Origin of the sequence: Natronospirillum operosum, from assembly GCF_004768465.1 — a bacterium.
Taxonomy (GTDB): Bacteria; Pseudomonadota; Gammaproteobacteria; order Pseudomonadales; family Natronospirillaceae; genus Natronospirillum; species Natronospirillum operosum.
Window position 1 is genome coordinate 901,884 of record NZ_SRMF01000001.1, and the last position, 115,343, is coordinate 1,017,226.

General features: G+C 60.0%; 102 protein-coding genes and 2 pseudogenes (2 of these 104 cut by a window edge). 57 read left to right on the forward strand and 47 right to left on the reverse strand.

What is annotated here, in order from left to right:
• From E4656_RS04255 to glpX, 14 genes are all read left to right on the forward strand, one after another.
• A protein-coding gene (locus tag E4656_RS04255; RefSeq protein ID WP_135481458.1) for an electron transfer flavoprotein subunit beta/FixA family protein crosses the window boundary here: on the forward strand, positions 1 to 5 show its 3' portion. It extends 751 nt beyond the left edge of the window; the window shows 5 of its 756 coding nt (coding positions 752-756); its start codon lies off the left edge, out of view; the stop codon is at positions 3 to 5.
• A 2-nt stretch (positions 6 to 7) separates the two neighbouring features.
• Complete coding sequence (locus E4656_RS04260) at positions 8 to 934, forward strand: electron transfer flavoprotein subunit alpha/FixB family protein (protein ID WP_135481459.1); 927 nt, start codon at positions 8 to 10, stop codon at positions 932 to 934.
• Between the two features lie 127 nt (positions 935 to 1,061).
• Entirely contained in the window at positions 1,062 to 3,245 is a 2,184-nt protein-coding gene (locus E4656_RS04265) for a hybrid sensor histidine kinase/response regulator (protein WP_167855925.1), read from the forward strand.
• 42 nt (positions 3,246 to 3,287) lie between these two features.
• Entirely contained in the window at positions 3,288 to 4,793 is a 1,506-nt protein-coding gene (gene gspE, locus E4656_RS04270) for a type II secretion system ATPase GspE (protein WP_135482261.1), read from the forward strand.
• A complete protein-coding gene (gene gspF, locus E4656_RS04275; RefSeq protein ID WP_135481463.1) occupies positions 4,793 to 5,998 on the forward strand; it encodes a type II secretion system inner membrane protein GspF in 1,206 nt (401 codons plus the stop codon). Before gspE ends, gspF begins: the two co-directional genes overlap by 1 nt.
• 43 nt (positions 5,999 to 6,041) lie before the next feature.
• Positions 6,042 to 6,479, forward strand: coding sequence for a type II secretion system major pseudopilin GspG (gene gspG / locus E4656_RS04280; protein WP_135481464.1), 438 nt, complete (start codon positions 6,042 to 6,044; stop codon positions 6,477 to 6,479).
• Between the two features lie 7 nt (positions 6,480 to 6,486).
• The gene (locus E4656_RS04285) at positions 6,487 to 7,032 is read left to right on the forward strand and encodes a prepilin-type N-terminal cleavage/methylation domain-containing protein (RefSeq protein WP_205849089.1); all 546 of its coding nucleotides are present in this window, start codon (positions 6,487 to 6,489) and stop codon (positions 7,030 to 7,032) included.
• Positions 7,025 to 7,426 carry a type II secretion system minor pseudopilin GspI gene (gene gspI / locus E4656_RS04290; protein WP_167855926.1) on the forward strand — a complete coding sequence of 134 codons (402 nt, stop codon included), beginning with the start codon at positions 7,025 to 7,027 and terminating at the stop codon, positions 7,424 to 7,426. The genes E4656_RS04285 and gspI overlap by 8 nt, the downstream gene beginning before the upstream one ends.
• A gap of 20 nt (positions 7,427 to 7,446) precedes the next feature.
• Positions 7,447 to 8,157 (forward strand): GspJ family type II secretion system protein, encoded by a 711-nt coding sequence (locus E4656_RS04295; RefSeq protein ID WP_135482264.1) that lies wholly within the window; start codon positions 7,447 to 7,449, stop codon positions 8,155 to 8,157.
• On the forward strand, positions 8,157 to 9,116 hold the full coding sequence (gspK, locus tag E4656_RS04300; protein ID WP_135481468.1) for a type II secretion system minor pseudopilin GspK: 960 nt from the start codon (positions 8,157 to 8,159) through the stop codon (positions 9,114 to 9,116). Before E4656_RS04295 ends, gspK begins: the two co-directional genes overlap by 1 nt.
• Positions 9,117 to 9,125: 9 nt before the next feature.
• Positions 9,126 to 10,397, forward strand: a complete 1,272-nt coding sequence (gene gspL / locus E4656_RS04305; RefSeq protein WP_135481469.1) for a type II secretion system protein GspL — start codon at positions 9,126 to 9,128, stop codon at positions 10,395 to 10,397.
• Positions 10,394 to 10,885, forward strand: coding sequence for a type II secretion system protein GspM (gspM, locus tag E4656_RS04310; protein WP_135481471.1), 492 nt, complete (start codon positions 10,394 to 10,396; stop codon positions 10,883 to 10,885). Before gspL ends, gspM begins: the two co-directional genes overlap by 4 nt.
• Before the next feature lie 38 nt (positions 10,886 to 10,923).
• Positions 10,924 to 12,270 (forward strand): glutathione-disulfide reductase, encoded by a 1,347-nt coding sequence (gene gorA / locus E4656_RS04315; protein WP_205849090.1) that lies wholly within the window; start codon positions 10,924 to 10,926, stop codon positions 12,268 to 12,270.
• Entirely contained in the window at positions 12,270 to 13,277 is a 1,008-nt protein-coding gene (glpX, locus tag E4656_RS04320; protein WP_135481474.1) for a class II fructose-bisphosphatase, read from the forward strand. The genes gorA and glpX overlap by 1 nt, the downstream gene beginning before the upstream one ends.
• Here glpX and speA read toward each other — a convergent pair whose 3' ends face one another.
• Positions 13,278 to 15,179: a biosynthetic arginine decarboxylase gene (gene speA, locus E4656_RS04325; RefSeq protein WP_135481476.1), complete on the reverse strand. Its 1,902-nt coding sequence runs from the start codon at positions 15,177 to 15,179 to the stop codon at positions 13,278 to 13,280. It lies immediately after the preceding gene.
• Between the two features lie 243 nt (positions 15,180 to 15,422).
• Here speA and htpG point away from each other — a divergent pair, with 243 nt between their 5' ends.
• The 4 genes from htpG (at position 15,423) to E4656_RS04345 (ending at position 18,752) form a co-directional block, all read left to right on the forward strand.
• Entirely contained in the window at positions 15,423 to 17,354 is a 1,932-nt protein-coding gene (gene htpG / locus E4656_RS04330; RefSeq protein ID WP_135481478.1) for a molecular chaperone HtpG, read from the forward strand.
• A 93-nt stretch (positions 17,355 to 17,447) separates the two neighbouring features.
• Positions 17,448 to 18,011, forward strand: coding sequence for a YfaZ family outer membrane protein (locus E4656_RS04335; RefSeq protein ID WP_167855927.1), 564 nt, complete (start codon positions 17,448 to 17,450; stop codon positions 18,009 to 18,011).
• A 2-nt stretch (positions 18,012 to 18,013) separates the two neighbouring features.
• On the forward strand, positions 18,014 to 18,469 hold the full coding sequence (locus tag E4656_RS04340) for a hypothetical protein (RefSeq protein ID WP_135481482.1): 456 nt from the start codon (positions 18,014 to 18,016) through the stop codon (positions 18,467 to 18,469).
• A gap of 31 nt (positions 18,470 to 18,500) precedes the next feature.
• Complete coding sequence (locus E4656_RS04345; protein ID WP_135481484.1) at positions 18,501 to 18,752, forward strand: hypothetical protein; 252 nt, start codon at positions 18,501 to 18,503, stop codon at positions 18,750 to 18,752.
• Here the strand turns inward: E4656_RS04345 and E4656_RS04350 are convergent.
• From E4656_RS04350 to E4656_RS04380, 7 genes are all read right to left on the reverse strand, one after another.
• A complete protein-coding gene (locus tag E4656_RS04350; protein WP_135481486.1) occupies positions 18,742 to 19,896 on the reverse strand; it encodes a cupin domain-containing protein in 1,155 nt (384 codons plus the stop codon). The two genes, E4656_RS04345 and E4656_RS04350, sit on opposite strands and share 11 nt — an antisense overlap.
• A 1-nt stretch (position 19,897) precedes the next feature.
• Positions 19,898 to 21,265 (reverse strand): adenylosuccinate lyase, encoded by a 1,368-nt coding sequence (purB, locus tag E4656_RS04355; RefSeq protein ID WP_135482266.1) that lies wholly within the window; start codon positions 21,263 to 21,265, stop codon positions 19,898 to 19,900.
• Between the two features lie 41 nt (positions 21,266 to 21,306).
• Positions 21,307 to 22,077 (reverse strand): high frequency lysogenization protein HflD, encoded by a 771-nt coding sequence (gene hflD / locus E4656_RS04360; protein ID WP_135481488.1) that lies wholly within the window; start codon positions 22,075 to 22,077, stop codon positions 21,307 to 21,309.
• Entirely contained in the window at positions 22,074 to 23,186 is a 1,113-nt protein-coding gene (gene mnmA, locus E4656_RS04365; RefSeq protein ID WP_135481490.1) for a tRNA 2-thiouridine(34) synthase MnmA, read from the reverse strand. The genes hflD and mnmA overlap by 4 nt, the downstream gene beginning before the upstream one ends.
• 1 nt (position 23,187) lies before the next feature.
• Positions 23,188 to 23,640 (reverse strand): NUDIX hydrolase, encoded by a 453-nt coding sequence (locus E4656_RS04370; RefSeq protein ID WP_135481492.1) that lies wholly within the window; start codon positions 23,638 to 23,640, stop codon positions 23,188 to 23,190.
• A gap of 74 nt (positions 23,641 to 23,714) precedes the next feature.
• Complete coding sequence (locus E4656_RS04375; RefSeq protein WP_240753892.1) at positions 23,715 to 24,746, reverse strand: serine hydrolase domain-containing protein; 1,032 nt, start codon at positions 24,744 to 24,746, stop codon at positions 23,715 to 23,717.
• A gap of 17 nt (positions 24,747 to 24,763) precedes the next feature.
• Positions 24,764 to 25,009, reverse strand: coding sequence for a DUF1244 domain-containing protein (locus E4656_RS04380; RefSeq protein ID WP_135481494.1), 246 nt, complete (start codon positions 25,007 to 25,009; stop codon positions 24,764 to 24,766).
• Between the two features lie 245 nt (positions 25,010 to 25,254).
• Between E4656_RS04380 and E4656_RS04385 the strand changes: the two genes are divergently transcribed.
• The 6 genes from E4656_RS04385 to icd all read left to right on the forward strand — a co-directional run bounded on the left by E4656_RS04385 (position 25,255) and on the right by icd (position 33,668).
• On the forward strand, positions 25,255 to 26,727 hold the full coding sequence (locus tag E4656_RS04385; protein ID WP_135481496.1) for a NarK family nitrate/nitrite MFS transporter: 1,473 nt from the start codon (positions 25,255 to 25,257) through the stop codon (positions 26,725 to 26,727).
• 2 nt (positions 26,728 to 26,729) lie between these two features.
• Entirely contained in the window at positions 26,730 to 28,460 is a 1,731-nt protein-coding gene (locus E4656_RS04390) for a bifunctional protein-serine/threonine kinase/phosphatase (RefSeq protein ID WP_135481497.1), read from the forward strand.
• Positions 28,461 to 28,491: 31 nt separating this feature from the next.
• Positions 28,492 to 29,043 (forward strand): class I SAM-dependent methyltransferase, encoded by a 552-nt coding sequence (locus tag E4656_RS04395; protein ID WP_205849091.1) that lies wholly within the window; start codon positions 28,492 to 28,494, stop codon positions 29,041 to 29,043.
• 112 nt (positions 29,044 to 29,155) lie between these two features.
• The gene (gene fabV, locus E4656_RS04400) at positions 29,156 to 30,337 is read left to right on the forward strand and encodes an enoyl-ACP reductase FabV (RefSeq protein ID WP_135481499.1); all 1,182 of its coding nucleotides are present in this window, start codon (positions 29,156 to 29,158) and stop codon (positions 30,335 to 30,337) included.
• 76 nt (positions 30,338 to 30,413) lie between these two features.
• On the forward strand, positions 30,414 to 32,228 hold the full coding sequence (locus E4656_RS04405) for an ABC transporter ATP-binding protein (protein WP_135481501.1): 1,815 nt from the start codon (positions 30,414 to 30,416) through the stop codon (positions 32,226 to 32,228).
• A 183-nt stretch (positions 32,229 to 32,411) separates the two neighbouring features.
• Entirely contained in the window at positions 32,412 to 33,668 is a 1,257-nt protein-coding gene (icd, locus tag E4656_RS04410; protein WP_135481503.1) for an NADP-dependent isocitrate dehydrogenase, read from the forward strand.
• A gap of 62 nt (positions 33,669 to 33,730) precedes the next feature.
• Here the strand turns inward: icd and E4656_RS20590 are convergent, their stop codons facing one another.
• Complete coding sequence (locus tag E4656_RS20590; protein ID WP_135481505.1) at positions 33,731 to 34,048, reverse strand: cold shock domain-containing protein; 318 nt, start codon at positions 34,046 to 34,048, stop codon at positions 33,731 to 33,733.
• A 241-nt stretch (positions 34,049 to 34,289) separates the two neighbouring features.
• Between E4656_RS20590 and clpS the strand changes: the two genes are divergently transcribed.
• Both clpS and clpA read left to right on the forward strand, forming a co-directional pair.
• Positions 34,290 to 34,634 carry an ATP-dependent Clp protease adapter ClpS gene (gene clpS / locus E4656_RS04420; RefSeq protein ID WP_135481506.1) on the forward strand — a complete coding sequence of 115 codons (345 nt, stop codon included), beginning with the start codon at positions 34,290 to 34,292 and terminating at the stop codon, positions 34,632 to 34,634.
• A gap of 15 nt (positions 34,635 to 34,649) precedes the next feature.
• Complete coding sequence (gene clpA, locus E4656_RS04425; RefSeq protein ID WP_135481508.1) at positions 34,650 to 36,935, forward strand: ATP-dependent Clp protease ATP-binding subunit ClpA; 2,286 nt, start codon at positions 34,650 to 34,652, stop codon at positions 36,933 to 36,935.
• Positions 36,936 to 37,042: 107 nt separating this feature from the next.
• Here the strand turns inward: clpA and infA are convergent, their stop codons facing one another.
• The 3 genes from infA to aat form a co-directional block, all read right to left on the reverse strand.
• The gene (infA, locus tag E4656_RS04430; RefSeq protein WP_135481510.1) at positions 37,043 to 37,261 is read right to left on the reverse strand and encodes a translation initiation factor IF-1; all 219 of its coding nucleotides are present in this window, start codon (positions 37,259 to 37,261) and stop codon (positions 37,043 to 37,045) included.
• A gap of 98 nt (positions 37,262 to 37,359) precedes the next feature.
• Positions 37,360 to 38,058, reverse strand: a complete 699-nt coding sequence (locus tag E4656_RS04435) for an arginyltransferase (RefSeq protein ID WP_135481512.1) — start codon at positions 38,056 to 38,058, stop codon at positions 37,360 to 37,362.
• Complete coding sequence (gene aat / locus E4656_RS04440; protein WP_135481514.1) at positions 38,030 to 38,767, reverse strand: leucyl/phenylalanyl-tRNA--protein transferase; 738 nt, start codon at positions 38,765 to 38,767, stop codon at positions 38,030 to 38,032. The genes E4656_RS04435 and aat overlap by 29 nt, the downstream gene beginning before the upstream one ends.
• A gap of 84 nt (positions 38,768 to 38,851) precedes the next feature.
• Here aat and E4656_RS20720 point away from each other — a divergent pair.
• The 7 genes and pseudogenes from E4656_RS20720 to E4656_RS04470 form a co-directional block, all read left to right on the forward strand.
• Positions 38,852 to 39,394 (forward strand): annotated as a pseudogene (locus E4656_RS20720) (DNA translocase FtsK 4TM domain-containing protein); the annotation flags it as partial.
• Between the two features lie 360 nt (positions 39,395 to 39,754).
• A pseudogene (locus tag E4656_RS20725) lies at positions 39,755 to 41,254 on the forward strand (DNA translocase FtsK); the annotation flags it as partial.
• A gap of 19 nt (positions 41,255 to 41,273) precedes the next feature.
• Positions 41,274 to 41,948 (forward strand): outer membrane lipoprotein periplasmic chaperone LolA, encoded by a 675-nt coding sequence (gene lolA / locus E4656_RS04450; RefSeq protein ID WP_167855928.1) that lies wholly within the window; start codon positions 41,274 to 41,276, stop codon positions 41,946 to 41,948.
• Positions 41,945 to 43,276 carry a replication-associated recombination protein A gene (locus E4656_RS04455; protein WP_135481519.1) on the forward strand — a complete coding sequence of 444 codons (1,332 nt, stop codon included), beginning with the start codon at positions 41,945 to 41,947 and terminating at the stop codon, positions 43,274 to 43,276. The genes lolA and E4656_RS04455 overlap by 4 nt, the downstream gene beginning before the upstream one ends.
• A gap of 75 nt (positions 43,277 to 43,351) precedes the next feature.
• Entirely contained in the window at positions 43,352 to 44,653 is a 1,302-nt protein-coding gene (gene serS, locus E4656_RS04460; RefSeq protein ID WP_135481521.1) for a serine--tRNA ligase, read from the forward strand.
• Position 44,654: 1 nt separating this feature from the next.
• A complete protein-coding gene (cysG, locus tag E4656_RS04465) occupies positions 44,655 to 46,052 on the forward strand; it encodes a siroheme synthase CysG (protein WP_135481523.1) in 1,398 nt (465 codons plus the stop codon).
• 107 nt (positions 46,053 to 46,159) lie between these two features.
• The gene (locus E4656_RS04470) at positions 46,160 to 46,804 is read left to right on the forward strand and encodes an MBL fold metallo-hydrolase (RefSeq protein WP_135481525.1); all 645 of its coding nucleotides are present in this window, start codon (positions 46,160 to 46,162) and stop codon (positions 46,802 to 46,804) included.
• 65 nt (positions 46,805 to 46,869) lie between these two features.
• Here E4656_RS04470 and E4656_RS04475 read toward each other — a convergent pair whose 3' ends face one another.
• On the reverse strand, positions 46,870 to 48,651 hold the full coding sequence (locus E4656_RS04475) for a sigma-54-dependent Fis family transcriptional regulator (RefSeq protein WP_135481526.1): 1,782 nt from the start codon (positions 48,649 to 48,651) through the stop codon (positions 46,870 to 46,872).
• A 288-nt stretch (positions 48,652 to 48,939) separates the two neighbouring features.
• Between E4656_RS04475 and E4656_RS04480 the strand changes: the two genes are divergently transcribed.
• Entirely contained in the window at positions 48,940 to 50,409 is a 1,470-nt protein-coding gene (locus E4656_RS04480; RefSeq protein WP_135481528.1) for a benzaldehyde dehydrogenase, read from the forward strand.
• A gap of 37 nt (positions 50,410 to 50,446) precedes the next feature.
• Complete coding sequence (locus tag E4656_RS04485) at positions 50,447 to 51,214, forward strand: coniferyl-alcohol dehydrogenase (RefSeq protein WP_135481530.1); 768 nt, start codon at positions 50,447 to 50,449, stop codon at positions 51,212 to 51,214.
• 258 nt (positions 51,215 to 51,472) lie between these two features.
• On the opposite strand, the gene E4656_RS04490 is transcribed toward E4656_RS04485, so the two are convergent.
• The gene (locus tag E4656_RS04490; protein ID WP_135481532.1) at positions 51,473 to 52,435 is read right to left on the reverse strand and encodes a CPBP family intramembrane glutamic endopeptidase; all 963 of its coding nucleotides are present in this window, start codon (positions 52,433 to 52,435) and stop codon (positions 51,473 to 51,475) included.
• The gene (locus tag E4656_RS04495) at positions 52,435 to 53,043 is read right to left on the reverse strand and encodes a TetR/AcrR family transcriptional regulator (RefSeq protein ID WP_167855929.1); all 609 of its coding nucleotides are present in this window, start codon (positions 53,041 to 53,043) and stop codon (positions 52,435 to 52,437) included. The genes E4656_RS04490 and E4656_RS04495 overlap by 1 nt, the downstream gene beginning before the upstream one ends.
• A 127-nt stretch (positions 53,044 to 53,170) precedes the next feature.
• Here E4656_RS04495 and E4656_RS04500 point away from each other — a divergent pair, with 127 nt between their 5' ends.
• Positions 53,171 to 53,563: a nuclear transport factor 2-like protein gene (locus E4656_RS04500; RefSeq protein WP_135481535.1), complete on the forward strand. Its 393-nt coding sequence runs from the start codon at positions 53,171 to 53,173 to the stop codon at positions 53,561 to 53,563.
• 12 nt (positions 53,564 to 53,575) lie between these two features.
• On the opposite strand, the gene E4656_RS04505 is transcribed toward E4656_RS04500, so the two are convergent.
• The gene (locus E4656_RS04505; RefSeq protein ID WP_135481537.1) at positions 53,576 to 54,001 is read right to left on the reverse strand and encodes a VOC family protein; all 426 of its coding nucleotides are present in this window, start codon (positions 53,999 to 54,001) and stop codon (positions 53,576 to 53,578) included.
• Positions 54,002 to 54,271: 270 nt separating this feature from the next.
• On the opposite strand from E4656_RS04505, the gene E4656_RS04510 reads away from it, so the two are divergent.
• From E4656_RS04510 to E4656_RS04525, 4 genes are all read left to right on the forward strand, one after another.
• Complete coding sequence (locus tag E4656_RS04510; protein WP_135481539.1) at positions 54,272 to 56,305, forward strand: methyl-accepting chemotaxis protein; 2,034 nt, start codon at positions 54,272 to 54,274, stop codon at positions 56,303 to 56,305.
• 181 nt (positions 56,306 to 56,486) lie between these two features.
• Positions 56,487 to 57,749: a tyrosine-type recombinase/integrase gene (locus tag E4656_RS04515; RefSeq protein WP_135481540.1), complete on the forward strand. Its 1,263-nt coding sequence runs from the start codon at positions 56,487 to 56,489 to the stop codon at positions 57,747 to 57,749.
• Between the two features lie 205 nt (positions 57,750 to 57,954).
• Positions 57,955 to 58,944 (forward strand): helix-turn-helix domain-containing protein, encoded by a 990-nt coding sequence (locus tag E4656_RS20595; protein ID WP_135481542.1) that lies wholly within the window; start codon positions 57,955 to 57,957, stop codon positions 58,942 to 58,944.
• Positions 58,945 to 59,044: 100 nt separating this feature from the next.
• On the forward strand, positions 59,045 to 60,058 hold the full coding sequence (locus E4656_RS04525) for a helix-turn-helix domain-containing protein (protein ID WP_135481544.1): 1,014 nt from the start codon (positions 59,045 to 59,047) through the stop codon (positions 60,056 to 60,058).
• Positions 60,059 to 60,077: 19 nt separating this feature from the next.
• On the opposite strand, the gene E4656_RS04530 is transcribed toward E4656_RS04525, so the two are convergent.
• Positions 60,078 to 60,839 carry a TSUP family transporter gene (locus E4656_RS04530; protein WP_135481546.1) on the reverse strand — a complete coding sequence of 254 codons (762 nt, stop codon included), beginning with the start codon at positions 60,837 to 60,839 and terminating at the stop codon, positions 60,078 to 60,080.
• Between the two features lie 86 nt (positions 60,840 to 60,925).
• Here E4656_RS04530 and xthA point away from each other — a divergent pair, with 86 nt between their 5' ends.
• Positions 60,926 to 61,741: an exodeoxyribonuclease III gene (xthA, locus tag E4656_RS04535; protein WP_135481548.1), complete on the forward strand. Its 816-nt coding sequence runs from the start codon at positions 60,926 to 60,928 to the stop codon at positions 61,739 to 61,741.
• 37 nt (positions 61,742 to 61,778) lie between these two features.
• Here the strand turns inward: xthA and E4656_RS04540 are convergent, their stop codons facing one another.
• Positions 61,779 to 64,679: an insulinase family protein gene (locus E4656_RS04540; RefSeq protein WP_135481550.1), complete on the reverse strand. Its 2,901-nt coding sequence runs from the start codon at positions 64,677 to 64,679 to the stop codon at positions 61,779 to 61,781.
• A gap of 141 nt (positions 64,680 to 64,820) precedes the next feature.
• Between E4656_RS04540 and E4656_RS04545 the strand changes: the two genes are divergently transcribed.
• Positions 64,821 to 65,558 carry an enoyl-CoA hydratase/isomerase family protein gene (locus E4656_RS04545; protein WP_167855930.1) on the forward strand — a complete coding sequence of 246 codons (738 nt, stop codon included), beginning with the start codon at positions 64,821 to 64,823 and terminating at the stop codon, positions 65,556 to 65,558.
• Positions 65,559 to 65,570: 12 nt separating this feature from the next.
• Here E4656_RS04545 and E4656_RS04550 read toward each other — a convergent pair whose 3' ends face one another.
• A complete protein-coding gene (locus E4656_RS04550) occupies positions 65,571 to 66,224 on the reverse strand; it encodes a TetR/AcrR family transcriptional regulator (RefSeq protein WP_135481554.1) in 654 nt (217 codons plus the stop codon).
• A 226-nt stretch (positions 66,225 to 66,450) separates the two neighbouring features.
• Between E4656_RS04550 and E4656_RS04555 the strand changes: the two genes are divergently transcribed.
• The 6 genes from E4656_RS04555 to E4656_RS04580 all read left to right on the forward strand — a co-directional run bounded on the left by E4656_RS04555 (position 66,451) and on the right by E4656_RS04580 (position 69,539).
• Positions 66,451 to 67,110, forward strand: a complete 660-nt coding sequence (locus E4656_RS04555; RefSeq protein ID WP_135481555.1) for a Bax inhibitor-1/YccA family protein — start codon at positions 66,451 to 66,453, stop codon at positions 67,108 to 67,110.
• Positions 67,111 to 67,186: 76 nt separating this feature from the next.
• Positions 67,187 to 67,534 (forward strand): DsrE/DsrF/TusD sulfur relay family protein, encoded by a 348-nt coding sequence (locus tag E4656_RS04560; protein WP_167855931.1) that lies wholly within the window; start codon positions 67,187 to 67,189, stop codon positions 67,532 to 67,534.
• 2 nt (positions 67,535 to 67,536) lie between these two features.
• Entirely contained in the window at positions 67,537 to 67,890 is a 354-nt protein-coding gene (locus E4656_RS04565) for a DsrE family protein (protein ID WP_135481559.1), read from the forward strand.
• Positions 67,887 to 68,195 (forward strand): hypothetical protein, encoded by a 309-nt coding sequence (locus E4656_RS04570; protein ID WP_135481561.1) that lies wholly within the window; start codon positions 67,887 to 67,889, stop codon positions 68,193 to 68,195. Before E4656_RS04565 ends, E4656_RS04570 begins: the two co-directional genes overlap by 4 nt.
• Positions 68,195 to 68,530, forward strand: a complete 336-nt coding sequence (locus E4656_RS04575; RefSeq protein ID WP_135482271.1) for a TusE/DsrC/DsvC family sulfur relay protein — start codon at positions 68,195 to 68,197, stop codon at positions 68,528 to 68,530. Before E4656_RS04570 ends, E4656_RS04575 begins: the two co-directional genes overlap by 1 nt.
• Before the next feature lie 28 nt (positions 68,531 to 68,558).
• Positions 68,559 to 69,539 (forward strand): glycosyl transferase family protein, encoded by a 981-nt coding sequence (locus E4656_RS04580; RefSeq protein ID WP_167855932.1) that lies wholly within the window; start codon positions 68,559 to 68,561, stop codon positions 69,537 to 69,539.
• Between the two features lie 36 nt (positions 69,540 to 69,575).
• Here E4656_RS04580 and E4656_RS04585 read toward each other — a convergent pair whose 3' ends face one another.
• The 12 genes from E4656_RS04585 to sdhC all read right to left on the reverse strand — a co-directional run bounded on the left by E4656_RS04585 (position 69,576) and on the right by sdhC (position 83,645).
• Complete coding sequence (locus E4656_RS04585) at positions 69,576 to 70,217, reverse strand: alpha/beta family hydrolase (protein ID WP_135481564.1); 642 nt, start codon at positions 70,215 to 70,217, stop codon at positions 69,576 to 69,578.
• Positions 70,214 to 70,807 (reverse strand): Lcl C-terminal domain-containing protein, encoded by a 594-nt coding sequence (locus tag E4656_RS04590; RefSeq protein ID WP_167855933.1) that lies wholly within the window; start codon positions 70,805 to 70,807, stop codon positions 70,214 to 70,216. Before E4656_RS04590 ends, E4656_RS04585 begins: the two co-directional genes overlap by 4 nt.
• A gap of 59 nt (positions 70,808 to 70,866) precedes the next feature.
• Positions 70,867 to 71,940 (reverse strand): tRNA-queuosine alpha-mannosyltransferase domain-containing protein, encoded by a 1,074-nt coding sequence (locus tag E4656_RS04595; protein WP_135481568.1) that lies wholly within the window; start codon positions 71,938 to 71,940, stop codon positions 70,867 to 70,869.
• A 562-nt stretch (positions 71,941 to 72,502) separates the two neighbouring features.
• Positions 72,503 to 73,375 carry a succinate--CoA ligase subunit alpha gene (sucD, locus tag E4656_RS04600; RefSeq protein ID WP_135481570.1) on the reverse strand — a complete coding sequence of 291 codons (873 nt, stop codon included), beginning with the start codon at positions 73,373 to 73,375 and terminating at the stop codon, positions 72,503 to 72,505.
• Positions 73,375 to 74,541, reverse strand: coding sequence for an ADP-forming succinate--CoA ligase subunit beta (gene sucC / locus E4656_RS04605; RefSeq protein WP_135481572.1), 1,167 nt, complete (start codon positions 74,539 to 74,541; stop codon positions 73,375 to 73,377). The genes sucD and sucC overlap by 1 nt, the downstream gene beginning before the upstream one ends.
• 102 nt (positions 74,542 to 74,643) lie before the next feature.
• On the reverse strand, positions 74,644 to 76,083 hold the full coding sequence (gene lpdA, locus E4656_RS04610; protein ID WP_135481573.1) for a dihydrolipoyl dehydrogenase: 1,440 nt from the start codon (positions 76,081 to 76,083) through the stop codon (positions 74,644 to 74,646).
• A 44-nt stretch (positions 76,084 to 76,127) separates the two neighbouring features.
• Positions 76,128 to 77,471 (reverse strand): 2-oxoglutarate dehydrogenase complex dihydrolipoyllysine-residue succinyltransferase, encoded by a 1,344-nt coding sequence (gene odhB / locus E4656_RS04615; protein ID WP_135481575.1) that lies wholly within the window; start codon positions 77,469 to 77,471, stop codon positions 76,128 to 76,130.
• Between the two features lie 38 nt (positions 77,472 to 77,509).
• Entirely contained in the window at positions 77,510 to 80,359 is a 2,850-nt protein-coding gene (locus E4656_RS04620) for a 2-oxoglutarate dehydrogenase E1 component (protein WP_135481577.1), read from the reverse strand.
• 70 nt (positions 80,360 to 80,429) lie between these two features.
• Positions 80,430 to 81,137: a succinate dehydrogenase iron-sulfur subunit gene (locus E4656_RS04625; RefSeq protein WP_135481579.1), complete on the reverse strand. Its 708-nt coding sequence runs from the start codon at positions 81,135 to 81,137 to the stop codon at positions 80,430 to 80,432.
• Positions 81,138 to 81,148: 11 nt separating this feature from the next.
• The gene (gene sdhA, locus E4656_RS04630) at positions 81,149 to 82,921 is read right to left on the reverse strand and encodes a succinate dehydrogenase flavoprotein subunit (protein WP_135481581.1); all 1,773 of its coding nucleotides are present in this window, start codon (positions 82,919 to 82,921) and stop codon (positions 81,149 to 81,151) included.
• A gap of 5 nt (positions 82,922 to 82,926) precedes the next feature.
• Complete coding sequence (sdhD, locus tag E4656_RS04635) at positions 82,927 to 83,277, reverse strand: succinate dehydrogenase, hydrophobic membrane anchor protein (RefSeq protein ID WP_135481583.1); 351 nt, start codon at positions 83,275 to 83,277, stop codon at positions 82,927 to 82,929.
• Positions 83,271 to 83,645, reverse strand: coding sequence for a succinate dehydrogenase, cytochrome b556 subunit (sdhC, locus tag E4656_RS04640; protein ID WP_135481585.1), 375 nt, complete (start codon positions 83,643 to 83,645; stop codon positions 83,271 to 83,273). Before sdhC ends, sdhD begins: the two co-directional genes overlap by 7 nt.
• Before the next feature lie 429 nt (positions 83,646 to 84,074).
• Between sdhC and gltA the strand changes: the two genes are divergently transcribed.
• Positions 84,075 to 85,352 carry a citrate synthase gene (gene gltA, locus E4656_RS04645; RefSeq protein WP_135481586.1) on the forward strand — a complete coding sequence of 426 codons (1,278 nt, stop codon included), beginning with the start codon at positions 84,075 to 84,077 and terminating at the stop codon, positions 85,350 to 85,352.
• A 93-nt stretch (positions 85,353 to 85,445) separates the two neighbouring features.
• Here gltA and topA read toward each other — a convergent pair whose 3' ends face one another.
• The gene (gene topA / locus E4656_RS04650) at positions 85,446 to 88,157 is read right to left on the reverse strand and encodes a type I DNA topoisomerase (protein ID WP_135481588.1); all 2,712 of its coding nucleotides are present in this window, start codon (positions 88,155 to 88,157) and stop codon (positions 85,446 to 85,448) included.
• Positions 88,158 to 88,334: 177 nt separating this feature from the next.
• On the opposite strand from topA, the gene E4656_RS04655 reads away from it, so the two are divergent.
• A complete protein-coding gene (locus E4656_RS04655; RefSeq protein ID WP_135481590.1) occupies positions 88,335 to 89,261 on the forward strand; it encodes a hypothetical protein in 927 nt (308 codons plus the stop codon).
• Positions 89,262 to 89,322: 61 nt separating this feature from the next.
• Here the strand turns inward: E4656_RS04655 and fadA are convergent, their stop codons facing one another.
• The 5 genes from fadA to E4656_RS04680 form a co-directional block, all read right to left on the reverse strand.
• Positions 89,323 to 90,501 carry an acetyl-CoA C-acyltransferase FadA gene (gene fadA, locus E4656_RS04660; protein ID WP_135481592.1) on the reverse strand — a complete coding sequence of 393 codons (1,179 nt, stop codon included), beginning with the start codon at positions 90,499 to 90,501 and terminating at the stop codon, positions 89,323 to 89,325.
• A gap of 13 nt (positions 90,502 to 90,514) precedes the next feature.
• On the reverse strand, positions 90,515 to 92,668 hold the full coding sequence (gene fadB, locus E4656_RS04665) for a fatty acid oxidation complex subunit alpha FadB (protein WP_135481594.1): 2,154 nt from the start codon (positions 92,666 to 92,668) through the stop codon (positions 90,515 to 90,517).
• Between the two features lie 162 nt (positions 92,669 to 92,830).
• Positions 92,831 to 93,355 carry a hypothetical protein gene (locus E4656_RS04670; protein WP_135481596.1) on the reverse strand — a complete coding sequence of 175 codons (525 nt, stop codon included), beginning with the start codon at positions 93,353 to 93,355 and terminating at the stop codon, positions 92,831 to 92,833.
• Positions 93,352 to 94,086 (reverse strand): DUF6901 family protein, encoded by a 735-nt coding sequence (locus E4656_RS04675; RefSeq protein ID WP_205849092.1) that lies wholly within the window; start codon positions 94,084 to 94,086, stop codon positions 93,352 to 93,354. The genes E4656_RS04670 and E4656_RS04675 overlap by 4 nt, the downstream gene beginning before the upstream one ends.
• A 32-nt stretch (positions 94,087 to 94,118) precedes the next feature.
• Positions 94,119 to 96,023: an ATP-binding cassette domain-containing protein gene (locus E4656_RS04680; RefSeq protein WP_135481597.1), complete on the reverse strand. Its 1,905-nt coding sequence runs from the start codon at positions 96,021 to 96,023 to the stop codon at positions 94,119 to 94,121.
• A 109-nt stretch (positions 96,024 to 96,132) separates the two neighbouring features.
• On the opposite strand from E4656_RS04680, the gene E4656_RS04685 reads away from it, so the two are divergent.
• Both E4656_RS04685 and E4656_RS04690 read left to right on the forward strand, forming a co-directional pair.
• Positions 96,133 to 97,191 carry an efflux RND transporter periplasmic adaptor subunit gene (locus E4656_RS04685; protein WP_135481599.1) on the forward strand — a complete coding sequence of 353 codons (1,059 nt, stop codon included), beginning with the start codon at positions 96,133 to 96,135 and terminating at the stop codon, positions 97,189 to 97,191.
• Between the two features lie 2 nt (positions 97,192 to 97,193).
• Positions 97,194 to 100,358 carry an efflux RND transporter permease subunit gene (locus E4656_RS04690; RefSeq protein WP_167855934.1) on the forward strand — a complete coding sequence of 1,055 codons (3,165 nt, stop codon included), beginning with the start codon at positions 97,194 to 97,196 and terminating at the stop codon, positions 100,356 to 100,358.
• Here E4656_RS04690 and E4656_RS04695 read toward each other — a convergent pair.
• The 4 genes from E4656_RS04695 to E4656_RS04710 all read right to left on the reverse strand — a co-directional run bounded on the left by E4656_RS04695 (position 100,312) and on the right by E4656_RS04710 (position 103,644).
• Positions 100,312 to 101,133 carry an MOSC domain-containing protein gene (locus tag E4656_RS04695; protein ID WP_167855935.1) on the reverse strand — a complete coding sequence of 274 codons (822 nt, stop codon included), beginning with the start codon at positions 101,131 to 101,133 and terminating at the stop codon, positions 100,312 to 100,314. The two genes, E4656_RS04690 and E4656_RS04695, sit on opposite strands and share 47 nt — an antisense overlap.
• Positions 101,134 to 101,169: 36 nt before the next feature.
• A complete protein-coding gene (locus tag E4656_RS04700) occupies positions 101,170 to 102,102 on the reverse strand; it encodes a chemotaxis protein (RefSeq protein WP_135481603.1) in 933 nt (310 codons plus the stop codon).
• Positions 102,103 to 102,232: 130 nt separating this feature from the next.
• Complete coding sequence (locus E4656_RS04705) at positions 102,233 to 102,475, reverse strand: glutaredoxin family protein (RefSeq protein WP_135481604.1); 243 nt, start codon at positions 102,473 to 102,475, stop codon at positions 102,233 to 102,235.
• A gap of 59 nt (positions 102,476 to 102,534) precedes the next feature.
• Entirely contained in the window at positions 102,535 to 103,644 is a 1,110-nt protein-coding gene (locus E4656_RS04710) for a DUF5610 domain-containing protein (protein WP_135481606.1), read from the reverse strand.
• 224 nt (positions 103,645 to 103,868) lie between these two features.
• On the opposite strand from E4656_RS04710, the gene E4656_RS04715 reads away from it, so the two are divergent.
• Complete coding sequence (locus E4656_RS04715; protein ID WP_135481608.1) at positions 103,869 to 104,768, forward strand: LysR family transcriptional regulator; 900 nt, start codon at positions 103,869 to 103,871, stop codon at positions 104,766 to 104,768.
• A gap of 87 nt (positions 104,769 to 104,855) precedes the next feature.
• Here the strand turns inward: E4656_RS04715 and E4656_RS04720 are convergent, their stop codons facing one another.
• Positions 104,856 to 105,431 carry a YajG family lipoprotein gene (locus E4656_RS04720; protein WP_167855936.1) on the reverse strand — a complete coding sequence of 192 codons (576 nt, stop codon included), beginning with the start codon at positions 105,429 to 105,431 and terminating at the stop codon, positions 104,856 to 104,858.
• Positions 105,432 to 105,460: 29 nt separating this feature from the next.
• On the reverse strand, positions 105,461 to 106,231 hold the full coding sequence (gene yaaA, locus E4656_RS04725; RefSeq protein ID WP_135481612.1) for a peroxide stress protein YaaA: 771 nt from the start codon (positions 106,229 to 106,231) through the stop codon (positions 105,461 to 105,463).
• A gap of 78 nt (positions 106,232 to 106,309) precedes the next feature.
• Here yaaA and E4656_RS04730 point away from each other — a divergent pair, with 78 nt between their 5' ends.
• Together E4656_RS04730 and E4656_RS04735 are read left to right on the forward strand one after the other, a co-directional pair.
• Entirely contained in the window at positions 106,310 to 107,062 is a 753-nt protein-coding gene (locus E4656_RS04730; RefSeq protein WP_167855937.1) for a hydroxyacylglutathione hydrolase family protein, read from the forward strand.
• Between the two features lie 232 nt (positions 107,063 to 107,294).
• Positions 107,295 to 109,400 (forward strand): methyl-accepting chemotaxis protein, encoded by a 2,106-nt coding sequence (locus E4656_RS04735; protein WP_135481616.1) that lies wholly within the window; start codon positions 107,295 to 107,297, stop codon positions 109,398 to 109,400.
• A 47-nt stretch (positions 109,401 to 109,447) separates the two neighbouring features.
• On the opposite strand, the gene E4656_RS04740 is transcribed toward E4656_RS04735, so the two are convergent.
• A complete protein-coding gene (locus tag E4656_RS04740) occupies positions 109,448 to 110,485 on the reverse strand; it encodes an NADP(H)-dependent aldo-keto reductase (protein WP_135481618.1) in 1,038 nt (345 codons plus the stop codon).
• Positions 110,486 to 110,557: 72 nt separating this feature from the next.
• Here E4656_RS04740 and E4656_RS04745 point away from each other — a divergent pair, with 72 nt between their 5' ends.
• Positions 110,558 to 110,806, forward strand: coding sequence for a hypothetical protein (locus E4656_RS04745; protein ID WP_205849093.1), 249 nt, complete (start codon positions 110,558 to 110,560; stop codon positions 110,804 to 110,806).
• A complete protein-coding gene (locus E4656_RS04750; RefSeq protein WP_135481620.1) occupies positions 110,803 to 111,561 on the forward strand; it encodes a heparan-alpha-glucosaminide N-acetyltransferase in 759 nt (252 codons plus the stop codon). Before E4656_RS04745 ends, E4656_RS04750 begins: the two co-directional genes overlap by 4 nt.
• 7 nt (positions 111,562 to 111,568) lie before the next feature.
• On the opposite strand, the gene pepN is transcribed toward E4656_RS04750, so the two are convergent.
• The 3 genes in view from pepN to E4656_RS04765 are tightly spaced (at most 54 nt apart) and all read right to left on the reverse strand, a layout consistent with a single transcriptional unit that may run on beyond the window.
• Entirely contained in the window at positions 111,569 to 114,208 is a 2,640-nt protein-coding gene (pepN, locus tag E4656_RS04755; RefSeq protein ID WP_135481621.1) for an aminopeptidase N, read from the reverse strand.
• A gap of 54 nt (positions 114,209 to 114,262) precedes the next feature.
• Entirely contained in the window at positions 114,263 to 115,126 is an 864-nt protein-coding gene (locus E4656_RS04760; protein WP_135481623.1) for a DUF2797 domain-containing protein, read from the reverse strand.
• A protein-coding gene (locus E4656_RS04765) for a DUF1315 family protein (RefSeq protein WP_135481625.1) crosses the window boundary here: on the reverse strand, positions 115,116 to 115,343 show its 3' portion. 24 nt of this gene lie beyond the right edge of the window; 228 of the gene's 252 nt are visible here — the last part of the coding sequence; its start codon lies off the right edge, out of view; the stop codon is at positions 115,116 to 115,118. The genes E4656_RS04760 and E4656_RS04765 overlap by 11 nt, the downstream gene beginning before the upstream one ends.

The window sequence follows — 115,343 nt, forward strand, 5'->3', positions numbered from 1 at the left end:
TCTGATCATGAGTATTCTGTTAATTGCCGAGCATCATCAGGGCGAGCTGTCCGAAGGCACAGCACATGCAGTCACCGCCGCCAGGGCCATGGGGGGCGATATCCATGTGCTGGTGGCCGGCGAAAACATGGACGCTGTGGCACAGGCTGCCGCCTGCCTGAAGGGCGTCCAGCAGGTGCGGGTGGCCGACCATGCTGTCTATGGGCATGCCCTGGCAGAGCCGATGGCAGATCTGGTGGTCAAGCTGGCGGCGGACTATGAGCACATCGTTGCCCTGGCCACTACCGGGGGCAAGAATTTCATGCCGCGTGTGGCCGCCCTGCTGGATGTGGATCAGATTTCCGACATCATGGAAGTGCATGCTGCCGACGAGTTCTCGCGTCCCATCTATGCCGGCAATGCCATTGCCCGGGTCAAAGTCTCCACCCCGAAGAAGGTAATCACGGTGCGTGGCACCGGCTTTGATGCCACCGGTGAGCAGAGTGCCTGCGACATTGCCACCGTGGACTATGTGTCCGATCTGGCCCTGTCCGAATTCGTGGGCGAAGAACTGGCCCAGTCTGACCGTCCCGAACTGACCGCCGCCAGGGTGGTTATTTCCGGTGGTCGGGGCATGGGCAACGGCGAGAACTTCAAGCTGCTGGAAGGTATTGCCGACAAGCTCAATGCCGCCATCGGGGCTTCCCGCGCCGCAGTTGATGCCGGCTTTGTACCCAACGACATGCAGGTGGGTCAGACCGGCAAGGTAGTAGCGCCCGACCTGTACATTGCCGTCGGCATCTCGGGGCAGATCCAGCATCTGGCCGGCATGAAGGACTCCAAAGTCATTGTGGCCATCAACAAGGATGACGAAGCACCCATCTTCCAGGTGGCCGATTACGGCCTGGTCGGTGACCTGTTCGAGCTGGTACCGGAACTTGATAAAGCACTTTAACAGAGTGTGATGAATGGGCGGGCCGCGCAGCGCGTGCCCGCTCCATTCCGAAGAATGGTTCATCCCGTCCCGCGCCTGCGGTATGCTACGCCTTTCGGCCCGATGGCACACAAGGACACAGCACCGTATGCAATGGGAGCGCCTGCCCGACAACAGCATCCAGAAGAAGCGCAGCCTGCTGCGGACCATAGACCGCGAGATCTCCCGCCAGGGGCGCATCAGTGTGTTCGGGCATCTGCTGGTCTTTCTCTATGTCGAATGGCTGATGGGCTTCGATGCGCTGTCGCCGGTGCAGAGCTATGGCATTGGCCTGCTGTTGCTGCTGGTCGCCATCTGGCGGCTGGTCTATCTGCTCCAGTTCGATCATTTCTACGGCCGGGGTCCGAAGCGCTGGCGTAACCAGTACGGCATGGTCACCCTCGCCGGGGCCGCCCTGTGGTCGTGCTATCTGACCCTGACCATTGTGCTGCCCAGCTATGATGCCTCCCTGACCTTTATCTGGGTCTATACGGCGGCGGTCTGCGCCACCCATATCTATATTTTTGCACCCTATCCACGCATGGCCGAATGGTACAACCGGATTCTGCTGATCCCGCCGGCCATTGCCGGCATCCTGATGTTCGAGCTGGAGTACAGCACCCTGGGGCTGGGGGTGTTGCTGTTCTATGTCTTCATGAACCGGGTCGGGCGTCGCATCAGTCGCCAGCACTGGGAATCGCTGGAAAACCGTGAACGGCTGGAATATGAGCTCGGCAAGGCCAGCGCGTCCGAACAGCAGGCGGCCCTGCGGGCGGATGATTCGGAGCGTTTCATGGCCAATCTGACCGCCATGATCAAGACCCCGCTGAATGGGGTGCTCGGCATGCTCAGCCTGCTGACAACGGCCAGGCTGCGCAAGGAAGACCGCAAGCTGGTGGAAGTGGCCTCACAAAGCGCCCATTCTCTGGCTGAACTGGTCGACGACTTTGATACCTACCTGCGGGTGCGCGGGCATTTCCTCAACGAAGAAAAGAAAGTCTTCAATGTGGCGCGCCATCTGGAAAGTGTCATGGAGAATCTGGGCCCGGTCGCGCACGAACGGGAAGTCGAACTGAGCTATACGATGCGGCCGGATCTGCCGGAACGGGTCAATGGCAGTCCGCGCCAGATCACGACGCTGTTCAAGCAGCTCACCACCTTTGCCGTCAGCCTGTCGACAGGGCCGGAAGTCAGCATGAAGGTGCAGGATGCCATCGAGGGTGAGGGTATTGATGTTTCTGTGCGTTTCCAGGCCGACATAGACGAGCAGACTCTGGAAGACATGCAGACTCTGCTGCGCACCGAGCGGGGTTTCGAGGCTCTGGGGCATGTTGATGTCACTCTGCTCAGTCTGGTCATCATAGCCAGCCTGGTCCGCCAGCATGACGGCCGTATCCGCCTGAATGTGCTGACCACAGAAGGGCACAGAATCTACCAGGTCAGTATCCGGTTGCCGCTGGAAGCCTCCACGCAGGGCGGGCGGGTGTTCAGCGCCAGCAGGCATTTTGCGGGCAAGTCGGTGCTGATGACCGGCTTTCCGGAATATGGTGCCCAGGCGGTGGGGGCAGAGCTGGAAAGCTGGGGCATGAGTGTCACCCGGCAGGAACTGGACGAGCAGGCCATTCCCGGGCCCGAGACTGCACCCGAGCAGGACTACTGGATCATCAACGTGCCGGTGCGCCTGACCAGTGATGCTCTGGGCGTGCTGGAGAAGATCGCCGCCTACTGCCGCGACCACGACACCCTGCGCCCGCTGCTGATGGTGACAGCGGCCCAGCAGACCCTGCTGGCGGACTGGTTTGAAGAGGATCAGTTGCTCAACAAGCCGGTGCCCCGACGCACCCTGCATCGCTGGCTGTTGCGCAAGCCCATCGATCGGCAGGATGATGACGATGTCAACGAGATCACCGAGCGGCTGGCCGGACGGCGGGTGCTGGTGGTGGAGGAAAATGCCGTCAATGCCATGGTGGCGCGCAAGATACTGCAACGGCTCGGCATCGAAACGGTGGTGGTGGGCAGTGCCAGGGCAGCCCGCGAGCGTTTCCGGGCCGACAGCTTTGACATGGTCTGGGTAGATCAGGAACTGGCAGACATGTCCGGCCATGAAGCGGTGGCCCTGCTGCGCAATGACGAACGGGAAGAGGGCGCTGAGCCCGCTGTCATCCTGGGTATCACCACGACTCGTTCGCCGGCGGTTGAACGCAACTGCATGGCGGCCGGCATGGATGATATTCTGGAAAAACCACTGAACCTGAACCAGGTGGCTGAGACTTTGCAGCGCCATTTGGTGTAACCTGAGCCGCGCATGACTATGAATCACGATCCGGCTGATCAGATGGCAGCAGCAGAGCCAGGGAAGCAACCTGCCGAGGCGGCCGGACTCGCCCGTATTCCCTTTGCCTATGCCAAGCGCCACGGTGTGGTTATCGACCGGACTGCCGATGGCGTGTGCCTGTTCGTGCGCCAGGATACCCCGCCCTTTGCGATTCAGGAGGCCATGCGCCTGCAGGGTGATACCCTGCCATTCGATACGTTGGCTGATGATCAGTTCGAGCAGCGGCTGAACCTGGTCTATCAGAGTCAGAATGAAGATCGGATGCAACAGGCGGAGGAGTTCTCGGACCTCGACCTGATGAGCCTGGCCGAGTCGGTACCGGAAACCGAAGACCTGCTGGAACAGGAAGATGATGCCCCCATCATCCGCCTGATCAATGCCATTCTGACCGAAGCCATTCACGAGTCGGCCTCGGATATTCATGTTGAAACCTTCGAGAAAAAGCTGGTCATCCGGTTCCGCGTGGACGGCGTGCTGCGCGAGGTGCTGCAGCCCAAACGGGCCCTGGCACCGCTGCTGATCTCCCGCATCAAGGTCATGGCACGTCTGGATATAGCGGAAAAACGCCTGCCTCAGGATGGCCGTATTGCGCTCAAGGTCGCGGGGCGCGAAGTCGACATTCGGGTGTCCACACTGCCTTCCAGCTATGGCGAGCGGGTCGTGATGCGTCTGCTGGACAAGCAGGCCGGGCGCCTGACGCTGTCGCATCTGGGCATGGAAAGCGCCGACGAGCAGCGTTTGCGCGAACTGATTGCGCGCCCGCACGGCATTATTCTCGTCACCGGGCCCACCGGCTCCGGCAAGACCACCACGCTGTACGCGGCGCTGGAGCATCTGAATTCAGCCGCCCGCAATATCATGACCGTGGAAGACCCGATCGAGTACTCGCTGCCCGGCATCGGTCAGACCCAGGTCAACCCGCGCATCGACATGACCTTCGCCCGTGGCCTGCGAGCTATACTGCGCCAGGACCCGGATGTGGTCATGATCGGTGAAATACGGGATTCGGACACGGTGCAGATTGCCGTTCAGGCCAGTCTGACCGGACACCTGGTGCTGAGTACGCTGCATACCAACTCTGCCGTGGGTGCCATTACCCGTCTGCAGGATATGGGCGTTGAGCCCTTCCTGCTGTCATCCAGCGTGATCGGTGTGCTGGCTCAGCGTCTGGTCAGAACCCTGTGCCCGGACTGCAAGGTGGCAGCGACGCCCGACCGCGCCGAACGGGAATTTTTGGGTCTGAATGCATCCGAGTCGGCCACCATTTATCACCCGCAGGGGTGCAAACAGTGCAAGCACACCGGGTACCGTGGTCGTATGGGTCTGTATGAACTGGTACAGGTGGATGAAGCCATGCGGGTCGCCATCCACGAAGGTGCCGGCGAGCATGAACTGAATCGACTGGCGCGCGAGCGCACCACCGATATGCTGGCCGACGGGGTGCGCAAGGTGCGGGCCGGCCTGACCACCATCGAGGAGGTCATGCGGGTGAGCAGGAACCTCTGATGGCAGCCTTCGAATATGTTGCTCTGGATGCATCGGGACGCAGCCGCAAGGGTGTGATCGAAGCCGACAGCCCGCGCCAGGTCAGAGCGCAGCTGCGCGACAAGGGCTGGGTGCCGGTAGAGTTGCGGCAATCCGCCGAACGTCGGGGACGCACCGGGTTTCTTGGCGGCCCGGGTCTCAGTGTCAGCCAACTGGCCATGGTCACCCGTCAGATGGCTACGCTGGCGGCCTCCGGTATGCCGCTGGAGGAATGCCTGCAGGCCGTGGCCGAGCAGAATGAACAGCGTCGTATCCGCTCCATATTTCTCGCCGTCCGCGCCCGGGTACTGGAAGGTTACAGTCTGGTCAGGGCTCTGGAAGCCTACCCCAGAGCCTTCAACCACCAGTTTCGAGCCACCGTGGATGCCGGTGAACAGTCCGGCAAGCTGGATCTGGTGCTGTTGCGACTGGCGGATCATATAGAGGAACAGGAAGCCACCCGGCGCAAACTGCAGATGGCCGCCACCTATCCGGTCATACTGACGCTGGCCGCCATCGGTATCGTGGTCTTTCTGCTCAACAGCGTGGTACCCCGGATTCTCGATATCTTCGTCAGCAGCGGGCAGCCCCTGCCGGCGCCTACACGAGCCCTGATCTCGGTAACCGACTTTATGCAGACCTGGTGGCTGACCCTGATCCTGGGGTTGATTATACTGTCGGTTCTGTTCGTGTTGTGGAATCTGCAACCGGCCCGACGCGCCCTGACGCACCGTCTGTATTTACGGTTACCTTTCATTGGCCCTCTGATACGCGGCTTCAGCACCGCCCGTTTTGCCAGTACAGTGGCCATGCTGACCAGCAGTGGGGTGCCGCTGGTGGAAGCCATGCGCATAGCCGGCTCGGTGATCACCAATTTGCCGATCAGAGCCGCAGTGCGCACGGCAACGCAGAAGGTAACAGAAGGTGGGTCGCTCAGCCGGGCGCTGGCTGAAGCCGGTTATTTCCAGCCGATGATGATTCACATGATTGCCAGCGGGGAGGCAAGCGGGGGTCTGGATGACATGCTGGCTCGTACCGCACGCAATCAGGAACAGAACCTGAAGGACATTATCAGCACGGTGATGGGGCTGCTGGAGCCGCTGATGCTGGTTATAATGGGTGCCATTGTCATGGTGATTGTGCTGTCGGTGGTGTTGCCGCTGACGCAGATGAACACCATGATATGAATGGATTCATGAACACTGCAATTTCTACGAGAGTAATGGACACATGCTGAGAAATGGTCGTTCCGCTGCGGGTTTTACATTGATCGAGTTGTTGATTGTACTGATCATCATTGTTGTGATTACCGGCCTGGTGGCTCAGAACTTCACCGGCCGAGACCAGGCGGCCATGCGCCAGGCGGTGCAGGCAGACTTCAATACCATCGAGAATGCGCTGCAGATGTACCGCCTGGAAAACTCGCATTACCCCAGTACTGAACAGGGGCTGGATGCCCTGATGAACGAGCCCTCCGGGTCACCGGCGCCGCGCAACTGGCGTGGACCCTACCTGCGCTCTGCACCCAGAGACCCCTGGGGCAATGACTATGACTATGTGAACCACGGCAACAACCGCATTGAAATCATCTCCTACGGCGCCGATGGTCAGCCGGGCGGGGAGGGTGACGATGCCGACCTGTCCAGTCTGGATGATGACGACCGCTAGGGGGCCTTTGAACCTCTCTCGGCATGCTCCGCGTGCGCGCGGTTTTACCCTGCTGGAGCTGCTGACGGTACTCGTTATCATCTCCGTGGCCATATCCCTGGTGGCGCTCAGCATGGCGCCGCCGAATCGCGAGCGCGATCACGAACGCTATCTGCCGCGCCTGCACAGCTTCGTGCTCGAAGCCTATACCGACGCCCGGCTGCAGCGGCAGGATCTGGGACTGCACTGGTTCAGTGACCGTATCCAGCTCTATCAACTGGGTACGGAGCTCGATGATCAGGGTGACCCCCAGACAGTGCTGGATCCGCTGCGGCACTGGATCCTGCCCGACAGTCTGGAATTCAGGCTCGGCCTCGGCAACGATACCCGTCTGCTCCCGCTGTGGACCGAGCAGCACCCGGAACCGGCCGAGCTGCACCTGCTGATCAGACCAGATGGCACGGGCGACCACCCATGGCGGCTGGAACTGGCCTGGGCGGACGATGGCGAGCCCTGGCAATACCTGGTGTCCGATGGCTTCAACCGACCGCAGTGGCGTTTGGCCCATGAGTAGATCGACCATTCCACAGCGGCCCGGGCGCAACCGCGGTTTCACGCTGGTCGAGGTCATGGTCGCCCTGTCCATATTCGCGGTGATTGCCACCAGCCTGATGTACACCGCCACCCAGAGTATCCGCAATACCGAAATTCTGCAGGAGCGCACACTGGGGCGCTGGGTGGCCGAAAACCACCTCAGCGAACTGCGCCTGAGCGACGCCCCCGCAATCAACAACTACACCGATGACGTCAGCAACTTTGGTCGTGACTGGGTCATACGGTGGTCGGTGGCCGACCCTGAATCGGAAACCTATGGCGCCCACCTGCGGCGGGTGACCGTATCAGTCTACCTGGCCGATGGCGAAACCCCAGTCGATGAACTCATTGCCCTGATACCGGTGACCCTGTGAAGCCGGGGCACAGCGTTCACATGCGTGGCTTTACGCTGATGGAGCTGATGATTGCCCTGACGGTGACAGTGATCCTGGCCGGCGGCACCCTGACGCTGGTCAGTCAGTTCGTGACCACGCGCGAACGGGTGACCGAGCGGCTGCATGATCTGGAGCGCCTGCAGGCGGTACAGGAGCGTCTGCGGCAGGATCTGGAGCAATACACCCCCCAGCGGCCAGTGGCCGACGAATTCAGCAACCTGCAGCCGGCACTGATCAGCAATGACCAGACGCTGCTGGAACTGACCCGCCATGGCTGGCTGCGTTCCAGCATTGACCCGGAGTTGCGCTCCGATCTGCAGCGGGTGGTCTATGAGCTGGTTCCGATCAGCAGTGAGCGGTGCCGCATGGGGCTGACCTCGGAACAGTGGGCCCAACGGGATCAGTTGGAAGGCGACTGCCTGCTGCGCCGCTTTCGTCAGCACCTGGAAGCGGAAGCCGAAAACCCCTGGCGCGAGCAGGTAGTCATGGCACCGCTGCGCGACATCAGCCTGAGTTTCATTGGCCTGGATGCCGACGGTGACCAGAACAGCTTTGAGCAGTGGCCGCCCAGTGACGTGATTGCCGGCGAGTTGCCCGGCAGCCTGCGCGCCATTGAAGTCACTCTGGATGGGGCCGGCTATGGTCCGGCCCGGTTTCTCTGGAACGTACCCGGTCGGGTGCTGGAAGACAGCGACGAGGAGAGCCTGTGATGCGCGCGGGTGCCGGTCGCAGGCTGCAACAGGGGGTGGCCCTGATTCAGGTGCTGCTGGTCTTTGCCGTGCTGATGGCGCTGGCCGTGCATCTGACCTGGCGCCAGCAGCTCACCATCTCCGGCACCCAGCATGTGCTGGAGAGCAGCCAGGGCTATGCCTGGCTGCACAGTGTCGAGGCCCTGGGTCGGGCCGAACTCAAGCGGGACCATCAGACCCCGCTCCCGGCTTCGGCCTGGGGCGAATGGTCCGACCCGTTCGAGCTGGAGCCGGGTGAAGCCGTGTTTCGGGTGCGGCCGCTGGATGGCTACTACAATCTGAACTGGTTGCATGACTCTTCCGGTGTCAGCGCCGCGCCGGCACAGGTCCAGCGCCTGTTGTCGGATCAGGGCCAGGAGGGCGCCTGGTTGCAGCGGCTGGCGGACTGGTTTGATCGTGACAGCGGTGCCGAGTTCGAATACAGACTGGTGGAACCCGGCTACCGGCCTTCCTTTGCGTCCATCGCGGATGCCTCCGAGCTACGCCTGCTGCAACCGCAGCAGCAGACTCTGGCCCCGCTGGAGATCGAAGGCTGGGCCGTGTTCCTGCCGGCCCAGTCAAGGCTCAACCTGCAGGTTGTCACCGAGCCGGTGCTGCGCGCCCTGCATCCGGACATGGGCGAGCCCCAGTGGCTGGCCCTGGAGCGGGCCCGTGAAGACGGTCTGGACAGCGTCGACGACTGGCTGACCCGAGAGGATGTCGAGCCGCTGCGTGAAGAACTGCCAGCGGGGTGGTTCAGCGTGCGCGGGGAGTATTTTCTGCTGGAGGCCGAAGTCGACTATCTGGATCAGACTCTGCATCTGACCAGTTGGCTGCGCCGGGACGAAGACGGCGCCGTTCAGGTAATACAGCGCCATTACCTGCCGCTTGCGGTGGACAGGGCTGACCCGGATGATGACAATGGCACTCCCGATAACTGACCGGTACTTATGAAAGCGCAGACGGTGTTTATCTACCCGGACGCCCGGGTTCGACATTTTGACTGGCTCTGCATCGAGCAGGGCGAGCGGCAGGCCGTCCAGTCCGGGGACGAGTCCGCGCTGCGGGCCGCCCTGCGCGACATGGCCCCGCTGCACCTCTCGGTGGTGCTGATACTGCCGGTGGAAGGCGCTCTGCATACCGCGGTCTCGGTGCCGCAGCGGCAACGTCGTTTTCTGAGCCGTTCGCTGCCCTTCATACTGGAGGCGCAGACCGCGCAGGATATCGAGGAACTGCATATCGTACCGGGCCAGTCCCTGAGCGGTGACCAGCTGGCGGTTTATGCTGTCCCGCATGCACGCCTGCGCCACCTGCTCGAGCTGCTGGCCGACAGTGAACTCGCTGCGGCTGCTCTGGTGCTGGATACTCAGGTGCTGGCTCTGCATGATCAGAATGCAATCTGTATCGCCTGGCAGCCGGGCACTCAGGACCGCGTGCTGGTCAACACGGCCGGCTGCGGCATGGCCTGCACCCGGCAGAATCTGTCAGCTTGGCTGGACCGGCTGGCGACTGAGGCACAGGGTCAGACCACGAGCCTGCTGCTGGCCGATGATCTGGCCGGTGAGGCCGATACGCTGGCGGCGGAGGTGGAGCAGTTCAGTGCCGCCCGGCCCGGGGTGGCGCAGGTGGCCAATGGCTGGCTGCCCATGCTGGCCGACCTCTGGCTGGCGGCCGGGCCACGCCGGCGCAGCCTGACCAATCTGCTGTGTGGCCCCTACGAGCAGGTCGATGCCTTCAGTCGCTGGAAGCATCTGCTGCCCGGAACTGCCCTGGCGGCAGGCCTGCTGGCCGTGGCCGGCGGGCTCTACTTTATCGCTGATCTGCGCCAGACCGAGCAGCGGGCAGAGGCGGTCTGGCAAGCGACGGAAGCGCTGTTTGCCGAGGCGGTAGGCCAGGAACTGACCCTGCAACGCCAGCGGGCGCTGCAGCAGATGGAAGAGCTGGCCCTGAGAACGTCCGACAATGGTGCTCAGCAGGGCCCCTTTCTGAGCCTGCTGGCCCGCTTTGACGAGGCCATGGCCACTCAGCCCGTGGCCCTGGAAGAACTGCGTTTTACCGCTGACCGGGCAGAACTCCAGGTGCAGGTCGAGGCTGAATCCACGCAGACACTGGAAGCCCTGCGCAGCGCCCTGGAAGAGCATGCGCTGACCGTTACCTATTCGGCGAGCCGCGTCAGCGACGGCTTTCGCGGCAATTTCAGGATACAGGGGAACACGGAATGAATGCCTTGATGGAGTCATTGCGGGCTCGCTGGCAGGCCTATTCCACCCGTGAAAAGATAGTCTGGGCCGGGTTGGCGGCAGCCCTGCTGGTGGTACTGCTGTGGCTCTATGTCTGGCAGCCGCTGGCTGACCGCCGGGCCCAGGCCCAGGCTGAACTGGCTCAGGCCGAGCAGGCCCTGGCCTACTTGCAGCGGGCGGCGCCACAACTCAGGGTACAGAACCTTGCCGGCGATGATGGCGCGTCGCCGGTACAGAGCATGACCAATCTGATCAGTCGTACTGCGGCGCAGCAGTCGGTGGATCTGACGCGCTTTGAGCAGAGCGGCAATGACGGCCTGCGCCTGTGGCTGGACAACCAGCCCTTCGATCGCGTCCTGCTCTGGCTGGCAGACCTCGAAAGCCAGGGGCTGACAGTGGATCAACTGACACTGAGTCAGGGCAACAGCACGGGTCAGGTCAATTTGCGTGGCGTAGTCGTCAGGTACTGAGCGGCCAGCCCGTATCGTTCAAATGAAGAGGTATCTCCATGGATTATGATCTGTTTGTCATAGGCGCCGGTTCCGGCGGCGTCCGGGCTGCCCGCATGAGTGCCCAGATGGGTGCGCGCGTAGCCGTGGCCGAGGTGTCTGATCTGGGCGGCACCTGCGTCAACCTGGGCTGTGTGCCCAAGAAGCTGTTTGTCTATGCCGCCCAGTTCCGACGCGGCTTCAGAGATGCTGCCGGGTTTGGCCTGGCGGTGACTGCACCCGAGCTGGACTGGTCCACCTTGCGCGGTAACAAGGACCGCGAGATCAGCCGTCTCAATGACATCTACGGCAATCTGCTGACAGGGGCCGGGTGTACTCTGTACCGGGGGCATGCGGAAATCACCGGGCCCAACCGGGTCCGCGTCGGCAATGAAGAGATTACCGCGCACAGAATTCTGATTGCCACCGGCGGCTGGCCCTTTGTGCCGGAAGTCCCCGGCAAGGAGCACATCATCACCAGCAATGAAGTCTTTCATCTGGAACAGTGGCCAGAACGGGCCGTGGTGGTGGGCGGCGGCTACATTGCTGTCGAGTTCGCCGGCATTTTCAACGGTACCGGTGTCGACACCACGCTGATACATCGCCGCGATCTGGTGTTGCGCGGCTTTGATCAGGATGTACGCCGTTTTGCCCAGCAGCAGTTCCAGGAAGATGGTGTCACCCTGGAACTGGATGCCGAGCTGGCCTCGGTGGAAGCCATTGCTGGCGGCTACCGGGTGACGCTGACCAATGGCAAGGTACTGGATACCGATCTGGTGCTCTGTGCCACCGGCCGGCAACCCAATACCCGAAATCTGGGCCTGGAAGCGGTGGATGTACGTACCGATGATCGAGGCGCCATCATCGTGGATGATGAATATCAGACCACCGCCGAAGGTATCTATGCGATTGGCGATGTGGTTGGCCGGGCCGAACTGACACCGGTCGCGCTGGCCGAAGGCATGTTCCTGGCTCAGCAGTGGTTTGGCGAGGGCGGCCGCCCGGTCCGCTACGACGCCATTCCCACGGCGGTATTCTCCGAGCCCAATATCGGCACTGTTGGCCTGACCGAAGAGGAAGCCCGGCGCAACTACGCTGTTACGGTGTACGAAAGCGAATTCCGCCCCATGCAGAACACCCTGTCGGGCAACCCCTTGCGGGCCTACATGAAACTGATTGTGGAAACCGGCAGCGAACAGGTGCTGGGCGCCCATATGGTGGGGCCCGACGCCGGCGAGATCATGCAGGGCTTCGGGGTAGCCTATGCCATGGGCGCCACCAAGGCCGATTTCGATCAGACCATCGGCATTCACCCGACCTCCGCCGAGGAATTTGTCACCATGCGCACACCAAGGAGCAACAACTGATGAAACGTGATCTGGCCCTGCAGTTTTCCCGGGTCACCGAAGCCGCCGCCCTGGCTGGCCACAAATGGCTGGGCCGGGGTGACAAGGACGCCGCAGATCAGGCGGCCGTATCCGCCATGCGTGCCCTGTTGAGCACCAGTGATATCGATGGCGAGATCGTTATCGGTGAGGGTGAGATAGACGAGGCGCCGATGCTGTATATCGGTGAAAAGGTCGGTCGCGGGGGCGAAGCGGTGGATATCGCCGTGGACCCGATCGAAGGCACTCGCATGACAGCGCTGGGACAGTCCAATGCAGTGGCCGTGCTGGCGGCCGGCGAACAGGGCTGCTTTCTGCAGGCACCGGACATGTACATGGAAAAGCTGGTGGTGGGACCGCAGGCCAGAGGGCTGATCGATTTGGAACAGCCGCTGGAAGACAACGCCAGGGCGGTTGCGGAAGCGCTGGGCAAGCCGCTGCGGGAGCTGACCGTGGTGACCCTGGAGAAACCCCGCCACCGGCCCATGATCGAGCGCCTGCAAGCGCTGGGCGTCAAGGTATTCGCATTGCCCGATGGCGATGTGGCCGCCTCCATTCTGACCAGTGTGCCGGAAAGCGAGGTCGACATGATGTACTGCATCGGCGGCGCGCCGGAGGGCATTATCTCGGCGGCCGTGATCCGGGCTCTGGGCGGCGACATGCAGGGCCGCCTGATACTGCGCCATCAGGCCAAGGGTGACTCGCCGGAGAACAGCGCGGCCGGCGAGCGTGAAGCCGAGCGTTGTCGCCAGATGGGGGTGGTGCCGGGCCAGCGGCTGCGGCTGGAAGACATGGTCCGCTCCGACAACCTGGTGTTTTCGGCCACCGGCATCACCAAGGGTGACCTGCTGCAGGGCGTGACCCGGCAGGGCCTGCTGGCGACCACGGAAACCCTGTTGATCCGCGGTCGTTCACGCACGGTACGGCGCATTCAGAGCACCCACTATCTGGATCGCAAGGATGATGAGGTGAGGGCCGTTATCCTCTGATCAGGTGCCGTGGTCAAGATAGGTGTCGTCATCCATGCCTGCCTGCAGCCACTGCAACAGATCCTGCCGCTCGGACGCCTCAAGGCTCGAGTTGTCCACCTGTGTCTGCAGGGCGTCGAGCAGACGGTCAGGATCAAAGTTCACATAGCTCAGTACCCGGCGCACACTGTCGCCCTGCTGGCAGTTGGTCAACTGGAAGCCGCCGTCTTCTTCCAGTATCACGTCGGCTGAATGGGTATCACCGAACAGGTTATGCAAATCCCCCAGTATTTCCTGGTAGGCCCCCACCAGGAAGAACCCCAGGATGTCGTGCGGCGCAGACAGGGGAGGGGTGGGGAGGGTAGCCTCGACACCCTCCCCGTCGACATATTGATCTATCCGGCCATCGGAATCACAGGTGATATCACGAATGACACTGCGGCGTCTGGGCTCACGATGCAGGTTCTGTAGCGGGAGCACCGGGAATATCTGATCGACGCCCCAGGCATCGGGCAGCGACTGGAACAGGGAGAAATTGGCAAATACCTTGTCAGCCATCTGCTCATTCAATTCATCCAGTATGGCCCGATGGGGTCGGCGCCCCGGATCCAGGCGCCGCATCAGTTCCAGCGCCATGCCTTTCAGCACCTGCTCGCCCTCGGCGCGCTGGGCCAGCGTAATCTGCCCGGTGGCGAAACTCTGATTGATGTCATGACTGAGGGCGACCAGATCATGGTGCACCTCGGTCAGTCCCCGGCGCCGCTCGGCCAGACCCTGATAACTGGCCCAGATGTTGTGCAGCAGCAGCGGGCTGTCCTCGGTCGGCGCCTCAATATGGCCGGCCTCCACACGCTCGACGCCGATTACATTGGTCAGCAGCATGGCGTGGTGTGCGGTCATGGCGCGGCCGGACTCACTGATGATATCGGGCTGCGGCAGATCATGCGCCAGGGCCGCATCGCGGAAAGCATGCACCACCCGCTTGGCATACTCGTCAATGGAGTAGTTGATCGAGCAGGTGCTGCGTGACGCCGTGCCTTCATAGTCAACCCCCAGACCGCCACCGACATCCGCCACCGTGATGGGCACGCCGAGCAGCCTGAGTTCGGCGTAGAAGCGGGCCGCCTCACGCAGCCCGACCTGAATGTCCTGAATATTGGCAATCTGACTGCCCAGATGGAAATGCAGCAACTGGAACGACTCCAGGGCATTGCGCTCGCGCAGACGTTCCACCGTGTGCAGAATCTCGCTGGCCGACAGCCCGAACTTGGATTTGGGGCCACCGGTGTCCTGCCAGTTGCCGGTACCAATGGTCGCCAGACGAGCCCGAATGCCGATACGGGGCTGCACGCCCAGTTCCCTGGCCACGGCCAGCACTTCTTCCAGCTCGGTGCGCTTTTCCAGTACCAGATAGACCCGATGCCCGAGCCGCTGACCGATCAGTGCCAGGCGGATATAGTCCCGATCCTTGTAGCCATTGCAGACTATGGTGGAGCGTCCGGGCTCGGACAGCGCCAGCACCGCCAGCAACTCCGGTTTGCTGCCGGCTTCCAGTCCCATGTGGCCAGCCAGTGCCAGTTGCTGTCCACGCACGATCTCGCGGACCACGCCAAACTGCTGGTTGACCTTGATCGGATAGACCGGCGTGAAACTGCCTTCGTATTGCTCGGCTTCGATTACCTTCCGGAAGCTGCTGACCAGGCTGCGCACCCGGTCATGCAGGATATGCGGAAAGCGCACCAGAACCGGCAGGGACAGGTTGTGTTCGCGCAGGGCCGCAATGACCGCCGGCAGACTGACGGCCTGACCGGTGTCAGGGTCACAGACCTCGACATCGCCGGCCTTGGATACATTGAAATAACCGGCGCCCCAGCGGTCGATGTTGTACAACTGCAGGCTGTCCTGGGCGGTCCAGTCGGGCATGGGAAGGGTCCTGATAGGTTACGGATCATTTCAGTGGACAGTAGACGGTAGACAGTAAAGAACTTCAGCTCAGTTTGTCCACGCAGACGCTATTATCGCCACGAGTTGTCATAACCCGCAACTGTCTTCTGTCGACTGTCCTCTGTCATCTGTCGACTCGACAAAGCCTTGAATTCCCCGCCGCCACCCCCATTTTCCGTGCCATTACACCCAAGAGTTCCGCAATGGAGGATGGATGGCATCATGACCACAGCAACCACCGAAAAACGTGAGTTTCAGACCGAAGTCAAGCAGTTGCTGCACCTGATGGTGCATTCCCTGTACAGCAACAAGGAGATATTTCTCCGCGAGCTGATCTCAAACGCGTCCGATGCGGCCGACAAGCTGGCCTTTGCGGCGCTGGAGGACGACAGTCTGTACGAGAATGACGGTGACCTGCGCATTCGCATCGATTTCGATGAGAAAAAGAAAACGCTCACCGTGACCGACAACGGCATCGGCATGACGCATGACGAAGTGGTGTCCAACCTGGGAACCATTGCGCGTTCCGGTACCGCCGAGTTCCTGCAGCAGTTGAGCGGTGATCGGCAGAAGGACTCCCGCCTGATCGGCCAGTTCGGGGTGGGCTTCTACAGTGCCTTTATTGTGGCCGACAAAGTTGAAGTGCGCACCCGCAAGGCCGGCATGGCACCTGCCGAGGGTGTGTTCTGGTCCAGTGAGGGCAGCGGCGAGTTTGAAGTCGGGCAGGTAGAGAAAGCCGAGCGCGGTACCGAGGTGAAGCTGTTTCTGAAGAAGGAAGAGAAAGAGTTCCTTGATGAGTGGCGCCTGCGCAACCTGGTCAGCAAGTACAGTGATCATATTTCCGTGCCGGTCATGATGGAAGTTCGTGACTACGAAGCCGAAGCGGCAGAAAAGGGCGATGACGAAGACAAGAAGAAGGTCGAGCCGAAATACAAGCTGGAAAAGATCAATACGGCCACGGCACTCTGGACACGCGACAAGTCCGAGATCACGGAGGAGGAATACCAGTCCTTCTACAAGCACATTTCGCACGACTTCAACGAGGCGCTGACCTGGAGCCACAACCGCGTCGAGGGCAAGCTCAACTACACCTCGCTGCTCTATGTGCCGAGCAAGGCGCCGTTCGACCTGTGGAACCGTGACGCCCAGCGCGGCCTGAAGCTTTATGTGCAGCGCGTCTTCATCATGGACGACGCTGAACAGTTCCTGCCGCTTTATCTGCGTTTCATGAAGGGTGTGATCGACAGCAATGACCTGTCGTTGAACGTGTCCCGGGAGATTCTGCAGAACGACAAGACGGTCAGCTCGCTGAAGACAGCCCTGACCAAGCGCACGCTGGATATGCTGGAAAAGATGGCGAAGAAGAAACCCGAGCAGTACCAGCAGTTCTGGGATGAATTCGGGCAGGTGCTGAAGGAAGGTCCGGCGGAAGATTTCGCCAATCGGGAGAAGATTGCCGGTCTGCTGCGCTTTGCCTCCACGCATACGGCTGACGAGACCCAGAATGTCGCCCTGAAAGGCTATGTCGAGCGCATGAAGGAAGGCCAGAAAGCCATCTACTATGTGGCCGCCGATTCCCACAATGCGGCTCTGGGCAGCCCGCACCTGGAAGTGTTCCGCAAGAAGGGCATCGAAGTACTGCTGCTGTCAGACCGGGTGGATGAGTGGCTGATGGGTCATCTGAACGAGTTCGAGGACAAGCCGTTCCAGGATATTGCCAAGGGCGAGCTGGACCTGGGTGATCTCGAAGACGAAGAAGAAAAGAAGAAGCACGAGGAAACGGACAAGGCCTTCGAAAGCCTGACCGCGCAGATTGCCAAGGAACTGGAGGATGACGTCAAGGACGTGCGCACTACGCATCGTCTGACCGACTCACCGGCCTGTCTGGTGGTGGGCGAGCACGATATGGGTGCCCAGATGCAGCGGCTGCTGGAGGCTGCCGGTCAGCAGGTGCCGGCCAGCAAGCCGACACTGGAAATCAATCCCGAGCACCCGCTGGTCCAGCGTCTGAACAGCGAAACCGACGAAGCCAGAAGCCGCGAACTGATCAGCGTCATCTATGAGCAGGCACGTCTGGCGGGCGGCGATGGCCTCAAGGATCCGGCGGCCTATGTGAAGCGGATCAACAAGCTGCTGCTCGATCTGGCGGGCTGAACCCCGTCAGCGGATCGTATTGGCCGTCGCGGGGGATGAATTTCTCCCCCGTTGCCGTTAAAATGCGCCGCAGTTTAAAGGAGTTTCATGCGGATGCTGAAATCAATGACACGAGCCGCAGTTGCGGCTCTGGCCCTGGCCTGGGCCGCACCTGCTTTTGCGGGCGGGTCAGTGGATGTTGCACTGACCCATGAATCCATTCGCGGCGAACATGGCGCGGTACGGGCAGGGACAGCGGCGTACCTGACTGTGGGCGGCTGGTATCACCTGGACAACGGTCAGATGATCAATGCCGGCTTTCACGCTATTGACCCTCAGAACTCCCGGCCGGAACTGGTTGCTGGCCTGGGTGGTAAAACCTATCTGTTCAAGGCCTCTGGCGAAGATACCAGTGTGGCGATCGGCCTCGGCGGGTTTGCCCGCTATCAGCCGCCCAACCTGAATGGTTTCGGCGGCGAAGTGCAGGCCTATTATGCGCCTCAGGTGCTGGCCTTCTCGTCACTCGATCAGTTTCTGGATCTGCAGGTAAGGGTGTCCTATGAGGTCTTGCCTCAGGGTCGGCTCTTTGTCGGCTACAGCCATATTCAGGCAGATTACAGCGACAGTGTGGCGGAAATGGATTCGGCCCTCACGCTCGGCTTCAGAGTCCGCTACTGACCGTGCGCGACGTCAGGCGTCTGCTGTTCAGGTATGATGCGTTGCAGGCCCTGCCTGCGGACGCTGACGGAGCGCAAACAGCACTTGAGGATGCCTCCCGCCTGTTGCTGTGGCGGGCCTGGATAGCGCTGCTGCAGAGCCTGTGTGCGGATTATCGTCTGCGCCCGGAGGCCGCCACCGATAGCATGAGCGAGGCCCCGTGGCTACACAGTCTGCGCACCTTCAATCCCGACATGGCCGAACTGCAACAGATCGAACTGGCGTCACGGGACCCTGACCACTGGCTGCCGGCCTTGCGCAACTGGTGGAGCGGCTACTGGCAGCCCGGCCTGATTCCTCCGGCACGGCTTGCGCCAGCCGCCACCATTGCCCGCTCTGCGGCCGACTGGAGCCAGGATGCCCGGGCCGGTCTGGCCGCGTGGGCAGATCTCTGGGCACAGCACAGCCAGACCAACTGACCCAACCAACCGACAGGCATAGAGGTATTGCATGTACTGGGAAATCATTGAACTGGAAGACGGCGATATCGCCCTGGTGCGCGAGGACGAAGAAGAACCCGTGCTCACCATCGGCTTCTCGGCCGAAGCCAAGGAGCGGCTGGCCAGCAATCATATGGAAGTGGCCAAGGCCATGATCGGTGCGGGTATGGATGCAGTGGAGCACTTTACTCTGGAGCTGGAAGAGAGCGAAGAAGAAACCCTGATGGCTGAAAGCCGGGATGCCTACACGGTCATTCACTGATTTCCAGTGAACCGCTTTCGAGCAGCAGGCCCAGCATGCGGCGGGCCGTTGCGGAGTGGGCCCTGGCGGCCAGTTCCTGCCAATACCACTGGTCCTGCTGCAACAGGCAGTCTATCAGCGGCTGATCGGCCGCAGTCAGCGCAAAAGCGCGTCCGTTGACATAGAATTGATGCTCAAACGCGGTCATGCGCGTCGGCAGGGCCTGACGCACCAGCGTACCCTCCGGCGGCGCAGTCTGCTCCGATACCTCCGACCAGTCGAACAGGCCATACTTGTTCTGCGTCATGTAAGCCCCCAGCCAATCGGCCAGCAGGTCATCGCGCGCCAGCACGGTACTCAGGGTAGCCCGCAGGCGACGCAGGCTGTCCTGACCGATCTGCGCGGTCAGCGCCTCCTGCGGCGTCAGATCGGTATCGCTGTAGCGCATGAAATCGACGGCCGAATCCAGCTCGGCGCGCTGGGCCAGCCCCTGCAGCGCTTCCAGCACATCCGGCGCCCGAAAACCCACCGACCAGGTCATGCAGGGCGTCAGGGCCACACCGTGATGCGCCAGTCTGGGCGGCAGGTAGAGGATATCGCCGGGCTCCAGCGTCCAGCGCGCCGAGGGCTGACCGATGCCGTCGGCCAATATGCTCAGCGGGACGCCTGCCAGCAGCGGGGTATCTGCATCACAGTAGCCGCCCAACTGCCAGTCGCGCTGGCCTTCGGCCTGCAGCAGAAATACATCGTACTGATCGAAATGCGGTCCCACACTGCCACCCGACGGTGCCAGGCTGATCATGATGTCGTCCAGCCGCCAGGCGGGCAGAAAACCGAACTCATCGAGCACGGCGCGTACTTCCGGTACCCACTGATCGACCGCCTGTACCAGCAGGCTCCAGCCGCTTTCCGGCAGGCCGGACAGGTCGGTGTCGGTAAAGGGACCGCACTCGACCGCCCAGGCCGGCCCCGATGCCGGCGCTTCGCGTACCAGTCGACTCTCGATGTCGGCTTCCAGCGCCAGGCCGGCGACTTCGTCCATGCTTAGCGGCGAGTCGAAGTCGGGCAGGGCCTGCCGAAACAGACAGGGTTTTTTCTGCCAGTAATCGCGCAGAAACTCGGCCAGCGGCATCTGCCCGAACAGCATGGGCCCGGAAGTCGTCATCTCAGACCCGTCGTGCCTGTTCAGCGGCGTTGCCGATGTAGGTGGCCGGCGTCATGGCGAGCAGACGTTCCTTCTCCGGTGCCGGCAGATCCAGACTGCGCACGAATTCGATCATGCTGTCCCGGGTAATGGCCTTGCCGCGGGTAAAGGCTTTCAGCTTTTCATAGGGTTCCGGGATGCCGTAACGCCGCATGACGGTCTGTACAGCCTCGGCCATGACTTCCCAGGCCTGATCCAGATCACGGTCCAGACGCTCCTGGTTGGCTTCCAGCTTGCTGATGCCTTTCAGCGTGGCCTCATAGGCAATCAGGCTGTGAGCCAGGCCGACCCCCATGTTGCGCAGCACTGTGGAGTCCGTCAGGTCTCGCTGCCAGCGTGAGACGGGCAGCTTGGCGGCCAGATGGGCCAGAATGGCGTTGGCTATGCCCAGATTGCCTTCGGAATTCTCGAAATCGATCGGGTTGACCTTGTGCGGCATGGTGCTGGAGCCGACTTCGCCCTCCACGGTACGCTGCCTGAAGTAACCCAGGGAGATGTAGCCCCAGATGTCACGGTCGAAATCGATCAGTACCGTATTGAAACGGTTGATCGCATCATAGAGCTCGGCAATGTAGTCATGCGGCTCGATCTGCGTAGTGTAGGGGCTCCAGGTCAGGCCCAGCGACTGCACGAACTCACGCGCATTGGCTTCCCAGTCGATAGCGGGGTAGGTGGCCAGGTGGGCGTTGTAGTTGCCCACGGCACCGTTGATCTTGCCCAGGTACTCGATGCGTTCGATCTGCCGGTACTGCCGCTCCAGGCGCGCCACCACATTGGCCAGTTCCTTGCCCAGAGTGGTCGGTGAAGCAGTCTGCCCATGGGTGCGTGACAGCATGGGCTGGTCAGCCAGCCCGTGCGCCAGTTCCCGCAGGCTGGCGATAATGCGCTGCATGACGGGCAGCAACACATCCTGCACCCCATGGCGCAGCATCAGAGCATGCGACAGGTTGTTGATGTCTTCCGAAGTACAGGCGAAGTGGACGAACTCACTGACCGCAGCCAGTTCGTCCATGTCGGCAATCTGTTCCTTGATAAAGTACTCGACCGCCTTGACGTCATGATTGGTGGTCTTCTCAATGGCCTTGATGCGTTCGGCGTCGTTCTGGGTAAAGGCCTCTGCGAGACGATTCAGGCGCTGATTGGCGGCGTCTGAGAAGGGCTTTGCCTCGGTGATACCGGGATGAGCGGCCAGGCATTGCAGCCAGCGAATTTCCACCAGCACCCGGTAGCGGATCAGGCCGAACTCGCTGAAATGTTCACGCAGGGGCGCACACTTGCCGGCATAGCGGCCATCTACCGGGGAAAGAGCGGTCAGTGTCGTCAGTGTCATGGCTTCCATGGGTCTCGTCACTTGCAAGAATGGGTTGGGCGTCAGTCCTTTCGGTGATCGCTGTCCGGACTGGAGGAGGGCGCATCGGTATCCGACTCGGCATCATGCTCGGCGCCGGTTTCCTGTTCCGCCTGCGGTGGCTCTTCAGGTGCAGGACTGTTGTTCTGGTGCAGTTGCACGGGTTCATTGCCGGTCAGCAGGTTCTGAATGGCCTGCAGCAACCGGCGGCGGCCCAGCAACAGCTGCAGACGCCGACCTCCAAGTTGGCGCCAGAGCAGGGCACTGCGCACGCCGAACAGCAGCAGCATGCGGATCTGGTCTGCATGCCGCTGTTGATTGAGATAGCTGGGATTGCCGGTGACCTGGATACGGAACTGCAACTTGCTCAGGGTGTCCTGATAATTGCGCGCCAGGGAACCGACTACAGCATCATGCAACGGGTCCTGAAAGTACTGCTTGCGCTCCTGGCTCTGCTGAATCAGTGTGCCCAGCGTAGTCAGCATCTCCGGGTGCTTGCGCAGCTTGCTTTCAAGGTGCAGCAGACTCATGGCATAGCGGATGATGTCATTGTGCACCGCGCCGCGTTGCCGACTGAGCAATTGCCGCAGCGTGGTCAGGCCATCACGCAGGTTGGCCACGGAGCCGAAAACATCTTCGGTCGAGCTCGGATTGGTGTTGAGCAGGGCATTGACCGCGGTCGACATGTCCGAGGCGGGGCACTGACCCTGACGGGCAATGCGCTCGACCATTCTGGCCGCCTGAAATACGCCGGCCAGGGCGATTGCCTGCTCATGCACGTCGTGTTCGCTCATGATGTGCGCCAAGCCTCCTCGATCACGCCGCCACCCAGGCAGACGTCATGCTGATAAAAGACGGCAGACTGACCCGGAGTGACCGCACGTTGCGGCGCTTCGAATTCAATCTGATAACCTCCGGCTACAGGTACCAGCCGACAGCTCTGGTCACCCTGCCGATAACGATGTTTGCATTTCAGGGGCTGCGCCAGATCCGGTTCTTCACCGCTGATCCAGAACAGATCACTGACCCGGGCGGCATGGCTGAACAGCAACGGATGGTCCGTGCCCTGCACGGCAACCAGCACATTGCGCTCCAGATCCTTGCCGGCAGCAAACCAGGGTGCCTCGGGATGATTCTTCAGGCCACCAATGCCCAGCCCCTGACGCTGACCGATGGTATAGTACATCAGGCCCATGTGCTCGCCTATGACTTCGCCGTCCGGCGTCTCGATCAAACCCGGCTGCGCGGGCAGGTACTGGCGCAGAAAATCACTGAAGCGGCGTTCACCGATAAAGCAGATGCCGGTACTGTCCTTCTTGTCGTGGGTCACCAGGCCATGCGCTTCCGCCAGAGCCCGCACTTCCGGTTTTTCGACTTCACCGACAGGGAACAGGGTTCGGGCCAGTTGCTCATGTCCGACCTGATGCAGAAAGTAGGACTGGTCCTTGTTGGGGTCCAGTCCCTTGAGCAAAGTGGTCCGGCCGGCACTGTCCTGGCCGCGCCGCACATAGTGGCCGGTGGCGATCAGGTCCGCGCCCAGCATCAGTGCGTAGTCCAGAAACGCCTTGAACTTGATTTCTCGGTTGCACAGGATGTCCGGATTCGGCGTTCTGCCGGCGCGGTACTCGGCGAGAAAGTGCTCGAACACATTGTCCCAGTACTCGGCAGCAAAGTTGGCCGCATGCAATTTTATGCCCAGGCGGTCGCACACGGCCTGGGCATCGGCAAGATCCTCTTTCGCCGTGCAGTACTCGGTACCGTCATCTTCCTCCCAGTTCTTCATGAACAGGCCTTCAACCTCATAGCCCTGGCGCTGCAGCAGCAGCGCACTGACCGAGGAATCGACACCGCCGGACATGCCGACGATTACTCTGGGGGTACCGGAAGCGGACATTGCTGGCATTTCAGCCGTTGGAACCTTCATGTATCAGATTGAGCGGATAGGCCTGGCCGGCCAGGTCATCTTCGATCAGCTTGAGTACCAGAGGCGACCGCAGCTCGCCCCGATTGTGCAGCGCCTGCATTTCTTTCAGGGTCAGCCAGTGTACCGCCACGATGTCCTCGTCAAGCGTATGCCCGGTTTCTTCCAGCGCTTCGGCAGCCAGTCCAAACCGATAATAGGTCACGCCATTGGGCGCCTTGTAGACATAGACCCCAATCAGGTGAGAAGGGCGCACGCGCCAGCATGACTCTTCCAGAGCTTCACGGGCACAGGCTTCCACCACGGTTTCTCCGGCTTCGACATGGCCGGCGGGCTGATTGTAGACCTTACGACCGTCGTAGATCTCTTCCACAATCAGATAGCGGTCCTTGCGCCGGACCAGAGCTGCAACCGTAATATGGGGTTTGAACGTCATGCTGAACCACCCGAAAAATGGGACGGTATCCTAACTGAATGCCGTCATGATTGAAACCGGAAGCAGGCTGTACTTCAGCCTGCTTCTCCCTCTGCACTGCTGTCCGCATGGGTCGCGGCGGGCAGCAGATGACGCTCCACCACGTCGGCCAACTGGCGAACATACCGTCCGCCCGGTGATGGCGGGTTGGGGCTGGAAGTCACTACCACCGTCAGCTCGACTTCCGGCACCACCCACAGCACCTGGCCACCAAAGCCACGTCCATAATAGGCAGTGTAGCCGCCAAGATCGGTAATGAACCAGCCATAACCGTACAAATCTCCGCTCCAGCGTGAGGTGCCGCGCGGCTCCCAGGAGCGCTCAACCCATTCGGCACTGACCACCTGACGGCCATCGAGGGTGCCGCCCTGACGGTACATCTCCCCAAAACGGAGCAGGGCGCGCGGCGACATCAGCATATCATTGCCACCAAAATAGATGCCCTGCGGGTCGGTCAGCCAGTGTGGAATGCGCACATTGAGTGGCACGGAAAGCCAGCTCTGGGCCAGTTGCCAGGTCGACTGGCCGGAGGCATCCGTCAGCGCTGCAGACAGAATATGAGAACTGCCGGTTGAATACAGTCGATCTTCTCCCGGTTCGGACACGAAATCCCTGCTCAGGGCATAGCCAACCCAGTCATTGCTGACGACCCAGCGCCCGTAATTGGAACCCGAGGTGCGCTCCAGGCCAGCCTGCATCGACAGCAGGTTGCCAATGGTGATGTGCTCGACACGTGCATCCGCTGCCGGGGGTACCCGGTTGTTGAGTACCTCCACCACGGGCTGGTCCACTGATTCGAGCACGCCCTCTTCAATGGCACGCCCGACCAGCGCCGATAGAATGGTCTTGGAGAGTGACTTGATGTTGACCGGTTCGAAGGGCCCCGGGCCGCCCCAGCTTTCCTCGAAGAAAATCTCGCCCCGATGGGCCGCAATCACGGTATGCAGACGGTCAAATTGCGCGAACTCGGCGCGGGCCTGTTCCGGCGCTGTGCCCGGCGGGCTCGCCAGGACAGTGCCGACAGACAGGGACAGCGCCAGAGGCAGCATAAGAAAAAAGGACTTCAAGCCGGTGGTCTCCTGCTTCATTTCTGGTAGAGGGATTTCCATTCTTCGTACGGCATTCCGTAGATGTATTCGCGCGCGGCCTCCTTGCTGATGTCGATGCCCTGTTCGGCTGCCGCTTCGGCATACCACTTGCCGAGGCAGTTGCGACAGAAACCGGCCATTTCCATCAGCTCTATGTTCTGAACATCCTTGCGGCTGTCCAGGTGCTGCAACAGGCGGCGGAACGCGGCGGCCTCCAGAGCTTGCTGAGTCGCTGGGTCCATAGTGTATCTCCCGGGTTGTCTGTTGGATCTGCAGTTTACGCACCATGAAATGGCAGGGCCTGGGCAGGCACGCACCATCTCGGACCGCACCTGTGAAAACGCTGAGAAACACAGCGATTTTCAATACCTCACAAGAGGTATAAAAAAGTAAATAAAAGCTCCAAAACCGCGCCACAGCGCCATTTTGAATCTGGTCTGCTCCTTGCTAACTGCTCTTTGCCATCAGCATTGGAGGACACCAGCCCATGAGCAACCAGACCCTGAATATTCTCGATTTCTCGCAGGGCAGTATACGCACCCTGCATCTGACGTGGTTCGCTTTTTTCCTTTCCTTTGTACTCTGGTTCAACATGGCGCCACTCGGCCCGCTGTTGATGGACAGTTTCAACCTGACGGATGACCAGTGGAAAGCCCTGGCCGTGCTCAATCTGGCCCTGACCATTCCGGCTCGCATTGTGATTGGCATCCTGGTCGACCAGTTCGGGCCGCGCCGGGTGTTTTCCACCCTGCTGATCACAGCCGGTCTGGTCACACTGGTGTTTGCCCTGGCGCAGACTTTTCAGCAACTGGCCATACTGCGCTTTCTGATGGGCTTTGTCGGCGCCGGCTTTGTGATCGGCATTCGCATGGTAGGCGAATGGTTTCCGGCCCGTCAGGTCGGGCTGGCAGAAGGCATCTATGGCGGCTGGGGCAACTTCGGCTCGGCGGCGGCGGCCTTTACCCTGCCCACCATTGCGCTGTTGTTCGGTGGTGATGAAGGCTGGCGGTACGCGGTGGCCCTGACCGGCGTCATTGCCATACTCTACGGACTGCTGTTCTATCGCCTGGCGCGCGATACCCCCAAGGGGTCAACCTACTTCAAGCCCAAGCGGGCAGGGGGGCTGGAGGTCAGCACCCGGGCTGATTTGTTGTTCTACATGCTGATGAACATACCCATGTATCTGGTGCTGGGTGTGCTGGCCTGGAAGCTGTCGCCAGCCGATATCGGGTTGTTGAGCCAGACGCTGACACTCAGCCTCTATGGGGTGCTGGTCGTCATGTTCGTGGTGCAGTTCTGGCAGATCATGAAGGTCAATCAGGACATGCTGCGCGACGGCACACCCGAGCATGACCGCTACCGGTTCAAGCAGGTCGCCATACTGGGCTGGGCCTACTTCGCCACCTTTGGCTCCGAACTGGCCGTGGTCTCCATGCTGCCGATCTTCTTCTATCAGACCTTCGAAGGCGTGAGCCTGGCCATGGCCGGCATGCTGGGCGGTGCCTTTGCCTTCATGAATCTGGTCGCGCGCCCCAGTGGCGGCTGGTTCAGTGATCGTTTCGGGCGCCGCAAGACGCTGACCATCACCATTTTCGGTCTCGCCATCGGCTATTTCGTGCTGGCCACGGTAGACTCCCAGTGGCTGCTGGCACTGGCGGTACTGGCGGTCATGAGCTGCTCGTTCTTCGTGCAGGCCGGTGAAGGCGCCGTGTTTGCCATGGTGCCTCTGATCAAACGCCGCATGACCGGGCAGATTGCCGGCCTGACCGGTGCCTATGGTAATGTGGGGGCAGTGACCTTTGGTACCTTCTACCTGTTTGTCGATGCCAGTGCTTTCTTCCTGTTTATTGGCCTCTGTGCGCTGGTGGTCCTGGTGCTGGTCCAGTTTCTGGATGAACCCCGAGGCCATATGACCGAAACCCTTCCCGACGGCACCGTGCAGATGATCGAGGTCAGTTGATCATGATGAGCCCGGACTATCTGCAGCCCCATATGGTGGTGCAGGCAGGGCAGGTGTCCGTCGCCGGACGCCGCCCCGACAACGAGGACTGTATCGGCATGCGGCTGCCGGAAGGCCTGCTGCAGGCCACCAAGGGTTACGCCATGGTGCTCGCCGACGGCGTGTCGGCGGCAGAAGGCGGGCAGGAGGCCGCTCACAGCGTCGTCACGGGCTTTCTCAGCGATTACTACAGCACACCGGACACCTGGAGCACCGTGCATTCGGTACGCCAGGTACTGCTGTCGCTGAACAGCTGGCTGCATGGCCGCAGCCTGAACCGGCATCAAAGCCAGCTGTCCTACCTGACCACGCTGACGGCGACCGTGATCAAGGCCCGTACAGCGCATATCTTTCATATCGGTGACTGCAGGCTCTACCTTTACCGCACTGGCGAGTTGCTGCCGCTGACCCGGGATCACCGCGTGGCCACGCGTGACGGTACCCAGCTGACCCGGGCCATGGGCATGGATTTCAGCCTGGACATCGACTATCGCAAACTGGTGCTGGAGGCCGGTGATATACTGCTGACTACCTCGGACGGCCTGCACGACACGGTAGGCGATGATCTGATTGCGCGCCGCTGCGGCGAGTGGGTGGCGGACCCGCAGGCACTCTGTGACAGCCTGCGCGCCGATGCGGAGCAGGGCGGCAGCACCGACAACATCAGTGTGCAGGCGCTGCTGCTCAGTTCTCTGCGCGACCCGACACCGGAGGAAACCTGGCTGCGCCTGTCCGAGCGGGCCTTTCCGCCGCTGCTGGAACCAGGCCAGTGCGTGGACGGTTTCCGGATCGAGGCCGAACTTCATGCCAGCGAGCGCAGCCAGGTATACCGCGTGATCGAAGAAGACACGGGCCAGCGTCTGGTCATGAAAACCCCGTCGCCGCTGTATGCCGATGACACTGACTATATCGAGCGTTTTGCCCTCGAGCAGTGGATGGGCAGCCGGCTGCAGAACCAGCATGTGGTGCGGGTGCTGCCACAGCCTGAAGGCGCCCGCTTCCTGTACTATCTGACCGAGTATCTGCAGGGGCCGCCGCTGGAAAAAGCCATCAGGTTGCAGGCGCCGTTTGAGGTCTCGGAGGCGCTGCGCATACTGGAAGAGATGATTCGTGGCCTGCGGGCCTTTCATCGCCGCGACATGCTGCACCGGGATATCAAGCCGGCCAATGTGCTGCTGACCGAGCGCGGGGCCGTCTGGGTCGACTTTGGCAGTGCCACTGCGCGCGGGGTAGCCGAACTCGGTTCGCTTGCCGCGCGTGAACTGGCGCAGGGTACCGCCGTCTACTCGGCACCGGAGGTTCATGCCGGCGAGCCGGCGTCCCGGACCTCGGAGCAGTTTTCTCTGGGGGTCATCCTGTACGAGATGCTCACCGGCCGTCACCCCTATGGTGATACCTATGCCGAGCAGGCCCGCCGCCCGGACAGGCTGCAATACCAGCCCGCCGCCCGTTTCAATCCGCTGGTGCCGGCCTGGCTGGACCGCGTCATTCTGCGCAGTGTCGACCCGCTGCCGGCAGCCCGCTATCCGGCGCTGGGAGACTGGCTGCATGACCTGCGCAACCCGCGCATCGCGCATGATCTGCCGGCGGCCTCCAAGCGCATCGACATGCCGGGTGACTCCCTGTGGCTGACCCTGCTGATCGTCAGTGGGCTGGCCAATCTGGCGTTGTTGTGGCTGCTCTGGCAGAGTTAGAGCGTTGCTGAACAATTCCGGAGTAGAAAAGGTGTCCCTGGATCTCTTGCTGCTAGCCCTCGGAGTCAGCCTGGCGCTGTCTCTGGTCTGGAGTACTCTGCGCTCCGGCATGTCGCCCATGCCCAGTTCCCGGGCCGCGCGCGCGGCCATGCTGGAGGCCCTGCAGGGCACAGAAGGGCCGATCGCCGACCTGGGCTCCGGCTGGGGGCAACTGGGCCTGGCTGCGGCCAAACGCTTTCCGGCCCGCCAGGTCATCGGCTACGAGCTATCCTGGCTGCCCTGGCTGTATTCCGTTGCCGTCGCCCGCTGCCTGCGCTGCCGCAATCTGACCTTCTACCGCCGTGATGCCTTTGCCGCCCTGGCCCGGCAGGACCCGATGCCGGTGCGTACTGTAGTCTGCTATCTGCACGGCGAAGGCATGGCCCGCCTGCGCCAGACTCTGGATACGGGTGAGCACAGCTGTCGCTGGATCATCAGCAACAACTTCGCGCTGCCGGGGTGTCAGCCCGACCACCAATGGCGTCTGCGCGATTTCTACCGCTCACCGGTCTATCGATATCGCTGGCCAGACTGCCTGCAGTAATGCGACCCTATCTCAATACACTTGTGACCAAAGCGGGTTCAGATTCTCGGGCCGGGCCCGTAAACTAGCCGCACAGGACACTATCACTGGATACTCCGGGGAACTCACAATCATGATCATCAAGCCCAAAGTCAGAGGCTTTATCTGCACAACAGCGCATCCGCTTGGCTGTGCAACCAATGTCAGCGAACAGATTCACTATGTGCAACAACAGGACATCAGCGGTGATGGCCCGAAGAACGTGCTGATACTGGGTTGCTCCACCGGTTACGGCCTGGCCTCCCGCATTGTCAGCGCGTTTGGCTATGGCGCCGCCACGCTCGGTGTCATGTTCGAAAAGCCGGGTACGGAAAAGCGCACCGCGTCTGCCGGCTACTACAACACCCTGGCCTTTGAAGCCGCAGCCAGCGAAAAGGGCCTGTATGCCCGCTCGCTGAATCTGGATGCGTTCTCCGACGAAGCCAAGACAGAAGTCATTGATGCCATCAAGGCCGACATGGGCAAGATTGACCTGGTGGTCTACAGCCTGGCCGCGCCACGACGCCAGGACCCGAAAACCGGCGAGGTCTACAACTCCGTACTGAAGCCGGTCGGTGAAGCCGTCACCCGCAAGACGCTGAACACCGACAGTGGTGAAGTCTCCGAGATCACGCTGGAACCGGCTCAGCAGGAAGAGATCGACGCCACCATCAAGGTCATGGGCGGTGAAGACTGGGAACTGTGGATGGAAGCGCTGGATGACGCCGGTGTGCTGGCCGACAACGTCAAGACCACGGCCTACACCTATATCGGCAAGGAACTGACCTGGCCCATCTACGGCCACGCCACCATCGGCAAGGCGAAAGAGGACCTGGACCGTGCGGCGCAGGCCATTACGGCCCGGCTGTCCAGCCAGTATGGCGGCGAAGCGCGGGTATCGGTATTGAAGGCGCTGGTCACGCAGGCCTCCTCGGCCATTCCGGTCATGCCGCTGTATATCTCGCTGCTGTATCGCGTGATGAAAGAGCAGGGCACGCATGAAGGCGCCATCGAGCAGATCTACCGGCTGCTGGTCGAAGAGCTCTACAATCCCAACCGGGAGCCGGTGCTGGATGAAGCGGGCCGGGTGCGGGTGGATCTGAAGGAGCTGGATGACTCGGTACAGCGCCGGGTGGAAGAGCTCTGGCATCAGGTCACCACCGACAATGTGAAAGCCATTTCGGACTTTGAAGGCTATCAGGAAGAATTCTTCAAACTGTTCGGTTTCGGCATCGCCGGCGTTGACTATGAAGCCGAGGTCGACCCCAGAGGCTGATCGCCGCACGGGTTGCACTGCATAGTACTGGGCGGCTGCGGCCGCCCCGGTCTGGTCTGAACACCAAGGAGAGATTGTGAGCCGGGCTGACGAAGCCATATCCAGTTTTCGGGCACTGGGTCGCCTGATCCGTTATGCGCGCGGTTACCGTCGGCGCATCATTGCTGCGGCCAGCTGCTCGGTGGTCAACAAGCTGTTCGATATCGCCCCCGAGATTCTGATCGGCATCGCCATCGACGTGGTGGTCAACCAGGAAAACAGCTTTGTGGCCCGCCTGGGCTTTCAGAGCCCGCAGGAACAGATCACCATCCTTGCCGTGCTGACCTTCTTCATCTGGGCCGGCGAGTCCATTTTCGAATATCTGTACATGATTCTGTGGCGCAATCTCGCGCAGCGGCTGCAGGCCGACATGCGCCTGGATGCCTACACCCATGTACAGAGTCTGGACATGGCTTTCTTCGAGGCGCGCAGCTCCGGTGATCTGGTGGCGGTCATGAACGATGACATCAACCAGCTGGAGCGTTTTCTGGACGGCGGCGCCAATGATCTGATTCAGGTCTTTGTGACCATAGTCGCCGTGGGTGCGGTGTTCTTTGTGCTGTCGCCGCTGATCGCGCTGCTGGCTTTCACGCCCATCCCCATCATTGTCTGGGGCGCCTTTTATTTTCAGAAGCGGGCAGCGCCGCTCTACAACGAAGTGCGGCAGAAAGTCGGCGCGCTCGGCAGTCGCCTGTCCAACAATCTGGGCGGCATGGCCACTATCAAGAGCTTCACCGCCGAACTCCGGGAAGCCGAGCGGCTGCGTGTCGACAGTGAGGCCTATGTGCAGGCCAATCGACGGGCCATAGCAGTCAGTTCTGCCTTTATCCCCATCATCCGCATGGCCATTCTGGCCGGTTTTCTGGCCACCTTTGTCATCGGCGGCATGATGACCCTGCGCGGAGAACTCAATGTCGGTGCCTACGGCGTGCTGGTCTTTCTGACCCAGCGCCTGCTGTGGCCGCTGACGGGACTGGCCCAGACCATAGACCTGTTCGAGCGAGCCATGGCCAGTACCCGGCGCATCCTTGACCTGCTGGCGGTGCAGCGCCAGGTGCACGATGAAGGCACCAGGACGCTGCCGCAGCCGGCGCGGGGCGAAGTGCTGTTCGATCAGGTCAGCTTCCGCTACCCCGAATCGGGTGCCGGCGTGGAGCAGATCAGTCTGCAGGCTGATGCCGGCAACACGCTGGCTCTGGTGGGTGCTACCGGATCCGGCAAGTCGACGCTGATCAAGCTGCTGCTGCGCTATTACAGCCCCGGTGCCGGTCGGCTGCTGATTGACGGCATTCCGGTGGAGGAGCTGAGCATGCACAGCCTGCGCCAGGCCATAGGCCTGGTCAGCCAGGATGTGTTCCTGTTTGAAGGGTCGATTCGGGACAATATTGCCTATGGCCGACCGGATGCGGATGACGCGGCCATTGTCGAAGCGGCCCGGGCGGCGGAAGCCTGGGAATTCATAGAACGCCTGCCCAATGGTCTGGACACTCCGGTGGGAGAGCGTGGCGTCCGCCTGTCCGGCGGTCAGCGCCAGCGGCTGTCACTGGCGCGTGCCCTGCTCAAGGATCCGCCCATTCTGGTCCTGGATGAAGCCACCAGTGCGGTGGACAACGAGACGGAGGCGGCCATACAGCGTTCCCTGCGCAAGATCGCCCATGGGCGCACCATCATCATGATCGCCCACCGGTTGTCGACCATAGTGCATGCGGATCGCATTGCAGTGATCGACCAGGGGCGCCTGCGGGAGCAGGGCACCCACAGGGAGCTGATCGAACAGGATGGTCTCTATGCCGCCCAGTGGCGAGTGCAGACGGGTGCGGTGTCAGAAGGCGCCAGCGCCGTGGCCGATTGAGATCAGCACGGTCGATTGCGGGCAGATATAGACCATCGGCTAAGCCGCGTGTCGACCGGAACGCTATCAGCCCCGGACAATTTTCGGTATACTCCGCTCCCGATTTATTCACCGCCGGGATCGACCACAATCGTCGATTCCCGCGGCCAGAGGAACGCCCTTAAATCGAAACTGGAGCGACAAATGGCCTATCAGAAAATTCAGGTTCCATCCGAAGGTACCAAGATCTCAGTCGGTGCCAACGGTGCACTGAATGTACCGAACGACCCCATCATTCCCTACATCGAAGGCGATGGCATCGGCGTTGACGTGACCCCGCCGATGATGGCGGTACTGGATGCCGCCGTGGAGAAAGCCTATGGCGGCAAGCGCAAGATCGTCTGGATGGAAGTCTACGCCGGCGAGAAAGCCGTCAGTGTCTATGGTGATGACACCTGGCTGCCGGAAGAAACTCTGGAAGCGCTGAAAGACTACAAGGTGGGCATCAAGGGCCCGCTGACCACGCCGGTTGGCGGTGGTATCCGCTCGCTGAACGTGGCCATCCGCCAGAAGCTGGACCTGTTTGTCTGCCAGCGTCCGGTACGCTGGTTCACCGGTGTGCCCAGCCCGATGAAGAAGCCGAACGAAGTCGACATGGTCATCTTCCGTGAAAACTCCGAAGACATCTATGCCGGCGTCGAGTGGAAGGCCGGTACTCCGGAAGCGAAGAAGGTCATCAAGTTCTTCACCGAAGAAATGGGTGTGACCAATATCCGCTTTACCGACATGTGCGGTATCGGCGTCAAGCCGGTCTCGGAAGAGGGTACCAAGCGTCTGGTTCGTCAGGCCTTCCAGTATGCCGTGGACAATGACCGTGACTCGGTCACTCTGGTCCACAAGGGCAACATCATGAAGTTCACCGAAGGTGCCTTCAAGGACTGGGGCTATGAGCTGGCCAAAGAGGAATTCGGTGCCGAACTGCTCGATGGCGGCCCCTGGATGCAGTTCAAGAACCCGAAGACCGGCAAGAACATCGTGGTGAAGGACGTGATCGCTGATGCCATGCTGCAGCAGATCCTGCTGCGTCCGGCCGAGTACGATGTCATTGCCACCCTGAACCTGAACGGTGACTACCTGTCTGACGCCCTGGCGGCAGAAGTGGGTGGTATCGGCATTGCGCCGGGTGCCAACCTGTCTGACGAAGTGGGCGTGTTCGAAGCCACTCACGGCACCGCACCCAAGTACGCCGGCCAGGACAAGGTCAACCCGGGTTCACTGATTCTGTCCGGCGAAATGATGCTGCGTCATCTGGGCTGGACCGAAGCGGCCGATCTGGTGATCAAGGGCACGGAAGGCGCCATTGAAGACGGCAAGGTCACCTACGACTTCCACCGTCTGATGGATGATGCCGAGCTGGTGAAAGCGTCCGAGTTTGGCCAGTGCATTATCAATCGCATGTAAGTGACTGATAAGCCAATAAAAAAGGGGCCTTTGGCCCCTTTTTTGTAGCCTGCCTTGTGGTGTCAGCCGTTACCGGCACGCCGGGTAGTGACCTCCTGATGTTCAGGCTGTGATACAGGAGCTTCGTCCTGTGACTGTTCCATATCCAGCGCCACTCTTATGGCCTCCTCTTCGGAGTGGCAAGGGTGGATATTGACGGCATGAATGCCCTTGGCGGCTTGCAAGGTATCGAATGCCACCGGCTGACCGGCCTTGAGTGTCTTGTAACCGTCCATGACGATTGACGAGTAATGAACGAAGAGATCTTCATTACTGCCATCTGCCAGGATAAATCCGTACCCTTTGGCGTTGTTGAACCATTTGACTTTCCCTGCGGGCATAACATCACTCCTGTACAACTGATATGGTGTAAAATAGAGGCTGGACTGGATTTTCACTCCGTACTGGCAACGTGCCATCCGCGCTCAAATCTTGACCAACGCTTCCAATTTAGAAGTCGGGCCGGAAAAGAGTCAAGTTACTCTTTGTGAAATATGATCCAGGCCACACTTTTCAAAGTAAATAATCCCGAAGGTCGTTGATTTTCGGTCATGGACCCCTTAAATCTGAGTCAACAGTAACATGTCTTCAGACTGGAGAGACCGCATTTTGGCGAGTCGCGAGACCGACAGCCCGGTAATCAAGCCACGCACGGCTGACCCTCAGCTCAAGCAGCCGGACATGTACCGGGTGGTTTTGCTGAACGATGACTATACCCCCATGGAATTTGTGGTGGAAATTCTCACGCTTTTCTTCAATATGGACCGTGAGCAGGCGACCCAGGTGATGTTAGCGGTACATACCAGGGGCAAAGGCGTCTGTGGTGTCTATACTAAGGATATTGCTGAAACCAAGGCTGCGCAGGTCAATCAGTGTGCACGTGATCACGAGCATCCACTGTTATGTGAAGTCGAACCGTTGGACTAGCGAGCGAGGTGGCTTATGTTAAGCAAAGAACTCGAAAGTACGCTCAATCAGGCTTTTAAGGAAGCTCGTGACAAGCGGCATGAATTCATGACCGTTGAGCACCTGCTGCTGGCTCTGCTGGACAACGCTGCAGCAAACGAGGTCCTCAATGCCTGTGCTGTCGATGCGGATCGACTGCGGCGGGAACTGAGCGAATTCATTGATGCCACCACCCCCATCATTCCCGAACAGGATGATGACCGGGACACCCAGCCCACGCTGGGTTTCCAGCGCGTGCTGCAACGGGCGGTGTTTCATGTGCAGTCTTCGGGCAAGAGTGAAGTGTCCGGGGCCAACGTACTGGTGGCGATTTTCAGCGAACAGGAAAGTCAGGCCGTCTACCTGCTGCGGCAGCAGAATGTATCCCGCATCGATGTCGTCAACTTCATCGCGCATGGTATTTCCAAGGTGGAAGGTGGCAGTGCCGAAGATCAGGGTGCCGACCATTCGGACGCCGCTGCGGACGAACCGGTGGATGCCGAAACCGGCGAGGGCATCGAAGGCTTTGCCACCAATCTGAACGAACAGGCACGCGAGGGTCGCATTGACCCGCTGGTCGGCCGCGATCGTGAGGTGGAGCGGGTGGTGCAGATTCTGTCCCGGCGGCGCAAGAACAACCCGCTGCTGGTCGGTGAATCCGGCGTGGGCAAGACGGCCATCGTGGAAGGGCTGGCCAAGAAGATCTATGACGGTGAAGTGCCGGAGATCATCCAGGATGCCGAGGTCTTCTCTCTGGACCTGGGTTCACTGCTGGCCGGCACCAAGTATCGCGGTGACTTCGAGAAACGCCTGAAGGCGCTGCTGGCACAGCTGAAGAAGCGGCCGAAGGCGATCCTGTTCATCGACGAGATTCATACCATCATCGGCGCCGGTGCGGCATCCGGTGGGGTCATGGACGCCTCCAATCTGCTCAAGCCCATGCTCAGCAGTGGCGAGTTGCGCTGCATCGGCTCCACGACCTTCCAGGAGTTCCGCGGCATCTTCGAGAAAGACAGCGCGCTGACGCGTCGGTTCCAGAAGATCGATGTGATCGAGCCGAACGAGGATGACACCTATCAGATTCTGAAAGGTCTGAAGTCCAAGTTCGAGCAGCACCACGACATTCGTTACACCGACAAGGCCCTGCGTACTGCGGTCAAGCTGAGTGCCCGTTACATCAATGATCGGCACATGCCGGACAAGGCCATCGATGTGATCGACGAAGCCGGTGCAGCCCAGCGGCTGCGCCCGGTGAGCCGGCGCAAGAAGGTGATCAGCGTGGGTGATATCGAGGAAATCGTGGCCGTCATTGCGCGCATTCCACCCAAGTCGGTATCGCGTAATGACAAGGAACTGCTGCAGAATCTGGAGCGCAACCTGAAGATGACCGTATTCGGTCAGGATGAGGCCATCGACACACTCAGCAGTGCCATCAAGATGGCACGGGCCGGGCTGCAGGAAGGCAACAAGCCGATCGGCTCCTTCCTGTTTGCCGGTCCGACCGGGGTCGGCAAGACGGAAGTGACCCGTCAGCTTGCCGAAGCGCTGGGTGTGGAGCTGATTCGCTTCGACATGTCCGAGTACATGGAGCGACACACGGTATCACGCCTGATCGGCGCGCCTCCGGGTTATGTCGGCTATGATCAGGGCGGATTGCTGACCGATGCCGTTACCAAGACGCCGCATGCAGTGCTGCTGCTGGATGAGATCGAGAAAGCGCATCCGGAAGTGTTCAATATCCTGCTGCAGATCATGGATCATGGCACCCTGACGGACAACAACGGGCGCAAGGCTGACTTCCGCAATGTCATTCTGGTCATGACCAGCAATGCCGGGGCGGAAGACATGGGACGCCGTTCCATGGGCTTCACCAAGCAGGATCATGCCACCGACGGTCTGGAAGCCATCCGGCGCATGTTTACACCGGAGTTCCGCAACCGTATTGATGCCATCATCCAGTTCAAGGCGCTGCCGGTGGAAGTCATTCTGAATGTGGTCGACAAGTTTCTGGTCGAGCTGCAGGCGCAACTGGATGACAAGAAGGTACACCTGGCGGTCAGCGATGATGCCCGGACCTGGCTGGCCGAGCATGGCTATGATCAGGCCATGGGTGCACGCCCTATGGCGCGCCTGATTCAGGATGAGATCAAGAAGAAACTGGCCGATGCGCTGCTGTTCGGAGTGTTGAGCTCCGGCGGCGAAGTGGAGGTATCAGTGAAGGATGATCGGCTGCACTTCATGTTCAAGGAGTCCAAGACCGGCAAGGTACTGGAAGAAGCCTGAACCGAAAGCGAGCGGTAGAAAAAAGAGAAGGGCTGTCCGGGAGGGCGGCCCTTTTTTTGTCCGCGCAGCGGCGGCGGGGCCCTCCCGGTCTGGCAGGAACGCAGCGTCTACTTGGAGCGGTAGACGATGCGGCCCTTGGTCAGATCATAGGGCGTAAGCTCGACCTTGACCTTATCGCCGGTCAGAATCCGGATGTAGTTCTTGCGCATCTTGCCGGAAATATGAGCGGTAATGACATGGTCGTTTTCCAGCTTCACGCGGAACATGGTATTGGGAAGGGTATCGAGAATCTCGCCTTCCATTTCAATGACGTCTTCTTTCGCCATAATAGAGTATTGCTAACCTCGGGTTGGAACTGTGGCGCGGAATTCTGCCTCAATTCCCGCTAAAGTGCAAAGATTATCCAGCCCAGGCAGCAGCTCTTTCAGCCCTGCCGGATCAGTCGCTGCCAGTGCTCGTTGCGATAGACTTCGGCCGGCGCAAAATCGGCCTTGTAGTTCATGTTCGGCACGCTGTCGATCCAGTAGCCGAGGTAGAGATAGGGCAGATCAAGTTCCTGGCAGATCTCGATCTGACGCAGAATGGCCAAGGTGCCTGGCGAAAGATCGGCGAAATCAGGGTCAAAGAAGGTATAGACCGCGCTCAGAGAGGTGGTGAAGCGATCTACCACTGCCACCAGCACCAGATAGTCACCATCCCAGGCCTCCAGCAGGAAACCGTACTGGGTTTGCTGCAGCAGGAAACGATAGAAGTCTTCCTGGTTGGGCGGGTACATGTCGCCTGCGCCATGGCGCTGCTCGATATAGCACGCATAGAGTGTCCAATACCGCTCTTCGTAGTGCACAGGCACAGCCTGCCAGCGCAGGTGCGTGGCCCGTTTCAGTACCCGTCGATGCCGGCGCCGCGGCTGGAACTCCTGCACCACCACCCGCAGCGACTGGCACTTGCGGCAGGCACGGCAATCCGGCCGGTAAAAATGCCCACCGCTGCGGCGAAAGCCGATCAGGTTGAGCTTTTCATAGAGTTCAGGCGGCACTGCAACAGCCGGGTCCACAAACACAGTGGAGGCCTCCCGGTCGCCCAGGTAGCTGCAATCATGCGGCGATGTCTTGAAGAAACGCATGCAGATCGAACTCCCAGCCTGCAGGGGGTAAGTTGACAACGGGCTCATTAACCCAGGTGTCCAGTTTCTGCTCGAAAGCCTGTCGCAGCAGCAGGGTAGCTCCCATGCGCATCAGATGCGGGCTCTCGACCTGGGCATCCAGCAACTGCCAGCGGCCCTGGCGACAGAGCCAGTCAACGGCCGCCAGCGCAATGCGTGAGCCATTGGTGCGGGCAGAGAACATGGACTCTCCAAAGAGTACTCGCCCAAGCGTGACACCGTAAAGCCCGCCCGCCAGTTCGTCACCGTACCAGACCGCAATGGCGGTGGCGGCACCCTGTGCATGCAGTTCCCTGTAGGCGGCCTGCATGCCCTCGGTGATCCAGGTACCCGGCTGCCCGGGGCGTTCAATACGGGCACAGGCCATCAGCACCTGCTCAAAGTCCCGATGCAGCGTAATACGCAGATCACTGCGCTGGCGGATGAAGCGCCGCAGGCGACGCGACACATGCACCTGGCCCGGCAGGAACACACATCTGGGCGTCGGCGACCACCAGAGCATGGGCTCCTGCTCACCGAACCACGGAAAGATGCCATGGCTGTAGGCCAGCGTCAGCCAGTCGGGCGTCAGGTCACCGCCTACTGCCAGCAGTCCATTGGGTTCCGGCAGGGCCAGATGGGTGGGCGGGAAAGCAGGAGGCGCTTCCGGATCGAGCCAATACAACGCCATCTTATGTTAGGCCTGTGAAGTCCATGGTGATATAGTAACTGCTTCTGAGAAATTCCCATAACCTGTTGATTTAACGGCCATTGAATGACATTCAACGCCCGCAAGGAATACCAGTCTGTACGCCGTCGCCTGCTCAATGAAGGGGTTGCGATCGTGCTCGCTGTGGTCTCACTGCTGAGTGGCATGGCACTGTATTCCTTCAGTCCCGCAGACCCTGGCTGGGCCTCCAGCGGCCGCGGCCAGATCGAAAACTGGGCCGGTTATGCCGGCGCCTGGTTTTCGTCATTGCTGTTGTCTCTGCTCGGCTGGCTGGCCTGGCTGGTTCCACTGCTGTTTGCCGGCATGACCTGGACCGTGATCCGCCTGCGCCGCTCAACCGAACTCTGGTTCTGGCCGCTGCTGGCCCTGCGGGGCGTCGGGCTGATGCTGTTTGCCATCGGTTCCTGCGTGCTGCTGACCCTGCATTTTTCGTCCACACTCTCGTTCAGTGCTGGCGGTTATCTGGGCATAGCGGTCAGCGAATGGCTGTACCGATACCTGGGTCTGGTGGCCACTTCCATGGTGGCCCTGGCCCTGTGTCTGATTGGTCTGACACTGGCCACGCGGCTGTCCTGGCTGCGGCTGTTCGAATGGACCGGGGAACAGGTTCTGCGCCTGTGGCAGCGCGTGCGCGCCGGCCGGCCTGAGCGCCAGGCCCGCAGCTCGGCAGCGCGGGCCGAGGCCATGGCACGGCGGGACAACCTGGAAGCCTATATCGAAGACCCGGCTGACCAGGCGGCCAGATCGGGTCGCAAGCCCGCCTACACCCTGCGCCAGAAACGTCGTGCCAGCTCTGAAGAGGCACCGGCGAAGGCAACTGCTGCCGCCCGCCCGGCTGACCAGAAGACGGTCAGAATCGAACCCCTGAAGTCGGAACAGAGCGCTGCAGCACAGGCTGCCGAAGACAAGGCGCTGCGGCAGCCGGCCACGAACAAGGCACTGCTGGCCACCATGCCGAGCCTGTCGTTGCTGAATCCGCCGCCGCATCAGCCCGAGGCCGGTTATTCCGAAACCAAGCTGACCGAGATGTCACGGCTGCTGGAAACCCGTCTCAAGGACTTTGGCGTGACCGCTGAAGTGGTGGCGGTGTGCCCCGGCCCGGTCATTACCCGCTTCGAAATCCAGCCGGCGGCCGGCGTCAAAGTCAGCAAGATTTCCAACCTGGCCAAGGATCTGGCGCGTTCACTGGCCATGGTCAGTGTACGGGTGGTGGAGATCATTCCCGGCAAGTCCGTGGTCGGCATCGAGATACCGAATGAAAACCGGGCCATTGTCAGCCTGCAGGAAGTACTGGCTTCGAGTCAGTTCGATGATGCCCGCTCGCCGCTGACGCTGGCCCTGGGGCACGATATTTCCGGCACCCCGGTGGTGGCCAACCTGACGCGCATGCCACACCTGCTGGTAGCCGGCACCACGGGGTCGGGTAAGTCCGTGGGCGTCAACGCCATGCTGCTGAGTATCCTGCTCAAGGCCAGTCCGGAGGAGGTCAGACTGATTCTGATCGACCCCAAGATGCTCGAACTGTCGGTCTATGATGGTATTCCGCATCTGCTGACACCGGTCATTACCGACATGAAGGATGCCGCCAACGGCCTGCGCTGGTGTGTGGCGGAAATGGAACGACGCTACAAGCTGATGTCCAAGATGGGCGTGCGCAACCTGGCCGGTTTCAACCGCAAGGTGCGCGATGCAGCGGCTGCCGGCCAGCCCCTGCGGGACCCGCTGTGGAATCCGGAACTGAGCATGGACAGCGAAGCGCCGGTGCTCGAGCCACTGCCGTTTATTGTTGTGGTAATCGACGAATTTGCCGACATGATGATGATTGTCGGCAAGAAGGTGGAAGAGCTTATCGCCCGCATCGCGCAGAAGGCGCGCGCGGCCGGCATCCACCTGATTCTGGCCACGCAGCGTCCGTCTGTGGACGTCATTACCGGCCTGATCAAGGCCAATGTGCCGACGCGTATTGCGTTCCAGGTATCGTCCAAGGTCGACTCGCGCACCATTCTGGATCAGGGCGGCGCCGAACAGCTGCTGGGCCATGGTGACATGCTCTACATGCCACCGGGCACCAGCCTGCCCATGCGCGTGCACGGAGCCTTTGTGGATGACGATGAGGTACACCGCGTGGTGGCCGAGTGGCAGAAACGCGGCGAGCCCGAATATATTGAAGAGATTACGGCTGGCGAACAGGAGAACAGCGGCATGCTGACCGGCCTGATGGAAGAGGGCAGTGGAGATGATTCCGAATCGGACCCGCTGTTCGATGAGGCAGTCGCCTGTGTCACCGAATCCCGCAAGGCTTCGATTTCGTCAGTGCAGCGAAAATTGCGTATCGGATATAACCGCGCCGCCCGTTTAATAGATGGCATGGAGGCGGCTGGTATAGTGTCGTCACCCAGTCACAATGGCAGCCGGGAAGTACTGGCACCGCCGCCACCCGATCGCTAGAGTCACTACAGGAGTTACTATGTTTTGCCGACGCAGAAAGCTGCTGCGGACACCCGCTGTTGCACTGGTGACAGCCCTGATGCTGGTCCCGATGATGGGCGCCCAGGCCGAAGAAGACACCACCGAGCCGGGTCTGGAGTCATTGATGGACCGACTCAGCGACCTGGAAACCCTGCGCGGCGAGTTCCGGCAGAACACGCTGGACGGGTCCGAGCGCCGCATCCAGAGTCAGCGCGGCGAGTTTCAGCTGGCCCGTCCCGATCGCCTCTACTGGTATACCGAGCCGCCCTACGAGCAGGCCATCTATGTCGATGATGACATCATCTGGAACTATGATATTGATCTGGAGCAGGCGACCCGGCAGCCCGTCACGGACCAGTGGGAGCAGTCACCGGCGCTGATCCTGACTGGCTCGCGCGAGCAGATCGACCAGCGCTACGAGGTCGAGCAGACCTCCGAACGGGGCGATTATGCAACCTACACGCTGACGCCCCGCGTCGGCGACGGAACGGTCGAGTCGCTGTCCATCTCTTTCGATGGTCTGGTCCCGGCCAGCATCCGTCTGGTCGACAGTTTCAACCAGACCACTGTGGTCAATTTCGAGGGTCTGGAGCGCAACGTCAGCCTGGATGAAAGCCGCTTCCGCTTTGAGCCGCCTGATGGCGTGGATGTGCTAGAACAGATGGGGTCATGACAGACGATCTTTTCAACGCGAACAAGCCCTATCAGCCACTGGCGGAGCGAATGCGCCCGGCCCGGCTGGAAGACTACCTGGGGCAGAGCCACCTGCTGGGGCCGGATGGCCCCATCAGCCAGCAACTGGCGCACCACACCCTGCACTCGATGATTCTCTGGGGGCCGCCCGGGGTCGGCAAGACGACCCTGGCGCGCCTGCTGACCAAGGCCGTCGATGCCGACTTCATGCAGATTTCCGCCGTCATGTCGGGCGTCAAGGATATTCGGGAAATCATCGATCGCGCGCGCATGGCCCAGCAGCGGGGCCGTATCACTGTATTGTTTGTCGATGAAGTCCACCGCTTCAACAAGTCACAGCAGGATGCCTTTCTGCCGCATGTGGAAGCCGGCACGGTCATCTTTATCGGTGCCACCACCGAGAACCCTTCTTTCGAGCTGAACCGGGCCCTGTTGTCCCGAGCCACCGTCTATCGTCTGCAGCCCTTTAGTGAAGACGAGCTGACTGCCGTGCTCGAAAGAGCTTTAAAAGAAGATGTGCAACTGGCCGGCCGGGCCGAACGCTTTGATGCCAATGCCCTGCAGCTGATTGCCCGCGCGGCGATGGGAGATGCCCGGCGCGCGCTGAATGCGCTGGAGTCGGTCTGTGCCCAGGTCAATGATGATGACTCGGTCATTGATGCAGAGCGGCTGGCAGACCTGCTCGGCGAACAGATCAAGGGCTTCGACAAGGGCGGCGATGTGTTCTACGAGCAGATCTCGGCCCTGCACAAGTCGGTTCGGGGCAGTGACCCCGATGCGGCCCTGTACTGGCTCTGTCGCATGCTGGAAGGCGGCGTCGATCCGCTCTATGTGGCTCGTCGCGTGGTACGCATGGCCTCCGAGGATATCGGCAATGCCGATCCCCGCGCCCTGCAGTTGGCCATCAACGCCTGGGATGTACAGACCCGGCTCGGCTCGCCGGAAGGGGAACTGACCATTGCCCAGGCCGTTATCTACATGGCCTGTGCGCCCAAGTCCAACGCGGTCTACAGTGCCTACAACGCGATGCGCAAGACCGTCGCCGACACGCCGGATCACGAAGTGCCCATGCATCTGCGCAACGCCCCGACCGGCCTGATGAAGGATATGGGCATGGGCGAGGACTACCGCTATGCCCACGACGAACCCGAAGCCTTTGCCGCCGGGGAAAGCTATCTGCCCGAAGCGCTGAAGGATCTGCGTCACTATTCGCCCGTGGACCGTGGTCTGGAAAGCAAAATTCGGGCAAAATTGGACCATCTCGCGGCGCTGAACCGTCAATCCGATCGCCAACGCTATTCGGACTGACAGCCACAGGGTCAAGACACGGCATCCGAGATTCAGAACCGACTTACTCCACCTGTTCCAAAAGGATTGATCACAATGCTTGATATCAAGGCCCTGCGCCAGGATCCCGAAGCCATTGCCACGCAGCTCCGTCGCAAGGGTTACACGCTGGATGTGTCCGCGTTTCAGGATCTGGAATCCCGACGCAAGTCGCTGCAGGTGGCCACCGAAGAGAGTCAGGCAGAAAAGAAAAAGCTGTCCAAAAGCATCGGGCAACTGATTCAGCAGGGCACCCCGGTGGAAGAGGCCAAGGCGCAGGTCGCGCGCGAAGTGGCCGGTCTGGATTCGCAGCAGGAAGAACTCGAGCAGACGCTGAAAACCGTGCAGGCCGAGTTGAACGACCTGCTGCTGGACATGCCCAACCTGCCGCACGAATCGGTACCCGAGGGCACCAGTGAAGACGACAATGTCGAGGTGGCACGCTGGGGCGAACCGACGAATCTGGATTTCGAACCCCAGGACCACGTGGACATCGGGGAGCGCCTGGGCGGCCTGGATTTTGATCAGGCCAGCAAGCTGACCGGCAGTCGTTTCGTCGTCATGCGCAACCAGATGGCCCGCCTGCACCGGGCCCTGACGCAGTTCATGCTCGACACGCACACGCTGCAGCATGGCTATGAGGAGGTCTATACCCCCTTCATGGTCAATGCCGACACATTGTATGGCAGTGGTCAGTTGCCCAAGTTCGAAGAGGACCTGTTCAAGATTCCCTTTGGCAACAGTCACTACTATCTGATTCCGACCAGCGAGGTCACGCTGGCCAACCTGGCGCGCAACGAGATTCTGGATCTGCCAGCCGACGGCCAACTGCGCCTGACCGCCCATACGCCCTGTTTCCGCAGCGAAGCAGGTTCCTACGGCAAGGATACCCGGGGCATGATTCGGCAGCACCAGTTCGAAAAGGTGGAAATGGTGCAGATTGTGCGCCCGGACCGCTCCTGGGATGCGCTGGAAGAGATGACCGGGCATGCCGAAGCCATTCTGCAGGCGCTGGAATTGCCGTATCGCAAGCTTGCCCTCTGCGGCGGCGACATGACCTTTGGCGCCGCCAAGACCTATGACCTGGAAGTCTGGCTGCCGGCGCAGGGCACCTACCGGGAAATCTCCAGCTGTTCCAACATGACGGATTTCCAGGCGCGGCGCATGATGGCGCGCTGGCGGAACCCGGACACCGGCAAGCCGGAACTGCTGCATACGCTGAACGGCTCCGGCCTGGCCGTGGGTCGTACCCTGGTGGCCGTGCTGGAGAACTATCAGCAGGCCGATGGCAGTGTGATCATACCGACCGTTCTGCGCGCCTACATGGGTGGCCTGGAGCGGCTGCAGCCGGCGGCCTGACATGGATTTCCTGCCCCTGTTTCATCAGGTCGGAGATCAGTCTGCACTGATCGTGGGCGGCGGTCCGGTGGCCGCGCGCAAGGCCCAGTTGCTGCTCGAAGCCGGAGCCAGTGTGACTCTGCTCGCCCCCGAACTGGCAGCGGCCAGTCAGATCCTGGTTGATGAGGCCAGGGTGCTCTGGATTAATGCTGTCTACGAGGCCAGGCACCTGCAGCAGATGGATCTGATCGTGGCGGCTACCAACGATCAGCAGGTCAATCATCAGGTGGCGGCGGATGCGCGGCAACTGCGTCTGCCGGTCAATGTGGTCAATGACCCGACGGCCGGCACCTTCATCTTCCCGGCCGTTATCGACCGTTCGCCTGTGGTGGCTGCCGTCAGCAGCAGTGGGGCAGCGCCGGTACTGACACGCCTGATGCGCGGGCGTATCGAGAGCCTGCTGCCAGCCAGCATGGGCCTGCTTGCCCAGTTGGTGGGGCAGTACCGCAAACAGGTGCAGGAGACTCTGTCCGGCAGTACTGCTCGGCGCCGCTTCTGGGAGCGGGTGCTGAACGGCGTGATTGCCGACAGGGCCATGACCGGACAGAAAGAGGCCGCCGGCCGGTTGCTGGAAGAAGAACTGCAGCATTTCCGGCAGGGCGATCACGGGCGCGGAGAAGTCTATCTGGTCGGTGCCGGGCCGGGTGACCCGGACCTGCTGACCTTCAAGGCCCTGCGCCTGATGCAGCAGGCCGATGTGGTGCTGCATGACCGCTTGGTCAGCCCGGAGATCCTGGCCCTGGTGCGCCGTGATGCCGAGTTGATCTATGTCGGCAAGCGACGCAGTGAGCACGCCGTACCGCAGGAAGGCATCAACGAACTGCTGATTCGCCATGCCCGCGCCGGCAAACGGGTCTGCCGGCTGAAGGGCGGTGACCCCTTCATCTTCGGCCGCGGTGGCGAAGAAATCGAACAGCTCGCTGCCGCCGGCATCGAGTTCCAGGTGGTGCCCGGCATCACGGCCGCTTCGGGCTGTGCTGCCTACAGCGGCATCCCGCTAACGCACCGGGACTACTCGCAATCGGTGCGTTTCGTGACCGCCCACCTGAAAAACAACACCAGTGACCTGAAATGGGACGAACTGGTCACCGCCGGCCAGACTCTGGTGTTCTACATGGGGCTGGTGGCGCTGCCGGAAATAGCCCGCCAGCTGTGTGCCCACGGCTGCTCACCGGACATGCCAGTGGCGCTGATAGAGCAGGGCACCACACCCCAGCACCGTGTCTTCACCGCCACGCTGAGCACCATCTGCGACCTGGTCGACCAGCATGATGTTCAGGCGCCGACGCTGATTATCGTGGGCGAAGTGGTCAAACTGCATCACAAGCTGAACTGGTTCAAACCGGCTGTCGAGGGCTGATGGCCGCTGATGGCTTGTTTTACATGAATTCACAATACAACCTGTTGACTTAAAGTTAACTTCAACATCTAGGCTGCATCTGAAATCACGACAGAGAGGAGACTGTCATGCGACAGATACAGCCCGATGTATGGGAAACCGATACCGAAGCGCCATTCCCCGGCCTGACCACTCACGCTTACCTGCTGACCCGAGAGCAGGGCAATGTGCTGTTCTACAATACGCGCCATAAAGCCGATATTGATCAGATGGCGGAGCTGGGCGGTGTGGACCATCAGTTGCTCAGTCATGAAGACGAAGTGGGGGAGGGCATGAACCATCTGGCGCAGCGCCATGGCACCCAACTCTGGGGCCACGTCGCCGAACAGGCGGCCTTTGCCAGGGTACGCACCCCCGACCATACCTTTGACCAGCGCCAGACTGTGCTGGGCAATATCGAGCTGATCCCCACCCCCGGCCACAGCCCGGGCAGCACCTGCTTTCTGGTGGAATCTCCGCTGGGGCAGCGCTACCTGTTCACAGGGGATACGCTGTTCATCAATCGCCAGAACCGGTGGACCGCAGGCTTTATCGCCAGTGTTCATACGGAGGAGAACCGGACTCTGCTGGCCGACAGCCTGCGCTTGCTGCGCACCCTGGAGCCGGATGTGGTCTTCGGCAGTGCCTTTACCGGTGATCACGGTTTCGAGGTCATGACCGGAGACCGCTGGCCAGAAGCCGTTGATCAGGCACTGGAACGCCTGCTTCGATAACCACGGGGTCGAAGTCGACCTGAAAACCCCCGCCATGGACGGCGATCAGCTTGGCAATATTGGCATCATGGCGGACTGTCAGACAGGCCGTGCTTTTTCATGCGGTACGCCAGTTGCGGCCGGGTCAGGCCAAGGCGCCGTGCCGCCTTTGACAGGTTGCCGCGGGTACTTTGAACGGCATTCTGTATCAGTTGTTGTTCCAACTCATCCAGACTCAATTCAGCATCGCCGTTCTGAAACGCCTCCAGATGCGCAGACAGAGTGTTGTCCGATAGCCCAGTCGATTGATTGTTTGTGCTCAAGCCCCCGGATCTGTTCAACGAATAGATCATGCTGTCCGGAATCTTTTCATTGCGAAACAGATGGGGCAGGTCGAGGGGCTCGTTGTCTTCTGAAGCAATCACGCCTCGTTCGATGATATTTTGCAGCTCTCTGATATTGCCGGGGAAGTCGTAGTTGAGCAGGGCCATGGAGGCTCTCTGCGTAATGCCGTTCGGATGGCGATCATGCTGCGTACAGAACAGATTGAAGAAGTGACTGATCAACAGGGGAATGTCACTGCGTCGCTCGCGCAACGGCGGAATAGTGATTGGAAAGACGTTCAGACGGTAGAACAGGTCTTCGCGGAACCGTCCTTCGGCGACCGCCTGGCGCAGGTCGATATTGGTGGCCGCCACGATACGAACATCCAGTTTTATCGGGTGTGTGCCACCAACACGTTCAATCTCGGATTCCTGCAGGGCGCGCAGCAGCTTGCTTTGGCCTGCCAGATCAAGCTCGCTGATTTCATCCAGAAACAGTGTGCCACCGTGTGCACGTTCAAAGCGTCCGGGTCGGCTTGCACTGGCCCCGGTAAAGGCCCCTTTTTCCACACCGAACAGCTCTGCTTCCAGCAGGTTGTCCGGAATGGCGGCACAATTGAAGGCCACAAACGGCCCGGAACTGATCGGGCTGGTGGCATGCAGGCGCGAAGCAAAAAGCTCCTTGCCCACGCCGGATTCACCAATGAACAGCACGGTGGCCATGGTACCGGCCACCTTGTTCAAGGCGTGATTGGCGGCCGTAAAGGCGGCGGAACCACCGATCATTTGCCGGCTGTTGGTTGGCTCAAGTGATACCAGTGGCGCGGCGGACTCGCTTCGGCGCGGTACATTCGCCTCGCCGGTCGAGATGTTGATGTACTTCAGGTCTTCTTCGGGGTCGGGCCACATCTCAGCAGATTTCCCGATAACCCGGCACAGGGAATGCCCCATGGACCGGCACTCCACCTCGCGAAAAATCACCATGGAGCCTATCAGGCCGCTGACATAGCCCATGGCATAACCCAACTCCATCCAGCATGCGGGGTGCACACCGACCCCGTAGCTGGCCAGATGTTCGTCATCTTCGCTGCTGTGGTACCAGAGAAACTCGCCATCGTAGAGGCCCTTTTCGGAATCGAATTCGAAACGTACGGTTTCCACCTGTACGGCACCTTCCAGCGCATGAAGCTTGGTGCCCGCAAAGAAGATGGACTCATGGTCGGCCGAGGGCCACTGAGTCCTGACCAGGTGGGCATCGCGGGCACCTGACACATAACCAGTGCGGGTCAGCAGGCCACGGGTTTTCTCCAGCCCGATCATGTCGATGAGCTCACGCCTCATGGAGCCAAAGGAACTGGCATGCACGAGCAGCATTCGCTGGTCGGTCAGCCAGATACGGCCATCTCCAGGAGAGAACTGCAGGCATTCGCTGAGCTCGTCCAGCGTGGGTGAACTTTGGTTGTTCAGGTGATCGGAATGGCCCCTGAACGGCTGGCCGCCGGCTTCCCGGACGATTTCAGCAAGAGAGATTCGGGATGATGTCATTGCTGTGGCTCTGTTTTTGTAATTCGCGGGTTTTGTATTTCTTATATGGTCATCTCTATATTGGGCCGACTTGATCATATCGTCAAATCCGACCCAGGCCACCCCTTCACGCCGCCCCGGCGGCCCGGCCGAGACCGCAAATTATTTTCTTTCTACTCAATGACTTAAGGCAGATTTCAGACCTTTTCAGATAGCTTCCTGCCAGTGGGCACACCTCTTGCGATGGCGATGCTGTGGTTAACCACGATCTCTTACAACTCTCTACAACAACAAGACAGGAGATTTAGCATGTCCGTCTTTACTGAAACACATGAATACAAATGGCAGAACAACATATTTACCGGCGAGTGGGTATCTGCTTCCGGGGGTGGGCGCAATGAGGTGCTGGAACCCGCCACTGAACAGGTGCTGACGACCACCGGCCTGGCCAGTGGTAACGACGTTCAACTGGCCTGTGCCAGGGCAGCCGAGACCCAACAGGACTGGGTCAAACACACACCACGCGAAAGATCAGCCATTTTCCTCAAAGCGGCCCGCTTTCTGGAAGACAATGCCGAAGAGCTCGCGCTGCTCATCGCACGCGAAACGGGCGGCATCATTCCCAAGGGCCAGCATGAGGTGAAGGAAGCCGCGTTCATCCTGCAACTGGCATCGTCCATCGCGGTAGAGGCCGATGGCCATACCCTGGCCTCGACGCCAGACCGTCAGTCCTACGCGAAACGGTTACCGCTGGGAGTGGTCGGGGTGATCTCGCCGTTCAACTTCCCGCTGATTCTGTCAACTCGCGCTGTTGTGCCGGCACTGGCAATGGGCAATGCCGTGGTGTCCAAGCCAGACACTCAAACACCCTTGTCAGGCGGCATGTTGTTGGCGCTGGCACTGGAAGAAGCGGGTTTGCCGCAGGGTGTTTACCAGGTACTGCCTGGGGGCGCAGATGCAGGCGAGGCGCTGTGCACAGCACCTGAAGTGGCCATGGTGGCCTTTACCGGCTCAACCGACACCGGCCGCAAGGTGGGTGAGCTGTGTGGTCGCAACCTGAAGAAGGTGTCACTGGAACTCGGCGGCAAGAGCCCGCTGATTATTCTGGCAGATGCCGACCTGGACGTAGCGGCCAGCAACATCGCCTGGGGTGCCTATTTTCACCAGGGCCAGATTTGCATGGCCTCCGGCCGGGTACTGGTGCATGAGAGTATCGCCGACGAACTGGCGCAGAAACTGGTCGAGAAAGCCAGGCACCTGCCCGTCGGTGACCCTGTCAGCGGTCAGGTCGCCCTGGGGCCATTGATCAACCGTCGCCAGGTGGAGCGGGTTCATGCCATTGTTCATGACTCCGTCAAAGCCGGTGCGGTGCTGCAGGCTGGCGGTGAATATAAAGGGTTGTTTTACCAGCCTACCGTGCTCTCGGGTGTGAAGCCGGGCATGCGTGCCTATGAGGAAGAGGTGTTTGGGCCGGTGATCAACCTGACCACGTTCAAAACCGACGACGAGGCGGTCAGGGTCGCCAACGACACCGAATACGGTCTTGCCGGTGCCGTCATCTCGGCCGATCTCGCGCGCGCGCAAGCCATCGGTGCGCAACTGAAAGTGGGCATGCTGCACATCAATGACCAGACCATAAACGACGAGTGCACCAACCCCTTTGGTGGTTGCGGGCAGTCCGGCAACGGTCATGCGGTAGGCAGCATTTCCGACTGGGATACCTATACGCACTGGCAGTGGGTGACGGTCAAGCAGGCAGCGACACCATACCCGTTCTGATCAAGCCACAAGACAATGCAAAAGTGAGCAAAATACTATGAACCTGACCAACAAGACTCTGCTCGTTACGGGTGTATCTTCCGGTATCGGTGCCGATGTGGCCCGCCTGGCACGGGCGCAGGGCGCCCAAGTGATCGGCATGGATCGCAACGAGCCAAATGTGTCCATGCATCAATTCATTGCAGTGGATCTGGGCGATACCGAGGCCATTGATGCAGCTGTGGCGCAGGTCCCCGGAAAGATAGATGCACTGTGCAATATCGCAGGTGTTCCGGGTACTGCGCCTGTCGAACTCGTGGCTCGTGTCAACTATCTGGGTTTGCGTCATCTGAGTAAAGCCATACTGCCCAAAATGAACGAAAGGGCTGCAGTGGTCAATGTCGCCTCTATCCTGGGGATAGAGTGGCCGGAACGACTTGAGGCTCACAAGGCCCTGGCCTCCACCGGCAGCTTTGCGGAAGGCCAATCCTGGCTGTCCGATCATCCTGTCCGGCAGGACATCTGCTATCAGTATTTCAAGGAAGCGTTGATCGTCTGGACGTTGCAGGAGGCTTTCCCATGGTTCAGGGACCACAATGTGCGCATGAACTCGGTTGCCCCCGGCCCGGTCTTCACGCCCATTCTGGGTGATTTCGTGAGCATGCTGGGCGAGGAAAGGGTGCAGAAAGATGCCGCACGAATGAAGCGCCCTGCGTATTCGGATGAAGTGGCAGAAGTGATCGCCTTTCTCTGTTCGGACCAGGCCCGCTGGGTGTGTGGGGCCAACATTCCCGTCGATGGCGGACTTGCTTCAACCTATCTGTAACAGACACTGAACAGTGTTTATGGCGCTCTGGCTGCTGTTGTTTTCCTGCCAGGGCCAGGGCGCCTGTACCGGGTTGATCAACGAAGTTCACTAAATCATCAAAGTATTCCTGCCCTTTGTCCTGAAGTTTATCTAATGATAAGCCGGATGCAGTGCCTGCCATCCTCGCCAGCCGACGATAAAAAATATTTCACTAGGGCAGGGAGTGATTGCATCGGCTCGCGGCCCATACCCTTTGCGGCAGGTCAAACGTGCCGGCTAGTACAGAGACAGGGCCAGCAGGATGCCCAGTTCGGGCGCGCAGTGACCCAGAAAGGCTGGCCACAGACTGCCCGTCAGCGCCCGAATCCAGCCCAGTACCAGGCCCATGACAAAAGACTGGGCCAGCCAGGCCATATCGAGCGTGATGCCCAGCCCGCTGCCAGTACCGGTCAGCAGGCTGGATTCGGTATCAATCGCTACCCCGTGTGCCAGGCCGAACAGCCAGGCGGTAATGATCACGCCCCAGCCCATGCGGGCGCCGAACAGTGTCCAGTTGGGTCGGAATACGCGGTCCAGCACGGCCAGCAACAGGCCGCGAAACAGTATCTCTTCGGCCAGGTTGGGGTGACTGATGTCAAACAGCAGGCGCTCCAGGGTCAGGTCCGTCCGCGCCAGTTCAACCGGATCGCCAAACATGCCCTGACGCGTGATCAAAAACCCAATCGCTCCCCACAGCACGATATTGATGGCCGCCGCAGACCCTGTCCCGGGATAGATACGCCACTGCCAGCCCAGTTCCCGCCGCAGGGGCCCGGGTAACAGTACAATCAGCGTCAGCAGCCACAGCATATCCAGTGTCTTGCCCTGCCAGTTCCAGTCCAGATACTGAAACGGCCCGACTCTCGGCAGCATCAGTGCCACCATGGTAATGGACAGCAGGGTGCCGACCAGCATCAGCGCCAGGGCTATATCAGTCAGTTCAGGCGCTGCCTGGGCCCATGAGGCTTGTTTTCCGATTCGAGCCGACCACAGTGGCAGCAGGAACAGAGGCACGGACAGCAACAGCATGATCAATACCGTCACCAGGCCCACCGGTGCAGTCTGCCAGATGGCGCTCAGAGTCGTCAGCGGCGCCACAAACACCAGAACAACAGCCGCCAGAAGAATCAGAGGTACCGCAGGTACCGTCCAGGGCAGGGCGCGCAGGTCGCTGAAGACAGACTTGCGAAGAAGCCGCATCAGCGCGCTCCCGCAGGAGAGACAGCCTGCAGACCATGGTCGAACAGCGCCACTATTTCGTCGCCATAGGCCAGCAGGTTCAGATTGGGATTCCAGGCCCAGTCTGTCAGTGCCGCTTCTATGGCCTTGGATACCGTCAGGGCCATGATCCGACAGTCGAAGGGGCGAAACTCGCCTGTGGCCTGACCCTCGGCCAGTATCTGCTCCAGCAGGCCCAGTTCGTCCTGCGTGGCCGCACTGATGTAATCTGCCCCGGCACCGTCTCCGCCATGGTTGTATGCCAGCTGACCGATGGCCAGCAGGGCAGAGCGGTGCTCGGCCATGTAGCGAATCTGCAAGGTAATGTAGGTGCTCAGACGTTCCCTCGGGGAGCCGGCAGTCTTGATATGGGGCATGATATAGAGGCCGGCATCCTCGACCACCTGCCGGAATACCTCAGCAAAGAGCTCGTCTTTGCTTTTGAAGTGATAGGTGATGACACCCTTGGAGATCCCCGCATGGGTCGCAATGCGAGCCAGCGAAGTGCGGGCATAGCCTTCCTCGGCAAGCACCTCGATGGCGGCGTTGACGATCTGGGTACGACGGGTCTGTTCAATAAAACTGAGCACTAGGCGAGATTCCACTTTAAACAATTTGTCCAATCGGTTTAAAATTAAACCGAGCGGACAGATGTGTCAATACTGACCAATGATGTATGGTTAGACTGATGACGTATCAAAGGAGAAGAGCGGCATTATGAAGATCAGCTATCCGGAAGCCTGTGGCAACTCGCCGCGAAAATGTTTTCTGATTGAACTGCATCGCGCCTATGCGGAAGGCAATTTCGAATTGCTGGTGGAAAGCGCCCATGCCGACATTGTCTGGTGCCTGGCTGGCCAGTGGCAGGTCGAGGGCAGGGCAGACTACGAGGCGGCCCTGCGTAAAAGGCGGGCTGAACCCGTGGATGAACTGATCATCGAGCACGTGATCACCCATGGGCGGGAAGCGGCAGTGTCCGGGCGCTATCGAATGGCCGACGACTGGTACTGCTTTGCCGATATCTATGTGTTTACCAGCACCACCAGCAGTACCCTGAAATCGGTGCAGAGCCTGGTGACGGCCGATACCGCAACGACCGCCGCCCAGTGAGCGCAAAAACCACTAGCTGGCAAACAGCTGCGCCGGGTCCTTGAAGGCCTTGAACTCCAGCGCATTGCCGCAGGGGTCCAGCAGGAACATGGTGGCTTGTTCACCGACTTCGCCCTTGAAACGTACATAGGGTTCGATGACAAATTCGGTCCTGAAACTGCGCAGACGCTCGGCCAGGTCTTCCCACTGTGACCAGGTCAGGATCACGCCGAAGTGGGGCACGGGTACATCATGGCCGTCAACCGGGTTGGTATGTGCCTGTTCCTGCGCTGGCGTTCTGGGATGTTCGTGTATCACCAACTGATGGCCATAGAAGTTGAAGTCCACCCACTGGTCGCTGGAACGGCCTTCCTCCAGACCAAACACTTCACTGTAGAACTGTCGGGCCTGGGCAAGATCATGAACGGGTATGGCCAGATGAAACGGCTGCAGACTCATGGCGAACCTCCTGTGGGAGAGCAGAATGAAGAACAAAGATCAGTATAAGCGACTCAGATCACTGAAAAAACACGCCATCCAATTAGTTGAGCATATTCTGAATTTCTGCAGTTCCTGTACTAATCTGATAAAGCGCAGACCTGCTTTTTCGGTAACAGGATTACGCAAAGGCTGACAGTCCCTGATTGTCTGCCGCCCCGCAAATGGATACTGCAAGGCTCTTCTGTGCAGAAAAATAATAAATATAACCAGCAAAGGGGAGTATGTATCATGATGGCATTGCTGAAGCCGGGGGTGGTTCTGTTGAATCGTCTTCGGTACCCACAGAAATTTCTTCTGATATCGCTTGTTATTCTGCTGCCACTACTTGGTGTTGGATTTGCCCTTCAGTCGGAAATGGCAGACCGTGTGGAATTTATCAGTCAGGAACGACAAGGGGTGTCTGATATGGAACTTCTGGCGAATCCGTTACGTCTGATGCAGCAGCACAGAGGACTTTCCGCTGCCGTGATTGGCGGTGACGAAAGCGCAAGGCCAACGCTCGAGAGCATCGGTCGTGAGGCGGAAGGGGCATTGAGCCAGCTCAATGTACTGGTAGCCCAGTCACAGGGGGCTGATGGCAACATCCAGCGCCGGATCGAAAGGCTCCAGGCAGACTGGCATGCTTTGATGGGTCAGTCCACAAGCCTGTCCGGTGGCGAGAGCTTTGCTCGGCACACTGCGTTGATAGACGACCTTTTCGACATTGTCCGTATTGTTGCTGAACGGTCCAATCTGATCATGGACTCCATGCTGACGACACACTATATGATTGACCTCGTCATAAATCAGCTGCCCCGGCTCACCGAGTCCATGGGTCAGGCTCGAGGCCTGAGCGGCGGTGTGGCCGCAGCAGGAGAGCATTCTGATCGATCGTGGCTGGAGATTGGCATCCGGCAGAGCCAGGTCCAGAATCAGCTCACGGCTTTTGACTACAATATCACGCGCATCTTTGAGAGCCAGCCCGAGCTGGAGGATCGCCTGGGACCGCTTGCGGACAGGGCACATCAAAGTATTACCCGTTTCAATGATCTGCTGGTGCAGGAATTCTCCGACCCGGATCACGTTCAGGTTTCGGCCGGCGAAATCATGGCTGAAAGCACGACGGCCATTGATCAGGTTTTTGAGATCTTCGGTCAAATCGTGCCCATACTTGATGATATTCTGGCCCAACGTCAGGCGCATGCAGCCATGGTCCGCAATATGACAATAGGTACCATGGGCATTGTATTGTTGATTATCACCTACCTGTTTTCCGCATTCTATCGGGGCGTTCTGGGCAGTATTGAATATTTCCAGGAGGCAACGGTCAAACTGGCCGACGGAGATCTGACGGCCCGCATACAAATCAACAGCAGGGATGAACTCGGTGATGTCGGCCATGCGCTCAACAGAATGGTGGAAGGTTTTGAACGAGTAGTGAAGCATGTAATGCTGTCCACCGAGCAAGTGGCGCAGGCATCTGAAGAACTGTCGACCGTTACCGAACAGACCACCAGTGGCGTGGCCCGCCAGCGTTCAGAGACTGAGCAGGTGGCCTCGGCCATGAGCGAGCTCGTGTCAACGGTGCGCGAGGTTGCCAACAATACCAGTCAGGCCGCTGAGGCGGCGACGGGAGCCAACAGCGAGGCGAGAGAAGGGCAGGCAGAACTGGAGAAAATGATTGCCCTTATTTCTGCCCTTGCCGATGCCCTTGAGAATGCGGGTACCGTTATCAGTGAACTCCAGGAGTGCAGTGACGAGATCGGCAACGTCCTGGGGGTGATCAGTGATATTGCTGATCAGACCAACCTGCTGGCACTGAATGCAGCCATCGAGGCTGCCCGAGCCGGAGAGTCCGGCCGCGGATTTGCTGTAGTGGCAGATGAGGTACGTTCTCTGGCAGGACGAACTCAGAACTCGACAGAAGAAATTCAGGACACCATCGAAAGACTGCAGCAAGGTGCGGGCAAGGCCGTGTCGGCGATCGAACACAGCCGCACCCAGAGTACAGAAAGTGTCGCAATGGCCGGATCAACCGGGCGTTCCCTGGAATCGATTCTGCGCCAGGTGACCGCTATCAGCGAGATGAATGTACAGGTGGCCACCGCCACCGAACAGCAGTCGAGTGTTGCGGAAGAAATAAATCGGAATGTGACCAGCATTTCCGAGGTGGCTGAAGAAGCCGCCACTGCATCAGCACAAACGGCAGCATCGAGTGAGAACCTGTCGCGACTGGCGCAGGAGCTTCTTGAGTCGGTCTCTCATTTCAAGGTTGCCTCCTAGAAGAAGAGCATACCGACTGATCTTGCGGAGTAGTAACTGGCAAACAGGGCGGCGCAGTGTTTGCGCCGCCCACCTGGATGACATTCGTAATCTCCGATAATTATTATTATCGGTATTGACGGTACAGGCCGAAAAACGCATGATCTGAAGCACTCTTGTCCAGTTATCGAGTCCATCGACCATGGCCACCACCCAGTCCACACGCCAGCCGCCACCTCCCATCTTTGATCAACTGGCGCACCTGCCGGACCCGTTTGCACGTCAGCCTGAGCCAGTGCCATCCCATTTGCCGGCGGCGGCACGCACCGTCCATGAAGACGACTTCTGGCACGCGCTGCGCTTCCTGGCCTCTTATGAGGGCTCCACGGCCACCTTCAATGCCTATCGACGTGAACTGGAGCGCCTGCTGCAATGGAGCTGGCTGGTGCAGGAAAAAAGCATCCGTGAGCTGAGGCGCGAGGATATCGAACAGTTCATACGCTTCTGTCAGGACCCGCCCAGAGCCTGGATCGGCACCAAGAACTGTGCGCGCTACCGGGGCCCTGAAGGTGAACGCAAAGCGCACCCTGATTGGCGGCCCTTTGTGGTCACGGTCAGCAAGGTACAGACGCGAGCCGGAAAAACCGCCGATCCGGGCAGCTATGCCAGCAGCCAGGCCTCGATCAAGAGCCTGTTCGCCATTCTGTCGAGCTTTTTCAATTTTCTGATTCAGGAAGAAGCCGTGACCAGTAATCCGGTGGCGCTGATCCGGCAGAAAAGCAAGTTCCTGGTCAGTGGTCAGCGTCGCGAAGTCAGGCGGCTGAGCAATCTGCAATGGGATTTCGTGCTGGAGACAGCCGAACTCATGGCGGCAGAAGATCCGGATCATCATGAGCGCACCCTGTTCGTCATGCAGTGCCTGTATGCCATGTACCTGCGAATTTCCGAACTGGTGGCTGATGAGCGCCATGTACCCACCATGTCAGATTTCCATCGCGACAGCGACAACAACTGGTGGTTCGAGGTGGTGGGCAAGGGTAACAAGGCACGCTCGGTCAGTGTGTCCAATGCCATGCTGGCGGCGCTGAAGCGGTATCGCCTGCATCTCGGTCTGACTCCCCTGCCCGTGCCTGGCGAACGCACGCCATTGGTGCCGGCGCTGGGAGGCCGGCGGCCGGTAACATCCACGCGGCACATCCGGGCCATGGTGCAGAACTGCTTTGACCAGGCGGTTGAGCGCATGCGCCTCGAAGGTCTGGCTGACGAGTCATATGAACTGCAGGCGGCGACGGTGCACTGGCTGCGCCATACCGGCATTTCCGAAGATGTGAAGGTGCGCCCGGTTGACCATGTGCGGGATGACGCCGGCCATGCCAGCAGTCTGACCACGGACCGCTATATCGACGCCGAACGGCGCGAACGGCATGCCAGCGCGCGCAACAAGCCGATGAAAACCGACTCCTGAAAGCGGCCTGGCGCTATCGATCAACGGCCTGAAACATGTCCTTATTCGGATAGACAACACGACACGGAGCGCTATTTTTTCCCGAAAAAGCACAGAAACGAGGGCCTTTTGCATCCTGAGTGGCGCTATGACAGTTTCCGGATAGACCGGATTCCTTTTTTGCAGTTTCTTGAACTCCAGATGTTACTGATCTGGAGTATGACCTTTGAAGTTGAGAAAGGAACAGGTACCCAGCCTGCATGCGTACAATCGGGTTCTGGATGCCACCCCCATGGAGTGGCTGGGCGCACTGGACCACTTCGCACCCGCCGGACTGACCCCATTGCCCGTCAGCCAGTGTGCCACCATGACCGGCCTGAGCCACCTGGCCGTACGCTCCGGCAGTATAGCCTCGTTGCGGGGCCTGAGTTCTCAGCCAATCAGGATTGCCTGTACAGATGACCACCCCCTGCTGATCATCTTCTGCCGTAATGCAGAACCGGGTCACCCACAGTCCACCGAGATTCATACTGCCACCCCCGACGCCGCTATAGAGGTCAGATGCCACGCGGGCTCCGAGCTGGTGATTGTCCAGTTCCAGGCCAACTTCCTCGCCTCCGGAACCTGCCTTGAACTGGATGACGAGCGCCGGGAAAGTCTGGACGCCCTGCTGACCGGTTATCTGCACGATGCGGATTTCTTTCCCCGGCACCGAACCGCCGTGGCGGTGACAGTCCAACTGCTGCAGGCCCTGCAACAGGTGCTGCTACAACAGCAGCCCCGGAATTCGACAGTCCGCCCTGCCAGAGCCCGGTCCGATCATGACAGCCGCGTTATGCGAGTGGTCAATTTCATGCGTACGAACCCGGACTGGAGTTACAATGTAGGGGACCTGGCCGCCCTGGCGCATACCAGTGAGCGCAATCTGTACAAGCTGATGGCGCTGACTCTCGATCAGACCCCTTACCAGCTCTATCGACGCCTGCGCCTGCTGCTGGCTCGTGATGCACTGCTGCGCTGTGATCCCTTTGAAACAGTGATCTCGCGTCACGCCGTGGATCACGGCTTTCTTCATCTGGGGCGATTCTCGGCCCAGTACCGGGAGCATTTTGGTGAGCTGCCGAGCCAGACTCTGACCCGGCGCAAACGCCTGATTCGACGCGGTTCAATGCTGCTCAAGCAGGCATCAAACGCCGCCCGGCACCCTTCAGACTGACATTGCCTATACCTCTTATTTGCGCCCGCCAGACGGACGCCACAGTCAGGTGCAGTTATAAAGAGCCATCTGTCACCCCCACCTCTGGAATCCCCCACCCTTGATATATTCACCGTCCGCATCTGATCGGGTGCTGGAGACCTGTGCGCGGGTGATAGATGCACCCCCTGCCGAGTGGTCTTGTGCTCTGCTGAGTCTGACCGGTCTGACCAGACTCAGGGTCAGCCTTAATGGTACTTCAAGGCGCTCGGGCAGCCTGGCTCATCTGGCGCTGCCCAACGGGAGCATCAGTTGCGTGCGCCTGCATCAGAGGACAATAACCGACTCGTTCAATGGCCCTCTGCCCACACTGGTCATGCTGCGGCTGGGGGTTGTTGATCTGTCAATGCCCGGGCGCTCACGGCTGCCTGGACAGTCGGATATCTTCCTGCTGGAGCCGGGGCAACGCCTGGTCAGTCTGGTCCCTCATGAAGCTGAAGGTCTGCTGATACGCTTCCAGGCGATGCCGGAATCGGCGCCATTGCGGCTGGCTGACTATGCAGTCGAATCGATACGTACCGAGGTGGGTCAGTTTATTGCCGACACGCGTTATGTCATAGACCATGCGGTGCTGGTCAGACGCGCCATTCTGTTGCTGGAGCGCCTGCGCGCATTGCTCTCGGGGCGCTGGTTACCATCCCTGCCCTCGCCCACCAACAGCTCGGACCCACGGGTGGAGCAGGTGCTCCGGTTCATTCAGGCCGAGCCCGACTGGACATTCTGCATGGATTTTCTGGCAGCCAGGGTGCATACCGGGGCCCGCAATCTGTATCGACTGATCCGCCGGCAGACCGGCATCACCCCCTACGCCTGTTACCAGCGCGCACGCTTGCTGCGGGTGCGCGAAGACATTGCCCGCCTGGTCGACCCTGGAGCGACGGTGTCCTGGTACGCCACGGGACATGGCTTCACCCACCTGAGCCGGTTCTCCGGTGACTACCGAAGGCTCTTCGGGGAACTGCCCAGCGTGACTCTGGCACAACGCAAGGCACTGACCGATCCCCATCAGGCGCCGCTGCTGGATGGACGCATCAACCTGAAAATCTCCTCCACGGATGATCAAGCGCTGAACTAACCTCGGGCCGGCAGCACGATCAGATGGCAGACTGCCAGAAATAGCGGATGGCCATGGCCACGCAGACAATGACGATCAGGGGGCGTATCCACTGCACGCGGCCGCGCACGATCATCTGGCTGCCCAGCGTCGCGCCAATCAACTGGCCCAGAATCATGACTCCGCCGGCCAGCCAGACCATGTGCCCGCCCAGCGCGAACAGCAGCAATGACACCACATTGGAACCGAAGTTCATGATCTTGGCCCGGGCGGTGCTGTCCAGCAATGAATCACCGCGCAGGGTGTTGCGCGTAAAGGCAAACAGAGAGCCGGTGCCGGGCCCGAAAAAGCCGTCATAAAAGCCTATGGCAGGCGCCACTGTATTGCGATAGGTCGGTTCACCGATGCGGGGCTGCGACGCCTCGGTTGTATCCGGCGCCAACAGGTAGTACAGGGCCATGCCGATCAGTACCACCGGGATCAGTATATCCAGAATACTCGGGTCTACCCGCTGCACCAGCAGGGTGCCGATGGCCGAGCCGATGACGGCGGCCCAGAACAGCCCGCGCACATCACGCCACCGGACCATCCGGCTGCCCACCATCCGCCAACTGGCGGTCAGGGTGCCAAAGGAAGCCTGCAGCTTGTTGGTGGCCAGAGCCGCCACCGGCGGCACCTGAGCCAGGAGCAACGCCGGCAACGTGATCAGCCCACCGCCACCGGCCAGCGTATCGACAAACCCGGCCACTATGGCGGCCACAAACAGCATTGCGAGTAATTCCGGACTGGCCAGCCATTCCATTGTCTACAGACTCCACGGACCTGCTAGAATGGCGAACTTTACAGAACCCCGGTTCGGAAACCAACCACAGCAACAGAGAACTCCGCATGCGCATCATATCCTTCAATATCAATGGCATCCGCGCTCGCCTGCATCAGCTGGAAGCCATCACCCAGCGGCTGCAGCCGGACATTCTGTGTCTGCAGGAAATCAAGGTCCACGATGACCAGTTCCCGCTGGCAGCGGTCGAAGCCCTGGGTTATCAGGTGTTCCACAACGGCCAGAAAGGCCACTATGGCGTGGCCACCCTGTTTCGGCAGGACGCGGAACTGGTGGCACGGCGCTTCCCGGCCGAGGCCGAGGACGCCCAGCGCCGCCTGCTGATCAGTCGCCACCCGACGCCCGGCGGGCAGCAGCTGACCGTCATCAATGGCTATTTCCCGCAGGGCGAGAACCGCAATCATCCTGACAAGTTCCCGCTCAAGGTGGCCTTCTATGACAACCTGCAATTGTGGCTGGACACCCATCACAGTCCGCAGGACCCCATCGTGATCCTGGGTGATTTCAATGTCGCGCCCGAGGACACGGATATCGGCATTGGCGACCACAACGCCAGACGCTGGCTGCGCGAAGGCAAGTGCGCCTTCCTGCCCGAGGAGCGGGTCTGGATCGAGCGGCTGAAGAACTGGGGGCTGCAGGACAGCTTCCGCCTGCACCATCCGCAGCGCAATGATCGCCTCAGTTGGTTCGATTATCGTTCGCGTGGTTTTGAGGACGATCCGAAACGGGGTCTGCGGATCGATTACCTGCTGGTAACCTCACCCCTGGCAGATGCCTGCAGGGCTGCCGAAGTGGACTACGAAACCAGAAGCATGGAGAAACCGTCCGACCATGCCCCGGTCTGGGCGGACTACGAGATCTGACTATCGGCCAGGGGAGGGGTATCCCTCCCCTGCCCGTTCAGAGCTCAGTCAGGTCCATGCCCCAGGCTTTGCACTGGTCGCGATTGTCGGCTCCGGTAACCACGGCCCGGGACCAGCGGCTCGAATCATCAAAATGCAGATAGTCGGCCGCCACCCGCTTGAGATCATCTTCCCGCACCGCCAGAATCCGTTCGCGCAGCGTTTCCCGGAAGGCCAGATCGCGGCCAAAGAGCCCATCGAAGAAATGCCGCCGCGCTTCCCCGGCCGGTGACCCCGGCTTGTCCATGCCGGAAATAAGACCCAGCACGGCCTCTTCTACCGGCTGATAGCCGAGATTCTGTTCCAGCAACCAGTCCATGGAGCGGGCAAAATCGACATAGGTCTCTGCCAGGCGAGGATCGCGATAACTGTAGAAGCGGAATACGCCATTGCTCAGGTCATAGCTGGCTCCGCCGCCATAGGCCCCGCCCTGTTCACGCACGGCCCGGTGCAGAAAGCCATTGGACAGCACACCGGCCAGCACCGCCAGGGCGGCCGCATCCGGGTGATTGACCGGCACTGCCGGGAAAGCCTGGGCCAGGTAGTTGACCGGACTGTCGGTAATCCAGGCTGTAAGGCTGGACTGTGCGGGCAATTCATTGCTGCCGGTGCTGGCAGTCAGTGGCTCCGTTGCCCCCCAGCCGCCGAGGATTGAAGTCAGGTGCTGATCCAGCCAGTCCTGCTCACCAATGGCCAGCAGGTGCCCGGGTTGCCTGGACAACTCATTATGCAATGCTTTCAAAGCAGCCTGCAAATCACTGATATAACTGGTTTTTTCGTCTTTAACCAGGGACTTCAGCCAGGCCAGACCGGAGAGCCCGCTCTGCCAGTGCTGCTGCGCAGCGCCAGTGGACCAGACGGCACTGGCCGCTGTCATGGCCAGCGCATGGCCGCTGCCAGTCACCCCTTGCAGGCGTCGCAGCAACAGCGTCTGCAGCAGTTCATGCAGGCGGCTGCCCTCGTCAAAGCGGGCGGTGGTAACGGTTTCCTGCAGCAGCTCGTTCATGTCACTGCTGTAATGCGTCAGCGCCTTGCTGTTGACTGTCAGGTAGCGCTGTACCGAAGCCGTATCATCAACGGCACTGCGTGCCGACAGGCCTGCGCTGACCCCGCCCGAGATGCGGGTCTGCCAGCGCTGCACATCGCCATAGTCCCGCGCGCCCAGCCCCACTTCCGACAGCATCATGCTGTACAGCGGCAGCCAGCGCTGCTGCTCCGGGCTCAGATCGTTCAGCGGCCGCAGCCAGGACAGATAGGTCAGGCCATTGGTGCCTTCCGCATAGGCGGTGACGGCATCATCCTGGCGCACTGGTGTGCGGTCCTTGAGGGCCTTGGGAATGTCATCCAGCGTGACCTTGGGTAACTGATCCAGGTCAGGCTCGGTCTGCTGATGGGCTTCCAGTTTTTCGTTCAGATCCCGGATGGCGGCACGCTGATCGGTATCGAGCGCGGCGGCAATACGGCGCAGACGCTCTTTCTCTTCCTGTTCGGCGCGCTCGTTGTACTGCGGATCGGCCGCCAGTGTCAGGCGCACCCGATGCGGGTTGTCCAGCAGCCAGCGGCCAATCAGCTGGCGCAGGTAATCCGGGTCCTGAATCTGCTCGCGCATATGGTTCAGTGCCTCATCGATATCCAGCGCCTGATGCACATCGCCCCGGTGCACAGCGGTGGGCAATACCGACATGATCAGTTGCAGCCCGAACGGCATGCCGTCACCGCCGATTTCGCGCTGCCCCAGCTCGATCTGATGCAGCACGGCTGTCTGGTCTTCCAGTGGCACGCCCTCTGCCACCACCTTCTGCAGGGTATCCAGAATCAGTGTTTCCACCGCCGCAGCCTGCTCGGCCGAGGTGCCTTCCACGCCACAGACGAACATCATCTCGCGGTTGGAGTCCTCGACGCCCATCAGCGGCGAGGCGGAGGCCGACAGTTCTGTCGTTTCCAGCGCCGCCCGCAGCGGTGACGAACTGTTGCCCATCAGCACCTCGGACAGAAAGTGCGCTTCCAGTTGCGCCTGCAGGTCAGTGCTGTCGCCCAGCAACCAGGCCATCACCACATGATCCTTGTTCTGTGCCGATTCGGTTGCTGCAATCGGGTACCGCTCCGTGACCTCGATGGGCGCCAGATAGCGCTGTTCGTGGGGCACCGAGATGGGCTGGACCGGGTTCTCGAAGCGGTGCAGAACCTTTTCCTGCAGCTCGGCCTGGATGCGCTCGGGGGCGACCCGGCCAAAGGTCAGAAAGACCGCATTGGAAGGATGATAATGCTGCTGGTAGAACCGCTTGAGATCCTCATAGCTGAGACCGGGTATGGCCTGCGGCTCACCGCCGGAATTGAAGTGATAGGTGGTATTGGGAAACACATAGCGTGTCACGGCCTGGAACAGGCGCGCCGTGGCCGAACTCATGGCCCCCTTCATCTCGTTGTAGACCACACCGCGAAATTCGAGTTCCCCTTCCGGGTCGTTGTCACGAAAGGCCAGGCGATGACCTTCCTGGGCAAAATCAAGCGGGTCCAGGTTGGAGAAGAACACTGAGTCCAGGTAGACATCCAGCAGGTTGAAGAAATCCCGATCGTTCTCGCTGGCGAAGGGATAGGCTGTCCAGTCGCTGGAGGTAAAGGCGTTCATGAAGGTATTCAGGGAACGCCGCATCATCAGGAAGAAAGGGTCGCGCACCGGATAGCGTTCACTGCCACAGAGCACGGTGTGCTCCAGTATGTGGGCCACCCCGGAGTTGTCCTGCGGGTTGGTGCGCAGTGCCACCATGAAAACCTTCTCGTCATGATCGGTCGCCAGATGGTAATGTTCCGCCCCGGTAGCCGGGTGGCGAAAATGCTGCAGTTCCAGCGCCAGGGACTCAATGGGGCGGCGGTCGATCAGTTCGAAAGCGTTGGTCATGCTATCCTCTCGCGTGAAAGCGGTTGGGCCCGAATGCAGGCTGGGTACGAACAGGTTACAGAAATCTCCCCGGTCATGCACAGCAGTTGCAATTCAATGACACTATGTCTTAATACGCATAAACAACAACAGTCCGATTACATGACACAATCCATAGAAGCCTCTCTCCACAATGGTGTTGCCAGCATCATTTTCAACCGTCCGCAACAGGGCAATATCTATGATGAGGATGTGCTGTGCGCCTTCATCGTGGCCCTGGACGATTTTGCTCAGGATGACAGCGTGCGGGTGCTGCATATTCGGGGTACCGGCAAGGATTTCTGTCTGGGCGCCGACCCGGAATGGATGCGCCGCATCGGCGACTCACCACGTTATGAGTCCACGCTGAGTGCCAGCCAGATCAGCCGCATGCTGGAAACGCTGATGCATTTCCCGGTGCCTACCCTGGCCGAGGTGCAGGGCAAGGCCCAGGCCGGTGCGCTGGGTATTCTGGCCTGCTGCGACTATGTCATCGGCACCGAGAGCAGCTGCTATCACATGAATGAGATTCATCATGCGGCCATGCCGGTCATTTCCACCCCCTACCTGATCCGGGTCATGGGTGAACGCACGGTAAGAGCATTGATGCTGACCGGTGCCGAAATCGACTCCGAGACCGCGCTACGCCACGGTCTGATTCAGGAGCGGGTGCCGGAAACTGTATTGCGGGAACGGGTACAGGCCCGCATCGACCACTGGCTCAGTCTGTCTCCGGTCACGCTGCGCCAGGCCAAGATCGTACTGACACACTCGACCCCGGAGAACTTCGACCCCGACCGGAGTGATGAGCTGGCGGATCTACTCGCATCCACGCGGCAGAGCTATTACGCACAGCAATAAGTCGCGGCCTGATCAGTGATCCCTGTCTTCACTCAGGGCGTTGGCCACAAAGGGCACCAGCTTGTCGAGAATGTTTTCCAGCGTATTGTCCTGATGCGTGTCATTCAGCGCCATGGCGCGCAGGGTCTCCACATTGCCCATGGTGAACACGGCGGCCCCGACGGCAAAATGAATGCGCCAGAACAGCTCATTGGGGCTGACATGCGGCGTGCTCTGATGGATCAGCAGAATGAAGCGCCGATAGGTGGCGTCGTAATGTTCGCGCAGATAGTGCCGCAGGTGACCCTGGGACTGGGTATAGGCCAGACCCAGCAGACGCATGAAGATGCTGAGCTTGTTGTCATTGCGGGCCGACTCCACCCCCGACAGCATATTGCGGGCCAGTACACCGAACACCCCTTCCAGGTTGGGCGTAGTACTCTGCTCCGACCTTGCCATCAGCTCGTCCAGTGCCTTGTCGAGCCGGCGACAGAAAGGCGTCAGAAAACGTTCGAACACAGCCTGAACCAGTTCTTCCTTGGACCCGAAATGGTAGTTCACTGCAGCCAGGTTGACCTTGGCCCGGGCCGTAATGGAGCGCAACGAGGTTTCCGTGAACCCCTGTTCGGCAAAAAGCGTCTCGGCCGCATCCAGAATGCGGGTCGCGGTTTCATTGTGCTCTGTCATGCGCTGATTCAAACAACCGTTTCAAACGACTGTTTATTGTATCTCAGCCCCGTGACTTTGGCGAGTCCGGTATTGAATCCGAGTGCTGCAGACGCGATAGGGAGCGGTTTTCGATATGCGGGCTTGTAATGAACCCGCGAGACTCTATATATTAGACACCAAGTGTTTAGAACCGGGTGGCGATGTCGCCCTGTGCCTGTAATATCGATAATCTGGAGAAATAACCATGGCTGAATATCGTGAGACAGTTGCCCACTCTGGCAGTGGGATTCTGGCCACGCACAAGGTGTTGCGCAACACCTATATGCTGCTGGGCATGACCCTGGCGTTCAGTGCGGTTACGGCCTTCTTTTCCGTGGCCATGGGCATGCCGCAAGGTATGGCCCTGATGTGCCTGCTGGGTGGTGTCGGCATCAGCTGGTTTGTGCTGCCCCGCACCTGGGACAAGTCCAGCGGTCTGCTGTGGACCTTTGTCTTCACCGGCCTGCTTGGCGCCTCTCTGGGGCCGATCCTGAACGCCTATCTGGCTGTGGCGCCGACCATTGTCTATCAGGCGCTCGGTGGTACTGCCTTCATCTTCCTGTCACTGTCCGCCTATACCCTGATTACCCGTCAGGATTTCGGCTTCATGGGTGGCGCGCTGATGATCGGTATCCTGACCGCAGTCGTGCTGATGGTCGGTGGTCTGATCTTCCAGATGCCGGCAGTCAGCCTGGCCGCTTCCGGCATGTTCATGCTGATTTGCTCCGGCCTGATCCTGTGGCAGACCAGTGAAATCGTGCACAACCGCGAAGACAACTACATTCGCGCCACAGTGATGCTGTACATGCAGATCTACAACCTGTTTGTCAGCCTGCTGCACATCCTGGGCGTCATGAACGACTGATGCCGGGTCAGTACCCTGCAATGAAAGCCTCGCGCCGCGGGGCTTTTTTATACCTGCCCGTTGCCGGAATTGCCTAGTGACTCACTCAAACCCGACCACTTTCGCCCTTACCCTGACTGCATCGCCTTTCACCAGCGACCAGCATGCCCGGGCGCTGCGCTTTGGCCAGGCGGTCGTGGCCGCCGGCCATCGTCTGCAGCAGGTATTCTTCTATCAGGATGCCGTCATGGCTGCGCAGACTGCCGCCAGCTGTCATGCTGACTGGGCCCGGCTGGCCGAACAGGCAGGCTGTCCGCTCTATGTGTGCGTCTCGGCAGCTGAACGGCGGGGGGTTGTCGAAACTGCTGCGCCCTGGGAAATTGTCGGTCTCGGCGACTGGCTGAATGGTCTGCAGGTGCAGCGACATCTGCATTTCGGAGACTGAGCATGACTGATCTGTGCTTTGTGGTCACCCGCGCGCCACAGGCGGGCCATCTGGGTCAGGAAACCTTTGATCTGGCCGTGGCCGGCGGTGTCTTCGACCAGCAGATCGAAGTGATCTTTACCGGCTCGGGATTGCTGCATCTGGCTGCCCACGAACCGCTGCCCGGCCACAAGTCACTGGTCAAGCTCTGGCAATCGGCTTCGATGTTCGGGGTTGAACGCTTCGTCGTACCGGCGGCGGAGGCCGACCGCTACCGCCAGCTGCAAGCCTCCCCGCTGACCGATCGCATCGAGTTTCTTGATGCCGCAGCGATACAGGCACTGCTGCGCAGCAGTCGGGAGGTCATGGTATTATGAATTCGACACCCGCAGCCAGCGGACGCCTGCACCTGGTATTGCAGGCCCGCCACTGGCCGAACATGCTGCAGCTGACCACGCCGGGTGACCGCCTGATACTCGGTGGTACTGCCCTGCTCCAGGCTGCGCTGGCTGCGGATTCACTGCCCGAACTGGTACAACGGCATGGTATCAGCCAATGCCAGGTGCTGGCGGCGGACTGTGCTGCCCTCGGGCTGACCATGCCGGCAGACATGGCGGCACTGGACGATCTGGCGTGGGTCGAGGCCATTGCAGTTGCGACAGGAGGCGTCATACAGTGGTAATGGCACTGCAACTGGACAACCGAACCATTGCCCTTGATAACGACGGCTTTCTGCGTCACACCGACGACTGGACGCCCGAACTGGCGCATCTGATTGCACGCGAACTGGTCGGCGTCGAATTGGGCGAGGACCACTGGCCCGTGCTGACGCTGCTGCGCGAGCTCTACTTCGACTATGATCTGGCGCCGGCCAACCGCCAACTGGTCAAGGCAGTGCGCGAGCGACTGGGCCGGGACAAGGGGTCATCCATCTATCTGATGTCCCTGTTCGGCGGCAGCCCGGCCAAGGATGCGGCCCGCATCGCCGGGTTGCCCAAACCCCCGCACTGCCTGTGACAGGCAGTACCAGACAAGATCGGAAATCATGACCGAAGAACATCCTTTCACATCCTATGTACGCACTCTGGGCCGCGGCAAGACCAGCAGCCGAAACCTGACGCAGCAGGAAGCGCATGACGCCATGCGGCTGATCATGCAGGGCGACGTGCACCGGGAGCAACTGGGTGCTTTTCTGATGCTGCTGCGCGTCAAGGAAGAAACTGCCGAGGAGCTGGCCGGTTTCTGCACCGGCGTACAGGCAGCATGGACACCACTGCCAGAGCGCAGTGTGGATATCGACTGGTCCTGCTATGCAGGCAAGAAACGCCAACTGCCCTGGCTGGTACTGGTGCAGCTTCTGCTGTCCGAACTGGGCTACCGACAGTGCATCCATGGCACGCGCGGACATACGCCGGGCCGGCTGTATGTACAGGATGTCTATGCAGAGCTTGGCTTTCCGGTACTGCCTTCCCGCACCGAACTGGACGCCTGGGACCCATCCGACCTGGCCTTTCTGCCGCTGTCGGTGCTGGCGCCACGGCTGGAAGAGATCATCCAGTTGCGCCATATCCTCGGTTTGCGTTCACCGGTACACAGTTTCTGCCGGCTGCTTAATCCATTTGCCGCCCCCACTGTTCTGCAGGCCATATTCCACCCCGGCTATCATGTGCTGCACCAGGGTGCGGCGGCGCTGCTGAACTACCCGGTGTCACTGGTGATCAAGGGCGACAGCGGTGAGTTCGAACGCAACCCGCATGCAGACCTGACGCTGTACTGGGCCCGTGGCTCACAGACGGAAGAAACCACCCTGCCCCGGGTATTTTCCGAGCGGGCGGAGCGGCCGGAAACACTGGATATCAGAGACCTGGTGCAGGTCTGGCGTGGCGAAGCCAGGGACCGCTATGGCGAAGCGGCGGTCATCCATACGCTGACCCTGGCGCTGATGGCGCATCTGACGCTGGCTGAACCGGAGGCCCGGATGCAGGCTGAAGTGGCGTGGCAGGAGCGCAATCGGAGTCTGCTGTAGGTTTTCCGGCGCGCCCGTTTACGGCTCCGGTCTCCATTAAAGGCTTTCCAGCCAGCCCTGCTGGGCCTGCAGACGGGCCCTGAGTTGCGGCCAGACTTCGGCCTTGCGCAGCCCGCGCGGGCGCAGGTCATGGTTGCCGTCAGCCACCCAGTCCACACTGATGCCATCAGGCAATGCGAGGGCCTCGACGGTATCCCGGTCACCCATGGGGTCTCGCGTGCCCTGCACGATGCGCAGGGGGGCACACAGAGCCGGAAGATGTTCTGTCCGCAGCCGATCCGGCTTGCCGGGTGGATGAAACGGGTAACCCAGGGCCAGAATGCCGGCCGGCCGCGAGCGCTGTGATGGCCAACGTGTGGTCGTGGTCAGCATGGACAACAGACGACCCCCCATGGATTTTCCGGCCAGAACCAGCGGTAGCTTGTCTGTGACAGGCAGCGCCGCCAGTATCTCTGTCAGTTCCGGCAGCAGCCGGTCTGCCCGTGGTGGGGGCCGCCGCCGACCGTCTTCACGACGGCGGGCCATATACTCGAGTTCGGTGCGCATGACCGACCAGCCCAGTGCACATAAAGCGGCTGCGGCCTCGTTCATCCAGTCACTGTCTGCCGGAGCACCGGCGCCATGCAGCAGCAGGATCTGCCCCCTTGGCTGCGCCGCCCGGTCATGCCACCACTTCATTCCAGATCCCGCACCAGGCGCAGGGCGAATTGCTCATCCCGGTCCCGATGAAAGGAGCCGCCGCTGCGGAAAAACACCCCCAGGCTGCCAAAGGACAAAAAGGGGCTGGGCGAGTAGGACCAGAACATGACTTCCGGCGTTTTGGGGAATACCTGAGGCAGGATGGTCGGGCTCAGAAAGGCACCGTCACAGCGGTATCCGCCGTCCGTATTGTCCGGTCCCTGGCGGCGCCCCGAGCTGCAGTGGACCAGATCCCGAAGCTCGTGAATGGTGGGCATGCGCCAGTCGTCATGACCGGACAGGGTGCTGGTTCTGGCGGCATGTCTGGCCTCGTTCCAGGTCAATTGCTCGGGTTCACCCACACAGTCGTCATCGTCCCAGGTCTGCCCCAGTGCACAGACAGCCCACATCAGGCCCAGCCGTTCATCGGTCACCGTGCCGTCACCATGCCGGGTGAACTCCTCAACCTCCCGCGTGGGCTCATGCGCCTGCGCATTACCCAGCAGGGTCAATGGCAGCGCAACAGCCATCAGGGCACATCTCAGGATAGCGGTGTCGATGCGATCCGTTACCTTCATTGATGCCAGCATTGAAGTATTATTCCTGTCTGTAGTCTGATCGGTAGAAAGAACGAGTCTGACGCCTGGCATCAGACCAGACCATCGTATAGCGCATGCGTATATTGTGCCAGCATTGCGGGCCATTCCCAGTGCTCTATCGAGGGCGCGGGAGGCCGCTGGTCCGGGTTCTCCAGCCAGTTCCCAAGCTGCTGTACCAGCGCTTCCACGGACCCCTGATAACGGTACTGCGGACCATAGAACTCCGGATAGCAAAGGCGATCCGGTACCAGCGGGATGCTGCCGGCCTGCACGGCCTCCAGCATGGCCAGACCCTGAAACTCGTGCAGTGCGGTCGAGACGACGATGGCCGAACGCTGCAACAGGGCTTCATAGTCCGCCCGTGGCTGATGCCCCCATGCCTCAATTCGGTGCGCGAGTTGCAGCTGCGCCTGCGCAAACACCTCCGGCTGCTGGCGGAAGGTCTGGCCAGCCACAGCCAGACGAAAGTCGAACCCTTGCCGGTCCAGTTCCGTGCAGGCCGCGAAGAAGGCCTTCGGCTGCTTGTCGTATTCCCAGCGGTGGTTCCACAGAATCAGCGGGGCTGCATCAGGGTCGGCTAATCCGACGTCTGCCCGGTTGGTACGGGGTTCCAGCGGCACCGGCAGGACTCGGGACCGAGCCGCCAGCTGTTCGATGAATGACAGGTCCAGACGTTCCGGCATGCGTCGCATGAACTGCTCCAGACCACACAGATAGGTATCCCGGTTGTAGACCGAATTGAACAGCAGGCAGTCGGCCACCAGGCCGGCATAGAGACTGACCATCAGTGGCTCGGCGCGACGCTTCTGCCCGGGTGACAGTGGATACTCGAACTGATTTTCGTGGAAATACAGTACCTTGCGGGACTTTCCCAGATTCGGGTAGAGGCCGATCAAGGTGGCCAGGTCGACCATGGAGGTGGCCAGTACCAGGTCATAGTCCTGCTCCAGCACTGCCCCGGACTCGGTGTGCCAGTGCAGCGGGTTGCCGCGCATGCGCCAGGCAAAGTGCCGCCCGGGCAGCTGCAGCAGCGTCCAGTCGACCTCATCCAGCCAACGCATGACGCCAGCGGCCCAGCGGCGGTGGCTGTCGGTATGATAGGCAGAGAGCAGCAATGCTCGCATCAGGTTTGCTGTGTCCTCCGTTGTTCTAACATCGCCAAGCTTGTGTGGATGCCTTCACTCTATAGAGCATGTCGGACCGTCGCCAGGCTCGGGTACAGGCCCTGTGAGTCCGAGCTGGTTGCCAAGGCCGCCTGATGGCGGGGTGTGCTGACCGCAGACACGCAAAAAAACGTCGTCCCTGACAGCTCGAGCACGGCCGTCCCTGGCCGTGCACGGTCTGCGGTTCAGCACACCACCGCCCGGCGGCCGCGCCTGCAGCGCCAACTTCTGGAAGGCACTCAATTTACGCGAAGCAAATGTAGCGAGGGACGCAAGTCCCGATTGGGCCGACAGGCCCACGGGAGGGGCGGCTGCGCCACCCATCGCGACTCGCGTCGCTCGCTACAACCGAGGCTCTTCTGCAGGCGGTGCGACCCGACGTTTCGGGGCTTACTCACGCATGCGTGGCCGAGGGCCACCGCCTACAAGGGTAAGGAGGTACGGTTCGATCAGCACCAAACCCACCGACAAAAAAGGCGCCCGCAGGCGCCTTTCAATCAGGTTGCACAAGGCGCCCTGAGGATTACCAGCCGGTGGCGGCCTTCAGGCCTTCACCGATCTCGGCCAGGCTGCGCACCGTCTTCACGCCGGCATCTTCCAGCGCCGCGAACTTCTCGTCCGCTGTGCCCTTGCCGCCGGAGATGATGGCACCGGCATGACCCATGCGCTTGCCCTTGGGCGCCGTGACGCCGGCAATATAGGCCACGACAGGCTTGGTCACATTGGCCTTGATGTAGGCCGCAGCTTCCTCTTCAGCGGTACCGCCGATCTCGCCGATCATCACGATGGCTTCGGTCTGCGGATCATTCTGAAACAGCTCCAGAATGTCGATGAAGTTAGAGCCCGGAATCGGGTCGCCGCCAATACCCACACAGGAAGACTGGCCGTAGCCGAAGTCCGTGGTCTGCTTGACCGCTTCATAGGTCAGGGTACCGGAGCGCGACACAATGCCGACCTTGCCGGGCTTGTGGATATGGCCCGGCATGATGCCGATCTTGCTTTCGCCCGGAGTGATCACACCAGGGCAGTTGGGGCCGATCAGGCGCACACCCAGCTCGTCACACTTGACCTTGACGTCCAGCATGTCCAGTGTCGGGATGCCTTCCGTGATGCAGACCACCAGCTTGATGCCGGCATTGGCGGCTTCGAGGATGGAGTCCTTGCAGAACGGCGCCGGTACATAGATGACCGAGGCCTCGGCGCCAGTCTGCTCGACCGCTTCGCGGACCGTGTTGAACACCGGCAGGCCGAGATGCGTCTGGCCGCCCTTGCCCGGTGTTACACCACCAACCATGTTGGTGCCGTACTCGATGGCCTGCTCGGAGTGGAAGGTACCCTGGGCACCGGTAAAGCCCTGACAGATGACCTTGGTGTCCTTAGTCAACAAAACGCTCATTACGCACCCTCCGCTGCTTTAACCACTGACTGGGCAGCTTCCGTCAGACCGCTGGCGGCAATGATGTTCAGCCCACTGTCAGCCAGCTTTTCTCTGCCCTTCTCGGCGTTGTTGCCTTCCAGACGCACCACGACCGGCACCTTGACGCCGACCTGCTCTACCGCACCAATGATGCCTTCGGCAATCATGTCGCAGCGCACAATGCCGCCGAAGATGTTGACCAGCACCGCCTTGACGCTGTCATCCGACAGGATGATCTTGAAGGCCTCGGCCACACGTTCCTTGGTGGCGCCACCGCCGACATCCAGGAAGTTGGCCGGCTCGCCGCCGTTCAGCTTGATGGTGTCCATGGTACCCATGGCCAGACCGGCGCCATTGACCATGCAGCCGATGTTGCCGTCCAGGGCCACATAGTTGAGTTCCCAGGAGGCGGCTTCGGCTTCACGCGGATCTTCCTGGCTGGGGTCACCCATGGCCTGCAGGTCCTTGTGGCGATACAGCGCATTGGAGTCGATCACGATCTTGGCATCCAGACAATGCAGGTTGCCCTGATCGGTGATGACCAGCGGGTTGATCTCCAGCAGGGCCAGATCCTTGTCCTGAAACAGCTGTGCCAGACCCAGGAAAATCTTCGTGAACTGCTTGATCTGTTCACCCTGCAAACCCAGTTGGAAGGCGATATCTCGCGCCTGATAGGGCTGCGCGCCGACCAGCGGATCAACCTCTGCTTTCAGAATCTTTTCCGGTGTCTCTTCAGCCACCTTCTCGATTTCCACGCCGCCCTCGGTGGACGCCATGAACACGATGCGACGGGTGGAGCGGTCCACCACCGCACCCAGATACAGTTCCTGATCGATATCAGTCAGACTTTCCACCAGAATCTTGCTGACCGGCTGACCGTCTTCATCAGTCTGGTAGGTGACCAGGCGCTGGCCCAGCCACTTGTCGGCGAAAGCGCGGATCTCGTCTTCGCTGTTGACCAGCTTGACGCCGCCGGCCTTGCCGCGACCACCGGCGTGCACCTGAGCCTTGACAACCCAGGCAGTACCGCCAATCTTGCGGGCCGCTTCTGCAGCCTCGTCTGCGCTGTCACAGGCATAGCCCTCTGACACCGGCAGACCATAGTCACGAAACAGCTGTTTGCCCTGATATTCGTGTAAGTTCATACCTTTAAAACCGTTAGTTGGCTGGCCTCACCAGGCAGCGAGGCCAATGACAGAAAGGCACCCGAAGGTGCCTGCGTTTCCGGCTACGGCGCTTTCCTTGACTCAGCGCTTCTTGCGGTTGGCGACATGCAGCGCCTTGTTATCAACTGCCAGGGCGGCCTCATGGACCGACTCCGACAGGGTCGGGTGTGCAAAGCACATCAATTGGAGATCTTCGGCCGAAGAACCGAACTCCATGGCGATCACACCCTGCATCACGATCTCGGAAGCATGCAGACCAAAGACATGCATACCCAGAACGCGATCGGTTTCTTCATCGGCAACGATCTTCACCATACCCGTGGTGTCGTTGGCTGCCATGGCCCGGCCATTGGCCGCAAACGGGAAGGAGCCGGCCTTGTACTTGACGCCTTCGGCCTTCAGTTCTTCTTCGGTCTTGCCCACCCAGGCCAGTTCCGGATTGGTGTAGATGACATTGGCAATGGTGTCGTAGTTCATCTGGGCCTTGTGGCCGGCGATGATCTCCGCCACCATCACGCCCTCTTCCGAACCCTTGTGGGCCAGCATGGGGCCACGCACCACGTCACCCACGGCGAACACACCCGGGGCCGAGGTTCTGCACTGGTCATCCACAAAGATAAAGCCGCGCTCGTCCAGCTTGACATCACAGTCATCGGACAGCAGACCGTCCGTGTAGGGACGACGACCCACCGATACAATCAGCTTGTCAAAGGTCTCGGACTTTTCACCATCGCCATCGGTAAACTGCACAGTCACCTTGCCACCCTTGACTTCAGAGCCGGTAACACGGGCACCCAGACGAATATCCAGACCCTGATCCTTGGTGAAGGACTTGTAGGCGGCCTTGGCCAGTTGCTGATCGGCAGCAGCCAGGAACTTGTCCTGCGCTTCCAGTACGACCACCTCAGAGCCCAGACGCTTCCAGACACTGCCCAGTTCCAGGCCGATCACGCCGGCCCCGATGACACCCAGTTTCTTGGGTACAGCATCGAACTCGAGGGCACCTTCGGAGTCGACGATATGCTTGCCGTCGATCGGCGTCGGGGGAATGTCGATGGGTACCGAGCCGGAGGCCAGAATGACATTCTTGGCTTCCAACTTCTGGACCTTGCCGTCATGCCCGGTGACTTCGACCACCTTGTTGGCCAGCAACTTGCCAGTGCCTTCAATGGAGGTCACGCCATTGGACTTGAACAGACCGGCAACACCCTGGGTGAGGTTCTGCACGATCTTGTCCTTGCGTCCCATCATGCCCTTGACGTCCATCTTCAGGCTTTTCAGGCTGATGCCGTGATCACCGAAGCTGGTTTCCGCCTGGTGATAGTGCTCGGAAGATTCCAGCAGTGCCTTGGAAGGAATACAGCCGACGTTCAGACAGGTACCGCCGTATGAAGGCTTGTTGTCACGGTCCAGCCATTTCTCGACACAGGCGGTTTTCAGGCCCAGCTGAGCTGCCTTGATGGCGGCAACATAGCCACCGGGGCCGGAGCCAATTACCACGACATCGTATTGATTTGCCATTGATCTTTCCTATGGATAATCAGTGAATTTCGATTCAGTTCAGGTCATACATCCAGCAGAATACGGGCCGGATCTTCAAGCAATTCCTTGATGGTGACCAGGAACTGCACCGCTTCCTTGCCGTCGATCATGCGGTGATCATACGACAGGGCCAGATACATCATGGGCAGGATTTCGACCTGACCGTTTACCGCCATCGGGCGCTCCTGAATCTTGTGCATGCCCATGATGGCGGTCTGCGGCGGATTCAGAATGGGCGTGGACATCAGCGAGCCGAACACACCACCATTGGAAATGGTGAAGGTACCACCCTGCATTTCGTCAATTGAGACCTGTCCTTTCTGCGCCCGCGCACCGAAATCACGGATCTGGGTTTCGATTTCCGCCAGGCCCATGGAATCTGCATCGCGCAGTACCGGCACCACCAGGCCACGGTCGGAACTGACCGCAACACCGACATCGTAGTAGCCATGGTAGACCACGTCATCGCCGTCAATGGAGGCATTGACGTCGGGGAAGCGTTTCAGGGCCTCGGTAGCCGCCTTCACGAAGAAGGACATGAAGCCCAGGCGTGCGCCGTTGTGCGTCTTCTCGAACAGCTCCTTGTAGCGTGAGCGCAGCTCCATTACCGGCTTCATGTTGACCTCGTTGTAGGTGGTCAGCATGGCTGCGTTCTGCTGCGCTTCGACCAGGCGCTTGGCAATGGTCTTGCGCAGGCGGGTCATGGGCACGCGTTTTTCGGTGCGTTCACCGCCGTCACCGACGGGTGCTGCACCGGAGAACTGGATGTTCATGCCGGGTGCGGAGTGACGAGGACCTTCGTCTTTCGGCCGATCCGGTGCATGCTGAGCACTCTGATAGGCCATCACATCCTCTTTGGTGATGCGACCGCCCTTGCCGGTGCCCTTGATGCGAGTAGCATCCAGGCTGTACTCATCGACCATCCGGCGCGCCGCCGGGCTGAGCAGCTTGTCGGCTTCCTCGGCGCTCAGCCTGGGGCCATCGTCGGCCTTGTCCGATGACTTGTCGGCAGCGGACTTCTCAGCGGCCGCAGCACTGCTGTCTTCTTTCTTCTCTTGCTTGTCCTGCTTCTGCGACTTGTCGGATTCTTTCTTGTCGTCCGCCCCCGAATCACCACCGTCACCGGCAGCGCCTTCCTCGAAGGTGGCAATCACCATTTCGCTTTCTACCGTGGCACCTTCGTCGTGCAGGATTTCCTTGATGACACCGTCAGCTGGCGCGGTGACTTCAAGTACCACCTTGTCGGTTTCGATGTCGACCAGCAGGTCGTCCCGCTTACAGGTTTCGCCCGGTTTTTTGTGCCAGGTAGCGATACTACCGTCAGCAACAGACTCCGGAAACTGCGGGGCTTTGATGTCGATGGGCATGCTCAGTTCCTTAAATCAGTTACGCTACGCTTCGATGCTTACTTTTTGGGGTATATCAGGGCGTCTTCGATCAGCCGCTTCTGTTGTTCCAGGTGCAGCTTCATATAGCCCGCAGCCGGGGCTGCTGATGCTTCGCGGCCGGCAAACCCGAGGTAGTTGTCCGGATTGTGGCGCGACACGACATAACGCATATGATGCTGACTGCTGTACCAGGCACCCTGGTTCATCGGCTCTTCCTGACACCAGACCACGTCCTCGCAGTTGCGGAACGGAGCAAGGGCTTTCTGCAGGGCCTCTTCCGGGAACGGGTACAGCTGTTCGATCCGAATGATGGCGACGTTGGTGATGTTCTCACTGCGTCGATATTCGACCAGATCGTAGTAGACCTTGCCGGAGCAGAACACCACACGCTGCACGTCTTCCGGCTTGATGCTGCTGTCGGTTTCACCGATTACAGTGTGGAAGTGGCCCTCGGCCAGTGCTTCCAGATCCGACACCGCAGCCTTGTGCCGCAGCAGGCTCTTTGGCGACATGACCACCAGCGGTTTGCGCAGATTACGCAGCACCTGACGGCGCAGCATATGATAAACCTGTGCCGGCGTGGTGGGAACACAGACCTGAATGTTCTGCTCTGCACACATCTGCAGGAAGCGTTCAAGGCGGGCTGAAGAGTGCTCTGGGCCCTGCCCTTCATAGCCGTGCGGCAACAGCATGACCAGGCCGCACAGACGGCCCCACTTGTGTTCGCCGCTGGTGATGAACTGATCGATCACCACCTGGGCCCCATTGGCAAAATCACCAAACTGGGCTTCCCAGATTACCAGGGTGTCCGGCTTGGTGGTGGCATAGCCGTATTCAAAGGCCAGTACGGCCTCTTCCGACAGGAAGGAGTCATACACCTCGAATACAGGCTGCCCTTCATAGAGGTTCTGCAGCGGCACATATTGAGTACCGTCTTTCGAGTTGTGCAGTACCGCATGGCGGTGGGCAAAGGTGCCCCGGCCTGAGTCCTGGCCGACCAGACGCACCGGAACCCCCTCCTTGAGCAAGGTGGCATAGGCCAGTGTTTCGCCGTAGCCCCAGTTGATCGGGGTGGCGCCGGCCGTCATCTTGTCCCGGTCGCTGATGATCTTCTGCACCTGCTTCTGCACCGGGAAGCTCTCGGGGATGACGTTCATGTCACGCCCGATCTGCTGTAGTTCCTTCAGCTCAATTGAGGTGTCGTAATAGTCTTCCACCGGCTGGTTCAGATAGGGCGCCCAGTCGACAAAAAGCGACTTGTTGGGCTCCTTGACCAGTGCCTTGGCCACATGTTCGCCGTTGTCCAAGGCATCGCGATAATTGTCGGCAAAGGTTTTGACGTCACTGTCTTCCAGTACGCCTTCATTCACCAGTTGCTGGGAGTACAGGGCCAGCGAACTCGGTTGAGAACGGATCTTGCTGTACATGACCGGCTGCGTCATGGCCGGCTCATCGGCTTCGTTGTGCCCGCGGCGACGGTAACAGACCAGATCGATCACCACATCCTTGCGGAAGGTGTTGCGGTAGTCGACAGCCAGTTGGGTCACAAAGATCACCGCTTCCGGGTCATCCCCATTGACATGGAAAATGGGCGCCTGGACCATTTTGGCCACATCCGTGCAGTACTCGGTCGAGCGCATGTCTTCGCGCCGGGAGGTGGTAAAGCCAACCTGGTTGTTGATGATCAGGTGGATGGTACCGCCGGTGCGGAAGGCTCGGGTCTGCGACATCTGGAAGGTTTCCATGACCACGCCCTGCCCGGCAAAGGCAGCGTCACCATGAATATTGACCGGCACCACCAGCGAACCGCCCGGATCGTCACGACGGTCCTGGCGGGCCCGTACCGACCCGACCACTACCGGTGCTGCAATTTCCAGGTGTGACGGGTTGAACGCCAGCGCCAAGTGAACTTCTCCGCCTGTGGTCATCACGTTGGACGAGAAGCCCTGGTGATACTTGACATCGCCTGAGCCCATCTCGAGGAAGGACTTGCCCTCGAACTCGTCAAAGAGATCGCGCGGGCTCTTGCCCAGAATATTGACCAGCATGTTCAGCCGGCCGCGGTGGGCCATGCCGATGACGATCTCGCGCGCGCCGTAGGAGCCGCAGCGCTGAATCAGCTCGTCAATGGCCGGAATCAGGGTTTCGCCGCCTTCGAGACCGAAGCGCTTGGTGCCCGGATACTTGGAGCCCAGATATTTCTCCAGCCCCTCGGCCGCGGTGAGGCGTTCGAACAGATGCAGACGGGCATCCTGGCTCAGTTTGGGCTTGGAGCGCACCGACTCCATGCGCTGTTCGATCCAGCGCCGTTCGGTGGTATCGACAATATGGGTGAACTCGGCACCGATGCTGCCACAGTAGGTGTCGCGCAGGGCCTGCACGATTTCCTTGAGGGGCGCTTCTTCCTTGCCGATATAGAGGTTGCTGCAGTTGAAGACGGTGTCTTCATCGGCCTCGGTGAGGCCATGAAAGCGCGGGTCCAGATCGGGAACCAGAGGTCGTTCCAGCAAACCCAGCGGATCCAGATCGGCTTCCTGGTGGCCGCGAAAGCGGTAGGCGGTACCCAGTTGGTGCACCAGTACCTGCTTGCGCTCGTGTTCCGAGGTAATACTCGGCGCAACAGTACCGACACGGCCACCGGTGCGGGATTTGCCCAGCAACAGAAAATGGTCCCGGATCGGTTTGTGCGGTGTATCCGTGCGAACCTGATCGTTGACACTGGGGAGTTTGTCGAACTCGTGACGCCACTCTTCAGGCACCGCATTCGGGTCCTGCAGATAGGTCTCGAACAGCTCTTCGAGGTACTTGTGATTACCTCCCGCCAGGTGGGACAGCGCCCACTGCTGCTCCATGGTGCGTTCAGTCATTGTGCTCTACCTTGCGATGCGATAGCTGCAACCTGTAATTCAGGCATAAACCCAAAAAGAAAGCGACCCGTCAGGTCGCATTCTTCAAAAGCATGGAACGAATGTGGCCAATGGCCCGGGTCGGGTTCAACCCCTTGGGACAGACGTTCACACAGTTCATGATACCGCGACAGCGGAATACGCTGAAGGGATCATCCAGTTCCGAAAGACGTTCTTCGGTGGCGTTGTCCCGACTGTCAGCCAGGAAACGATAGGCCTGCAGCAGCCCCGCCGGCCCCACGAACCGCTCCGGATTCCACCAGAAAGACGGGCAGGAAGTGGAACAACAGGCACAGAGTATACACTCATAAAGGCCATCAAGCTTGGCCCGGTCTTCGGGCGACTGCAGACGCTCAATGGCCGGCGCCGGCTCGTTGTTCTGCAGATACGGCTTGACCTTCTCGTACTGCTGGTAGAACAGCGACATGTCAATCACCAAGTCACGAATGACCGGCAGGCCGGGCAAGGGCCGCAATACCAGCTTTTTCTTGCCGTTCAGCGCCTCTGACATCGGCGTAATACAGGCCAGGCCGTTACGGCCGTTGATGTTCATGCCGTCGGAGCCGCAGACACCCTCCCGGCAGGAACGCCGGAAGGACAATGTCACGTCCTGCTCTTTCAGCAGGTTGAGTACATCCAGAACCATCAGATCCTTGCCTTCCGGCAGATCCAGCGTGTAGTCCTGCATGTAGGGTTTCTGATCCGTTTCCGGGTTGTAGCGATACACTGATACCTGCATGCCTGATACTCCTAGTAGGTCCGAATCATGGGTTCGAACGTCTCGACCGTGGTCGGGGCAAAGTTCACATCACGCTTGCGGATAGACTTGTCGGCCGGGTAGAACATGGTGTGACACAGCCAGTTCTCGTCATCCCGCTCGGTGTAATCTTCACGGGCGTGGGCACCGCGGCTCTCGGTGCGCACCTCCGCTGCAACCGCGGTGGCTTCCGCCACTTCCAGCAGGTTGGTCAACTCCAGCGCCTCGATACGAGCGGTATTGAAGGCCTGACTCTTGTCTTCCAGCACCACGTTGTTGACCCGCTCACGCAGCTCTTCCAGTTTCTTGCGGCCTTCCTGCATGCTCTTGCCTTCGCGGAACACGCCGAAATAAAGCTGCATGGTGTTCTGCAGATCCTTGCGGACATCAGCCACTTTCTCGCCTGTCTTGCGGCTCTCTATCTCCTGCAGGCGGGCTGTGGCAGCATCAATGTCGCTCTGTGAGGCCGCGCGGGATTCATAGCCCTCGCGCAGAGACTTGTCGATGGCCAGACCGGCAGCGCGTCCGAAGACCACCAGATCCAGCAGCGAATTGCCGCCCAGACGGTTGGCGCCGTGCACGGATACGCAGGCCGCCTCACCACAGGCATAGAGACCATTGATGATCTGGTCATTGCCGTCCTTGTCCTGCATCAGCGCCTGCCCGCCGATATTGGTCGGGATGCCACCCATCATGTAGTGACAGGTTGGCACCACCGGAATGGGTTCCTTCACCGGGTCGGCATGCGCAAAGGTGCGTGACAGTTCGAGAATGCCCGGCAGCTTTTCGTTCAGAACCTTCTCACCCAGGTGATCCAGCTTCAGGTACACATGGTCGCCGTCCGGACCACAGCCCCGCCCTTCCAGAATTTCCAGAATCATCGAACGAGCGACGACGTCGCGGCCGGCCAGATCTTTGGCGTTGGGCGCGTAACGCTCCATGAAGCGCTCGCCATCCTTGTTGATCAGATAGCCGCCCTCACCCCGACAGCCTTCGGTGACCAGGGTGCCGGCACCGTGGATACCGGTCGGGTGGAACTGCCACATTTCCATGTCCTGCACCGGGTAGCCGGCGCGCAGCGCCATGCCGATGCCGTCGCCGGTATTGATCAGCGCATTGGTTGTGGAAGCATAGATGCGCCCGGCACCACCAGTGGCAAACACAGTCGCACGTGCCTTCAGGTAGACCTGCTCGCCGGTTTCAATACAGATGGCTGTCACGCCCACTACGGTGTCATCCTGGTTCCTGACCAGATCGACCGCATACCATTCATTGAGGAAGTTGGTGCCGGCCTTCAGATTGCCCTGATACAGGGTATGCAACAGGGCGTGACCAGTCCGGTCGGCAGCGGCACAGGTACGGGCAGCCTGCCCGCCCTTGCCGAAATCCTTCGACTGACCACCAAAGGGGCGCTGGTAGATGCGGCCATTCTCCGTACGGGAGAACGGCAGCCCCATATGGTCCAGTTCGAACACCGCCTGCGGGCCGACACTGCACATGTATTCGATGGCTTCCTGGTCACCGATATAGTCGGAGCCCTTGACGGTGTCGTACATGTGCCAGCGCCAGTCATCATTCGGGTCCGAACTGGCAATGGCACAGGTGATGCCGCCCTGGGCGGAAACAGTGTGTGAGCGGGTCGGAAAAACCTTCGACACGACCGCAGTCTTGAAGCCTGATTCCGCCAATTGCAGGGCTGCACGCAGGCCTGCACCACCACCGCCCACGATGACGGCGTCAAAATCCATGGTTCTGATATTGCTCATGTCAGTTACACACCCCAAACTGCGTCGAAGGTAACAATCAGATAGATAAAGAGCACCAGAATGACAGCCAACTGCACCAGGATCCGCACAGCCGTATTGCTCTTCAGATAATCTGTGGTGGCGGTCCAGATGCCGATCCAGGCATGCGCTACAAAGGAGAGCACGGCCAGTACCGTAAAGATCTTCATCCACCCTTGGGCAAACAGGCCACTCCAGGCCTCATACGACCATTCCGGCAGAGCCAGAAACCAGACCACAAGAAACAGCGTGTAGGCGGCCAGGATAACTGCAGATACGCGCTGTACCAGCCAGTCGGCCACACCATTTCCGGTAAAACTGGTGATGTTCTTTACCATACCCAGACTCCTGCCAGAACAATGAGAACGATGCTGATCAGCACGGCAAGCTGAGACATCAGTTTGCCGCCTTCGAGGGTTTCACCGATGCCGGTGTCCATGATCAGGTGCTTGATACCCATCACGAAGTGATAGGCCAGAGCTGCCAGCAGACCCCAAAGGATCAGCTTGCCCAGCCAGTGCTCGGCAGCCGCAGTTGCGGTCGCGAAGCCTTCGGGGGAAGACAGGGATGCCTGCAGAAACCACACGGCAAAGGCAGCGCCTACAAAAAAGGCAATACCGGAAATTCGATGCAGTATGGAAGTGATGGCAGTGATCGGGAAGGAGATGGTCGTGAGTTCAAGATTAACGGGTCTGTCTGCTTTCACGGCTGAAGACGCTCTCTCTCTTTTTGGGTGAGGGTGCCGCACACCTTTCGGTGCCATGCACACGAAGCCCAGGGGGGCCAGGACCGCCCGAAACCCCTGAGTAAGTCGGGCTTTCAGGCGGGGTCCAGAAAACTGGGGCGATTATAGTGCCCGCCCCCGGCAATTACAAATGCCTGACGAACGCCTGCGACCAAAGTGGCACCTGGACCAGGGTGCCGCATGACCAAAACGGTGCAAGGCATCAGGGTTTGCACCGCTGGGGTGCTCGTTACCATAGCGCGGCACTATGCACCCTATGCGGTTCTACCAATGACTGATTTGACAAACGGAGGCCTGACTCTATAGTTGTGCGGATTTTTCAAAGCTCTGTTGTCAGATTCTGGTAGAATTCCGGCGACACAACGACTAGAAGAGCCTTAGGAGGCCCCCATGGCAGATAAGAAAGCAACGCTGACCATAGACGGCATGGAGCCCATTGAACTACCCGTCTACTCGGGCACGATGGGTCCGGACGTCGTGGATGTCAGAAACCTGGTCAAGAAAGGTCTGTTCACCTATGACCCTGGCTTCGTTTCCACCGCGTCCTGCGAATCCAACATCACCTATATTGACGGCGGCAAGGGCCTGCTGCTGCACCGGGGATACCCTATCGAGGAACTGGCAGAGAACGCCGACTATCTCGAAACCTGCTTCCTGCTGCTGTACGGAGAGCTGCCAACGGCCGAGCAGATTGAAGAATTCCGTTCCACCATCACCCACCACACCATGGTGCACGAGCAGATTCACAGCTTCTTCCACGGTTTCCGTCGCGACTCGCACCCCATGGCCATCATGGTGGCGGTAGTCGGTGCCCTGGCAGCGTTCTACCACGACTCGCTGGACATCACGGACCCGGAGCACCGCGAGATCACTGCCCACCGCCTGATCTCCAAGATGCCGACCATTGCCGCCATGGTGTACAAGTACACCATCGGCCAGCCCTTTGCCTATCCGCGCAATGATCTGGACTATGCCAGCAATTTCCTCTACATGATGTTCTCCAACCCCTGTGAGGAATACCAGGTCAACCCGGTGCTGGCCAAGGCCATGGACAAGATTTTCATCTTGCACGCAGATCACGAGCAGAACGCCTCCACTTCCACTGTACGGCTGACCGGCTCGACCGGGGCCAACCCATTCGCCTGTATCTCGTCGGGCATTGCAGCGCTCTGGGGGCCAGCTCACGGCGGTGCCAACGAGGCGGTACTGGCGATGCTGGAAGAAATCGGCCATGAAGACAATATCGAAACCTTTATCGAGAAGGCCAAGGACAAGGATGACCCGTTCCGCCTGATGGGCTTCGGGCACCGGGTCTACAAGAACTACGACCCCAGGGCCAAAGTGATGAAGCAGCACTGCGACAACGTGCTGGCCGAACTGGGCGTGCGCAATGACCCGCTGCTGCGGATTGCCACCCGGCTGGAGAAGATTGCGCTGGAAGACGACTATTTCGTCGAACGCAAGCTGTTCCCCAATGTCGACTTCTATTCCGGCATTATTCTGCGTGCCATCGGCATTCCGACGTCCATGTTCACGGTCATCTTTGCCATCGGGCGTACGCCGGGCTGGATTGCCCACTGGAAGGAACTGGTAGAAGGCAAGTATCGTATCGGGCGTCCGCGTCAGTTGTACACGGGCGAGACGCAGCGACCCATGCCGAAACGCTGACGACAGCCAGCCTGTCGCGCAACAAAAAGCCTCCCTTGCGGAGGCTTTTTTGTGTCTGTCGGTGCCACTCGGCCCGGACGGACTCAAGTCAGGTCAGGCGGTCGACTTGCTGGACCCCTTGCCCGTGCTCTTTCTCGCAGTTGCCTTTTTGGCTACAGGCTTTTTCTTCGCTGCGGCCTTTTTCTTCGGCTTCTGTTCTACCCAGCGCCCGTTCTCGCAGAAGGCGCGCCACTTGGTATCCTTGCCTTCCTTTTCGGAAGACAGGTAGTGTTCCTGCGTTTTCCTGGCGTAGCGGATCAGCGTCGGGTTGCCCTGATCATCCTCGGTCGGGCCGGAAAACAGATAGCTGTATTTCGGATCGATCTCGTCCTTGTGCGGCAGAATCTCCTGCAGCAGCGGTGCCCGGGTTTCCCGGTTCTTGGGAAACTGGCTGGCGGCCAGGAACAGACCGGCGGCGCCATCACGCAGCACATAGGTGTCATCCACCTTCTGGCACTGCAGCTCCGGCATCGGCACCGGATCCATCTTGGGTGGTGCCGGCTCTCCGTTGCGCAGCAGTTTGCGCGTATTCCTGCATTCGCTGTTGGTGCAGTCGAAGTACTTGCCGAAACGGCCTGTCTTCAGCTGCATTTCGGAGCCGCACTTGTCGCATTCCAGGGTCGGGCCGTCATAGCCCTTGAGCCGGAAGCGCCCGGTTTCCATCTGGAAGCCGTCACAGTCCGGATTGTTGCCACAGATGTGCAGCTTGCGGCCTTCGTCCAGAATGTAGGCATCCATTGACGCTTCGCACTTGTGACAGCGGCGCTTCTGCCGCAGTTCACGGGCCTCTGCCTCGTCATCGTTCTGATCTTCCACGAAGTCATCGGCCGGCAGGAGATTCAGCGTCTGCTTGCAGCGCTCCTTGGGCGGCAGGTTGTAGCCTGAACAGCCCAGGAACACACCGGTACTGCCGGTGCGGATCATCATGTGTCGGCCACAGGCCGGACATTCGATATCTGTCGCCGTCGGCGCATTGGCCCGCATGCCCTGCTCGGCGCTGTCGGCGCGCTCAAGCTGCTGGCTGAAATCGCGATAGAAACGGTCCAGTTCTTCTTTCCAGTTGCGCTCGCCATTGGCAATGCCATCCAGCGTCTCTTCCATGCGCGCGGTAAAATCGAAATTCATCAGGTCGGTAAAGCTTTCGGCCAGACGATGGGTCACGATCTCGCCCATCTTCTCGGCATAGAAGCGCCGATTCTCAAGCTTGACGTAACCCCGGTCCTGAATGGTCGAGATAATGGAGGCATAGGTCGACGGGCGACCGATACCGCGTTTCTCGAGTTCCTTGACCAGCGTGGCTTCGGTAAAGCGCGCCGGCGGCTTGGTAAAGTGCTGCTGACTGTTGATCGCATCCACGGCCAGGTTCTCACCCACCTTGACGTCGGGCAACTCCTGATCTTCGTTGCTGCGTGGTACCGACATGACGCGGGTGTAACCGTCAAACTTCAGAATACGGCCCTTGGCGCGCAGCTGATAGCTGCCCGCTTCAGCCGTAATGGCGGTGCTCAGGTACTGGGCCGGGGTCATCTGGCAGGCTACAAAGCGGCGCCAGATCAGGTCGTACAGGCGCAGGGCATCCTGTTCCATATCCTGCAGGGCAGCGCTGCGACGCGTGGCATCCGTCGGACGAATGGCTTCGTGAGCTTCCTGGGCACCGTCCTGACTGCTGTAGCGATTCGGCTTTTCCGGCAGATACGGCTGACCGTATTCATCCCGAATCAACGTGCGCACCGTTTCCACCGCATCCGCACTCAGATTGGTGGAGTCGGTACGCATGTAGGTGATGTGGCCGGCCTCATACAGGCGCTGCGCCATCATCATGGTTTTCTTGACGCTGAAGCCCAGGCGGTTGCTGGCCGCCTGCTGCAGCGTCGACGTAATAAAGGGCGCATGCGGACGTGACTGGGTCGGACGATCGGAACGATCGGCAATGGTCAGCGCGCCGGCCGCCCGCAGCGCCTCCTCGTGCTGCCGTGTATCGGCTTCATTGGTGGGGCGATAGTCCTCACCCGCAACCTTGTGCACCTTGACCTGCAGCGCGTCCTGTCCGGCCGTACGGGTATCCACCAGGGTATCCCAGTATTCTTCCGGCACGAATTTGCGAATGTCCTGCTCTTTCTCGACGATCAGGCGCACGGCCACACTCTGCACGCGACCGGCCGACAGCCCACGTGCCACCTTCTTCCACAGCAGCGGCGACACCATGTAACCCACGATGCGGTCGAGAAAGCGACGTGCCTGCTGGGCATTCACGCGACTGACATTGAGATCGCTGGGGCGCGAGAAGGCTTCCTGAATGGCTTTCTTGGTGATTTCGCTGAATACCACCCGCTTGTAGGGAGCCACATCGCCAATGGCTTCTTTCAGATGCCAGGCAATAGCCTCTCCTTCGCGGTCAAGGTCCGTCGCCAGATAGATCTGGTCGGCATCCCGGGCCAGGCGACGCAGTTCGTCAACGACCTTTTCCTTGCCGGGCAGTATTTCGTAGCGGGCTGACCAGTTGTTGTCCGGATCGACACCCATGCGGGCGATCAGCTGTTCATGCGCTTTCTTCTTCTTGTACTGCTCTTTCTCTTCCGGCGGCAACGCCCTGGTCGCCGCAGCCTGTCGCGCGCGCTCCTTGGGGTCGGCCTTGCTGCCCTGCCCCGAAGTTGGCAAGTCCCGAATATGACCGACACTGGACTTCACGACAAACTGATTGCCCAGGTACTTGTTGATGGTCTTGGCCTTGGCCGGCGACTCGACGATGACTAGCGACTTTCCCATAAATGCTGACAAATGCCTTTGCTTGGAATGGTCTGAAGTGCAGATAATGCCCCTGAAGGCGGCGAGATATAACGGTTTGCAAGGCTGAGGTCAAGCACCAGACTTGTCGAATTGCAGACTGGACAGCTAAAGATGCTAGACTGAACAGGCCTCTGAACAACCTGACAGGGACCTTCTATGTGGTTTTTTCTCTTCACGATGCTCCTGGTCGTGATCCTGGTGGCCGCAATATGGATGGGACGCCAGGCCGCCGAACGCGAACGGGAAGAACTGGAGCAGCGACAACAGGCGCGCCAGTTCAAACACCGACTCGAAGAAATCAATGACGTGGCCCAGGCCCTGATTACCTATGACGGCGACAGCCTGCTGCTGGAAGCCATTGGCCAGTTTCGAATCAACCAGATCAAATCCCGGCTCGATATTCTGGGGGAAGTCGAGGGCGACCCGAACGGGGAACTGGCCACCGCCCAGACCTTCCTGACCGAACTGCCCGAAACGCTGGAAAAGCAGAAATCCAGACTGCCCGATGAAGAGCATGAACTGAACCAGATGAAAAAACTGCTGTTCAAGGGTATCAAGCTGATCAAGCTCATGCAGTCACATGGCGAGATCAGCGACAGCGAAGCCCTGGATCATGCCAGGCGCCTGCGCATCCGCCTGCTCAAGGCGGAGGTCAACGCCTATATCCAGCAGGGTCGCTCGGTGCTGGAGAGTGGTGAGCGCTCGAAAGCAGCCGCCTACTTCAAGCACGCCAAGGAAATGCTCGTCGCCACCAGCCTGAGATTCCCGGAACGGGCCAGCATGATCAAGCGCATTTCCAGAATGATCTGGGGCATCTATTCTTCCCACGAGGATGGTGACGAGCTGCAGGAAGATCTGGATCTGACGGAAGACGAACGACCGGACGCTGATGAGTCCGCCGAGGATATTGTCGCCCGGGAAAGTGCTTCACTGGCCACTGAGGCAGGCACCTATCAGGGGCAAAGCGAAACGGAACCGGCGCCGCAGGCAGCCGCACCCAGGGGTGCGGAGAAACCCGGGGACACGAAGCAGGACCCCCCGGCAGACAGTCCGGCGCGCAAGCAGCAGTCGACTGGCAACTAAACACGGAGCGCCAAAAAACGGCCCGCAAGGGCCGTTTTCAGCTATCGCTCATGGTCCAGGTTCAGTTCAAACGCTCGATCACGGTACTGATACCCTGCCCCAACCCAATACACATGGTGGCCAGACCCAGTTGGCCATCCTTTTGCTCCATGACATTCAGCAGGGTGCCGGTAATACGCGCACCGCTGCAGCCGAAGGGATGGCCCAGCGCAATGGCGCCGCCGTGCATGTTGACCTTGTCAGTCATGCTGTCGAGCAGCTTGAGGTCCTTCAATACCGGCAGCGACTGGGCTGCAAAAGCTTCGTTCAGCTCCACATAGTCGATGTCACTGATCGACATGCCCAGCTGCTTCAGCGCCTTCTTGGATGACGGTACCGGTCCGTAACCCATGATGGAAGGGTCAACACCGGCGAGGGTCATGGCCCGCACCACCGCGCGCGGCTTGATACCCAGGCTTTGCGCCTTCTGCCAGGACATGATCAGCATGGCAGAAGCGCCGTCGCTGATCTGCGAGGAGGTACCGGCGGTCACGGTACCGCCTTTCGGATCGAATACCGGCTTCAGCTCTGACAGCTTCTCGACCGTGGTATCTGCCCGAATGGTTTCATCGTGTCGTACCAGATATGGCACGCCATCGGCGTCATGGCCTTCCAGGGGCAGGATTTCCTTGCCAAAAGCACCCGACTCGGTGGCCTGATGCGCCAGTTGATGGGAGCGGCAGGCAAATTCATCCTGCTGCTGGCGCGTAATGCCATGCATCTTGCCCAGCATCTCGGCGGTCAGCCCCATCATGCCGGCGGCCTTGGCAGCCTTGCGGCTCAGCATGGGGTTGGGATCAACCCCGTGCATCATTTCCAGGTGACCCATGTGCTCCACGCCACCGATCAGGAACAGCTCACCATTGCCGGATTGAATGCCCTGAGAGGCAATGTGCAGCGCCGACATGGATGAACCACAGAGACGGGAAATGGTCTGAGCCGGCACAGTATGTGGCACCCGGGTCAGCAACTGCATCATGCGGCTGACATTCCAGCCCTGTTCCAGAGTCTGGTTCACACAGCCCCAGATGATGTCGTCGATCTCGGCCGGGTCGATATCCGGGTTGCGGTCCAGCAGGCCGTCGACCAGGGCTGCACTCAGGTTCTCCGCACGGGTGTGACGGAAGCTGCCGCCTTTCGAACGCCCCATGGGCGTGCGCAGGAAATCGACAATTACGGCGTCATTTGGTTTCAGATTCATGATTCGGTTCTCCTCAGGCTTGCGGGTAGTAGGTGTCGCCGTTCTTGGCCATCTCGCGCATGCGGTCGGTTACCTTGTACAGGTTGCCGAGGTCCGCCTGTTTGTCGGCGCGCGCGACGATTTCAGCCATACCCACATCGTCCATATACTTCAGAATGCCACCCCGGAACGGCGGGAAGCCCAGGCCGTAGATCAGGCCCATGTCCGCATCGGCGGGCGAAGCCACGATGTCCTCTTCCAGACAGCGCGCCACCTCGATGCACATCGGAATCATCATGCGGTTGATGATGTCATCCGCGTCCATCTCCTGCGGGGCTGCCGAAACACTGTTAACCAGTTCAATGGCTTCTTCATCCACCAGCTTTTTCGGCTTGCCTTTCTTGTCCAGCTCGTAGCGGTAGAAGCCCTTGCTGTTCTTCTGCCCGTAACGCTCCTTTTCGTACATCAGGTGCATGGCAGAGTGGAAATCCTGCTGCATGCGGTCCGGAAAGCCTTCGGCCATGACGCTCTGGGCATGCACGCCGGTATCGATACCGACCACGTCCAGCAGGTAGGCCGGGCCCATGGGCCAGCCGAATTTTTCCATCACCTTGTCGACCTTCTGGAAGTCGACGCCATCACGCACCAGCATGGCAAAGCCGGCAAAGTACGGGAACAGCACCCGGTTGACATAAAAACCCGGGCAGTCGTTGACCACGATGGGTGATTTGCCCAGCTTGCGAGCATAGGACACCACGGTGGCGATGGCTTCATCGGAGCTCTTCTCGCCCCGGATAACCTCGACCAGTGGCATGCGATGAACCGGATTGAAAAAGTGCATGCCGCAGAACCGGCTCGGGTCCTTGACCGCCTTGGCCAGGCTGTTGATGGAGATGGTGGAGGTATTGCTCGCAATGACAGCATGGTCGGGCAACGCAGCTTCGACTTCTTTCAGCACGGCATGCTTGACCTTGGGGTTCTCCACCACGGCTTCCACGGCGATATCCACATTGGCAAAATCGCCATAGCTGAGCACCGGACGAATGTCGTTCAGCACATTGGCCATCTTCTCGATATCGATCTTCTTGCGATCTACCTGCTTGCGCAGTAGCTTCGCCGCTTCATCCAGGCCGGCTTTGAGCCCTTCGTCATTGATGTCCTTCATGTACACCGGCGTGCCCTTGGAGGCACTCTGGTAGGCGATGCCGCCGCCCATGATACCGGCGCCGAGTACAGCGGCTTTCCTGATCTCGCGGGCCTTGTCGTCCCATTGCTTGGCAGTCTTCTTCAGCGCCTGATCGTTCAGAAACAGATTGACCAGGTTCTGTGCCACCGGTCCGCGCGCCACCGAGGCGAAGTTCTTCACCTCGACCTTGATGGCGTCATCCCGCGTCATGCCGGCGTGCTTCTGAATGGTCTTCACCGCCAGTACCGGTGAGGGGTAGTTCGGCCCGGCCTGGCTGGCCACATAGCCCTTGGCGGTTTCGAACGACATCATGCTTTCGATGTTGTTCAGTTCCAGCGCGCTGGTCTTGATGCTGCGGCGCTGTTTGTAGTCCACTTCACCCTCGGCGGCGCGGTTGACCAGATCAATGGCGGCAGACAGTACCTTGTCGTGGGCGACCACGGCGTTGACTGCACCATCCTTCAGGGCGGCATCGGGACGCTTCTCGCTGCCGGTACAGATCCACTCGATGGCATTGTCGGCGCCGATCAGCCGGGACAGACGCACGGTACCGCCAAAGCCGGGGAAGATGCCCAGCTTGACTTCGGGCAGACCCACCTTGGCTTTCTCGCTCATGACCCGGAAGTCACAGGACAGACAGAATTCGAAACCGCCGCCGAGCGCCAGGCCGTTGATGGCCACTGCAGTCGGGAATGGCAGGTCTTCCAGGGCCGAAAAGATGGCATTGGTCTTGACCAGGCCGTCGATCAGCACTTCCTCTTCGGCCTTGAACAGGGTCACGAACTCGGTGATGTCGGCCCCCACCACAAAGGTATCCTTGGCACTGGAAGCCACCAGACCACGCAGACCTTCTTCCTTCTGAATTGCCTTCAGTGCCGCATCCAGGTCTTTCAGCGTCTGCTGATTGAACTTGTTGACTGATTCTCCTTTCAGGTCCAGCACCATATGAGCGATATCATCGCTCCGGCGCTCCACCTGAATCGCTTCACCCTGAAAAATCATAAGGTTGCTCCGTTGTCGACGTTATAGGGTACGGGGCTGTTGCCCACGCCAAACGCATGATTTAAACGCTTGTTTGAATTCTGGCTACAAGATGCTCCGAGCCGGCGGGTCGGTCAATGCCTGCCGGGCAGTCCTGTCAGTATAGCGAGCAGATAAGGGTTGTCAGACCGGATTTGATGAAATTACTTCATAAAGATCCTGCAGCGTCTCGGCAAACACCCTCTGCAGCGCCTGGATCCTGTTATCCGCATCCCTTTCTTCAATGCACAGAGCCACGCCGTCGGGCAGCACCACCAGACAGTCGACCCAGTCCGGCAGCGCCTGCAGGGCCGCACTGAGCCGCTGTTGCTCGGCGCCCCGCAAGCGGAACGTCGGGTCTTTCCAGACCCAGCCATAGGGCAGGCCCATGCCACTCTCACCGGTGCTGCGCACCACGGTCAGCTCGGGCAGGCTGGGCCGGGTGCTGCCCCGTACCCGTTTCTTGTAGGCCGTCAGCAGGCGGGTCTGCCCATCGATGCGGCCGCGCTCACTGGTGTCGGGAACGGATACCGTGGTCACTGAAAAGCCGGCCTGCATGGCCTGCTGACGCATACTGGCCCGGCGCCGGTCACTCTTGCTCGGCTGCGCCCAGAGCAGCGAGCCCACAGCACTGAGTATCAATATGGCGGCAACCAGGGAGGCGGTCATGGCAGGCTCGACTCCTGGTTGCTCGGGCGTACACCCTCATAGGGTGAAATATCCGATTCCGCCATGAAAGCATGTCGGACCTTCTGCAACTGAGCTTCCAGTGAATAGGACACACTGGACGCCATGGCAAAGAAACTGAGCAGCGCTTTCAGGTTGGATTCGCCTTCACAGCCGGCGTTGACCCGCTGCCACATGGCCTGATTCACCAGTTGCAGTTCGTTGTTCAGTTCCACCAGACCGTGCAGGGTCCAGTCAGCCTGATGGTCGGCCTGATGATGGAAGTACTGCCGCAGCAGATAGGTGCCCACGCTGCGGATAATGAACTCCTCCTGCGATGCAAACGGCAGATGCGTGTAGGCCATGGGCTTGAGCTTGTTCAGAATCGGACAGGCGCAATTGGCCATCAGCAGCCCCATCAGTGAGCGCAGCCCTTCTTCCAGCCCGGTGATCTTGTGATATTGCCGTGCCGGAGACTCCACAGTGACAGTAACCCGCTGCGTCGCCGGCAGGGCACTGAAATCCTCAACCACCTGCTGAATATCCACCGCCGCCGGACAGCGGGCATCCTGGTCCTTGTCCAGCGGGCAATTGGAACACTGGTGATAGGCCAAACGGGTCCAGCGGGCAGGCTCTGCTGCGCGCGTGGTACCGGTCTCGCCCTGCCCTGTTGCAATGATGTACTCCAGGGGCTGCGCCTGGTCCGCCAGCTCAAAGCGGTATCGAATCGCCATAACTACCTCGGTTCTTGTTGTCTTTGCAGCCTCTATCCCGAAACCTGTTCCTCCAGTTCCAGCCAGCGCTCCATGGCAGCATCAAGCTGAGCCTGATATTCACTGAGCTGTTCGAGTACCGAGTGGACCTGGTCGGGATCACCCTGATAGAAGGCCGGATCCGCTACCACCTGTTCCTGCTCTGCAATCAGTTGCTCCAGCTGCTCTATGTGCGCCGGCAACTGGTCATATTCACGCTGAATCTTGTAACTCAGTTTGCCGGGGCGCTTTCCCTTTCTAGCATGGTTGGAGCCCTCAGACCGACTCTGGCGCGACCCTACAATCGTATTTTGTGTAGTTTTGTGACCCGTGACACGCTGACGCTGCAGCCATTCCTGCCACTCCCGGTAGCCACCCACCAGCGGCACCACCTCGCCACCACCCGGCAGACCCCAGACCCGTGTTGCCACATTGTCGATAAAGTAACGGTCGTGACTGATCAGAATGACGGTACCGGAAAACTCGGTAATCAGTTCTTCCAGCAGTTCGAGCGTGTCGATATCCAGATCGTTGCTCGGCTCGTCAAGCACCAGCAGGTTGGCTGGCTGACTGAACAGCCGGGCCAGCAGCAGACGATTGGCTTCGCCCCCGCTCAGCGTCTTGACCGGACTGCGCGCCTGTGCCGGGCTGAACAGAAAGCGCTCCAGCCAGCTGATGATATGCACCCGCTGGCCGTTGATATCGATGAAGTCGCGGCCCTCTGACACCGTGTCCATCACGGTACGCTCAGGGTCAAGCTGATGGCGCCCCTGATCGAAGTAGGCGACCTCCAGCCCGGTGCCCGCCCGCACCTGTCCGCTGTCGGGTTCCAACTGCCCCAGCAGCAGCCGCACCAGGGTGGTCTTGCCAACCCCGTTCGGCCCCAGCAGAGCCACGGTGTCACCACGCATCACCTCGGTACTGAAATGGCTGACAATCGGCCGCTCCGGGTAGGAGAAACTCAGATCCTTCAGTTCGAACACCAGGCGACCGCTGCGTTCGGCCTCGGCCAGGCTCATGCGGGCGGAGCCGCCGACCTCACGCCTTTCAGCCCGCTGCTGACGCAGTGCCTGCAGGCGGCGCACGCGGCCTTCATTACGTGTTCGCCGGGCCTTGATACCCTGACGAATCCAGACTTCTTCCGCTTTCAGCCTGCGATCAAACTCGGCATTCTGCTCGGCCTCGATGCGCAGCCGATCCTCCCGCGCCGCCAGAAAGGTTTCATAGGGCGCCGGATATCGATGCAGTGTGCTGCGATCCAGTTCTATGATGTGGTCGGCCACGGCATCGATAAACTGGCGATCGTGACTGATAAAAATCACCAACCCGCGAAAATCGCGCAGCCAGTTTTCCAGGCCTTCTATGCTTTTGATATCGAGATGGTTGGTCGGTTCGTCCAGCAGCAATACATTGGGGTCCAGGATCAGGGCACGCGCCACCAGCGCCTTGCGTCGCCAGCCACCGGACAGCTCCGACAGCCGCGTGTCGGCCTGCAGTTCAAACTGGGTCAGAGCCGATTCCGCCCGCTGCTCCAGATTCCAGGCCATGTGATCATCGAGCCACTGCTGCAGCCGCTCAACGGCTTTCGATTCCGGGTCCTGCCGCAGCGCGGCCTGGTAATCCAGCAGTTTGCGGCCGGCTTCACCGGCGCCGGCCATGATGAATTCGTACAGCGTTTCCCCGCTGGGCTTGGGCAGTTCCTGCGGCACATAACCGATGACGGCATCTTCAGACCAACCGACACGCCCCTGGTCCGGTGTTTCCACACCGGCCAGCAGCCGCATCAGGGTACTCTTGCCCTCCCCGTTGCGGCCGACCAGGCACAGGCGTTCATCAGTGGACTGCTGCCAGTCGACGCCTTCCAGCACCGGTGCCGACCCATAGGCATGATGCAGGGACTGTAAAGAAAGTGTCAACATGATAAGTATCAGGATTCCGAATTCATACAGCCCCATATACTAGCGCGACTATGCCTTCAGTGTCTGTGGTTCGGTCGCGAAGCCCTCTTATTTTGAACGGAAATTCTCCATGAAACGATTCCTCGGCCAGGGCGCGGCCATTCTGATCATGTTGCTGTTGACAGTGTGGATGTACTCGGGTCTCGATGCAGATCTGGCTCCCCCTGATTCCGTACAGTCCCCGGGTGATGATCAGTTGTCCCGAGTACAGGTTCGTACCTTGCTGGCCGAAGACACAGCGCGCACGCTGATCGTCAATGGCGAGACCCGCGTCAATCGCGAGGTATTGGTACGCGCTCAGGTGACCGGCACCATTGATCAGATTGCGGTCAGCCAGGGCGATCAGGTCAGCAGCGGCGACCTGCTGGCGGTCATTGATGAAGGTGACCTGCCCGATCAGTTGCTCTCGGCGCGCGCCCTGGAGCGTCAGCGTGAAGCGGAACTCGACGGCGTGCGCAGGCTCGTGGAACGCGGTCTGCAGACCACGTCGGATCGGCGGGCAGCAGAAGCTCTGTTCGAGGATGCCGTGGCCAACCGGCGCAGTCTGGAACGGCAACTGGAGCGCACTCGCATCCATGCCCCCTTCGGTGGCGTGATCGAAGAGCGCTTTGTGGAACAGGGCTCCTATGTCAGCACCGGCGGCGAAGTCGTGCGCATACTCGACTATTCACCCCTGAAGATTCGCGCGCAGGTGTCCGAAAGCAGAATCGGCAGCCTGGCGTTGGGCAATGATGCGGAAATCACTTTGGTTACCGGTGATCGATTCATGGGGCGCATCAGCCATATCGGCACCCGAGCTCGGCCCGAGACCCGCACCTTTACCGTGGATATCGAAGCTACGGAAGCCGCTCCGGCAGTGGCCGGGGTAACGGCCGAGATTCGCTTCCCACTGGCGGCAGTCCGGGCGCACTTCGTGTCCCCTGCCCTGCTCAGTCTGAACGAACAGGGGGATCTCGCGCTCAAGCATCTGACTGCCGACGACCGGGTCGTTTCCTCTGCAGTGGAACTGGTGCGATCGTCCACCGATGGCATCTGGGTCACCGGACTGCCTGACGTGGCGCGGGTGATTACCGTGGGCCAGGGCTTCGTGGCCGTTGGACAGACAGTTGACGCGGTCGAGGCCAACTGAGCATGGAAACCATCATCAATGCCGCGCTGAACCGGGTCAGAACCGTCTTTCTGCTTTTCACGCTGGTCGTGGTCGCCGGCGCCTACGCGTTCAATACCATTCCCCGGGAATCCGAGCCGGACATCACCGTCCCCTGGATTTATGTCTCGGTGGGGCTGGAAGGCATTTCACCGCAGGACGCCGACCGCATGCTGGTCAACCCGATAGCCCAGGAAATCAGGGGACTCGACGGCCTGCGCGAATACACCTCTGTGGCCACTGAAGGCCATGCCTCCATCATCATGGAATTCCGTACCGGAGTGGACATTGATCAGGCTCTGGATGATGTCAGGCGCAAGGTCGATCGGGCCAAACCCAACCTGCCCAGCGGCGCCGACGACCCGACCGTCAACGAAATCAATCTGGCGCTGTTCCCGATTCTCAATGTGAATCTGTTCGGTGAACTGGATGATCGCATCCTCTACACCATCGCCGAGCGTCTGCAGGAGGATCTGGAGGCACTGCCCGGAGTTCTGGAAGCGCCCATCATCGGCATCCGGGAGGAACTGGCCGAGATCATCGTCGATCCGGCCATGATGGCCAGCTACAACCTGTCCAATGAAGAACTGGTCGACCAGGTTCGGCGCAACAACCAACTGGTTACTGCCGGCAGCCTGGATACCGGGGCCGGTCGCTTTTCGGTCAAGGTGCCAGGGCTGATAGAGACCGAGGATGACATTCTCAATCTGCCCATTCGTTCGACGCAGGACGCCGTGGTGCGATTCCAGGACATTGCCATCGGTCAGCGCACCTATGCCGATGCCACCCAGTACTCCAGAGTCAATGGTCAGCCGGCAGTGACGCTGGAAATCACCAAGCGCGTGGGCGAAAACATCATAGACACGGTGCGGGATGTAAAAGCCGTCGTGGAAGCGCAGCAAGGCGAATGGCCGGAAGGCCTGCAGGTCAGCTTTACCGCCGATCAGTCCGTCATGGTTGAAGAGACCCTGTCCGACCTGTTCAACAGTGTTGGGCTGGCCACCCTGCTGGTGGTCATTGTCATGCTCTGGACACTGGGTATCCGCACCTCCATTCTGGTCGGCATCTCCATACCCGCCTCGTTCCTGTGCGGCATTCTGCTGCTGTCGATCATGGGCCATACCCTGAACATCATTGTGCTCTTTTCGCTGATTCTGTGTGTGGGCATTCTGGTGGACGGAGCCATTGTGGTGACCGAGTACGCCGACCGGCGGATGAGTTCAGGTGTGCCCAGGCTGAATGCCTTTCGGGAGGCGGCTACCCGGATGGCCTGGCCGGTCATATCGTCCACTCTAACCACGCTGGCCGTTTTTGCACCGCTGCTGTTCTGGCCCGGCATCGTTGGGGAATTCATGGGCTTCATGCCGGTCACCGTGATTGTGACGCTGGGCAGCGCACTGGTGGTGGCCCTGATCGTGATGCCGGCGCTGGGGTCGGTCATTGGCAAGCCTGCGGTCATTTCCCAGCGCAAGGCAAACAACCTGATTGCCGCCAACCAGGGCAATGTAGAACGGATGACCGGCGCCGCCGGGCTCTACATTCGGGCGCTCAGGCAAATGCTGCGCGTGCCTTTGCTGGTGCTGGCGAGCGTCATCTTCATCATCGCTTCGCTGGGCTATTTCTATGCCCAGTACGGTAAGGGGGTGGAATTCTTCCCCGAGATTGATTCGGACTTTGGCAGCATCGTGGTGCGCGCACGCGGTAACCTGTCACTCGATGAACGCGATGTGCTGGTACGACAGGTCGAGAATCACATCTTGCAGATGCCGGAAGTGCGTTCCGTCAACACGCGCACCTCGGCCTTTGAAATGCAGAACCAGGCAGCCGATACCATCGGTGTATTGCAGCTCGAACTGGTATCCTGGGAACACCGACCCACGGCACTTCAGGTCATGGACCAGATTGTGCGCGAGACCCGCCATATCCCGGGGATTGTGGTCGAGCGACAGGCGCTGGCGATGGGGCCGACGGCTGGGGTCGATATTCAGTTGGATCTGGTCTCCAATGACCTGGCAGCACTGACGGAAACCACCCGGGAACTGACTCGCCAACTGCAAAGTGACGGCCGCTATGTCGAGGTATCCAACAATCTGCCGCTGGAAGGGCTGGAGTGGCGGATCGACATAGACAGACAGGCAGCGAGTCGCTTTGACGCTGACCTTGCATCTGTCGGGGCGGCCATGCAGATGCTGACCACGGGCCTGACCATCGGTACCTATCGCCCGGCTGATGCCGATGAAGAACTCGATATCCGATTGCGCTACCCGTTCAGTGGTCGCGATCTGGACATGATCGACCGGCTGACCGTCACTGCCGGTGGCCAGCAGATTCCACTGTCCAACTTTATCGAACGTCGTGCGCAGAGCCCGGAGGGAGACTTGCGCCGTACCGACGGCAATCTGACCTACCGCATTGAAGCCAATGCAGCCCCCGATTATCTGGTGGCGGACCTGGTCGATGACATGAGCCGTCGGTTTGCAGAGATGCGAGCTGCAGGTGAGATTCCCGACAGCGTGGTGCCCCGCTTCCGGGGCGATCAGGAAGAACAGGATGAGGCAGCACAGTTCCTGTCCCTGGCCTTCATGGTGGCCATTTTCCTGATGTTCGTGATTCTGGTAACGCAGTTCAACAGCCTGTATCAGGCGTTGCTGATCATGAGTGCCATCGTGTTTTCTTCGGCCGGTGTGTTGCTGGGTCTGCTGCTCACCGGACAACCCTTTGGCATTGTCATGGTGGGTGTGGCCATCATTGCTCTGGCCGGTATTGTGGTGAACAACAATATCGTATTGATCGACACCTACAATGTGATACGTCGCCAGGGGGACAGCCCGACCAATGCCGCCATCAAGACCGCGGCACAGCGTCTGCGGCCGGTGCTGCTGACTTCAATAACAACCGTGCTCGGGCTGTTGCCCATGGCCCTGCAATTGAATATCGATCTGCTGGCGCGGACCATAACCGTTGGCGCTCCCGCCTCTCAGTGGTGGGCACAGCTGTCAACAGCCATCGTGGGCGGACTGACCTTTGCGACGATTCTTACTCTGGTTCTGACGCCCTGTTTACTGGTGGGCGGGGATCACATGATCGAACGCTTGCGGGCTTTCAGGTTGCGGAAACCCGTTGAGTCGAGCGCGTCACAGGACGCATGATCTCTCCCAGCATCAGGGGTGACTCTGCCAGCCCGGCCATGGCATTGACACCGAACACCGGTTTGCCGCCGATGGCATTGTGCGCCAGGATATGGCGCAGCACTGTCGGCGTGCGCTCCTCAGTGCCAGGGCGCAGGGTGACCACGGCGCAGCGTTCGCAGGGTTTGACCAGGTTCAGGCGATGCTGGTCGCTCTCCAGTGCCGCCCAGTCATGCTCGGCCCAGGGCTCGCCGCCGCTGACCACCACATTGGGTCTGAAGCGGGCCATTTCCAGTGGCACGGGTGCATTCTGATTGAGTGCCTGCAGAGACTCTTCATGGCAGACCAGAAGCGGAAACCCATCGGCAAAACCGACCTGCCCCCGAGCCCATTGCGCATTCACCGCTCGTGGCGCGTCAGTACGATAACGCACCAGTCGAACCGGCGTATCCAGATAATGACCAAGCCATTGGTTAACTGCCTGCGATGCCACTGACACCTGCACGGTATCGTGCCAGACCGTCACCTCCGTATCCTGAGTACAGTCTTCCGGGTTGACCGGGCACTGCTCTCCATCGGGAGCGGTGATACGCAACTGCTGCCCGAGCAGACTGGCGTGAAAGAGACCCAGCACAGGGGTTTTGCGCTGCGACATGAACTGCCCCTGCGCATCGACCAACATCCAGCGACGGTCGTCGACTGGACCAGATTCATCGAAACGAAGTGAAGCGACCGGGTTGCCAGCCATACCCTTGACGGGATAGGTCCACAACCCGGTAACCAGCAACTCCCTCACTGCGGGCTCCTCCGACATGGGCGAGCCAGCAGAGTATCACAAATCCGCGACGGCGCGAATGCGCTCCTGAACCAGTTTGGCCAGGTCTTCCGGATGGAATTTGGACAGGAAGGCGTCACAGCCAACCTTCTTCACCATGGCCTCGTTGAAGCTGCCGCTCAGGGAGGTATGCAGGGCAATAAAGAGATCCCGCAGTTGCGGATCCCGGCGGATTTCAGTAGTCAGCATGTAGCCGTCCATCACCGGCATTTCGGCATCGGTGACCAGCATCAGCAATTTTTCCGCTACATTCTCACCGGCATCAGCCCAGGCGCGCAGACGCTCCAGACCCTTGGCCCCATCGGTGGCCTGGTGTACCACAATGCCGATACTTTCAAAGGTTGCCTTGGCCTGGGCCAGTGCGGTCAGCGAATCATCCACCATCAGTATCTCGCGCCCTGACGCCTGCGCCAGGACCTCTTCTTCCAGCACGCCGGCCGGAATATCGGTGACCGCCGGCTGTACTTCTGACAACACCTTCTCTACATCGATAATCTCGACAATGCGGTCTTCGTCATGGGTGATGGCCGTCAGGAAATGGTGGCGCCCGGACCCGCTGGGCGGCGGTTTGATGTCTTCCCAGTTCATGTTGATGATGCGATCAACGCTGCCGACCACAAAGGCCTGCACGGCACTGTTGTATTCGGTCACAATGATGGTGGAATCAGGATTGATGTCCAGCGGGCGCAGTCCAATAGCCCGTGACAGATCATACACCGGCACCGCCATGCCACGCAGATGAACCACCCCGTGAATATTGGGGTGCTGATGCGGCATCACCGTAACCTTGGGCAGCGGGAGCACTTCCCTGACCTTGAACACATTGATGGCATAGGCCTGCTGACCTCTCAGGCTGAACAACAGCAACTCGAGCCGGTTCCTGCCGACCAGGTTGGTGCGGCTGTCAACGGAGCTGAGCAGATTGGACATGGGTTTGACTCCCCTAAAGACAACCGCAGTATCGGTCTACTGGCACTACAATACCGCACAGCGCTTCCATTCGCAGCACTACCGTCGACGATCAGTCGCCAACTTGAACTGTCAGGGCAGCGTGTACCGCCTACTCCTGCAGCAGTCGGGCCACGGCAGACGAATCAAAGGGCCAGTCCAGCGTGATCCCTGTCGGCCCATGCCGCAGGACCGGTATTCGGGTACCGTACAGGGTCAGCAGGCTTTCATCCTCGGCAATATCAATCAGCTCAACCTGACACTGACTGGCAGCCACGAATGGCAGCAGAACAGCCTCAGCCTGTTCGCAGAGATGACAGTGCGACGTCCCATATAAGGTGAGCTCGATGGGCAAGCCTGGTTACTCCAGCCAGGTGATCAAGGCCGCCATTATAGCGACCTCGGCAGCCGGGGTCAGCCATCCAGTCTGCCCAATAGGACTTCAGCAAAATTCTGCTGTTCCGGCTTCTGCTTGGGATGCGCATTCAGCGCTTCTATCAGCGACTTGCTGTTCCAGTGATCGCCCTGGTTGCGCTGCAGGTCGCTCAGAGCCTGACCATACTGGCGGATCGGCATCATCCAGTCTTCGGCCCGGCCACCCGTCATTTCATCACCCATGGCAGCCATGCTGCTGTACTGCGCCACAGCCATGGTTTTCTGGGTCATGTTGAGGCTCATGGAGACCAGCGCATCGCCCTCCAGATCCAGCCGCTGAGCCTTGTCAAAGGCGGCTTCATACTGCCCGCTGTAGAACTTGTCGGCGATCTGGCCGACCTCTTCCAGCAGTGACTCGATAGCCGCCATTTCTTCATCGCTGAGGTCACCTTCAACCATCAGCGAAAACTGTTCGCCCTGCCTGTCCTGCCAGGTCGCTGCCAACTCGCGTGCATTTTCGCCCTGAGACTGAATCAGCTCCAGTGACTGGGACTGCGACCGGGCGGCGCTGATGGTAACAACGTCACCTTCGGCGGTCGTTACCGAGAACGAAAAACTGTCCTGCCGGCTGCTGGCCCCGGCGAAACGTGCCGACTCGACACCCTGGGCGGCCTGAGTGCTGACCAGGTCGGCCAGGCCCTGCGCGAAATCATCCAGCCGCGTATTGATGCCGGCACGGGCGTCGTCAATCACCGCGCCCAGTTCATCCGACATCAGACCCAGGCCCTTGATAATGTCCTGCGCATCACTGAAACCCTTGTCGATGCCCTTTTGCGCGGCCTCTTTCATGGACGCCAGTTCTTCTTGCGAGGCACCCTGTGCCGCCGCCCGCTCGAGCGCCCGCTCGATCACGCTGCTGACATTGTCCACCACTGCCTGTGGGTCAAAGTTCTTCAGCACCTGATCGGGCGAGTCATAGCGCGACTGAATGCCATTGCCCAGCGTAACCTTGTCTGCAGACTCTGCAGTGTTCCTGTTCTGACCGGGTGCCGCTTCCCGCCCTGAACCTGCTCTGTCAGCACCATTACCGGTTCCGGGTCCGGAAGCGGGGGGCAGTGGCGCCTGCGCCGCATTAGGAATTCCAATCATTGTCCGACTCCGCTATCGATCTCTTCGCTTGTCTTTAACGGCAGCGAAACAACAGACTTGACCCCGGCGGATGTAAAAAAATGTAGCGTCCTGACCGCCTGTCCTGCCAATCGCAAAACATCGGGACAACCCGGAAAAAAATTCATAACTGTGTGTAGTCAGACCATATTAGCTGCTATGATGCGCGCTTTCTTTACACATTCATCGGATAACCAGAGAGAGCCATGGCCCGACTTGATTCCCTGGTGATATTTACCACTGTCGTCAAAGCCAACAACTTCACCAATGCCGCTCATTCCCTGGGCCTGACGCCATCCGCTGTCAGCAAGCAGATCAGTCTGCTTGAAGACCGTCTGGGGGTCAGGCTGCTCAACCGGACAACCCGCAGTGTCAGTCCGACGGAAGCAGGCCAGCTGTTCTTCAATCGGTGCAACCGGATTCTGGAGGATCTGGAAGAAGCCGAGCATATGGTCAAGGATCTGGACACCAGCCCCAAGGGGACGCTGAAGATCACCGCGACCCCAACCTTCGGGCGGGCCATGCTGATGAAGATATTCAGTGAATTCCTGCACGAGTATCCGGATGTCAATTTTGATCTGGTGCTGGCTGACAAGAGCCTGGACCTGGTGCGTGAAGGCATTGATCTGTCCATTCACCTCGGATCATTGCAGGACAGCCGGCTGGTCGCGCGCCCGGTGGCCAAGCAGAACGTGATCATGTGCGCCACCCGACGTTATATCGAACTGCATGGCAGGCCCGATTCACTGCAGGATCTCAACAACCATCACATGCTGATGGTGTCAGGCATCGACTATGCCGAGCCACGCTGGATCAAGCGCTTCATCAAGGAAGCCAACCTGCAGGACAAGGAGCGGCGCTTTACCGTCAACGACCTCGACACCATGTGTGAGGCCTGTCTGCACGACATGGGCGTGGCTGCCCTGCCCACCTACATGATTCAGCAGGAACTGGATCAGGGCAGCCTGGAACACGTACTGCCCGAGGTGGTATTCCCCAAGCGCACCATCCACATCGTTTATCCGGAAAACCGGTATCTGTCAGCCAAGAGCCGAGCCTTCATCGACTTCATGGCAGATTACTTCGAGAAAAACGCACTACGCTGACGTCTCCGCGTCAGCCCATAAAAAAACCGCCGCAGGGGGAATCCCGACGGCGGTTTTTTTGTCTGGCTGTCAGTTGCCGATGGGCCATCAACGGCGCAGGAAGGTGTGCACGCGCTCGTCACGAATCAGACGATCCACGCTGCTGTTCAGCACTTCTTCCAGAAACTCGCGGTTGTTGTCAGCTGTAGGCCGGGTAACGCGGGTCTGGTTCTGGGCTGAACGATAGCTGCGTTCAAGGTACCCGCGCGCGTCTTCGAGGCGCAGATCCAGTTCGGAAACCACCCGCACCTCGGAGCTCACGGTGCCGGTCTCGCGCTCATAACGCAGCGTGTTCAGATTGACACGCATGGTGAAATCGGCATTGGATGATGACACCGTGTAACCGGCATTTTCCAGCTTGGTGGTCAGCAATGCTCTCAGGTCGGCGGCAATGTCATTGCTTGCCGTCAGTTTGGCCGACTCATCATAGGTACCACCCAGGGTGCCCAGATCGGTGGACGAGCGCCGATCGTTCACGGACAGATTAACGACCATGCCGCTGCGATCTGCAGACGGAAACTCTTCGCCGGAGGATGGTTCAATAGCCACTTCCTGCGGGGACACCGCACAGGCTGCCAAAAACAGTGTGGCGCCCAGCGCGGATAGAATTCGGGTCAATTTCATACAAGACTCTCCTGATTGCTCACGCGTCCTTACCGACGCAAAAATACCCATTGGCCCCCTTCCTGCGAGGACTCCGGGCTGTAAGTGTAGTCTTCAAGATTGAAGTTTTTCAAATCTTCCGGATCGGAAATCCGGTGTCTGGCCATATACTGTACCATCAATCCGCGTGCTTTCTTGGCATAGAAGCTGATGACCTTGTATTTTCCGTTCTTCCAGTCCTTGAATACCGGCGTAATTACCTGAATGCCATCCAGATGTGGTTCGATACTGCGAAAATATTCGTTTGATGCGAGATTGATCAGGACCGGCTCCTTGTGCTCTGCCAGCGTGGCCCGAACATGTTCGGCCAGACGCCGGCCCCAGAACTGATACAGATCCGAGCCTTGTTCGGTTGGCACCTTCTTGCCCATTTCCAGACGATACGGCAGAATCTGATCCTGTGGCCGCAGAATGCCGTACAACCCTGACAGTATACGCAGGTGCTGCTGCAGATAGCTGATGGCCTTCTGGTCCAGTTCGTAGGCGTTCAGGCCGGCATAGACATCACCCTTGAAGGCGAACATGGCGGCCCGAGCCTCTCCTGTGGGAAACGGCCACTGCCATGCACTGAAACGCTCCGCGTTCTGTTCGGCCAACTTGTCCGAGATGCCCATCAGGGATTTCAGATCAGCCGGCGAGTATTGCCGCATGACATCGACAAGCTCTGCTGAAGCCTGCGGAAACAGCGGGTCTGTTGGCTCATGGGGCGGTGTCGGCGTCTTGTAGTCCAGCGTTTTGGCTGGTGAAATCACAGCGAGCATGTTATCTCCGGTTCAAGGCAATCGTCTCAGGCGTTAATATCGGGGATGATGTACGCAGTCGCAAGGGGTCTGAGCACTATGACACACTTAGTTCATCGCTATTTCGTTCCGGACAGCCTCCGGAACTACAACCATCTGGTCATTGCCGGGTCGCAGGCAGCCAGCATTGACCCGTTCAACTGGGCACTGGCGCTGCAACAGGCTCGTTCTATGGGCGTGGAGATCACCGAGATCTGGCTGACCCATGGCCACGGCGATCACATCGCCGGTGTGCCCGAGCAATTTGATGGCCCGGTGCGCGGCCACCCGGACATTGGCAGTCGCTGCCAACTGACGCATCAACTGGAGGGTGACAGCCGGTTCGAGTTCAACGGCTATCCGGTGCAAGTCATCGCCACGCCCGGTCACACCTTCGACCATGTCTGCTTCTTTCTGCCTGCCATTCCGGCCCTGGTGGCCGGCGACACCCTGTTCAATGCCGGTGTCGGCAACACCCGCAGCGGTGACACCGATACACTCTATGCAAGTATCGAGCGACTGAAGGCTCTGCCGGCCGCAACCCGGCTGTACAATGGCCATGACTACATGCCCACCAATGTGCAGTTCACCGAATCCATAGTGGGCCCAACCGAAGTCACCCGCCGCTGGCAGGAGGCCTGTGCCAGTACCGATGAGCACTCCCGACCAGTGACCACGCTGGGCGATGAGCAGGCACTCAACCTGTTTCTGCAACCCGAATCCGGCCAACTCAAGGCTGCCCTGGACCTGCCCGCTGACAGTTCCCCGCAAATGGTATTCCGGAGTCTGCGTCAACGGCGCGACCAGTGGTAAAGGCTACCCCTCCCCAAAGACAGCCGGCCTCCACCCCCGGGGATGGATTCCGGCCTCCACCCGTGGTGCGGCCAGCCCGGCTGTATTAAAGTTGCATAAAGACTACCCGATAAGACAGACAACAACCTGCGTTTATGGTGGCGCTCTCAGGGAAGAACCAGATCAACGATCAGACTACAGCCGGACCTGCCGCCATAACCAATTACACACAATATGACAAGGTAGTTCGTCCATGAGAATGACCGTAGTGCGCCGCACGGCTCTGGGGTTCATCCTGATCCTGGCCCTGATGACCGTCATAGCAGGTGCCGCCCTGCAGACGCAGCGTGCCACGGACCAGGGCATGAATGAAATGACAGATCGGGTTCTGCCCCTGTTGCAGACCAGTTACAACCTGTTGATCACGGCTCAGAACATCAACAAGGCCATCTCCCAGCACGCTGCCGAAACCGGCTCGGAAGCGCTGACCACCTACGAACAGGAGTTCGAGCAGGAGGTGGCTCAGTACGACAACCTCTATACCGGGGTCGACTCCCAACTGAACACCCTGCCCGGCATGCGGGAGGCTCTGGTCAGCGCTGACGAGTATGTGCGCGCCATGGTGACCGATGGCGAAGAGCAACTGACGACTCATCGTGCCGCCCTTGACGCCCGCTCCACCTATCAGGAAGAGGTGCAGACTGAAGCCTCGCGCTGGCTGCGCTTTCCCAACGACATGCAGATTGTCGATCGCGTGATCGAGGTGCTGGGTCAGCAGCAGGACCCGCAGGCCAGCCTGATCGCCGGCGATACCGGCTATGTACGGGAAAAAATCGACCTGGTGCGCACTGATCTGTCGCGTGCCGCTCTGATCATGGATGTGGAGGAACTGGAAAACATCCGCCGTCGCCTGCAGCAGGAAGTGGCCAACAGTCAGATCCGCATCGACCGGCTGGAGGAAAACAACGACATCATCTTCCAGCGCCTGTCGCCCTATGTCGAGGTACTGGACCGTGCAGTCAATGACGATGCCGGTACTCTGGCTCTGCAACTTGAACTGCTGCGCCTGGAAACCCGCAGTCGCAACCTGCTGAACCGGATTGCCAGCGATATCAATGACGGCGTCGCCGGCCTGCAGGCGCTGACTGCCAGCATCGCCAGCCAGTCGGACCGCCTGCAATCGGATATCCAGCAGCGCAGCCAGACTGCCAGCCTGACCATTGCCGGTGTGTACGTGGTGTCACTGGTGCTGGCCATACTGACCATTGCCGGCCTGATTCGCAGTATCCGCAAGCCACTGCAGAGCATCGTTACCACTCTGGAAAACATCGCCGAGGGTGACCTGACACAGGCCATCACTCTGCGGGGTCGAGACGAGTTTTCCGATATTGCAGGTGGCATCAATACGCTCCGACAACGCCTGCGCGATATCCTGCACAACATCGCCACCACCTCGTCCCGGGTGTCTGCAGTGACCGAACAGGTCAGCGCTACCACCGAAGGCAACCGGGAGCGTCTGCGCAGTCAGAAGGAGCAGACCGACACTGTGGCCACAGCGGTGACCGAAATGGAATCGGCGGCGTCAGAGGTAGCCACCAGCGCCGCCAATACGCTGGCTGAAGTGGAAAAAGTGCACACAGAAGCCCTTGACGGGCAGCGCAACATGCGCCTGAGCGTAGACGCCATCCAGTCACTGGAAAATGATCTGGAACGGGCCAGCCAGGTTATCAATGACCTCAATACCGAGTCCGAAAACATCGGCAGCATTCTCAATGTCATCAAGGGCATTGCCGAGCAAACCAACCTGCTGGCGCTGAACGCAGCCATCGAGGCGGCCCGGGCCGGTGAACAGGGGCGCGGCTTTGCCGTTGTAGCCGACGAGGTGCGAGACCTGGCCAGCAAGACCCAGAGCTCGACGGAAGAGATTTACGGCATGATTGAGGCTCTGCAGGGGCGTTCACAGGAAGCCGTGCAGATCATGGAAACCAACCGCCAGCAATCCCGCACCGTGGTCAGTCAGACGGAAGAGACCAGCCAGTCCATAGAAGCCATCCTGTCGGCACTGGGGCGCATCAATGACATGACCAGCCAGATCGCCACCGCCGCAGCAGAGCAGCAGACGGTAGCCGAAGATGTGTCCAGCAACACCGTGCTGATCGCTGACATGTCGGACGAAGTGGTGGTCAATGCGGCCCGCAATTCCGAGGCCTTCCGGACACTGGCCGAGCTGACGCGGGAGCAGGAGGCCCTGCTCGGGCGCTTTCGCTTTGCCGATGCCGAGCTCGGCACCGGCGAATCCGCCCCGGACCTGGATGCCGAGGTTTCAGCAACCGGGGAAAGGGACCCTCACCAGCAGTGATGACCCCGGCCAGCGCCCCGATAGTGGACGCCGGCCGGTACCCTGTTTCAGGGGCAGGGATTGGGCTGCGACAGATGTATCCGTTCGATCTCGGCCCGCACCTCATCGCTGAGGCGCAGGTCGGCTGACCCGATGTTGTCCTGCAGCTGTTCCACACTGGTGGCGCCGATGATATTGGTGGTCACGAAGGGCTGATCGTTGACAAAGGCCAGGGCCATCTGTGCCGGGTCCAGACCATGCTGCCGCGCCAGATCCACATACTGCCGGCTGGCGTTCTCGGCGACCTCCGAGGTATAGCGGCTGAAGCGGTCAAACAACGTCAGACGCGCACCGTCAGGCTTCCTGCCGCCCAGGTACTTGCCGCTCAGCACGCCGAAGGCCAGCGGCGAATAGGCCAGCAGACCCACCTGTTCCCGCATGGCCATCTCGGCCAGGCCCACTTCAAAGGTTCGGTTCAGCAGGTTGTAGGGGTTCTGAATCGATACGATGCGCTGCCCCTGTCCGGCTTCACTCAGGCGCAGGTACTCGTGCACACCCCAGGGCGTTTCGTTGGACAGGCCGATATGGCGCACCTTGCCGCTGCGCACCAACTGGTCCAGAGCCATCAGGGTTTCTTCAATCTCGATGGCATCTTCATCGGTCTGGTGCTGATAGCCCAGTTGACCGAAAAAGTTCGTCTTCCGCTCCGGCCAGTGGATCTGGTACAGATCCACATAGTCCGTCTGCAGGCGGCGCAGGCTGTCGTCCAGTGCCTGTTGCAACTGGGTGGCATTGAGTCTGGGGCCATCACGCAGATAGGGGAAGTTGTCCGAGCGCCCGGTCACCTTGGTGGCCAGGACCACCTTGTCACGCTGTCCGCGCCGGTGCAACCAGCTGCCCAGGTAACGTTCCGTGGCGCCCTGCGTTTCCGCCCGGGGCGGCACCGGGTACATCTCGGCTGCATCAATGAAGTTGACGCCCCGGTCGAGCGCATAGTCCAGTTGCTGATGTGCTTCAGCCTCGGTGTTCTGCTCACCCCAGGTCATGGTGCCCAGGCAGATTTTGGACACCCTGATGTCGGTATTGCCCAGCGTCCGATATTCCATGCCTACTCCGTTCGTTGGTAAAGGTGCTACTATAAAGCAGCCCGAAATTTGTTTACAGGATTCCGCTTACGCATGTCGAGAAAGAAGAAGACCCGCAGTCTCAAGGACAAACTCACGGTCAAGACCGGCTCCAGGAAAAACTTTCTGAAGCCGGGACAGAAGGGTCAGATACCTTCCAAGAACAAGCTGGCCAAGCACACTCAGCGCCAGAAATCAGCTTATGAGAAATTCCTGGAGCAGCAGGCCCAGCAGGAGAATACGGACGACATCGAGAATGGATCCGCAATCGATCCTGGCGATGAGACCGATCATGAGCAATGAGTCTGACCATTCCGACCCCGAGCTGGCGTCATTATTTTGCCCTGAACCCGGATTCTGACCGGCGCTATCCCCTGCCCGACATCCTGCGCGGTGTGGCCATCGTGCTGATGATGCTGTTCCATGGCTGGTATGACCTGTCGGTGTTCGGTTTCGTCAGCATGGATTTTCAGGACCCGCTGGTCCGTGGCGTGCGCGGCATCATTGTCGGCCTGTTCTGTACCATGGCCGGCGCCAGTCTCTACTGGACACATGCCCGTGATTTCCGCTGGCACGCCCTGCTGCGACGGCAGGGCCAGTTGATACTGGCTGCCCTGCTGCTGTCACTGTTCAGTCTGCTCGCCTACCCGGAGGCCTGGATCTACTTCGGCATCCTGCATTTCTTTGTGGTGGCTCTGCTGATCTCGCTGCCGCTGGTGCGCTGGCCCTTGCTGGCCGGGGTGCTGGGTGCCGCACTGGTGCTCGCCGAGCGTCTGGGTCTGCCCGGCAGCGACCCTTGGCTGCACGACCATCTGCAACCCATACTGGGCCTGCCTGACGGCAGCATTGACCGCATGTATCTGCTGCCCTGGCTGGGCGTGGTCTGGATCGGCATCTGGCTGGCTCGGTTGCCACTGCTGCACAAGCCCATTGCTCCGGCTCTGCACCGCCAAACCCGCTGGCTCCGCTGGATGGGCCAGCGACCGCTCAGCCTCTACCTGATCCACCAGCCCATTCTGTTCGGGCTGGCCGCCCTGCTCTGGCTGTTGACCCGGTAAACCTTGCTCAGTCGCCCTGAAGGGTCTTGGAGACAATTTCGTAGACGCCATCCGACAGGCCATCCGGAGCCAGAATACGCTCCAGTTCCGCCTGCATGGCCGCCTGCACCGCCGGCACATAGCGCCGCCACTGGGTGAACGGCGTGCACAGCCGGGCCGCAATCTGCGGGTTCATGCCATCCAGTTTCAGTATGGCATCGGCAAGAAAGCGATAACCACTGCCATCTGCGGCATGAAAACCTCGCGGATTGCGCATGACAAAGGCACCGATCACGCTGCGTACCCGGTTGGGGTTATCCCAACTGAATGCTTCGTGCTGCATCAGTTGGTTGACCCCAGCCACAGTCATGCCCGGTCTCTGGGCACAGATACCCAGCCATTGTTCCACCACCTGGGCATCACTCTTCCAGCGCTGCCAGAACTGCTCCATGGCCGTATCCCATTCGGTATTGGCCACCTGTGACCAGAGCCGCAGGGCGCCCTGCTGCTCGGTCATGTTGTCGGCCCGCTCGAACAGCTCCCGGGCTGCCTGCCAGCCCGAATCATCGGCCAGCACTGTAGCGGCCAGCGCGCACAGATGCAGGGCGCGGCGTCCCGCCTGGCGGTGCTCGAAACGGTAGGGTTCATCGGCGCGCGTGGCGCTCAGCACCTGCTGCCATTCGGCAGCCAGTTCACAGGCCAGCCAGGTACGCAGTTCGGTGTGTACCTGATCCAGTTGCAGCGGGTCCACCGGGCTGTATTGCTCGGCAATATAGGCCTGCGCCGGCAATTGCAGAATACGGGCCTTGACGGCCGGATCCAGCAGGCCGTCTGCCAGCACGGCACTGGTCGCAGACAGCAATGTCTGGCGCAGTTCGTCGGCCTCGCCTGCAGCCTGCTGCACCAGTGCCACCAGCGTGCGGGTGGCCAGGGTCTGCATGGCGCTCCAGCGGTTGAAGCTGTTGTCATCGGCAATGACCAGCAGCTTCAGATCCTCACCGCTGTACGGGTAGTCGCAGACCACCGGCGCCGAAAAATCACGCAGCAGTGAAGGCACGGCCGGTTCGGTGACGTCGGACAGCACCAGACTGTCTTCTTCCGCGCGCAGGCTGAACACCTGGTTGGCAGCATCGAAGCCCGAGTGCTCGGTGGTGAAGCTCAGCGGCAGCCGGCTCTGTCGGCCCAGCAAGCCCAGTTTGACGGGTATATGGAAGGGCGCCTTGTCCGGCTGACCGGGAGTGGCCGGACAGGACTGGGCAAAGTGCAGCGTCAGCGTCTGCGCCGCGACATCATACTCGCTGGTCACATCCACCCGGGGCGTACCGGCCTGTTCATACCAGCGCCGGAATTGGGTCAGATCAATGCCGGACACCTCCGCCATGCAGGCCACAAAGTCCTCCACCGTGACCGCCTGCCCGTCGAAACGCTCGAAATACAGATCGGAACCACGGCGGAAGGCTTCCGCCCCCAGCAAGGTGTGCAGCATGCGCACCACTTCGGCCCCTTTCTCGTACACGGTCAGGGTGTAGAAGTTGTTGATCTCGATATAGCTGTCCGGCCGTATCGGGTGCGCCATGGGGCCGGCATCCTCGGCGAACTGCTGGGTTCGCAGCAGGGTGACATCGTCCATTCGCTTGACTGCCCGCGCATGCATGTCGGCGGTAAACTCACTGTCACGGAAAACGGTAAAGCCTTCCTTCAGGCTGAGCTGAAACCAGTCGCGGCAGGTCACCCGGTTACCACTCCAGTTGTGGAAGTACTCGTGGGCCACAATGGCCTCGATAAGTTCAAAACCACCGTCGGTGGTGCTGCTTTCATCCGCCAGCACACAGGCCGAGTTGAAGATGTTGAGACCCTTGTTCTCCATGGCGCCCATGTTGAAGTGATCCACCGCGACAATCATGAACAGGTCCAGATCGTATTCGCGACCATACACCTGCTCATCCCAGCGCATGGCCCGCTTCAGCGCTTCCAGCGCAAAGCGCGTCTTGTGCCGGTTGTGCGGCTCGGTATAGAGCTTGAGATCCACAGACTTGCCGGAGGCCGTGGTAAAGCTGTCCTCGGTGCAGTCCAGAACGCCGGCGACCAGCGCAAACAGATAGCTCGGCTTGGGGAAGGGATCATGCCATTCGGCAAAATGCCGGTTGTTTTCCAGCGGCCCCATGCCGACCGGGTTGCCGTTGGACAGCAGGCAGTCGTACTCGGACGGGGCCTCGACGCGGGTGGTGAAGACCGACAGCACATCCGGCCGATCCGGATAGGGCGTGATCTGCCGAAACCCCTCCGCCTCGCACTGGGTGCAGTACATGCCACCGGATCGATACAGGCCTTCCAGGCGGGTGTTCTGATCCGGCAGCAGGCGCACCCGCGAGCGCACTTCGAAGTGGCTGGCACTGATGGCAGGCAGGATAAGGCTCTCCCCTTCCCGCACCGGGTCGGCCACCGCCGCACCATCGACTTCGATATGCTCCAGGGTCACTTCATCTCCGGCGTTCAGGATCAGGGCGCCGTGTTTGTCCAGCGCCGGGTTCGGGCGCATGACCAGGCGTGCTTCAACCAGTGCATGATCATCGAATATCTGTACACAGAGATGAGTTTCATCGACCAGGTAGGCTGGCGGTGCATAGTCCTGCAAGCGGATGGGTTGATGCATGTCTTCGCTGCGCATGGTGTAACACCTGTTCCTGCATGATGGATGGAATACTGCTTGGATGGCCTGCGTTCAGGCCGCCTGTTCGAACCGTACCTCGTACCCGGTATAGCGGCGGATATTGATAACGCCCGTGTCCAGTATCAGGTACTGCCCCTTGATCCCCAGGAGCACACCTTCAACCAGCGGGGTTTTGTCGAGGTTGAAAGACTGAATCTTGTCGGGGTAGCTATTGACCGGATAGATAACGGTATAAATACTGGCATTCTGAATCAGCTGAATCGCCTGTACGCCATGCTGGTTCTGCAAATCCGTCAGCTCACTGCGACAACTGCTGAACAACTCATCACGCACCGCCGCCAGATCGGCCTGTTCTGCCGGCCCCTTCAGCATCTGCCGCCAGTTGGTCTTGTCGGAGATGTGCTGCCCCAGCAACACCTCCAGCAGCCCGGCCAGATAACGTGAGCGCACCCGAGCCACCGGAATCGCCGCTTCGGCGCCCTGGTCCACCCAGCGTGTCGGCACCTGGGTACCGCGCGTAATGCCCACCTTGACCTGGCCAGTATTGGCCAGATAGACAAAGTGAGTCTGGAAACAGTGTCTTTCGCCCCACTCCGGCTCGCGACAGGTGCCCTGATGAAAATGACACTTCTCCGGGCTCATGATGCAACTGTCGGCCTGCGCCAGCGTCATGAAATGGTCATAGCAGAAACCCTGGTAGCTCTTGCGGGTTTCCTTGCCGCAATACTGGCACAGAATGCGGCCGCTGAACTGCAGGCGCAAACGCTGCCCCAGCAACGGATTCAGATGTGTGCGGCTGTCACCCGCCTCCAGCCAGTAGTCCACGCCCTCCGGCCCTGCCCTCACCGGCATCTTGGTCAGGGGGCCAGACCCCAGTACCTGCCAGTCCTGCTGGCTGAACAGATCAGTGCTCATATCGCTTCACCGCTGGTATTTCCGCCGCGCCGGAACCGCAACTGGAACGATCAATGTAACCGGTACGCTGCTCGGGGGGCAGGTGAGCCGCCTCCCAGGTCAGCACGGTCTCCATGGTGGTCTGCTGTTGCTCCGGGGTCAGCACCTGCCCGTCCGGCCAATGCCCCAGAGCGAGTGCTTCGCGCATGCGGTCAATGATTTCACGCGGCAGTTGAGT

Bases quoted from the DNA above. Each gene is read 5' to 3' on its own strand.
- yaaA (WP_135481612.1), bottom strand. From the start codon at position 106,231: ATGCTCGCTGTGATTTCACCAGCCAAAACGCTGGACTACAAGACGCCG.
- E4656_RS04685 (WP_135481599.1), top strand. From the start codon at position 96,133: ATGAAACGATTCCTCGGCCAGGGCGCGGCCATTCTGATCATGTTGCTG.
- E4656_RS04715 (WP_135481608.1), top strand. From the start codon at position 103,869: ATGGCCCGACTTGATTCCCTGGTGATATTTACCACTGTCGTCAAAGCC.
- E4656_RS04335 (WP_167855927.1), top strand. From the start codon at position 17,448: ATGCTGAAATCAATGACACGAGCCGCAGTTGCGGCTCTGGCCCTGGCC.
- E4656_RS04575 (WP_135482271.1), top strand. From the start codon at position 68,195: ATGGCACTGCAACTGGACAACCGAACCATTGCCCTTGATAACGACGGC.
- E4656_RS04745 (WP_205849093.1), top strand. From the start codon at position 110,558: ATGTCGAGAAAGAAGAAGACCCGCAGTCTCAAGGACAAACTCACGGTC.
- E4656_RS04555 (WP_135481555.1), top strand. From the start codon at position 66,451: ATGGCTGAATATCGTGAGACAGTTGCCCACTCTGGCAGTGGGATTCTG.
- E4656_RS04720 (WP_167855936.1), bottom strand. From the start codon at position 105,431: ATGAAATTGACCCGAATTCTATCCGCGCTGGGCGCCACACTGTTTTTG.
- gspG (WP_135481464.1), top strand. From the start codon at position 6,042: ATGCTGAGAAATGGTCGTTCCGCTGCGGGTTTTACATTGATCGAGTTG.
- clpA (WP_135481508.1), top strand. From the start codon at position 34,650: ATGTTAAGCAAAGAACTCGAAAGTACGCTCAATCAGGCTTTTAAGGAA.
- gorA (WP_205849090.1), top strand. From the start codon at position 10,924: ATGGATTATGATCTGTTTGTCATAGGCGCCGGTTCCGGCGGCGTCCGG.
- E4656_RS04505 (WP_135481537.1), bottom strand. From the start codon at position 54,001: ATGAGTCTGCAGCCGTTTCATCTGGCCATACCCGTTCATGATCTTGCC.
- E4656_RS04435 (WP_135481512.1), bottom strand. From the start codon at position 38,058: ATGCGTTTCTTCAAGACATCGCCGCATGATTGCAGCTACCTGGGCGAC.
- mnmA (WP_135481490.1), bottom strand. From the start codon at position 23,186: ATGCCAGCAATGTCCGCTTCCGGTACCCCCAGAGTAATCGTCGGCATG.
- E4656_RS04740 (WP_135481618.1), bottom strand. From the start codon at position 110,485: ATGGAATATCGGACGCTGGGCAATACCGACATCAGGGTGTCCAAAATC.
- E4656_RS04595 (WP_135481568.1), bottom strand. From the start codon at position 71,940: ATGCGAGCATTGCTGCTCTCTGCCTATCATACCGACAGCCACCGCCGC.
- E4656_RS04530 (WP_135481546.1), bottom strand. From the start codon at position 60,839: ATGGAATGGCTGGCCAGTCCGGAATTACTCGCAATGCTGTTTGTGGCC.
- aat (WP_135481514.1), bottom strand. From the start codon at position 38,767: ATGGCGTTGTATTGGCTCGATCCGGAAGCGCCTCCTGCTTTCCCGCCC.
- purB (WP_135482266.1), bottom strand. From the start codon at position 21,265: ATGACACTGACGACACTGACCGCTCTTTCCCCGGTAGATGGCCGCTAT.
- gspM (WP_135481471.1), top strand. From the start codon at position 10,394: ATGAATGCCTTGATGGAGTCATTGCGGGCTCGCTGGCAGGCCTATTCC.
- E4656_RS04730 (WP_167855937.1), top strand. From the start codon at position 106,310: ATGACACACTTAGTTCATCGCTATTTCGTTCCGGACAGCCTCCGGAAC.
- xthA (WP_135481548.1), top strand. From the start codon at position 60,926: ATGCGCATCATATCCTTCAATATCAATGGCATCCGCGCTCGCCTGCAT.
- E4656_RS04590 (WP_167855933.1), bottom strand. From the start codon at position 70,807: ATGCTGGCATCAATGAAGGTAACGGATCGCATCGACACCGCTATCCTG.
- E4656_RS04570 (WP_135481561.1), top strand. From the start codon at position 67,887: ATGAATTCGACACCCGCAGCCAGCGGACGCCTGCACCTGGTATTGCAG.
- fadA (WP_135481592.1), bottom strand. From the start codon at position 90,501: ATGAATCTGAAACCAAATGACGCCGTAATTGTCGATTTCCTGCGCACG.
- E4656_RS04680 (WP_135481597.1), bottom strand. From the start codon at position 96,023: ATGTTGACACTTTCTTTACAGTCCCTGCATCATGCCTATGGGTCGGCA.
- gspE (WP_135482261.1), top strand. From the start codon at position 3,288: ATGGCAGCAGCAGAGCCAGGGAAGCAACCTGCCGAGGCGGCCGGACTC.
- E4656_RS04750 (WP_135481620.1), top strand. From the start codon at position 110,803: ATGAGTCTGACCATTCCGACCCCGAGCTGGCGTCATTATTTTGCCCTG.
- E4656_RS04480 (WP_135481528.1), top strand. From the start codon at position 48,940: ATGTCCGTCTTTACTGAAACACATGAATACAAATGGCAGAACAACATA.
- E4656_RS04545 (WP_167855930.1), top strand. From the start codon at position 64,821: ATGACACAATCCATAGAAGCCTCTCTCCACAATGGTGTTGCCAGCATC.
- icd (WP_135481503.1), top strand. From the start codon at position 32,412: ATGGCCTATCAGAAAATTCAGGTTCCATCCGAAGGTACCAAGATCTCA.
- E4656_RS04515 (WP_135481540.1), top strand. From the start codon at position 56,487: ATGGCCACCACCCAGTCCACACGCCAGCCGCCACCTCCCATCTTTGAT.
- E4656_RS04385 (WP_135481496.1), top strand. From the start codon at position 25,255: ATGAGCAACCAGACCCTGAATATTCTCGATTTCTCGCAGGGCAGTATA.
- E4656_RS04690 (WP_167855934.1), top strand. From the start codon at position 97,194: ATGGAAACCATCATCAATGCCGCGCTGAACCGGGTCAGAACCGTCTTT.
- topA (WP_135481588.1), bottom strand. From the start codon at position 88,157: ATGGGAAAGTCGCTAGTCATCGTCGAGTCGCCGGCCAAGGCCAAGACC.
- gspF (WP_135481463.1), top strand. From the start codon at position 4,793: ATGGCAGCCTTCGAATATGTTGCTCTGGATGCATCGGGACGCAGCCGC.
- E4656_RS04700 (WP_135481603.1), bottom strand. From the start codon at position 102,102: ATGTCCAATCTGCTCAGCTCCGTTGACAGCCGCACCAACCTGGTCGGC.
- lpdA (WP_135481573.1), bottom strand. From the start codon at position 76,083: ATGGCAAATCAATACGATGTCGTGGTAATTGGCTCCGGCCCCGGTGGC.
- clpS (WP_135481506.1), top strand. From the start codon at position 34,290: ATGTCTTCAGACTGGAGAGACCGCATTTTGGCGAGTCGCGAGACCGAC.
- gltA (WP_135481586.1), top strand. From the start codon at position 84,075: ATGGCAGATAAGAAAGCAACGCTGACCATAGACGGCATGGAGCCCATT.
- E4656_RS04265 (WP_167855925.1), top strand. From the start codon at position 1,062: ATGCAATGGGAGCGCCTGCCCGACAACAGCATCCAGAAGAAGCGCAGC.
- fabV (WP_135481499.1), top strand. From the start codon at position 29,156: ATGATCATCAAGCCCAAAGTCAGAGGCTTTATCTGCACAACAGCGCAT.
- gspK (WP_135481468.1), top strand. From the start codon at position 8,157: ATGCGCGCGGGTGCCGGTCGCAGGCTGCAACAGGGGGTGGCCCTGATT.
- E4656_RS04490 (WP_135481532.1), bottom strand. From the start codon at position 52,435: ATGCGGCTTCTTCGCAAGTCTGTCTTCAGCGACCTGCGCGCCCTGCCC.
- sdhD (WP_135481583.1), bottom strand. From the start codon at position 83,277: ATGGTAAAGAACATCACCAGTTTTACCGGAAATGGTGTGGCCGACTGG.
- serS (WP_135481521.1), top strand. From the start codon at position 43,352: ATGCTTGATATCAAGGCCCTGCGCCAGGATCCCGAAGCCATTGCCACG.
- E4656_RS04500 (WP_135481535.1), top strand. From the start codon at position 53,171: ATGAAGATCAGCTATCCGGAAGCCTGTGGCAACTCGCCGCGAAAATGT.
- E4656_RS04760 (WP_135481623.1), bottom strand. From the start codon at position 115,126: ATGAGCACTGATCTGTTCAGCCAGCAGGACTGGCAGGTACTGGGGTCT.
- odhB (WP_135481575.1), bottom strand. From the start codon at position 77,471: ATGCCCATCGACATCAAAGCCCCGCAGTTTCCGGAGTCTGTTGCTGAC.
- E4656_RS04540 (WP_135481550.1), bottom strand. From the start codon at position 64,679: ATGACCAACGCTTTCGAACTGATCGACCGCCGCCCCATTGAGTCCCTG.
- E4656_RS04345 (WP_135481484.1), top strand. From the start codon at position 18,501: ATGTACTGGGAAATCATTGAACTGGAAGACGGCGATATCGCCCTGGTG.
- pepN (WP_135481621.1), bottom strand. From the start codon at position 114,208: ATGCGCAGCGAAGACATGCATCAACCCATCCGCTTGCAGGACTATGCA.
- E4656_RS20590 (WP_135481505.1), bottom strand. From the start codon at position 34,048: ATGCCCGCAGGGAAAGTCAAATGGTTCAACAACGCCAAAGGGTACGGA.
- E4656_RS04485 (WP_135481530.1), top strand. From the start codon at position 50,447: ATGAACCTGACCAACAAGACTCTGCTCGTTACGGGTGTATCTTCCGGT.
- E4656_RS04380 (WP_135481494.1), bottom strand. From the start codon at position 25,009: ATGGACCCAGCGACTCAGCAAGCTCTGGAGGCCGCCGCGTTCCGCCGC.
- sucC (WP_135481572.1), bottom strand. From the start codon at position 74,541: ATGAACTTACACGAATATCAGGGCAAACAGCTGTTTCGTGACTATGGT.
- sdhA (WP_135481581.1), bottom strand. From the start codon at position 82,921: ATGAGCAATATCAGAACCATGGATTTTGACGCCGTCATCGTGGGCGGT.
- hflD (WP_135481488.1), bottom strand. From the start codon at position 22,077: ATGAGCGAACACGACGTGCATGAGCAGGCAATCGCCCTGGCCGGCGTA.
- E4656_RS04625 (WP_135481579.1), bottom strand. From the start codon at position 81,137: ATGCAGGTATCAGTGTATCGCTACAACCCGGAAACGGATCAGAAACCC.
- E4656_RS04455 (WP_135481519.1), top strand. From the start codon at position 41,945: ATGACAGACGATCTTTTCAACGCGAACAAGCCCTATCAGCCACTGGCG.
- E4656_RS04470 (WP_135481525.1), top strand. From the start codon at position 46,160: ATGCGACAGATACAGCCCGATGTATGGGAAACCGATACCGAAGCGCCA.
- E4656_RS04350 (WP_135481486.1), bottom strand. From the start codon at position 19,896: ATGACGACTTCCGGGCCCATGCTGTTCGGGCAGATGCCGCTGGCCGAG.
- E4656_RS04585 (WP_135481564.1), bottom strand. From the start codon at position 70,217: ATGAAGTGGTGGCATGACCGGGCGGCGCAGCCAAGGGGGCAGATCCTG.
- gspI (WP_167855926.1), top strand. From the start codon at position 7,025: ATGAGTAGATCGACCATTCCACAGCGGCCCGGGCGCAACCGCGGTTTC.
- E4656_RS04710 (WP_135481606.1), bottom strand. From the start codon at position 103,644: ATGATTGGAATTCCTAATGCGGCGCAGGCGCCACTGCCCCCCGCTTCC.
- E4656_RS04580 (WP_167855932.1), top strand. From the start codon at position 68,559: ATGACCGAAGAACATCCTTTCACATCCTATGTACGCACTCTGGGCCGC.
- infA (WP_135481510.1), bottom strand. From the start codon at position 37,261: ATGGCGAAAGAAGACGTCATTGAAATGGAAGGCGAGATTCTCGATACC.
- gspL (WP_135481469.1), top strand. From the start codon at position 9,126: ATGAAAGCGCAGACGGTGTTTATCTACCCGGACGCCCGGGTTCGACAT.
- E4656_RS04565 (WP_135481559.1), top strand. From the start codon at position 67,537: ATGACTGATCTGTGCTTTGTGGTCACCCGCGCGCCACAGGCGGGCCAT.
- htpG (WP_135481478.1), top strand. From the start codon at position 15,423: ATGACCACAGCAACCACCGAAAAACGTGAGTTTCAGACCGAAGTCAAG.
- glpX (WP_135481474.1), top strand. From the start codon at position 12,270: ATGAAACGTGATCTGGCCCTGCAGTTTTCCCGGGTCACCGAAGCCGCC.
- speA (WP_135481476.1), bottom strand. From the start codon at position 15,179: ATGCCCGACTGGACCGCCCAGGACAGCCTGCAGTTGTACAACATCGAC.
- E4656_RS04670 (WP_135481596.1), bottom strand. From the start codon at position 93,355: ATGACCGCCTCCCTGGTTGCCGCCATATTGATACTCAGTGCTGTGGGC.
- E4656_RS04655 (WP_135481590.1), top strand. From the start codon at position 88,335: ATGTGGTTTTTTCTCTTCACGATGCTCCTGGTCGTGATCCTGGTGGCC.
- sucD (WP_135481570.1), bottom strand. From the start codon at position 73,375: ATGAGCGTTTTGTTGACTAAGGACACCAAGGTCATCTGTCAGGGCTTT.
- E4656_RS04475 (WP_135481526.1), bottom strand. From the start codon at position 48,651: ATGACATCATCCCGAATCTCTCTTGCTGAAATCGTCCGGGAAGCCGGC.
- E4656_RS04370 (WP_135481492.1), bottom strand. From the start codon at position 23,640: ATGACGTTCAAACCCCATATTACGGTTGCAGCTCTGGTCCGGCGCAAG.
- E4656_RS04675 (WP_205849092.1), bottom strand. From the start codon at position 94,086: ATGGCGATTCGATACCGCTTTGAGCTGGCGGACCAGGCGCAGCCCCTG.
- E4656_RS04620 (WP_135481577.1), bottom strand. From the start codon at position 80,359: ATGACTGAACGCACCATGGAGCAGCAGTGGGCGCTGTCCCACCTGGCG.
- E4656_RS04390 (WP_135481497.1), top strand. From the start codon at position 26,730: ATGATGAGCCCGGACTATCTGCAGCCCCATATGGTGGTGCAGGCAGGG.
- cysG (WP_135481523.1), top strand. From the start codon at position 44,655: ATGGATTTCCTGCCCCTGTTTCATCAGGTCGGAGATCAGTCTGCACTG.
- E4656_RS04295 (WP_135482264.1), top strand. From the start codon at position 7,447: ATGCGTGGCTTTACGCTGATGGAGCTGATGATTGCCCTGACGGTGACA.
- lolA (WP_167855928.1), top strand. From the start codon at position 41,274: ATGTTTTGCCGACGCAGAAAGCTGCTGCGGACACCCGCTGTTGCACTG.
- E4656_RS04260 (WP_135481459.1), top strand. From the start codon at position 8: ATGAGTATTCTGTTAATTGCCGAGCATCATCAGGGCGAGCTGTCCGAA.
- E4656_RS04735 (WP_135481616.1), top strand. From the start codon at position 107,295: ATGAGAATGACCGTAGTGCGCCGCACGGCTCTGGGGTTCATCCTGATC.
- E4656_RS04510 (WP_135481539.1), top strand. From the start codon at position 54,272: ATGATGGCATTGCTGAAGCCGGGGGTGGTTCTGTTGAATCGTCTTCGG.
- fadB (WP_135481594.1), bottom strand. From the start codon at position 92,668: ATGATTTTTCAGGGTGAAGCGATTCAGGTGGAGCGCCGGAGCGATGAT.
- E4656_RS04550 (WP_135481554.1), bottom strand. From the start codon at position 66,224: ATGACAGAGCACAATGAAACCGCGACCCGCATTCTGGATGCGGCCGAG.